Origin of the sequence: Massilia sp. NP310 (assembly GCF_019443485.1) — a bacterium.
Taxonomy (GTDB): Bacteria; Pseudomonadota; Gammaproteobacteria; order Burkholderiales; family Burkholderiaceae_D; genus Telluria; species Telluria timonae.
The window spans coordinates 5,228,694-5,342,643 of the sequence record NZ_CP080379.1; the positions used below are offsets into that span (position 1 = coordinate 5,228,694).

The 113,950-nt window shown below is 64.6% G+C and carries 104 protein-coding genes, 1 other RNA gene and 2 pseudogenes (2 of these 107 only partly in view); 62 read left to right on the forward strand and 45 right to left on the reverse strand.

The features are described from left to right. The 4 genes from KY496_RS23105 to KY496_RS23120 form a co-directional block, all read right to left on the reverse strand. A protein-coding gene (locus tag KY496_RS23105) for a hypothetical protein (protein ID WP_040776918.1) crosses the window boundary here: on the reverse strand, positions 1 to 201 show its 5' portion. The gene continues 267 nt to the left of window position 1, outside the view; only the first 201 of its 468 coding nucleotides appear in the window; its start codon is at positions 199 to 201; its stop codon lies beyond the left edge, outside the window. Positions 202 to 641: 440 nt separating this feature from the next. Next, a complete protein-coding gene (locus KY496_RS23110; RefSeq protein ID WP_219862625.1) occupies positions 642 to 1,676 on the reverse strand; it encodes a DUF4238 domain-containing protein in 1,035 nt (344 codons plus the stop codon). 526 nt (positions 1,677 to 2,202) lie between these two features. Beyond that, positions 2,203 to 2,547, reverse strand: a complete 345-nt coding sequence (locus tag KY496_RS23115) for a hypothetical protein (protein ID WP_005668055.1) — start codon at positions 2,545 to 2,547, stop codon at positions 2,203 to 2,205. Positions 2,548 to 2,657: 110 nt separating this feature from the next. Then, the gene (locus KY496_RS23120) at positions 2,658 to 3,014 is read right to left on the reverse strand and encodes a hypothetical protein (protein ID WP_005668056.1); all 357 of its coding nucleotides are present in this window, start codon (positions 3,012 to 3,014) and stop codon (positions 2,658 to 2,660) included. A gap of 141 nt (positions 3,015 to 3,155) precedes the next feature. Here KY496_RS23120 and KY496_RS23125 point away from each other — a divergent pair, with 141 nt between their 5' ends. Then, positions 3,156 to 4,655, forward strand: a complete 1,500-nt coding sequence (locus KY496_RS23125) for a hypothetical protein (RefSeq protein ID WP_184240549.1) — start codon at positions 3,156 to 3,158, stop codon at positions 4,653 to 4,655. 305 nt (positions 4,656 to 4,960) lie between these two features. Here the strand turns inward: KY496_RS23125 and KY496_RS23130 are convergent, their stop codons facing one another. After that, positions 4,961 to 5,101: a TRIC cation channel family protein gene (locus KY496_RS23130; RefSeq protein WP_081589945.1), complete on the reverse strand. Its 141-nt coding sequence runs from the start codon at positions 5,099 to 5,101 to the stop codon at positions 4,961 to 4,963. A 170-nt stretch (positions 5,102 to 5,271) separates the two neighbouring features. Between KY496_RS23130 and KY496_RS27380 the strand changes: the two genes are divergently transcribed. Continuing rightward, on the forward strand, positions 5,272 to 7,206 hold the full coding sequence (locus tag KY496_RS27380) for an McrB family protein (protein ID WP_005668061.1): 1,935 nt from the start codon (positions 5,272 to 5,274) through the stop codon (positions 7,204 to 7,206). Beyond that, positions 7,199 to 8,494 (forward strand): McrC family protein, encoded by a 1,296-nt coding sequence (locus KY496_RS23140; protein WP_005668062.1) that lies wholly within the window; start codon positions 7,199 to 7,201, stop codon positions 8,492 to 8,494. Before KY496_RS27380 ends, KY496_RS23140 begins: the two co-directional genes overlap by 8 nt. Positions 8,495 to 8,781: 287 nt before the next feature. On the opposite strand, the gene KY496_RS27500 is transcribed toward KY496_RS23140, so the two are convergent. The 4 genes from KY496_RS27500 to KY496_RS23160 form a co-directional block, all read right to left on the reverse strand. Then, positions 8,782 to 9,015: an IS5 family transposase gene (locus KY496_RS27500; protein ID WP_040776929.1), complete on the reverse strand. Its 234-nt coding sequence runs from the start codon at positions 9,013 to 9,015 to the stop codon at positions 8,782 to 8,784. A gap of 159 nt (positions 9,016 to 9,174) precedes the next feature. Then, the gene (locus tag KY496_RS23150; RefSeq protein WP_005668066.1) at positions 9,175 to 11,259 is read right to left on the reverse strand and encodes a peptidase domain-containing ABC transporter; all 2,085 of its coding nucleotides are present in this window, start codon (positions 11,257 to 11,259) and stop codon (positions 9,175 to 9,177) included. Between the two features lie 139 nt (positions 11,260 to 11,398). Then, complete coding sequence (locus KY496_RS23155) at positions 11,399 to 12,763, reverse strand: HlyD family secretion protein (protein WP_229520345.1); 1,365 nt, start codon at positions 12,761 to 12,763, stop codon at positions 11,399 to 11,401. A 492-nt stretch (positions 12,764 to 13,255) separates the two neighbouring features. Then, positions 13,256 to 13,498 (reverse strand): hypothetical protein, encoded by a 243-nt coding sequence (locus tag KY496_RS23160; RefSeq protein ID WP_005668069.1) that lies wholly within the window; start codon positions 13,496 to 13,498, stop codon positions 13,256 to 13,258. A 213-nt stretch (positions 13,499 to 13,711) separates the two neighbouring features. On the opposite strand from KY496_RS23160, the gene KY496_RS23165 reads away from it, so the two are divergent. Further along, positions 13,712 to 14,799, forward strand: a protein-coding gene (locus tag KY496_RS23165) for an IS3 family transposase (protein WP_229520346.1) whose coding sequence is annotated in 2 segments (ribosomal slippage) — positions 13,712 to 13,964 and positions 13,964 to 14,799 — 1,089 coding nt in all. Because the reading frame shifts where the segments join, the coding sequence is not laid out codon by codon here. A 421-nt stretch (positions 14,800 to 15,220) separates the two neighbouring features. Here the strand turns inward: KY496_RS23165 and KY496_RS23175 are convergent. From KY496_RS23175 to ubiA, 6 genes and pseudogenes are all read right to left on the reverse strand, one after another. Further along, positions 15,221 to 16,252, reverse strand: a pseudogene (locus KY496_RS23175) (IS5 family transposase). Between the two features lie 330 nt (positions 16,253 to 16,582). Further along, complete coding sequence (locus tag KY496_RS23180) at positions 16,583 to 18,832, reverse strand: alpha-glucosidase (RefSeq protein ID WP_219862627.1); 2,250 nt, start codon at positions 18,830 to 18,832, stop codon at positions 16,583 to 16,585. Positions 18,833 to 18,900: 68 nt separating this feature from the next. After that, positions 18,901 to 19,200, reverse strand: a complete 300-nt coding sequence (locus tag KY496_RS23185) for a hypothetical protein (RefSeq protein ID WP_219862629.1) — start codon at positions 19,198 to 19,200, stop codon at positions 18,901 to 18,903. After that, positions 19,187 to 19,567 carry a phage holin family protein gene (locus tag KY496_RS23190; RefSeq protein ID WP_219862630.1) on the reverse strand — a complete coding sequence of 127 codons (381 nt, stop codon included), beginning with the start codon at positions 19,565 to 19,567 and terminating at the stop codon, positions 19,187 to 19,189. The genes KY496_RS23185 and KY496_RS23190 overlap by 14 nt, the downstream gene beginning before the upstream one ends. Before the next feature lies 1 nt (position 19,568). After that, a complete protein-coding gene (locus KY496_RS23195) occupies positions 19,569 to 19,889 on the reverse strand; it encodes a YqjD family protein (RefSeq protein WP_005668083.1) in 321 nt (106 codons plus the stop codon). A 44-nt stretch (positions 19,890 to 19,933) separates the two neighbouring features. Next, positions 19,934 to 20,788, reverse strand: coding sequence for a 4-hydroxybenzoate octaprenyltransferase (gene ubiA, locus KY496_RS23200; protein ID WP_219862632.1), 855 nt, complete (start codon positions 20,786 to 20,788; stop codon positions 19,934 to 19,936). Positions 20,789 to 21,097: 309 nt separating this feature from the next. Here ubiA and KY496_RS23205 point away from each other — a divergent pair, with 309 nt between their 5' ends. The 3 genes from KY496_RS23205 (at position 21,098) to KY496_RS23215 (ending at position 25,095) form a co-directional block, all read left to right on the forward strand. After that, on the forward strand, positions 21,098 to 22,600 hold the full coding sequence (locus KY496_RS23205) for a PhoX family phosphatase (RefSeq protein WP_219862634.1): 1,503 nt from the start codon (positions 21,098 to 21,100) through the stop codon (positions 22,598 to 22,600). A 28-nt stretch (positions 22,601 to 22,628) separates the two neighbouring features. Next, the gene (locus KY496_RS23210; protein ID WP_219862636.1) at positions 22,629 to 23,201 is read left to right on the forward strand and encodes a PEP-CTERM sorting domain-containing protein; all 573 of its coding nucleotides are present in this window, start codon (positions 22,629 to 22,631) and stop codon (positions 23,199 to 23,201) included. A gap of 223 nt (positions 23,202 to 23,424) precedes the next feature. Further along, entirely contained in the window at positions 23,425 to 25,095 is a 1,671-nt protein-coding gene (locus tag KY496_RS23215) for a mechanosensitive ion channel family protein (RefSeq protein ID WP_219865161.1), read from the forward strand. Here the strand turns inward: KY496_RS23215 and KY496_RS23220 are convergent. Next, on the reverse strand, positions 25,073 to 26,014 hold the full coding sequence (locus tag KY496_RS23220; protein ID WP_184235541.1) for a LysR substrate-binding domain-containing protein: 942 nt from the start codon (positions 26,012 to 26,014) through the stop codon (positions 25,073 to 25,075). The genes KY496_RS23215 and KY496_RS23220 overlap by 23 nt on opposite strands. A 154-nt stretch (positions 26,015 to 26,168) precedes the next feature. Between KY496_RS23220 and KY496_RS23225 the strand changes: the two genes are divergently transcribed. Further along, a complete protein-coding gene (locus KY496_RS23225) occupies positions 26,169 to 27,353 on the forward strand; it encodes a PilT/PilU family type 4a pilus ATPase (RefSeq protein ID WP_219862638.1) in 1,185 nt (394 codons plus the stop codon). Positions 27,354 to 27,374: 21 nt separating this feature from the next. After that, positions 27,375 to 27,848, forward strand: coding sequence for an adenylyltransferase/cytidyltransferase family protein (locus tag KY496_RS23230; protein ID WP_005668097.1), 474 nt, complete (start codon positions 27,375 to 27,377; stop codon positions 27,846 to 27,848). Positions 27,849 to 27,856: 8 nt separating this feature from the next. On the opposite strand, the gene KY496_RS23235 is transcribed toward KY496_RS23230, so the two are convergent. Together KY496_RS23235 and KY496_RS23240 are read right to left on the reverse strand one after the other, a co-directional pair. Beyond that, complete coding sequence (locus KY496_RS23235) at positions 27,857 to 28,222, reverse strand: hypothetical protein (RefSeq protein ID WP_219862639.1); 366 nt, start codon at positions 28,220 to 28,222, stop codon at positions 27,857 to 27,859. A gap of 28 nt (positions 28,223 to 28,250) precedes the next feature. Continuing rightward, entirely contained in the window at positions 28,251 to 29,645 is a 1,395-nt protein-coding gene (locus KY496_RS23240; protein WP_229520347.1) for an FAD-binding protein, read from the reverse strand. A gap of 150 nt (positions 29,646 to 29,795) precedes the next feature. Between KY496_RS23240 and KY496_RS23245 the strand changes: the two genes are divergently transcribed. The 4 genes from KY496_RS23245 (at position 29,796) to KY496_RS23260 (ending at position 32,693) form a co-directional block, all read left to right on the forward strand. Next, a complete protein-coding gene (locus KY496_RS23245; protein WP_219862641.1) occupies positions 29,796 to 30,974 on the forward strand; it encodes a GDSL-type esterase/lipase family protein in 1,179 nt (392 codons plus the stop codon). 63 nt (positions 30,975 to 31,037) lie between these two features. After that, positions 31,038 to 31,535 carry a cupin domain-containing protein gene (locus KY496_RS23250; protein WP_219862643.1) on the forward strand — a complete coding sequence of 166 codons (498 nt, stop codon included), beginning with the start codon at positions 31,038 to 31,040 and terminating at the stop codon, positions 31,533 to 31,535. A 13-nt stretch (positions 31,536 to 31,548) separates the two neighbouring features. Further along, the gene (locus KY496_RS23255) at positions 31,549 to 32,106 is read left to right on the forward strand and encodes a dihydrofolate reductase family protein (RefSeq protein WP_219862645.1); all 558 of its coding nucleotides are present in this window, start codon (positions 31,549 to 31,551) and stop codon (positions 32,104 to 32,106) included. Positions 32,107 to 32,195: 89 nt separating this feature from the next. Beyond that, positions 32,196 to 32,693 (forward strand): hypothetical protein, encoded by a 498-nt coding sequence (locus KY496_RS23260; RefSeq protein ID WP_219862647.1) that lies wholly within the window; start codon positions 32,196 to 32,198, stop codon positions 32,691 to 32,693. 15 nt (positions 32,694 to 32,708) lie between these two features. Here the strand turns inward: KY496_RS23260 and trmL are convergent, their stop codons facing one another. After that, positions 32,709 to 33,179, reverse strand: coding sequence for a tRNA (uridine(34)/cytosine(34)/5-carboxymethylaminomethyluridine(34)-2'-O)-methyltransferase TrmL (gene trmL / locus KY496_RS23265; RefSeq protein ID WP_219862648.1), 471 nt, complete (start codon positions 33,177 to 33,179; stop codon positions 32,709 to 32,711). 22 nt (positions 33,180 to 33,201) lie between these two features. Then, positions 33,202 to 33,921: a ComF family protein gene (locus KY496_RS23270; protein WP_184235530.1), complete on the reverse strand. Its 720-nt coding sequence runs from the start codon at positions 33,919 to 33,921 to the stop codon at positions 33,202 to 33,204. Positions 33,922 to 33,981: 60 nt separating this feature from the next. On the opposite strand from KY496_RS23270, the gene KY496_RS23275 reads away from it, so the two are divergent. The 6 genes from KY496_RS23275 to KY496_RS23300 all read left to right on the forward strand — a co-directional run bounded on the left by KY496_RS23275 (position 33,982) and on the right by KY496_RS23300 (position 39,878). Next, entirely contained in the window at positions 33,982 to 34,899 is a 918-nt protein-coding gene (locus KY496_RS23275; protein ID WP_219862650.1) for a methyltransferase domain-containing protein, read from the forward strand. 350 nt (positions 34,900 to 35,249) lie between these two features. Further along, a complete protein-coding gene (gene coxB / locus KY496_RS23280; protein ID WP_184235524.1) occupies positions 35,250 to 36,446 on the forward strand; it encodes a cytochrome c oxidase subunit II in 1,197 nt (398 codons plus the stop codon). A 15-nt stretch (positions 36,447 to 36,461) separates the two neighbouring features. Continuing rightward, complete coding sequence (gene ctaD / locus KY496_RS23285) at positions 36,462 to 38,075, forward strand: cytochrome c oxidase subunit I (protein ID WP_005668117.1); 1,614 nt, start codon at positions 36,462 to 36,464, stop codon at positions 38,073 to 38,075. A gap of 118 nt (positions 38,076 to 38,193) precedes the next feature. Beyond that, the gene (locus tag KY496_RS23290; protein WP_219862652.1) at positions 38,194 to 38,769 is read left to right on the forward strand and encodes a cytochrome c oxidase assembly protein; all 576 of its coding nucleotides are present in this window, start codon (positions 38,194 to 38,196) and stop codon (positions 38,767 to 38,769) included. Beyond that, positions 38,762 to 38,971, forward strand: coding sequence for a DUF2970 domain-containing protein (locus KY496_RS23295; RefSeq protein WP_071360350.1), 210 nt, complete (start codon positions 38,762 to 38,764; stop codon positions 38,969 to 38,971). The genes KY496_RS23290 and KY496_RS23295 overlap by 8 nt, the downstream gene beginning before the upstream one ends. Positions 38,972 to 39,005: 34 nt before the next feature. Then, a complete protein-coding gene (locus tag KY496_RS23300) occupies positions 39,006 to 39,878 on the forward strand; it encodes a cytochrome c oxidase subunit 3 (protein ID WP_005668122.1) in 873 nt (290 codons plus the stop codon). A 42-nt stretch (positions 39,879 to 39,920) separates the two neighbouring features. Here the strand turns inward: KY496_RS23300 and KY496_RS23305 are convergent, their stop codons facing one another. Beyond that, complete coding sequence (locus tag KY496_RS23305) at positions 39,921 to 40,121, reverse strand: twin transmembrane helix small protein (protein WP_005668124.1); 201 nt, start codon at positions 40,119 to 40,121, stop codon at positions 39,921 to 39,923. A 33-nt stretch (positions 40,122 to 40,154) separates the two neighbouring features. On the opposite strand from KY496_RS23305, the gene KY496_RS23310 reads away from it, so the two are divergent. The 7 genes from KY496_RS23310 (at position 40,155) to KY496_RS23340 (ending at position 46,124) form a co-directional block, all read left to right on the forward strand. Continuing rightward, entirely contained in the window at positions 40,155 to 40,898 is a 744-nt protein-coding gene (locus KY496_RS23310) for an SURF1 family protein (protein WP_071360348.1), read from the forward strand. Positions 40,899 to 40,935: 37 nt separating this feature from the next. Beyond that, positions 40,936 to 41,493, forward strand: coding sequence for an SCO family protein (locus KY496_RS23315; RefSeq protein ID WP_184235518.1), 558 nt, complete (start codon positions 40,936 to 40,938; stop codon positions 41,491 to 41,493). A gap of 42 nt (positions 41,494 to 41,535) precedes the next feature. Continuing rightward, positions 41,536 to 42,720: a heme A synthase gene (locus KY496_RS23320; protein WP_219862654.1), complete on the forward strand. Its 1,185-nt coding sequence runs from the start codon at positions 41,536 to 41,538 to the stop codon at positions 42,718 to 42,720. Then, positions 42,721 to 43,614 (forward strand): heme o synthase, encoded by an 894-nt coding sequence (gene cyoE / locus KY496_RS23325; RefSeq protein ID WP_005668129.1) that lies wholly within the window; start codon positions 42,721 to 42,723, stop codon positions 43,612 to 43,614. Between the two features lies 1 nt (position 43,615). Further along, complete coding sequence (locus KY496_RS23330) at positions 43,616 to 44,206, forward strand: SCO family protein (protein ID WP_005668130.1); 591 nt, start codon at positions 43,616 to 43,618, stop codon at positions 44,204 to 44,206. A gap of 30 nt (positions 44,207 to 44,236) precedes the next feature. Next, on the forward strand, positions 44,237 to 45,313 hold the full coding sequence (locus tag KY496_RS23335) for an AI-2E family transporter (protein WP_005668131.1): 1,077 nt from the start codon (positions 44,237 to 44,239) through the stop codon (positions 45,311 to 45,313). A gap of 127 nt (positions 45,314 to 45,440) precedes the next feature. After that, entirely contained in the window at positions 45,441 to 46,124 is a 684-nt protein-coding gene (locus KY496_RS23340) for a PEP-CTERM sorting domain-containing protein (RefSeq protein WP_005668132.1), read from the forward strand. A 52-nt stretch (positions 46,125 to 46,176) separates the two neighbouring features. Here the strand turns inward: KY496_RS23340 and KY496_RS23345 are convergent, their stop codons facing one another. The 5 genes from KY496_RS23345 to nhaR all read right to left on the reverse strand — a co-directional run bounded on the left by KY496_RS23345 (position 46,177) and on the right by nhaR (position 51,357). Continuing rightward, positions 46,177 to 46,536 carry a hypothetical protein gene (locus tag KY496_RS23345; RefSeq protein ID WP_219862656.1) on the reverse strand — a complete coding sequence of 120 codons (360 nt, stop codon included), beginning with the start codon at positions 46,534 to 46,536 and terminating at the stop codon, positions 46,177 to 46,179. 26 nt (positions 46,537 to 46,562) lie between these two features. Next, on the reverse strand, positions 46,563 to 48,119 hold the full coding sequence (locus tag KY496_RS23350) for an ATP-binding protein (protein WP_219862658.1): 1,557 nt from the start codon (positions 48,117 to 48,119) through the stop codon (positions 46,563 to 46,565). Between the two features lie 6 nt (positions 48,120 to 48,125). Next, positions 48,126 to 48,929, reverse strand: coding sequence for an alpha/beta fold hydrolase (locus KY496_RS23355; RefSeq protein ID WP_219862660.1), 804 nt, complete (start codon positions 48,927 to 48,929; stop codon positions 48,126 to 48,128). Between the two features lie 108 nt (positions 48,930 to 49,037). Continuing rightward, complete coding sequence (locus KY496_RS23360) at positions 49,038 to 50,390, reverse strand: hemolysin family protein (RefSeq protein ID WP_071360340.1); 1,353 nt, start codon at positions 50,388 to 50,390, stop codon at positions 49,038 to 49,040. Between the two features lie 58 nt (positions 50,391 to 50,448). Next, a complete protein-coding gene (nhaR, locus tag KY496_RS23365; RefSeq protein WP_005668138.1) occupies positions 50,449 to 51,357 on the reverse strand; it encodes a transcriptional activator NhaR in 909 nt (302 codons plus the stop codon). 119 nt (positions 51,358 to 51,476) lie between these two features. Here nhaR and KY496_RS23370 point away from each other — a divergent pair, with 119 nt between their 5' ends. The 4 genes from KY496_RS23370 (at position 51,477) to KY496_RS23385 (ending at position 54,550) form a co-directional block, all read left to right on the forward strand. Continuing rightward, positions 51,477 to 52,526 (forward strand): DUF475 domain-containing protein, encoded by a 1,050-nt coding sequence (locus KY496_RS23370; protein WP_184235497.1) that lies wholly within the window; start codon positions 51,477 to 51,479, stop codon positions 52,524 to 52,526. A 108-nt stretch (positions 52,527 to 52,634) separates the two neighbouring features. After that, entirely contained in the window at positions 52,635 to 53,210 is a 576-nt protein-coding gene (locus tag KY496_RS23375) for a TerD family protein (RefSeq protein ID WP_005668140.1), read from the forward strand. A gap of 47 nt (positions 53,211 to 53,257) precedes the next feature. Further along, positions 53,258 to 53,953, forward strand: a complete 696-nt coding sequence (locus KY496_RS23380) for a TIGR00266 family protein (protein WP_005668141.1) — start codon at positions 53,258 to 53,260, stop codon at positions 53,951 to 53,953. A 12-nt stretch (positions 53,954 to 53,965) separates the two neighbouring features. Continuing rightward, positions 53,966 to 54,550, forward strand: coding sequence for a TerD family protein (locus tag KY496_RS23385; protein WP_005668143.1), 585 nt, complete (start codon positions 53,966 to 53,968; stop codon positions 54,548 to 54,550). A 47-nt stretch (positions 54,551 to 54,597) separates the two neighbouring features. Here KY496_RS23385 and KY496_RS23390 read toward each other — a convergent pair whose 3' ends face one another. Further along, on the reverse strand, positions 54,598 to 54,897 hold the full coding sequence (locus tag KY496_RS23390) for a hypothetical protein (protein ID WP_005668145.1): 300 nt from the start codon (positions 54,895 to 54,897) through the stop codon (positions 54,598 to 54,600). A gap of 15 nt (positions 54,898 to 54,912) precedes the next feature. After that, entirely contained in the window at positions 54,913 to 57,075 is a 2,163-nt protein-coding gene (locus KY496_RS23395) for a TonB-dependent siderophore receptor (RefSeq protein WP_219862662.1), read from the reverse strand. 150 nt (positions 57,076 to 57,225) lie between these two features. Between KY496_RS23395 and KY496_RS23400 the strand changes: the two genes are divergently transcribed. The 5 genes from KY496_RS23400 (at position 57,226) to KY496_RS23420 (ending at position 64,273) form a co-directional block, all read left to right on the forward strand. Continuing rightward, positions 57,226 to 57,633, forward strand: coding sequence for a GntR family transcriptional regulator (locus KY496_RS23400; protein WP_005668149.1), 408 nt, complete (start codon positions 57,226 to 57,228; stop codon positions 57,631 to 57,633). Continuing rightward, positions 57,630 to 58,379, forward strand: coding sequence for an ABC transporter ATP-binding protein (locus KY496_RS23405; RefSeq protein WP_229520348.1), 750 nt, complete (start codon positions 57,630 to 57,632; stop codon positions 58,377 to 58,379). Before KY496_RS23400 ends, KY496_RS23405 begins: the two co-directional genes overlap by 4 nt. Further along, the gene (locus tag KY496_RS23410) at positions 58,376 to 59,785 is read left to right on the forward strand and encodes a hypothetical protein (protein WP_219862664.1); all 1,410 of its coding nucleotides are present in this window, start codon (positions 58,376 to 58,378) and stop codon (positions 59,783 to 59,785) included. The genes KY496_RS23405 and KY496_RS23410 overlap by 4 nt, the downstream gene beginning before the upstream one ends. 209 nt (positions 59,786 to 59,994) lie before the next feature. Beyond that, the gene (locus KY496_RS23415; RefSeq protein ID WP_219862666.1) at positions 59,995 to 61,611 is read left to right on the forward strand and encodes a methyl-accepting chemotaxis protein; all 1,617 of its coding nucleotides are present in this window, start codon (positions 59,995 to 59,997) and stop codon (positions 61,609 to 61,611) included. 160 nt (positions 61,612 to 61,771) lie between these two features. Then, positions 61,772 to 64,273 carry a hybrid sensor histidine kinase/response regulator gene (locus tag KY496_RS23420; protein ID WP_229520350.1) on the forward strand — a complete coding sequence of 834 codons (2,502 nt, stop codon included), beginning with the start codon at positions 61,772 to 61,774 and terminating at the stop codon, positions 64,271 to 64,273. A gap of 150 nt (positions 64,274 to 64,423) precedes the next feature. Here KY496_RS23420 and ggt read toward each other — a convergent pair whose 3' ends face one another. After that, a complete protein-coding gene (ggt, locus tag KY496_RS23425) occupies positions 64,424 to 66,196 on the reverse strand; it encodes a gamma-glutamyltransferase (RefSeq protein WP_184235481.1) in 1,773 nt (590 codons plus the stop codon). Then, entirely contained in the window at positions 66,196 to 66,609 is a 414-nt protein-coding gene (locus KY496_RS23430; protein ID WP_184235478.1) for a hypothetical protein, read from the reverse strand. Before KY496_RS23430 ends, ggt begins: the two co-directional genes overlap by 1 nt. Before the next feature lie 168 nt (positions 66,610 to 66,777). On the opposite strand from KY496_RS23430, the gene pstS reads away from it, so the two are divergent. The 6 genes and pseudogenes from pstS to KY496_RS23460 all read left to right on the forward strand — a co-directional run. Further along, positions 66,778 to 67,806, forward strand: a complete 1,029-nt coding sequence (gene pstS / locus KY496_RS23435; RefSeq protein WP_005668162.1) for a phosphate ABC transporter substrate-binding protein PstS — start codon at positions 66,778 to 66,780, stop codon at positions 67,804 to 67,806. A 105-nt stretch (positions 67,807 to 67,911) separates the two neighbouring features. Beyond that, positions 67,912 to 68,574: a response regulator transcription factor gene (locus KY496_RS23440; RefSeq protein ID WP_005668163.1), complete on the forward strand. Its 663-nt coding sequence runs from the start codon at positions 67,912 to 67,914 to the stop codon at positions 68,572 to 68,574. 157 nt (positions 68,575 to 68,731) lie between these two features. After that, on the forward strand, positions 68,732 to 70,390 hold the full coding sequence (locus KY496_RS23445; protein ID WP_229520351.1) for a triacylglycerol lipase: 1,659 nt from the start codon (positions 68,732 to 68,734) through the stop codon (positions 70,388 to 70,390). Positions 70,391 to 70,506: 116 nt separating this feature from the next. Then, positions 70,507 to 71,472 carry a T6SS immunity protein Tli4 family protein gene (locus KY496_RS23450; RefSeq protein WP_267877528.1) on the forward strand — a complete coding sequence of 322 codons (966 nt, stop codon included), beginning with the start codon at positions 70,507 to 70,509 and terminating at the stop codon, positions 71,470 to 71,472. A 99-nt stretch (positions 71,473 to 71,571) separates the two neighbouring features. Beyond that, positions 71,572 to 74,292 (forward strand): EAL domain-containing protein, encoded by a 2,721-nt coding sequence (locus KY496_RS23455; RefSeq protein ID WP_219862674.1) that lies wholly within the window; start codon positions 71,572 to 71,574, stop codon positions 74,290 to 74,292. 164 nt (positions 74,293 to 74,456) lie between these two features. Beyond that, positions 74,457 to 75,131 (forward strand): annotated as a pseudogene (locus KY496_RS23460) (endonuclease/exonuclease/phosphatase family protein); the annotation flags it as partial. Between the two features lie 96 nt (positions 75,132 to 75,227). Here the strand turns inward: KY496_RS23460 and yghU are convergent. Next, the gene (yghU, locus tag KY496_RS23465; RefSeq protein WP_219865162.1) at positions 75,228 to 76,070 is read right to left on the reverse strand and encodes a glutathione-dependent disulfide-bond oxidoreductase; all 843 of its coding nucleotides are present in this window, start codon (positions 76,068 to 76,070) and stop codon (positions 75,228 to 75,230) included. Between the two features lie 207 nt (positions 76,071 to 76,277). Between yghU and KY496_RS23470 the strand changes: the two genes are divergently transcribed. Next, positions 76,278 to 77,882 (forward strand): family 43 glycosylhydrolase, encoded by a 1,605-nt coding sequence (locus KY496_RS23470; protein ID WP_219865163.1) that lies wholly within the window; start codon positions 76,278 to 76,280, stop codon positions 77,880 to 77,882. A gap of 66 nt (positions 77,883 to 77,948) precedes the next feature. Here the strand turns inward: KY496_RS23470 and rpoH are convergent, their stop codons facing one another. From rpoH to ftsY, 4 genes are all read right to left on the reverse strand, one after another. Then, the gene (rpoH, locus tag KY496_RS23475) at positions 77,949 to 78,839 is read right to left on the reverse strand and encodes an RNA polymerase sigma factor RpoH (RefSeq protein WP_184235462.1); all 891 of its coding nucleotides are present in this window, start codon (positions 78,837 to 78,839) and stop codon (positions 77,949 to 77,951) included. Between the two features lie 559 nt (positions 78,840 to 79,398). Next, on the reverse strand, positions 79,399 to 80,328 hold the full coding sequence (ftsX, locus tag KY496_RS23480) for a permease-like cell division protein FtsX (protein ID WP_071360318.1): 930 nt from the start codon (positions 80,326 to 80,328) through the stop codon (positions 79,399 to 79,401). Next, positions 80,325 to 80,996: a cell division ATP-binding protein FtsE gene (locus KY496_RS23485; RefSeq protein WP_071360317.1), complete on the reverse strand. Its 672-nt coding sequence runs from the start codon at positions 80,994 to 80,996 to the stop codon at positions 80,325 to 80,327. Before KY496_RS23485 ends, ftsX begins: the two co-directional genes overlap by 4 nt. 14 nt (positions 80,997 to 81,010) lie before the next feature. Continuing rightward, positions 81,011 to 82,123 carry a signal recognition particle-docking protein FtsY gene (ftsY, locus tag KY496_RS23490; RefSeq protein ID WP_219862676.1) on the reverse strand — a complete coding sequence of 371 codons (1,113 nt, stop codon included), beginning with the start codon at positions 82,121 to 82,123 and terminating at the stop codon, positions 81,011 to 81,013. 442 nt (positions 82,124 to 82,565) lie between these two features. On the opposite strand from ftsY, the gene KY496_RS23495 reads away from it, so the two are divergent. After that, complete coding sequence (locus KY496_RS23495; protein WP_219862678.1) at positions 82,566 to 85,505, forward strand: LodA/GoxA family CTQ-dependent oxidase; 2,940 nt, start codon at positions 82,566 to 82,568, stop codon at positions 85,503 to 85,505. Then, on the forward strand, positions 85,505 to 86,647 hold the full coding sequence (locus tag KY496_RS23500) for an NAD(P)/FAD-dependent oxidoreductase (RefSeq protein ID WP_219862679.1): 1,143 nt from the start codon (positions 85,505 to 85,507) through the stop codon (positions 86,645 to 86,647). The genes KY496_RS23495 and KY496_RS23500 overlap by 1 nt, the downstream gene beginning before the upstream one ends. Here KY496_RS23500 and KY496_RS23505 read toward each other — a convergent pair. Next, positions 86,644 to 88,344 carry a thiamine pyrophosphate-binding protein gene (locus KY496_RS23505; protein ID WP_219862681.1) on the reverse strand — a complete coding sequence of 567 codons (1,701 nt, stop codon included), beginning with the start codon at positions 88,342 to 88,344 and terminating at the stop codon, positions 86,644 to 86,646. The genes KY496_RS23500 and KY496_RS23505 overlap by 4 nt on opposite strands. Before the next feature lie 254 nt (positions 88,345 to 88,598). On the opposite strand from KY496_RS23505, the gene KY496_RS23510 reads away from it, so the two are divergent. The 10 genes from KY496_RS23510 (at position 88,599) to KY496_RS23555 (ending at position 97,288) form a co-directional block, all read left to right on the forward strand. Beyond that, the gene (locus KY496_RS23510) at positions 88,599 to 89,006 is read left to right on the forward strand and encodes a hypothetical protein (RefSeq protein ID WP_081589948.1); all 408 of its coding nucleotides are present in this window, start codon (positions 88,599 to 88,601) and stop codon (positions 89,004 to 89,006) included. 14 nt (positions 89,007 to 89,020) lie between these two features. Then, complete coding sequence (locus KY496_RS23515) at positions 89,021 to 89,575, forward strand: hypothetical protein (protein ID WP_040777255.1); 555 nt, start codon at positions 89,021 to 89,023, stop codon at positions 89,573 to 89,575. A gap of 90 nt (positions 89,576 to 89,665) precedes the next feature. Further along, an RNA gene (gene rnpB / locus KY496_RS23520) (RNase P RNA component class A) lies at positions 89,666 to 90,014 on the forward strand. A gap of 97 nt (positions 90,015 to 90,111) precedes the next feature. Further along, on the forward strand, positions 90,112 to 91,605 hold the full coding sequence (gene glpK, locus KY496_RS23525) for a glycerol kinase GlpK (RefSeq protein WP_040777258.1): 1,494 nt from the start codon (positions 90,112 to 90,114) through the stop codon (positions 91,603 to 91,605). 173 nt (positions 91,606 to 91,778) lie between these two features. Beyond that, entirely contained in the window at positions 91,779 to 92,288 is a 510-nt protein-coding gene (locus KY496_RS23530; protein WP_005668194.1) for a spore coat U domain-containing protein, read from the forward strand. 66 nt (positions 92,289 to 92,354) lie between these two features. Then, on the forward strand, positions 92,355 to 93,056 hold the full coding sequence (locus KY496_RS23535; protein WP_219865164.1) for a molecular chaperone: 702 nt from the start codon (positions 92,355 to 92,357) through the stop codon (positions 93,054 to 93,056). Between the two features lie 14 nt (positions 93,057 to 93,070). Next, the gene (locus KY496_RS23540) at positions 93,071 to 93,217 is read left to right on the forward strand and encodes a hypothetical protein (RefSeq protein ID WP_219862683.1); all 147 of its coding nucleotides are present in this window, start codon (positions 93,071 to 93,073) and stop codon (positions 93,215 to 93,217) included. Positions 93,218 to 93,271: 54 nt separating this feature from the next. Continuing rightward, on the forward strand, positions 93,272 to 95,518 hold the full coding sequence (locus KY496_RS23545; RefSeq protein WP_219862685.1) for a fimbria/pilus outer membrane usher protein: 2,247 nt from the start codon (positions 93,272 to 93,274) through the stop codon (positions 95,516 to 95,518). Beyond that, on the forward strand, positions 95,515 to 95,928 hold the full coding sequence (locus KY496_RS23550; protein ID WP_219862687.1) for a spore coat protein U domain-containing protein: 414 nt from the start codon (positions 95,515 to 95,517) through the stop codon (positions 95,926 to 95,928). The genes KY496_RS23545 and KY496_RS23550 overlap by 4 nt, the downstream gene beginning before the upstream one ends. Before the next feature lie 391 nt (positions 95,929 to 96,319). Further along, positions 96,320 to 97,288 (forward strand): IS1595 family transposase, encoded by a 969-nt coding sequence (locus KY496_RS23555; RefSeq protein WP_219862688.1) that lies wholly within the window; start codon positions 96,320 to 96,322, stop codon positions 97,286 to 97,288. 51 nt (positions 97,289 to 97,339) lie between these two features. On the opposite strand, the gene KY496_RS23560 is transcribed toward KY496_RS23555, so the two are convergent. From KY496_RS23560 to KY496_RS23600, 9 genes are all read right to left on the reverse strand, one after another. Next, entirely contained in the window at positions 97,340 to 98,107 is a 768-nt protein-coding gene (locus tag KY496_RS23560; protein ID WP_005668205.1) for an ABC transporter permease, read from the reverse strand. Between the two features lie 2 nt (positions 98,108 to 98,109). After that, positions 98,110 to 99,336, reverse strand: a complete 1,227-nt coding sequence (locus KY496_RS23565; protein WP_071360308.1) for an ABC transporter substrate-binding protein — start codon at positions 99,334 to 99,336, stop codon at positions 98,110 to 98,112. A 43-nt stretch (positions 99,337 to 99,379) separates the two neighbouring features. After that, positions 99,380 to 100,153: an ABC transporter ATP-binding protein gene (locus KY496_RS23570; protein WP_005668208.1), complete on the reverse strand. Its 774-nt coding sequence runs from the start codon at positions 100,151 to 100,153 to the stop codon at positions 99,380 to 99,382. After that, positions 100,150 to 101,247, reverse strand: coding sequence for an acyl-CoA dehydrogenase family protein (locus KY496_RS23575; RefSeq protein WP_005668210.1), 1,098 nt, complete (start codon positions 101,245 to 101,247; stop codon positions 100,150 to 100,152). The genes KY496_RS23570 and KY496_RS23575 overlap by 4 nt, the downstream gene beginning before the upstream one ends. Next, positions 101,247 to 101,801: a carboxymuconolactone decarboxylase family protein gene (locus tag KY496_RS23580; RefSeq protein WP_005668211.1), complete on the reverse strand. Its 555-nt coding sequence runs from the start codon at positions 101,799 to 101,801 to the stop codon at positions 101,247 to 101,249. The genes KY496_RS23575 and KY496_RS23580 overlap by 1 nt, the downstream gene beginning before the upstream one ends. Positions 101,802 to 101,832: 31 nt before the next feature. Continuing rightward, positions 101,833 to 102,864, reverse strand: a complete 1,032-nt coding sequence (locus KY496_RS23585) for an AraC family transcriptional regulator (protein WP_184235426.1) — start codon at positions 102,862 to 102,864, stop codon at positions 101,833 to 101,835. A gap of 70 nt (positions 102,865 to 102,934) precedes the next feature. After that, on the reverse strand, positions 102,935 to 103,192 hold the full coding sequence (locus tag KY496_RS23590) for a hypothetical protein (protein WP_184235423.1): 258 nt from the start codon (positions 103,190 to 103,192) through the stop codon (positions 102,935 to 102,937). Between the two features lie 295 nt (positions 103,193 to 103,487). Continuing rightward, positions 103,488 to 103,853 carry a response regulator transcription factor gene (locus KY496_RS23595; protein WP_005668217.1) on the reverse strand — a complete coding sequence of 122 codons (366 nt, stop codon included), beginning with the start codon at positions 103,851 to 103,853 and terminating at the stop codon, positions 103,488 to 103,490. Between the two features lie 116 nt (positions 103,854 to 103,969). Beyond that, on the reverse strand, positions 103,970 to 104,596 hold the full coding sequence (locus KY496_RS23600; protein ID WP_005668219.1) for a response regulator: 627 nt from the start codon (positions 104,594 to 104,596) through the stop codon (positions 103,970 to 103,972). A 631-nt stretch (positions 104,597 to 105,227) separates the two neighbouring features. On the opposite strand from KY496_RS23600, the gene mraZ reads away from it, so the two are divergent. The 8 genes in view from mraZ to murD are tightly spaced (at most 1 nt apart) and all read left to right on the forward strand, a layout consistent with a single transcriptional unit that may run on beyond the window. Beyond that, positions 105,228 to 105,656, forward strand: coding sequence for a division/cell wall cluster transcriptional repressor MraZ (gene mraZ, locus KY496_RS23605; protein ID WP_040776953.1), 429 nt, complete (start codon positions 105,228 to 105,230; stop codon positions 105,654 to 105,656). Then, on the forward strand, positions 105,643 to 106,623 hold the full coding sequence (gene rsmH, locus KY496_RS23610) for a 16S rRNA (cytosine(1402)-N(4))-methyltransferase RsmH (RefSeq protein ID WP_169331337.1): 981 nt from the start codon (positions 105,643 to 105,645) through the stop codon (positions 106,621 to 106,623). Before mraZ ends, rsmH begins: the two co-directional genes overlap by 14 nt. Next, entirely contained in the window at positions 106,620 to 106,892 is a 273-nt protein-coding gene (gene ftsL / locus KY496_RS23615; protein ID WP_005668224.1) for a cell division protein FtsL, read from the forward strand. Before rsmH ends, ftsL begins: the two co-directional genes overlap by 4 nt. After that, the gene (locus KY496_RS23620; protein ID WP_071360301.1) at positions 106,889 to 108,667 is read left to right on the forward strand and encodes a penicillin-binding protein 2; all 1,779 of its coding nucleotides are present in this window, start codon (positions 106,889 to 106,891) and stop codon (positions 108,665 to 108,667) included. Before ftsL ends, KY496_RS23620 begins: the two co-directional genes overlap by 4 nt. After that, the gene (locus KY496_RS23625; RefSeq protein ID WP_219865165.1) at positions 108,667 to 110,196 is read left to right on the forward strand and encodes a UDP-N-acetylmuramoyl-L-alanyl-D-glutamate--2,6-diaminopimelate ligase; all 1,530 of its coding nucleotides are present in this window, start codon (positions 108,667 to 108,669) and stop codon (positions 110,194 to 110,196) included. Before KY496_RS23620 ends, KY496_RS23625 begins: the two co-directional genes overlap by 1 nt. Further along, positions 110,196 to 111,566 (forward strand): UDP-N-acetylmuramoyl-tripeptide--D-alanyl-D-alanine ligase, encoded by a 1,371-nt coding sequence (gene murF, locus KY496_RS23630; protein WP_005668230.1) that lies wholly within the window; start codon positions 110,196 to 110,198, stop codon positions 111,564 to 111,566. Before KY496_RS23625 ends, murF begins: the two co-directional genes overlap by 1 nt. 1 nt (position 111,567) lies before the next feature. Further along, positions 111,568 to 112,737, forward strand: a complete 1,170-nt coding sequence (mraY, locus tag KY496_RS23635) for a phospho-N-acetylmuramoyl-pentapeptide-transferase (protein ID WP_005668232.1) — start codon at positions 111,568 to 111,570, stop codon at positions 112,735 to 112,737. A gap of 1 nt (position 112,738) precedes the next feature. Further along, positions 112,739 to 113,950, forward strand: partial view of a UDP-N-acetylmuramoyl-L-alanine--D-glutamate ligase gene (gene murD / locus KY496_RS23640; RefSeq protein WP_219862690.1) — the 5' portion only. The gene runs 285 nt beyond the window's last position; 1,212 of the gene's 1,497 nt are visible here — the first part of the coding sequence; the start codon lies at positions 112,739 to 112,741; its stop codon lies beyond the right edge, outside the window.

Genomic DNA, 113,950 nt, shown 5'->3' on the forward strand with positions numbered 1-113,950 from the left:
TGCTCGCCGCATCCGGTTGGCTGCGTGTTCTAGGAGTGACCGCTTCATAAAGCTGTTCTTGCCGCCGAAACGGCTGTACTCAACGATCGCGTTCACATTCAACGCAAAAATGTGAGTAGCGAGGACAAGGTTCGCCTGCTCCATGTTTTCAGCAGTTTCTGCTTCCCTACGCTGCTCCTGATGATCGATTCTGATGATCATGAGCGAAGCCAGAATTGCAGCGATTTGAAGCAGCTGCCTGCGCCAATCCGATTACAATGAAGATGCTGAGGACAAGGCTTATAGCCAGCCAGTGTTTTAGAATGGCCGCGCGTGTCCTGCGCAATAGGCTGCCATCACTGCCCCTCCCGGTTTGCTAATTTTGCAAGTCTACCCGAAGTGCACGCTGCAAGAAATTCCACTGCTCCTCGGAATCTCCGGCAGCCCTTAGAAGAAGTTTATGCAGGATAGCAGACGGTTTTCACGGTTCAGTGTAGTCGGATGTTTCCTATTTAGCCACTAGAGGGTTTTGTTAGGCGCTCTAAGCCGCGCAGCAAGCGTCAACGATAATATAGGCGTGATCTAGACGCAGACCTGCGGCAGGTCTCCCCACGTGGGCGGCCGGCATCGGTGGCAGCACGGTCCGCTTTCGTCTAGCATGTTTATCTCTGAAATATTTCGCGTTCCGCTTCGGACTGAACAGTGTTCCATAACCTCCATTGCTCCGCCTCGGCGTGGAACGCTTCCCGATTGACGGTGCGCGGGCGCCACAGGGCTGCTTGTACGTCAGCAGAGCGGCCGAAGACATATCGATGCGCATGCTCCACCGTAAACCTCTGTATTTGCATAGCAAAATCGAGCGACACAGTTGTCCCTCGTGGCAGCCGCTGTCGAGCCCCGACTTGCGTAAATAAGAGGTGAGTGGGACTCAATGGCATAAAGATATCTGTGCCGTGACTGTTCCATCCGCCACCGAAGTCGTAGTTCTGCGCATCATGATAGTTTAGCCGCACAACAGGGCTGTCGCTGGTGAGCCACTCGACCTCTGGAGGGCTGCGAAGAATCGTCCAGCGATGTTGGTGAAGGACGTCGAGGGACTTCGTTAGCACATGCTTCAGGCTCCAGAGCCAAAGGCTGCGGCCTATCGATGCTTCAACACGGAGTAAGCCAGACTCTTCGCCCGGTTGAATCTCAACCATAGTACGAACTGGAAACAGCTCGTCACCTGCTTTCCGCCCCTCGAATGCAATTGGAGTTCCAGTTCGTTTCGCCTCCTCCAGCTCATGGACGGCGTCACTCATGACCTTGTTGATAAGGGATGGCAGGTTCTCCTGCCAGTCCTTCATTCGCTCCAGCAGTCTGGCAGGCGTCCGAGCATCCTGCGCGGCTAAAAACCTGATTAGGCGAGCCCATTCGTCGGGACTAAGTCTTTGATCGGTTACCGCGTGCTGAAGAGCGCTGCCCGCTGGAGACTCGAACATTGAATCGAACCATCTCTCGATGTCGTCACTTTCGCCACTCGCTGCCATTTGCGTGTAGAGGTGCTGGTGAAATCCAAGGCTTTTGGGCGAGCGTGCTTTCCACAGGCTTGATCTCGCGTGAGGTACTAGGATCCGGTACGACCAGACGTTGCCGTGAGCGTCTGCCCAACGCTTCAGGTAGCTGTGGGGAACGTAATGATTATCTCGTTTAATCAATGAAATCCCGTAATCGGACTAGTTTGACAAGAAAAGAATCTCAGACTCAGTCAAGAGTATTCGTGGGCACAAGCGAACGTCCGCTTCTGGCCAGTTCGGCCGTGTAGTGTATAGCGACTGTCGACCCGTTGCGGTCACTCAGCGTTCAGTTCGAACGTTTCGGCGAACTCGGCTTTTGAGTCGGCAATTTTGATGGCATGCTCCGGTTCCATTCCTATCAACAGGATTATATGGACAACCGTCTAGCTCGAACAGCGGACGCAGGCCATCAGGAACGCGGCTAGCTGCGCGCGCGGCATGCTCTGCATTACCGCGTTCCATCCAGACTCGATCGCGTTCGACATCGAGGCCGTCGGATTTGTGCCGGTAATGAAATCACCGCGGCATCCACAACGCGTTGGTGGGGCGCCTGACGGCCGAACCGGTCGCGCCAGGGTACCCCGACTATTCTTGGAAGCTGCCTCCCTACGATGATGAGCGAGTCGATCATGAATCCCGTTTCGGGGTGATTTTCGCCCTGCGTTGATCAGGCAAAGGAACCTTTGCCACCAAGGTCGTCCTTGAATCGCTTGTCAGCTATGTCGCGATGGAGCGGTGTCGTGCCAAGCTTGTTTTCCAGCGCGAATCTTGCGGCGGCTGTCGCCGACACGGGCATGCTGCCCTCGCTGACGTAGTGATATGCGCTCAGCACTTTTTGGTCGAATTTCGCGGTGTCCTTCTCATCGACGAATTTGTAGCGCGCTTGGAGGACGTGTGCGTGGCCCACCGCCTCGTCGTCGCTGATGACAAGATTTCCGCGCTCGCCCATGCGTACAATCGCACGTCCGATCGCTAGGTAAGTCGCGTCCTCAGTAATTCCCGTAAGTTTCATTTCGTTCTCCGTTGTACAGTGAATAAGTTTCGATTGGCGACTCGGGGCCTAAGCCGCGATGGCGCAGGGTTTAGGGCTGCAGAATGCTGCGGCACGTAACAATTTGAGATCTAGGCGCGGCGCGTCACCTCCACGCCGTTCAGGCCATTTGACTCGACCTGGTAATCTGAGGTCTCGCCGCTGGCAGCATCGAACAGCGCCACGACAATGCCTGCTCGCGCCGGGCCGCTACGCGCAATGGGTACGCCTTTGCGCTGGTGATCTGGACCTGCCGGGAACAGGCGCGCGTCAGCCGGCAGCGCGGCGCCGGCGCGAACAGGAACGCGGACACGATAGGTGAGGTGTAATTGCGCGTAACGGTTTGCTACATAGTTCGGGCTGTTGTCCGAGCTATGGGCCACGGCGTAGTCATTTTCCTCCTCAGCGAGCTCGACAGCTCGATCCATTTCCTTGTTAGAAATGCACATGAATTTTCTCCTAAGTGCGTTGACCGGGGCGTCCGGTGAGCAACTAGGATGCGTCACCTGGCAGGGCACGACAAGGGATTTTTGAGGTGAAATCGGGGTGTACCGATTCTACTAATGCCGTGCACTTTCAGAGGACGAGAAATGGCTTATGATGCCGTACCATTTTTACCTGTGCATGGAGCAACGATGCCCCGTACCCGCGACGAACACCACATTGTGCTGAGCCACTTTGACAACTTTTTTGTCTTCGGCTACCTGTACGAAAGCGAGCGGCAACGTAACCCGGACCTGGAAACCCTGCGAGGTTTTGCTGCGGAAATCGCTGCCAAGGCCGATCAGTCGCTCAATGCCGCAACCCTTACAGATCCGGAGCGCCTCCGAGGACTGATTTGCCGTGTTATGAATGTCCTGCAGCGAGCTTGCAAGGCGAACAACCCCGAAATTGACGGGCCAGTCGATGCTTCGTGGGATGGACTACTCGATAAATTTGCGAGCGAGGATCTGTGGCGTTTACACAGCGAACATCGCAATGAACTCATTCACATGTTCGAGACCGTTCTTTCACGGCTGAGCTTTACTTTTTCTGAAGATCTCCGACCATACGTCACGCCTGAGCTTGTGGCTGCGACATTCCGCGAGCTTCGTCGCGAAGGGCAGATCCGCTACGCTGGACCGGTTCCAGTGAACGTCCTCAGCGCTATCGCGCACCAGGCTTTCGTTGCCGGCCTGACTACAAGCCAGGCTCTATTGGGCAGTCCCATGCGTGTTGACCAGATGGTCGACACATACGTGAAACAGGCTAACCAGAGCTTTCAGCACTTGGTAACGTCTGGATTTGTGTACGAGATGGTGAAGGATCTATTCTCTCGTGCACGGCGTCTGAAGATTAGCCTGGACAGGATTTATCCGTGGGGAGCGCTGTGGGAGGCGCCATACTACGCACATTCACTTTTGGTGATCTATTCGGACCTGATCACTTCCGGCATCATTAAAAACTCGAAACACAGTCCGAAGGACAAGACCGGCGAGGCACCGCCGGACGACTTGTTCGAAGCGTTCGACTATTGGGCCGTCAATGCCCTTCCGGAACCGCGAATTCCATCCTCGGATCCAATCCCGAAGACATGTTTCCACACTAACGATACAGACATTCTTATTGACGGGAATTTCCTTCAACATCATGCAGTCTTGGCGATCCGTTACGACCAGCGGCTACCTGATGTCGAGCGGGCTATGCGTGGATTTCGCAATGTGCTACTTGCCCAGCGCAACAGGTATTGCGCCAACGCAGGGGTAGGTCTAACGTCGGATGAGACCAAGTTGTCTAACCGACCACGCCGGGAAATTATCCCGATCAACAAGACCAACAGAAGGCTGGTGCAAGACGTCAGCGCGATAACCGGCCACATGTGCGCGATGATATACATCGAGAAAATGCGCGAAACGCTACGCGATGAGTTGCCGAAAAAGACACCGTACGCCGAAATGCTCAAAAAGAACCAAGTAGACTTAATGTTCAAGATGCTCGATCACACGGGCTTCGACCTTGACCCCCAGACAATCCAGAAAGCTATCGCGAAAATCCCAGCTCAGTGCAACGCACTTCGGTCGGAACTTCTAAAAGAACACGCTAGAGATTAACAGGGCGTAGACGAAATGAATGACGTAGGTGTGGCATGCTGTTGGGGTATGGAAGGAGCATGCCATGGCGCCGAAACATCCGCTGGATGACGCTGAGTCATCAAGCAGGGCTGGTGGTAGGCCGTCGGCGTTGACGCCTGAGCATATCGCAGTGTTGCACGACATTGCTATCTCCGCCGCAGGGGTACGACCGGCCGGGGCACGTCTGCTGCTCAACAGGCTTGTCTACTTACCTTCTGCAGGGGAGGGCTGGGATGCCCGCTAGGGGGACAATTCCTTAATGACCGGTTATGGCCGAAACGAGGCTACAACGCCCGATTAGCCGCAACAAAGGACAGCAGTAGCACACCGAACAGCTCGAGCCTACGCCGCATGCCGGTTACCGCGCCGCTCAGCGTGAACACGAAGGTTCCGAGCAGGTCGAGCGTCAGGACGAGGGGCTTCAGGGAAACCCATCAAGGCAAGGATAGCGAGCATCGGGCGGTCGCATCGAATCGAATGGGCCAGTGAAACGTAAAGGTGCCCACCTTGCGCTCATATCGATGAGCGTACATGGACAAATAGCCAGGCCCTTGTCATACTTGCAAAAGAGTAATTAATTCGATCGGGGCGGACTATGCTGAACGATTATCTGAACAGGGATGCACGGCTTTTCCTCGAGCGGATGCCTGAGGCGCAACGTGAGTGGGTCGGCCTCGTCATCGCTGAGTTGCGAAAGCGCTATCCGGCCGCTGATCACTGGACTACCGGTGGAGAAGGTTCCAAGTACACCGATATCCGTATCGGCGGAAAACCAAAAAAGCTTACCAAAGGTAAGCCGGTGTTCTATATACAGCTACATCGTGGCAGGGGCCCCGTATCGCTGTTCGTCAACCCGAGCGCGCGGCGAAGCGATGCCGAGGCGAGGCTGCTTTTTGACCAAGCGCCGATCCTGCAAGAAGTGAAGGAATGGCTGGACGGCTACGAACTCACCGACCGGGGATACACTAAGCTGGAAGGCGATGGATTGCGGCCGGCGGACTATCCGGAGTCAGCCGGCGAGGATGAAGACGCCAGTCCGGACGACGAGGGCGATGCGCCTGTGTCGCAGGACGACGAAGCGCCCGCCCAAGCCCTGAACCGCATTCTCTACGGTCCTCCCGGCACTGGCAAGACCTACCGCACGGTGAGCGAAGCGCTGCGCATCATTGAGGATACGGCCGAGCCGGACGGCGACTATGCGGCCCAGAAGAAGCGTTTCGACGCCTTGCGCCGGGAAGGCCGGATCGCCTTCGTCACATTTCACCAAAGCTTCAGCTACGAGGACTTCATCGAGGGCATCCGTGCCGATACCCTCAAGGGCCAACTGTGCTACAGCGTGCGTGACGGCGTCTTCAAGCAGATGGCCATCTCTGCCATGTACCGTACGCCGGTGCCGCTAGAGCGGCAGGCCGAGCCAGACTTCGATGATGTCTTTGAGGCCTTCTTGGAAAAAGTCGGAAGCGAGCTGCCGTACCGGCTCCAGAGTGCATCGGGTGGAGAACTGCTAGTTCAGTCGATCAACGATGCAGACACGTTGCGGGTGACGCATGCAGGGCGCACAGCAGTGTATGGCGTGACTAGGAATCGACTGAAAGCCCTGTATGAGGCATATCCAACTCAGGCCGCGCTCGCCCTTAAGTCTACGGTGAATGCCATCACCGAGGTTATCGGCGGCGCCAACTCGACGGTATACTGGGGCGCACTCAAGCGCCTGCTGCAGTTCAGGGACGACTCCCGCCAGGAGCTGACACCGGCACCGGAGGAAAACCTGTCGCCGGTCGAGTTGACGGAATACGAGCAGATCAAGCGCCGGGTGCTCGGCGACGATACTCTGGCACCGAACGGCAAGCGCTACGTGCTGATCATCGACGAAATCAACCGCGGCAATATGTCGCGCGTGTTCGGTGAACTGATCACGCTAATCGAACCGGCCAAGCGCGCCGGCCGGTTCGAGACCGCAGAGGTCCAGCTGCCGTATTCCGGTGAGCGCTTCAGCGTGCCGTCCAACCTCTACCTCATCGGCACGATGAACACTGCCGACCGGTCGCTGGCCGTCGTCGACACGGCGCTGCGGCGGCGCTTCGACTTCATCGAGATGATGCCCGATCCAGACGCGCTGAAGCAGGACGATGTGCAAGGTGTGAAGATCAAGCTCATGCTTCGCGCCATCAACTTGCGCATCGAGCACCTGTACGACCGCGAACACACCATCGGCCATTCCTTTTTCATGGGCCTCACTGCGCGTTCCACGCTGGGCGATCTGGCGCTCATCTTCAAGAACAACGTTCTTCCCTTGCTGGAAGAGTATTTCTTCGAGGATTGGGAAAAGATCGACAAGATTCTCGGCAAGTCGCGCATCTACGAATCCCAGTCCACCACGACGCTGGGGTTCGCGCCTACTGGCAAGACCTGGAGGAGAAGGCTCGAGCGGCTCGACAAGGCAGCAACCTACCAGGCAATCTACGAACAAGCTGCTGCAGACCCGGAGCCGGAGACAGCGCCGGCCGCAGCGGACGACGCCGATGGCTGAATACTGTCTGCGTGAATTCGGCTTGATGGTGCAGGGTGTTCGCGAAGACGATTCGATGGACGTGTGTGGCATTGCCAGCCCTGCAGCCTGGAAGTTCTTCGAGAGTTTGGCCTTTTCCGGCGCGAAGGAAGACCGTTTCATCGAAATCGCGCGCCACGCAGGGGGCAAGGCACTGCGCGTGAAGAATTTCGTCGGCGTGATCGGCGCGCCGGACGGGACCCAAGTCGAAATCTTGCCCAAGACGTCGGAGGGCGCGCAGGACCTGGGCAGCACTCGCGACATGCTCTGGAAAATGCTCGGCGCCGTTGAGAACCTGCATCACCTCGAAACGACGCAGGCGCAGCTGCGGCTACGTGACGCTCCCATGACCGAAGCGTTGATGTCGGTCTTCCTTGATCATGTGGCCGCCTTGGGGCGGCGCGGAATCCGGCGCGACTACGAGCGCGTTGAGGAAGAGGAGCGCTTCCTGCGCGGGCGCCTGCGCGTGGCCCGTCAGATGCAGACGCCGCCTGGCCGCCAGCACCTGTTCCCGATCGAATACGATTTGTTTTCCGAGAATCGCGCCGAAAACCGCCTGCTCCACGCCGCCCTGCTCAAGGTCGCACGCACCAGCAAGACCCCGAAAAACCAGCGTCTTGCGCGCGAGCTGCGCCACAGTTTCGGCGCAGTGCCCGCGTCGGTAAGCCACCAGGCCGATTTCGCTGCTTGGCGCACGGGACGCGATATGGTCCATTATCAGCCAGTGCTGCCTTGGATCCGGCTCATCCTCAACCGGCAATGTCCCTTCTCTCTGCGCGACCAGCATGCCGGCGTCTCCTTCCTGTTCCCGATGGAGAAGCTGTTCGAAAAATACGTCGCGAAGGTGCTTGAGCGGCGCCTGGCCTCGCTGCGGATCGCCGTGCACACCCACGTCCGTACCCGCTACCTGGCGGAGGCGCCCCAAGCCTTCCAGCTCAAACCCGACCTTATTCTGTCCAGGGCCGGAGAATGGCTGGCCGTGCTGGACACCAAGTGGAAGCTGATCGACCGCCGCAACGCTTATGCCGACGGTAGTGAGGATCCCAAGGCCGGCATCGCGCAGTCCGATATGTACCAGCTGTTCGCATACGGCCACAAATACCTGGGTGGAGAGGGCAGGCTGGCGCTGATCTTTCCAAAGTGGACCGGTTTTGCGGAGCCACTGCCTCCATTCCGGCTTGGCGACAAACTGTGGCTTGAGGTGATTCCGTTCGACCTTGGTAGCGACGCCTGCGTGCTGGGCAAGGAACTGCTAGGGATAGCGCTCTAGCGGCAGCGCGCGCCAAGCTTCTTTGCTCAATTCGAGCTCACAGTAACGGGCCCCCATACAGCCGTTGAGTTCAGCATAGCAGGTTGCAAAGGCGAAACAGTCGCAGACTGTCACGACCGGCAGGAATCAACCCAAAGCGGACGGTCGTTCGAGAGCATGTTAGAGCACGTAAACTATATAGATCGTCACCGAATATCCACGCGTCGGAAAGGACGCCATCGCCTTTCTAGTCCTGAACATAGAATTGATAATAATCTCCACATAACATCAGGGAAGCCCTGATAAATTTACTTCACAAGCAAACTTATCTCGGTCAAATCCAGGAAACGCAGGAAGCTGCGGCGATCCAGCAACTGGTACTCCAGCGCGTCGTCGGCTAGGTTGTAGAGCTGTTGCAGCATCAGGATCTTGATCATCAAGACCGTCGGGTAACGCGGACGGGCGCCATTGGCGCGCGAAGGACGCGGTGCAGCGACATCGATGCGCTCCGCCAGCGCCTCGAAATCCACGTGCTCGACCAAGCCACCAAAGGATCACCCAGCTTTGCGCGCCGGTCCTCACGCTCCTGCTCGGCAAACAGACTGATCCGGGGTTTCATCATGACGGCACTCGCTGGCTTGGTTCGATGTCAGGATTTTACTCAGCCGCGGGTATCTCGGTCGAGGTTTTTCGAGGTGACCTTAAGCTGCCTGTTTGTCGTCTGAAATCGTCTTGGTAACATCCTGAGCTACTTTACCGTTATGCAGGACAATTATACGCTCTGCCATTTGGATCGTTTCCGGACGATGCGCAACGATGATTCGAGTAAGCGGAATCTTCTGTATAGCCTGGTTGACGGCTTGCTCGTTCCATACATCAAGATGGCTAGTTGCTTCGTCCAAAACCAGGATCTTCGGCTGTTTATACAATGACCTTGCCAATAGAATTCGCTGTTTCTGCCCGCCAGATAATCCGGTGCCAATGTCGCCTATCAAGGTATTAAAAGCCATTGGCATAGCGGCAATCTCGGTTGCGATGGCCGCTAGTTGAGCGCATTGGTGAACACGCTGCATATCGATCATTGGATCGAAAAAAGCGATGTTATCCGCAATCGAGCCAGCAAAAAGGGTGTCGTCTTGCATTACTGTTCCCAGCATGTTACGGTAATTCGCCATACCGATGTGTCCAAGCGCTACGTTGCCAACGCGGATTTCGCCGTCAGTTGGGCTCAGTAGGCCGAGCAGCAGTTTCATCAAAGTCGTCTTGCCGCAGCCTGAAGGGCCGGTGATTGCAACGCATTGTCCGGCTGAAATGCTTAGATTCAGTTCCTTAATAACCTCAGGTTCGCTATCGGAATAGCGAAAACTTAGGTTCTTGATCTCTATCGAGGGACTGAGGAGGCTTGGGTCGACTTCGGCCATAGCGTTTTCCACTTCTGCTTCGGTTAGCACGATGTCAGCTAGACGTTCGCCGTGTAGACGAATCATGCGCAGTTCGAAGAGCTTATCGATAAGACTGGCCATGCGCTGACTGAACTGGTCCTTATAGCTGATGAACGCAAACATCATACCAACTGAGAATGCGTTGTTTAGGACCGCCAAAGCTGCAAGCCATATTACTATCACACGCTCGCTATTAAAAAGAAAGGTGTTGGCGGTTTGGTACGAAACTGATAATTTGGCTATGCGCAAGTTGGCGTTGAATTCTTCGGTTAGAGAGTTCATCCAACCTGAACGGCGTTCATCGCTGCGTCCGAACAGCCGAATGCTTTGCATACCGCGCACCGTTTCCATGAAATGGCTCTGCTGTTTTGCGGCGTGGATAATCTGCTCGGAGTTCGCGGCACGCAGGGCGCTAAACATAGCCCAACGTAGAAAGGCATACAGCATCACGGCAACGCAGGCAACGGCGGCCAGTGTTGTGCTGTACAAGAGCATCATGATCAAGGTACCCACCACCAATATTCCGTCGATGACGCCTTCGACGAACTGAGTGGTCAGGCTAGCCTGCATTCGCTGTATTGACCCAAAGCGCGATACGATGTCGCCGGTATGGCGTTTTTCAAAGTACGTCAGCGGCAGCTTCAGCAGGTGCGAAAACACATTGCCCAGCCATTGCAGGTTTAGGCTGGTGGACATTACGGTGGTGACCCAAGAGCGTACAGCCCCAATGGCGGTCTGGAGTAACACGAGTAGTAAGAAGCCGCAGCCTAGCACCGTGATCAGGTCGCGGTCTGCGGCCAGCAGCGCTTCGTCCACAATCCACTGCATGTAGAAGGGCGCAACTAAAGCACAGACCTGCAGAGCCAAACCAAGTGCCAGCAACTGAAACAGGCTACGGCGCAGGCCGACCACGCGTCCCATGAGGGCGAACAGGGAGAAATTCTGACGTTCTTCCCTGACCTCGAACTGCGCAGTGGGCGTTAGTTCGAGAGCAACGCCGGTGAAGTGTTTGATGAATTCGCCCATGGCCATGCGACGTTCACCGACGGCCGGATCGTGCATGACCGCATGTTTGGCCGTGACGGACTTGAGCACGACAAAGTGATTTAGATCCCAGTGCAGGATGCAAGGCAGTTTCAGCTCGGGCAGATGCTGTAAGTCCAATTTGAGCGGTCGGGTCTGCAGAGACAAACCGCTCGCCATCGCCATTAAGCCCTTCAGGTTCACGCCTTTCATCGACACCGAAAAGCGGCGGCGCATGCTCGGGATGTCGATCTGGTGGCCCCAATAACTTGAAATCATCGCGAGGCATGCCAGACCGCATTCGGCCGCTTCGGTCTGCATCAGAATGGGTAGCCGACGACTACTCCAAAAAGCTAACCGGGAAAGAATGGGAAATTGCATGTTTCAGCTACGATCAGGGATAAGCCGACCGCGACAACGCGCGAGGGATCGGCAGGACGGTGAGATACAGACCTTCCGATTACAGGCGGCCTGAGATACTGAACAGCGGTTCCAACACCCATTCGTAGAGTTTGCGGCGCTCGAGCAAGACGCTAGCGTCAACCAACATGCCCGACCGCAGTGGCATCGCCGTACCATAGGCACGGACGGTTTGCTGGTCAAGCTCAATACGAATACGGTAGACTGGCTCCGACTGGGCCGCACCTGGCATCGCCGCCGCTGAGGTCGGCAGCTCCTCGGGGCGTACAGAGGTAGTGGCCACCTCGCGCACGCGGGCCTGGTGCTGTCCGAATTTCTGGTAGGGGAAAGCTTGGTAGCGCAGCATGGCCGACATGCCGGGTTTGACGAAGCCTACCGCCCGTGACGGTACAAACATTTCCGCCTCCAGCTTATTTCCTTCAGGCAGGATTGATGCTAGTGAGACTGCAGTCCCCACCGTCTGGCCAAGATTGGCAGTAATCGCCGTGATCGTGCCACTTTGGCGTGCCCGCACAGGAATCCCGCGCCGTGCCTCATTTTCGGTGAGGTCCTGCTCGAGCGTGGAGGCACTGCGGCGCAAGGCGCTTTCGTCACGCAGCGCCTGTACCTCGATATCCTGAGCTTCCGCTTGAGTACCTGCCAAATCGCGCCGAGTAGCAGAGCAGATTCGCTCGATCTCGAGCAGGCGCTGACGTTGGTCGAGCAGTTCCGCTTCGCGCTCCTGAAGTTGTGCTGCAGAGATGTAGTTGGTTTCCTTCAACTGCGCATATCGCATGACAGTTTGTTCAGACAGGGCAATTCGCTGCTTTTGCATAAGTGCCTGACTCTCGAGCCGTTTGATCTCTCCTTCGAGATCCCGGGCGCGCTGTAGCATCGCTGCGCGGCGATACCCGGCCTGAACTTTAGCTTGCTGCAGTTCGATTTGAAAGCTATCCCGGCGCCGCACCAGCAAATCGGAGATCAATGCCTCCGTGGAACGCGCGTCAGAATTGCTGCGCTCGCTTGAAAGGACGAATAAGATATCACCTGTGCGCACGAATTGGCCTTCTTTAACGTGAATTTCGCTAATCACACCGACCTGGCTTGCAAATATCCTGATCACACCGGCAGTAGGCACCAGCATGCCTTGGACGTGCGACTTGCGCGTAGTCTCGAAAAAGGCAAAGAAGGCGATTAAAAGCAATGCAAGTGTCACGAACACGCCTGTTAGAACTAGATGTGTGACCGGACGGGTTAGGACGACCGTGCCATATTGGCGCACTGTCATATGTTCAATAGCTTGCTTTCGGAACAGGTTTGTAGAGCCCGGCCCCTGGTACGTTGTCGGTGCAGGCGCAGCGGTTGAGGACTGCTCAGTGAGCAAATTTGCTTTGTGTTCGTCCGAATTGGCAACAGTTTCGCGCAAGGTAATCTCTTTGAACCGGCAGCTATTGGATAAAAAGCCAAATAAAAATACTATTATTCAGGAAAGCTTCATTTAAAGAAATAACTGGGAAAACTTAATGGCCTTCCCTGCAACTGATTCTCAAAAGCTCCTGCAGCACAGATGGAAGATATTTTTATATCTAGATTAAGACTAAAATTAAGAATTAGTGATCTAACTTCAAATAGATGTTCAACTAGATTCAAAGAATAGAGCGCTCGAAACAAGTTCCGGGCGCTCTTATTTTACCTCTTCTTGCGCGAACTAACAGTGAATACAGCCATCATCGCAATGAAAAATATTACAGATGAAACGACTACCGAGGCTGGCTCCCCACCGGCTGTGTTTACTAATGAATAGATCCACGGGAACAGGAGTGCGAAGATCACAGTTGCACCTAGAGCCATCAGTATTTTCTTAGTCATATGGACTCCATTCTTGTAACGCGAATTAATTGTATTTAACCAATCGCCGTTAGGGCTTATTCTTTCTGAGAATTGCCTCCATGTCATTTTCAATTTTGAGGCCTCCGGCAATGGCTCCGCCCACCAAGCCGCCAAAGAAGCCTGCTGCCATACCTTGGGGACCGGCAAGTGCGCCGCCCATGGTGCCCGCAATGGCGCCACCGATAGCTCCAGCAGACATACCATCGAAGTCCCATGAGATGCTCAGACCACCATTGACTTCATTGATTTCATTCATCGTAAGTTCATGCATTGAATTCTCCTTAGGTTAAGCCGCAGCACTTGCTATCGGTAAGAAATTCTAGCACGGGTGAATTCATACAAATCTCTCCAAATATATTCTAAACGATATTTTACGGGCTACCGTGCGTCAATACGCGCGCGCCGCTCGTCATTACATTCGGTAATCCCCCCGCAAAAAGAGCGTGTTTAGAAGTAGAATTTTCTACTTAACAGAAAGCTCTACATGAAGACGTCCCGCTTTACCGACAGCCAGATCATCGCCATCCTCAAGCAAGCCGAAGCTGGCAGCCCTGTCCCGGAACTATGCCGCGAGCACGGCATCAGCAACGCCACGTTCTACAAATGTCGCGCCAAGTACGGCGGCATGGATGCGTCGCTGATGGCACGCATGAAGGAGCTCGAAGACGAGAATCGGCGCTTGAAGAAAATGTATGCCGAGGAACGTCTGAAGGCCGAGATTGTGGCCGAGGCGCTGACAAAAAAGTGGTAGCGCCATCTCAGCGGCGAGAGATGGCGCAGTGGGCCGTGGCACAGCGGTCAGCCACGATTAACCTGGCTTGCCGAGCGTTTGGCATCAGCCAGACCTGCTACCGCTACAAGGCGAAGCTGGACGAAGAGAACAACGTCATCGCCGACTGGCTGGTGCGGCTGACGAACAACCAGCGCAACTGGGGCTTCGGGCTGTGCTTCCTGTACCTGCGCAACGTTAAGGGATTCAAGTGGAACCATAAGAGGGTCTACAGGATCTACCGCGAACTCGAGCTGAACCTGCGGATCAAGCCGCGCCATCGTCTGGTGCGCGAGAAGCCACTGCCATTGGCCGTGCCGACCGCAATCAACCAAAGCTGGTCGATGGACTTCATGCATGACCAGCTTGCCGACGGCCGCAGCATCCGCCTATTCAACGTCATCGATGACTTCAATCGTGAAGGCTTGGGAATCGAGGTCGACTTCTCGCTGCCATCCGAACGCGTTATCAGATCATTGGACCGGATCATCGAATGGCGCGGCAAACCGGAGGCGATCCGCTGCGACAACGGCCCCGAATATATCAGCGCCATGACGTTGGCTTGGGCCGCCAGGCACGGCATCCGCATCGATTTCATCCAGCCAGGCCAGCCTCAGCAAAACGCCTACGTCGAGCGATACAACAGGACCGTGCGCTACGATTGGCTAGCGCACAACCTCTTTGAAACGCTCGACCAAATCCAGGAATTTGCCACCCGCTGGCTGTGGACCTACAATCACGACCGGCCCAATATGGCGCTCGGCGGCATCACACCAAAACAGAAACTTTCCCTTGCCGCTTAACCTCTACTTTTAGCGCGCTCTAAAAATGGGGGGATTACCATTCCACCCCGCCAGCCCGAAATGCGCGTCGTCTTCAGTGAAACCGAATTCGCCACCCGCCCCCCACCCCATCATCGAGCAATGCTCAATCCCAACCACAGCCCAGAGTATTCAACCGAGAAGAACTTCATTAGTGCGCTATCTATTTCTCCCTTTATTATGTAAGTGTTGGTTTCAAGTTCCGCGTTATATTGATGCGCGAGACTTCGTAATCGCGGAGTGCCCATTAATTAAGGCCACCTCGAATAACCCGCTTTCGATGTGAGCGACGCAACGCGAGGCGTGATTCTGCCTTTCAGCAAAGCCCAACAGCGTTATTTGCGAAGTGTCCAGCACCTTGGGTCCGGGCAGGTTTGGCAGCCGAAGGCTGCCGAACTGCTGTTTAGAACGGCGCCAGGCCGCGTTCTTTCAAAAAGACGAGACGCTTGAGGTTGTAACTGGCGGCCTTCAGTTGCAAAACGAACGTGGTGCGCACGATTCCCAGACAGCGCACCAGTTTGCCGCCCATCTGGGCCAGGGCGCCAAACACATGCTCGACACGGGCGCGCGGCGTGGCGATCGCGCGGTTGCTCCGTTTCTGTGTCTCGGAAATGCCCTTGGTCGCATGACCGCACCGCTGAATATGCACCCGCCAGCTGGCTTGCTTCAAGCTGGCTTAGAGTTCAATGCTGGGACATCCCCGATCGGCATAGACATCCCGGCTCGTGTTGCTCAGGTCGAGCAACTCCTCGAAGACGGTGGTGTCGGCCACGGCAGCATGTGTGATGGCGATCTTGCGGATCAGCTTGCAACGCTTGTCGACGCTGGCATGCAGTTTGTAGCCGAAGTGGTTCTTGCCATGCTTTTTGGTCCACTTCGCATCGACATCCTTCTGAGCGCGCTTATGCGGTTTCCAGCTCAGCGGCATCATGCCCTCCTTGACCGTCTCGGCTTCTTCCCGCTTGTTGCGCTGGACCGGGGCTTGCACGAGCGATGCGTCGACGATCTGTCCGCAACGCGCCAGGTAGCCCTGCGACAGCAGCTGTTGCTGGACCTGCTCGAATACCTGATTTCCTACGCCAGCCTGGGCCAGACGATCACGGAACAGCCAGATTGTCTTGGCGTCGGGAATGCTGCTGCTCTCGGTCAAATCCAGGAAACGCAGGAAGCTGCAGCGATCCAGCAACTGGTACTCCAGCGCATCGTCGGCCAGGTTGTAGAGCTGTTGCAGCACCAGGATCTTGATCATCAAGACCGCCGGGTATGGCGGACGGCCCCCATTGGCGCGCGAAGGACGCGGTGCAGCGACATCGATGCGCTCCGCCAGCGCCTCGAAATCCACGTGCTCGGCCAAGCTCACCAACGGATCCCCCAGCTTTCCACGCCGGTCCTCACGCTCCTGCTCGGCAAACAGACTGATCTGGGATTTCATCATGACGGCACTCGCTGGCTTGGTTCGATGTCAGGATTTTACTCAGCCGCGCGTATCTCGGCCGAGGTTTTTCGAGGTGGCCTTAAGGCTAGTGTTGGCTGTAACCTACGCCTAAAACGGTGCTACCAATTTGCTCGCCCAGCGAACTATTTGTCCGCCAGACCCATTGCAGTAATAGCCTACAGAGCTGAGCTAAGTTTTCGCCTGTCTTATCAATCTATAAAATGTCCGCATTTGGCCGATAGCAGACCTTCGATATGGCTGAGTGTATTCGGAGGTCGCTCTTATGGCAACCTCAGGAAACTGACGGGTGTCTCGAGTAGTTAAGGACGCTTAATAGAATCCTTCTAATCTCAACGCCGTAACCAGGCGCGCGCCCGCAGCAGAACCGGCCTTGTAGAACACCGCCGGCTTGCCAAAGGGCGCCGCCACCTCGGTCCAGGCACCCGAGCCGGCGTCAAAAGGCCTGCCGGTCCAGAGGTCAATCCAGGTCCCGGCCGGCAGATAAAGCCGCACCGCTTGCGCGCCACGCGTCACCACCGGCGCCACCATGAAATCCGACCCGAGCATGTACTGGTAGCGCAGCGCGTAGGTATTCTGGTCAGATGGAAACTCCAGGAAAGGATGCCGCACCAGCGGCGCACCGCTGTCCGCCGCCTCCTGCATCAAGCCCTGCCGATAGAAACCCAGCGCCCGAAAAATCTTGCTCATGCGCGCAAAGTGGGCCAGCGTCTCGGCATCGCTATCCACCTGCCAGCTGATGGCCGGGTTCAGCCCCTCGTGAGTGCGCAGCACGCCCGTGAACGCATTGAGCTCCACCCAGCGCATCCATAATTCCTTGTTGCGCGCGATGACGGGCACTTGCCGGCCGAGCACCGTCAGGCCGAAGGCGTTATAGCCGCCGGTATCGCTGTGCAGCAGGCTGTAGCCCGACACGCCGCCCGACAGCATACCGACGATCGCGGTGCGGATGCCGTCGTAGCCGTCCCATGTCTGCAACTGGTCGCCGAGCCAGAACAGGGTTCCTTGCCCCGGACTGCGGGTGAAGCCGGAACGGTGAAAGGCGATGACGTCGCCTTCGCGCCCGGCCTCCATCATCGCTTCGCGGTTCACCGCTGCCCATTCCTCGGGATAGCGGTTGTGCCAGACGGCCGAATCGTTACCGTTCGCCAGTACCGCGTCGAATGGAAGCGCTTCACCGAAGTCGGCCATCCAGCCGGAAGCGCGGGTGCGGCCGAGGAGCTCGTTCTTGATGACGTTCTTGATCCAGGTGCGCGCCTCAGGGTTGCTGAGGTCGACCAGCGCCGCATCGAAATTGGTATTGCGGATCAGGTAGGGCGTGCCGTCCTGGCGTTTGACGAGATAGCCGGCCTGGCGCGCCTGCTGGTACAGGCTGTCGTGGCCGGCCTCGGTGCTAAGAAAAGGATTGATGTAGACCAGCATGCGGGCGCCGAGGCGCGCGAGCCGGTCGACCAGTGCGTCCCAGCGTGGATAGTAGGCCTCATCAAGCTCCCAGTTCCACCACAGCTGCTTGCAGGCGTTCGTGATGCGCACGCCCGGCCAATCCTGGATCCACAGTCCCGCGAGCGGAATGCCGGCGCGTTCGAAGGTATCGAGCTTTTTATTGGCCTCATCGGTGCCGCCCTGCACCGAGACGATGGCGCCGCGCCCGACCCAGTCCGGCAGGGGCGGCATGCGGCCGGTATAGGCCGTGTATTCGCGGATCAGCTCGAGCGGCGTGCGGCCGTACAGGATGCGTCCCGTCATCGCGCTCGTGAACAGTTTGATTTCCACGCGCTCGGGACGTTGAAAATCGAAGATGCTGTACTCGGTGTTTTCGAGAAACAGCGAATTGAGCTTGCTGCTGAGGTAGTGCGGCGCCGGCGCGCCGGTGGACACCTCACTGCCGCCACCGCCGCCTTCGAGCAGGTCGAACAGCTGGGTGAAGCCGGGCAGGCCGCGGCCGACGCCGTGTTCCTGCACCAGCACCGGGATGGTCTTGCCCTTCTGGTCGACCCAGGTCAATTGCTGGCCCAGGCCGAAGTAGCGTTCATCGGCGCTCGAGGCGTGGCGCAGATAGCTGCGGTTCAGCTGCACGGCCTGGGGGCCTTCAAGTTGCAGGCGAAAGCGCAGCTGGTTGACTCCGGCCGCGTCGAACCCCAGGCGGTAGCTCACATCACAGCCCGGACCGCTCAGGCGGCCACGCACGACCAGCGTGTCGGCCGCGCGCTCGAGCGCATCGATGCTCTGGGCAAGGCACTGCGCCAGCAGCTTGTCGTCGATGCGGTAGGAGCCGTCGGGCGTGCCGAACTGGCAGACGTCGGCTTGCCCCTGCGCGGCGCCGAGGAAGGCGCGGCCGGGCACGCTGGACCACAGGATGCGCGCCGGCTCGGCCGCATGGCCGATGCGCAAGCCGTTATTGGCGAAGGACAGGGAAAAGGCGCCGACGCGATAGGCGCCGTCGACGCGCGACGCAAGCGCGGCGGGCGACTGCGCCTGCATGGCCGCCGCCGAGAGAGGTAGCAGGAAGGTCAGTGCCAGGAAGGTCAGCGCCAGGACTGGCCGCAGGATTCGTGTGCGCATGATGCCTCCAACCGTGGTCGCTCGTCCGGTTGGACAGCGGCCCGGTCGGCGCGTTCACGCGCACCGGATCAGTGGATCTCGAACTTCCTCCAGCCCAGCACCGGCAATACCTTCTGCGCCAGCTTGTAGGCGGACAGGGCGCCGGTCACCACGCCGACCACCCACTTCGGCTTGGTGATCAGGAAGCCCAGTCCCAGGCCGGCGGCGGCCAGGACGGCGGTCTTGTGCTGCGCCACGTAGCCGGGGGCGCCGCCTAGTTCGGCCGGATGGCGCAGCAGCGCCACGTCGTGCGCCATCAGCGCGCGCTGTTCGGCGCACTGGGCGGCGAGCAGGCGGCGGCGCGCCGCCAGGGTGTCATTGCTGCTCATCGATCGGCTCTCCTTTGACGGCTTGCGCATCCTTGCGCAGTTCGGCCAGCGTGGCGGCCATGAGCGGCGGACGGGTTGCCAGGTCGCCGCGCACCTTGAAGAAGGCGAGCAGGCTGCCCAGAGCGAACAGCCCCGTCATGACGCCGATCGCCAGCAGGCGATGGGTGTCCCAGAACAGGACCAGCACGAACAGGATCGCCAGCAACACCGCGACCACCGCGAAAAAGGCGGCCGCGACGCCCCAGGCCAGATAGCCGATCAGCCGGTGCGTCTCTTCCTGCAGCTCGATGGCTGCCAGTTCCAACCTGGTCCGCACCATGGCGAGCAGGTTGGATCCTATCCTTCCGACGGTCGCGGAGATCGTCATTTTATTTACGCGCGATCAGCATGCCGATCACGACGCCGACGGCTGCGCCCAGGCCGACCGACTTCCACGGATTGTCCTTGACGTACTCGTCGGTGGCCTTGGCGGCGACCTTGGTGCGCTCGACCACGGTTTCTTCGGCGTGGATCAGGCTGGTCTTGGCGGAGGCCAGGGTCTGCTCGAACTTGACCTTGGCGGCCTTCAGCTCTTCGCCGGTCAGCTGGCCGCCGTTGCGCAGCCACGATTCGGCGTCGTGGATCACGGTCTTCAGGTCGCTGACCAGTTGGTCGCGGGTGCCGGTCTGGGTCGGGATTTTTTCGATCATCTTGGGCCTCTTGTGTGTGGTGGGTGAATGCCTTTTGGACAATATTAACCTAATGCATAGTCGAGCGCGACACCAATGAACAGTGCGGCGCCCAGCCAGTTGTTGTGGCGGAACGCCTTGAAGCACTTCATGCGGTCGCGATCGCGGATCAGGGTGTAGTGGTAAAGCGCGATGCAGCCCGCCACCGCCACCCCGCCCACGAACCACCAGCGCAGGCCCAGCGACCAGCCGCACAGCAGCAGGATCGCCAGCGAGGCGCCGTAGCACAGCATGATCGCGGCCACGTCGAAGCGCCCGAAGGTGATGGCCGAGGTGCGCATGCCGAGCTTGAGGTCGTCGTCGCGGTCGACCATGGCGTAGGCGGTGTCGTAGGCCACGGCCCAGAACACATTGGCTACCAGCAGCCACCAGGCCACGGCCGGCACCTGGTCCTGCACGGCGGCGAAGGCCATCGGGATGCCGAAGCCGAAGGCGATGCCGAGATAGGCCTGGGGAATCGCGAAGAAGCGCTTGAAATAAGGATAGGTGCCGGCCACGATTACCGCCACCACCGACAGCTGCTTGGTCAGTGCGTTCAGCGGCAGGATCAGCAGGAAGGACACGATGGCCAGCACCGCCGCCACCATCACGGCTTCCTTGCCGCTGATCTTGCCGCTGGTGAGCGGGCGGTCGACCGTACGCTTGACGTGGCGGTCGAAGTCGCGGTCGGCGTAGTCGTTGATGGCGCAGCCGGCGGAGCGCATCAGCGCCGTGCCGACGACGAAGATCGCCAGCACCTGCAGGTCCGGCACGCCGCCGGACGCCATCCACAGCGCCCACAGGGTAGGCCACAGCAGCAGGAGAATGCCGATCGGCTTGTCGGCCCGGACCAGGCGGAAGTAGAGCGCCAGCTTGTTCATGGTGAATCGCGTCTTGACAGGCAAGAATTGTTGAGCAGAAGACAGCGATTCTAGCCGGTTTATCCGTGCGCGCCCATTCCGTCCCCGTCCATACGGGCGCCATCCCTCGTGCATGACAACGCCATGTATTCAATGCGTGGCGAATACATGATTGTTGTCTTTTTGTCGTCATGAATTTGACATTTTTGTTTGTTTTAATGCATCGGTCCTGCCGGGGGTGGCGGGACAGGACGGGCCCGATGCGTGGGCGCGGCCAACGACACCAGACGCCGGACCACCGGCTCGATTCCTACTCTTTGGAGCATCTCGATGAACGAACACGATATGTCGCCTTCGCGGCGCAACCTGCTCAAGGGCATGGCCGGCGCCTCCGCGCTGCCTTTCGTCGGCGCCTTCGCCGCGCTGCACGCCCGCGAAGCGCTCGCGGCCAATGGCGCGACCGCCCTGGTCGACAGCCCCTATGGCCCGATCGCTCCGGTCAACGACCTCTCCACCGGCCTGCCGCTGCTGCAACTGCCGCCGGGCTTCAGCTACAAGAGCTATGGCTGGCGCGGCGACACCATGAGCGACGGCCGTCCCTGCCCGGGCGGCCATGACGGCATGGGCGTGATCGTCACGCGCAAGGTCGGTCGCAACACGGAGCAAGTGTTGGTGCGCAATCATGAAATCAGCGGCAGTGCCGCTGTCAATTTCATCAACGCCTATGGCCTGTATGACACCGGTAACGTCAGCGGCAGTTCGGGCAACCGTTCCTGCGGCGGCACCACCAACCTGGTGTTCCGCGACGGCGACTGGGTCAGCATGACCCCGAGCCTGGGCGGCACCCAGCAGAACTGCGCCGGCGGCATCACCCCCTGGGGCACCTGGCTGACCTGCGAAGAGGTCGGTTCGGACACGGTCAGCGCCGGCGGCAAGAAACACGGCTATGTGTTCGAGGTGACGGCCGATCCGCAGCAGGTCAGCGGCCAGCCGATCGTCAACATGGGCCGCTTCGCGCATGAAGCCGCCGCCGTCGACCCGAGCAATTGCAATGTCTACCTGACCGAGGATTCCTCGGGCAAGTCGGGCTTCTACCGCTACATCCCGGATGTGAAGACCGGCGCGCCCGGCTCGCTGGCCATGGGCGGCGTGCTCGAGATGGCCAAGGTGAAGGGCCGCAACAACGTCAACCTGGCGGTGGCCTCGGTCGACGACACCTATGAGCTGGAGTGGGTGCCGATCGCCAATCCGGACGCCAATCGCGGCAGCGGCGTCGGCCCGGGCGGCGAGACCATCAATAACGCCGCCGGCCCCTTCGTGCAGGGATGGATGAAAGGCGCGCTGCGCATGAACCGCGGCGAAGGCATCTGGTACGCCCAGGGCAAGATGTACGTGATGGACACCTCGGGTGGTCACATCAACCGCGGAGCGATCTGGGAACTCGACCTGGCGCGCCAGACCCTGAAATGCATCTATTCGAGCCCGAGCCAGCTGGTGGGCAATATGGGCGACAACCTGACGGTCAGCCCGCGCAACGCGATCCTGATCTGCGAAGACTCGTCGAGCGCGATCACCGACCATTTCGGCTACGGCCAGCGCCTGATGGGCCTGACGAGCGCGGGCGACGCCTACATTTTCGCCAAGAACAACATCAACCTGACGGCGGCCCAGCTGCAGGGCGCCGGCAAGCTGACTTCGCTCGCCGGCGACGGGCGCGGCAACGAATTCGCCGGCGCCTGCTTCGATCCGACCGGCCGCTACCTGTTCGTGAACATCCAGACCCCGGGCGTGACCTTCGCGATCTCGGGCCCGTGGGCCAAGGGCCCGCTGTAACCGTCACTTTTTATAAAGGAAAACGAACATGAGCATGCACAAATTCGTCGCCGCCTCCGCCATCGCCCTGGGCGCGCTGGCCTTTTCGCACTCCGCCAGCGCCGTCGTGCTGACCAGCAGCAGCGGCGCCAATCTCGTGACCGACTACAGCGAAGCCGGCGTGGTGTCGTTCGACCTCGACCTGCGCGACTTCAGCACCACCACGCTGAACTTCGTGCTGGAAGAAGCCGACCTGGCCGGGCCGCTCAGCTTCAGCGCCATCGTCCGCAACCTGGTGGGCCTGTCGATGTACCAGTTCAACTTCGGCCTGCAGGGCATCGGCTACGCAAGCGCGGGCAGCGTGTCCTCGTTCTCCGGCGCCGCGGCCAGCTACTCGGGCAATAACGCCGTCATCAAGTTCGCCAACGGCGAGACGGCCGACGTCCTGTTCGGCAATCCGACCATGGTCGATGGCCGCAGCGACTGGCTGCTCGACACCAGCGGCCTGTCGGCCGGCGACACCTTCTCGATCGTGGCGCAGGTGCCGGAACCGTCGACGGTGGCCATGGTGCTGCCGCTGCTGGCCGGCCTGCTGCTGGCGCGCCGCCGCAAGCGCGATTGAAAACCGATAGCGTAGACGCGCAAGTGTGCGAAGAACGGGTATTTGCCGCCCATTGGACGGGATTGGCGGTGAAATGAACGTAGAAGCAGGGCAATAGTGCGAGGGACAGACTCGACCGGATGCTAGACTTGCTTGAAAGCGGACATAGGATGTCCGCTTTCATTTTCAGCCTTGTTTTTGTTCCGCATCAGCCAGATGCCCAGTCAGAGGAGTCGACTTGCTTATGCGTGCTTCGTTCAGTTTCCTGTTTCTTCTGTTGATCGCCCTGGCGGCGCCACTGTCATCGACCGCTTTCGCCGCCGGCCAGGCCGAAGAAGCGCCGCCCGCCGAGGAAGTCATTCCCGATCCGCTCAAGCGCGAGACGCCGCGCTCGATGGTCTCGGGCCTGATTTCTGCCCTGGCCGAGCCCGATTACGATCGCGCCGCCCAGTACCTCGACATGCCGGCCGGCAGTAACCGCCAGCGCACCAACGCCATTACCCAGGCGCGCAACTTCCATGCGCTTCTGGACAACGGCGGTTCGCTGTCGCCGTTCGTCGCGCTGTCGAACGAGGCGATCGGCAAGATCGACGACGATTTGCCGGCCGAGCAGGAAAACGTCGGCGTCCTGACCATCCAGGACAGGAAGGTGCCGATCCTGCTGACTCGCGGCCAGGACGGCGACCACCAGGTCTGGCGCGTGTCGCGCGAGACGATCGACCAGGTCACGCAGGCGGCGCGCCAGGAGCCGGTGGTGCAGGCGCCCGACAAGAATGAACTCGTCGTCGCCGGCGCGCCGCTGAAGGACTGGGCGATGCTGGTCGGACTCGGGGTGCTGCTCTTTGGCGGACTGTGGATGGTGGCGGCCCTGATCGTCGCCGCCATACGCAGGTTGGTACCCGACGCGGGCGCCAACGGCCTGGTGCGCTTCATGGAGGCGGCGCTGCCGCCGGCCAGCCTGCTGATCGCGGTTGCCCTGTTCTACAACTGGGCCGAAGAACTGCCGGTGTCGATCGTCGCGCGCACGACGCTGCTGCGTTATACCGACATCGTCTCGGTCATCGCGCTGGTGTGGTTCGGCCTGCGGCTGATCGATGCGGTCGCCGAAATGGCCACCGCGCGCATGCAGCGCAGCCAGCGGCGCCAGGTGGTGGCCGTGATCACGCTGGCGCGCCGCGCCGCCAAGATCCTGTTGCTGGCATTCTCGGCCGTCGCCATCCTCGGCACCTTCGGCATCGACGTCACGACCGGTATCGCGGCGCTGGGTATCGGCGGTATCGCGCTGGCGCTGGGCGCCCAGAAGACGGTGGAAAACCTGGTCGGCAGCGTCACCGTGATCGCCGACAAGCCGCTGCAGGTGGGCGACTTCGTCAAGGTCGGCGACGTGGTGGGCACCGTGGAGGACGTGGGCATCCGCTCGACCCGCATCCGCACCGGCGAGCGCACCGTCGTCACCATTCCCAATGGCGACCTGTCGGCGCGCCAGATCGAGAACTTCGCGGCGCGCGACCGTTTCCTGTTCAACCCGACCATCGCGGTGCCGCTCGGCACCCCGTCGGTCAAGCTGAAGGAGGCGATCAGCATCGTCCAGCAGGTGCTGACGGAAGAGAAGAACATGGCCGAGGGCCACCGCGCGCGGTTGGGCAGCATCAATGACCGGGCCTTCAACATCGATGTCTGGTCGTACATCAATGTGAGCGAGTTCGACACCCAGGTCATCATCCGCGAGACGCTGCTACTGAAGATCCACGAGCGGCTGGAAGCGGCCGGCATCCCCTTCGCCTTCCCGACCCAGAAGATCGTGTTTTCGCGGGAGCAGGCCGGCGCCCGGGAACAGCCGGGTGGTCCTGGCGAGGGGGGAGAGGATGCAGGCCTGGTGACGCTGGATAAGACTATGCCGCCGCCTCGAGCGTGACCATGTCCACGCCCGGCAGATGGCATTCGCCCACCGCGCGCACCACCGCGTCGATCGCGGCGCGGCGGGTGAAGCTCTTGCGCCAGGCGATCACCACGCGGCGCGACGGCGCCGGCGGCAGGAAGGGCACATAGGTCAGCAGGCCGTTCGGATCCTGCAGGTCGATCACCGAGGCGCGCGGCAGCACGGTCAGGCCGATGCCGCTGGCGACCATGTGGCGGATCGTCTCGAGCGACGAGCCTTCGAAGGTGCGCTGCATGCCGTTGCCGGGCGCCGAGAAGCGCGCCATTTCCGGGCACACTTCGAGCACCTGGTCGCGGAAGCAGTGGCCGGCGCCCAGCAGCAGCATGGTTTCGCTCTTGAGGTCTTCGGCCGAGATTTCCTTGCGGCCGGCCCATGGGTGGCTCTTCGGCATGGCCACGATGAACGGCTCGTCGTACAGCGGCTGCACCGACATGCCGTGGTCGGGCAGCGGCAGCGCCATGATGGCGGCGTCCAGCTCGCCCTGGCGCAGCAGCTCCAGCAGTTTATGCGTGTAGTTCTCTTGCAGCACCAGCGGCATCTGCGGCACGGTGTCGATCAGGTTCTTCACCAGCGGCGGCAGCAGGTAGGGCCCGATGGTGTAGATCACGCCCAGGCGCAGCGGGCCGGCCAGCGGATCCTTGTTCTGCTTGGCCAGTTCCTTGATGGCGGCGGTCTGTTCCAGCACCCGCTCGGCCTGGGCCACGATCTGGGCGCCCAGCGGCGTCACGGAGACTTCGGAGCCGCCACGCTCGAACAGGGTCACGCCCAGCTCGTCCTCGAGCTTCTTGATGGCGACGGACAGGGTGGGCTGGGCCACGAAACAGGCTTCGGCGGCATGGCCGAAGTGTTTGGCGCGCGCAACGGCGACAATGTATTTCAGCTCGGTCAGTGTCATGTTTATATGTTTCGGATAGCGCACCGTGGCCGGCGCCGGGGGCGGCGGACCGGGGCGGCAGACCCGTTTTAGCCATGAAATAATAGTTTAACGAGAATCATAGTCGATATAATTGCCCGAGAGGCTACAAGCCTGCAATTTTTGAAAGGCCCGCATGTCCTCCACGTTCGGCCCGGCGGAAGCCCAGGCCTATATACACAAGCTCCTGACGGTGATGTACCACCAGGGCGGCTCCGACCTCTTCATCTCGGCTGACTTTCCTCCAAGCATTAAACACCAGGGGGCGATGAAAGCGCTCAGCCAGCAGCGCCTGACCGGCGAAGTCACGCGCGCGCTGGCGCTGTCGATCATGAACGAGCGCCAGCGCGCCGAGTTCGAGGCCGAGATGGAGTGCAATTTTGCGATTTCCCTGCCGGGCGTGTGCCGCTTCCGCGTCAACGTCTATGTGCAGCAGCAGAGCGTGGGCATGGTGGTGCGCACGATCGCGTCCGAGATTCCCAACTTCGAAAAGCTCGACCTGCCCGAGGTGCTCAAGGACGTGGTGATGACCAAGCGCGGCCTGGTGCTGGTGGTGGGCGGCACCGGTTCCGGCAAGTCGACCACGCTGGCGGCAATGATCGACTACCGCAACAGCAACTCGGCCGGCCACATCATCACGGTGGAAGACCCGGTGGAATACGTCCACAAGAACAAGAATTGCCTGGTGACGCACCGCGAAGTGGGCGTGGACACCCTGTCGTGGCATCACGCGCTGAAGAACACGCTGCGCCAGGCGCCGGACGTGATCCTGATCGGCGAGATCCGCGACACCGAGACGATGGAACATGCGATCGCCTTTGCCGAAACCGGCCACCTGTGCCTGGGCACCCTGCACGCCAATAACGCCAACCAGACGATGGACCGGATCATCAACTTCTTCCCGGAGGAGCGGCGCAATCAGCTGTTGATGGATTTGTCGTCGAACCTGCGCGCCATCGTCTCGCAGCGCCTGGTGCGCACCGAGGATGGCAAGGGCCGCAAGGCGGCCATCGAGATCCTGCTGAACACGCCGACCATCGGCGAGATGATCCTCAAAGGGAACTTCCAGAACATCAAGGAGATCATGCACAAGTCGCGCGAACTGGGCATGTGCACCTTCGACCAGGCCTTGTTCGAGTTGTACAACAAGGGCCTGATCGCCTACGACGAGGCGATCCGCAATGCCGACTCGGCCAACGGCCTGCGCCTGCAGATCAAGCTGTCGGGTGAGCGACGAGAGCCGGGCGCCGCTGCCGCGCGGCCGGCCGAGCTGTCGATGGCGATCGAGGAAGAACCCGACGACGAACCGCCCAAACCCTGATATCCGTTTTATTTTTACTTTATGCCTGCATTCGAAAACAAGATCTGCACGCGCGCCGAGCTGGCTGCGCGTATCGCCGCATTGCCGAAACCGGTCGTGCTGACCAATGGGGTGTTCGACATCCTGCACCGCGGCCACGTGACCTATCTGGCGCAGGCGCGCGAGCTAGGCGGTTCGCTGGTGGTGGCGGCGAACACCGACGCCTCGGTCAAGCGCCTGGGCAAGGGCGACGATCGCCCGCACAACACGCTGGCCGACCGCATGGCGGTGCTGGCGGCGCTGGAATCGGTGAGCCTGGTGGTCGAGTTCGACGAGGACACGGCCCTGGAAGTGGTGCAGGAAGGCCGGCCCGACATCTACGCCAAGGGCGGCGATTACGTGATGGACCAGATCCCCGAAGGCAAGGCGGTGCTGGCCTATGGCGGCCGGGCGGTGGCGATCGATTTCGAGCATGACCGCTCGACCACCAAGCTGGTGGCGCGGATCCGCGGCTGACCGTTTCTTCAGCCTGCCGCGGCAGGCAGGCGGTCGTATTGCACCACGCCGCCCGCCGACTGCGTGAACACCAGGTCGCATCCGGCGAAGACGTCCGCGCTCACGCCATCGTGGACCGAGTCGTAGAGCCAGGCGGCCATCGCGGCGTTCGCCGCCTGCATCTCGATTTCCTGGGCGGGCTTGCCCGCTTGCAGCGCATCGACCAGTTCCTGGACGAAGAAGGGGATGGCGCCCGCGGTCCATTCGGCTCCACGTTCGCGCGCCTCGGCTGCGCGCGGTTGCGCCATCGCCATCAGCGCGGCGGCATCGACCTGCGTTTCCATGGCCAGGGTAGGTTCGGATTGGTCGTCGGTCGTGAAGACACGTATCAGCATGGTGTTGGCTTTCGTTTCATGGTTGGATTCAGCCCGTATGGTACGCGTCCCACAGCTTGTTGCGGAACCTGTACGCCGGGTCGACCCTGCGCTTGAGCGCGAAAAAGCGTTCGGCATCCGGATAGGCGGCGTGGAATTGCTCGACGGTCGCGTGGATCTGGTAGGGCAGGTAGTAGGAGCCGTCCAATGCGATCGCGGCATCGACCAGTTCGCGGGTCCAGGTACGCACCGCGTCGCGGTCGCGCGGCGCGGTCTGCTGGCGGTAGTACAGCACGAAGGCGAACACGTCGCTGCGAGCCCAGGCCAGCAGGGTGCCGGGGTCCTTGCGCGCATGGCGGATCGAAACGTTGATGACGTTCACCTGGTGCTGGCGCAGGATGGCGCGCAGCCGCTCGGCGAAGCGTTCCATCGCCGCTACCGGCACGAAATACTCTTGCAGCGCGTACGCGGTCCCGGCGCCGGCCAGCGGCGCGAGCGAATGGATGTCGAGGCCGGCCTGGTGGTTGCGCCACTCGACCGAATCCGTGGAATAGAGCAGCGGCTCGAGGACGCGCCGGCGCAGCTCCTTGCCCCAGTGCGAAGCCGAGATCACTTCCTGCAGCCGGCGCTCGATGCGGTAGTCGCCGCCGATGGCGGTGAGGCGGTTCGGTAGCGTCACCGTGCGGCGGGTGCGCTCGAAGGTCACCGCGCGCACCAGCGTGTAATCGTCGGGGTACAGGGTGGCGTTGTGCATCACGGCATCTGGATTGGTGCCGATACGGGCCGTGAAGAATTGCCGGTAGTCCGAGAGCGGCATCACGCGCGAGCGTCGCTCGAGAGCTGCATTGTCGGCCAGGCGCAGCGCCGCTTCGACGATCACGCCGATGCCGCCGTAGCCGCCGATCGCGCCGTAAAAGAGCTCGCTGTTGCGGGTGGGGCTGGCGGCAATGACCGTGCCGTCGGCCAGCACCAGCCGGATCGCTTCCACGCTCGACACCAGTGGGCCTTGCCCGACGTAGCGGCCGTGGGCATTGACGCCGAGCGAGCCGCCCACGGTGAAATCGGCATACGACTGCATCACCTGCAGCGCCAGGTCGTGCGGGTCGATGACGGCCTGGATGCGGCGCCAGGTGATGCCTGGCTGGACCGTGATGCTGCGCTCGGCGGGCACGAAGCGGATGACCTGGTCGAAGCCGCGCATGTCCAGATGCAGCGAACGGTCGGCGGCGATCTGGCCGCCCATGCTGTAGCGGGCGCCGCCGATCGAGACCGGACCGGGGTGCGCGCGCAGCGCGGCCACGATCTCGTCCACCGTGCGCGGAACCAGGATGCGCTCGACGTTCACCGGGTTGAGCTGCGTCGCGTCGTTCACCACCGGCTGGCGGGCCAGGGCGGGCAGGCCGAGCGCGGCGAGGGCGAGCGCCAGGCGGCGGCGGGAGGGCATCGGCGATCTCGGCACGCGGCGATCTCCAGGGCAGGCAATGGATGAGCAGAGGATAGGCAAAGGATAAGCAAACTACGCATCGGCGACGCCGGTGTCAACGGCTGGGGTCCCTATAATGAGCGCTGCATAAATACTCCAAGGAATACCGCGATGACGCTGCCTTTCCATTCACCGATCACGCCGGACCTGGTCCATGGCGCCGTCGAACTCGAGCGCACGGAAGCGGGCCTGCTGCCGCACCGCCTGCCCGCATGGGCACGCGCCCAGTGCCAGGATCCGCAACTGGCGATGGTGGAAGCGCAGCCTTCCGGCGTGCGCGTCGCGCTGCGCACCGCGGCGACGGTCGTGGAACTGATCGTCTTGCCGACCAAGCGCCGCTACGGCGCCATGGCGCCGCGTCCGGACGGCATCTATGACCTGCTGGTCGACGGCGACCTGGCCCAGCAGGCCAGCGCGCCGGGCGGCAAGGTCATGGACATCGACGTGCTGTCCGGCGCGGCGAAGATGCTGCCGGGCGAACCGCAGCGGCTGCGCTTTGCCGGCCTGCCGCCGGGCGACAAGACCATCGAGATCTGGCTGCCGCATGACGAGACGACCGAGCTGGTGGCGCTGGATGCGGATGCGCCGGTCGCGCCGCTGTCGGCGTCCGGCAAGCGCCGCTGGCTGCATCATGGCAGCTCCATCAGCCAGGGCTCGAACGCGACCAACCCGACCGGCATCTGGCCGGCCGTGGCCGCGCGGCTGGCCGGCGTCGACCTGTTCAATCTCGGCCTGGGTGGCAGCGCGTTGCTGGACCCGTTCACGGCGCGCACGATCCGCGACCTGCCGGCCGACGTGATCAGCCTCAAGCTGGGGATCAACCTCGTCAACACGGACGCGATGCGATTGCGCGCCTTCGGGCCGGCCGTGCACGGTTTTCTCGACACGATCAGGGAGGGGCATCCAACGACGCCGCTGCTGGTGATATCTCCGACCTGGTGCCCGATCCATGAGACGACGCCGGGGCCCACCATGTTCGACGGCAAGGCGCTGGAAAAAGGCACGTTGCTGTTCCGGGCGATGGGCAACGACGCCGAGCGCCGGCAGGGCAAGCTGACCCTGAGCGTGATTCGCGAGCAGTTGCAGAAGATCGTCCAGCAGCGGGCGCCGGCCGATGCGAATATCCATTACCTCGACGGCAGGGAGCTTTACGGCCTGGAGGACAATGCGCGTTATCCTCTGCCCGACGAGCTGCATCCCGAGGCGGAAGCGCATCGCCTGATCGGCGAACGCTTTTGCGCGCTGGCGTTCCGTGCCGGGACTTTTGGGGAAGGAGTGGCCCGAGTTTGATTTATCCCTGTGTCGGCATATAAGCTTCCGAGAAACTACGACCTCTTGACCCGCGAGACGCCCATGACTCTTGAAACCAGTTCAGACAATCTGATCTCTCTGCTGTCGCTCATGCCGCATCCGGAAGGGGGGCATTTCAAGGAGACATACCGAAGTCAACACCACGTGAACAGGGAAGTGGACGCGGTCAGCCGTTCTGCCTCGACGGCGATCTACTACCTTCTTCGCGGAAGGGAGCGCTCAACCTGGCATCGGATCCGGTCGGACGAGATGTGGCATTTTTATGATGGTGTGCCGATTCGAATCTACGTCCTGGAGCCAGAGGGAGGACTCAGCGTTCTCAGACTCGGACATCCATTGCGGCATGATGGCGCGCAGTTCCAGGCGCTCGTCCCTGCCGGGCGCTGGTTCGCCGCGGAATGTGAAGAGCCTGATGGTTACAGCTTGGTGGGTTGTACTGTGGCGCCGGGCTTCGAGTTCGAAGAATTCGAGATCGGGGATGCGAGCGTCCTCAAGCGGGATTGGCCCGGGCATGCGGAGTTGATCGCTCGCCTGGCGTAATACGGAGGTTACTGTGGGACTCTTGACCTTCAGTATCAATATCACCCTGGACGGCTGCGTCGACCACCAGGAAGGAATCGCCGACGACGAGACCCATGCATTCTTCACCCGCCTCATGGACGAGAGCGGGGCGATGCTGTGGGGCCGCGTCACCTACGAGATGATGGAGGAATACTGGCCTGCGGTCGCCATGGGCGCTGTGGAAGCGCCGCCGGCGATGCGCGAGTGGGCACTCAAGCTGGAAGCCAAGCCAAAGTACGTGGTGTCCTCGACACGCACCGACTTCCCGTGGACCAATAGCCACCACATCGCCGGCAAGCTGGGTGCGGGCGTGCAGCAGCTCAAGGACGCGACGCCGAATGGCGTGCTCATCGGTAGTGGCAAGCTCGCGACCGAGCTGGATCGGCTGGATCTGATCGACGAATACAAGCTACTGGTCCACCCCAGGATCGCCGGGCACGGGCCGACCCTGTACGAGACCGGACTGCCCCGCACCCGACGACTGGAATTGATCTCGGCGAAGCCATTCCTCAACGGTGCGGTCGCCATGCACTACCGACGCGCGCGCTGAGTCGGCGATGCGCAGTCGGATCCCAACCTACGCAGCAGTTATCCGGTCCACATAAAAATTTCATATCGACGCTTCCAAAGGGAATGCACATGATCGATTTCCGACTGCTGGCAACCGTCGCGTTAAGCGTCAGTTCAATCGCTTCAGCACAGGACGTGCTGCTTACTGGCCACGTTCAACGAGTCATCCTGCAGCCGTCCGGCACCGAAGGCTGTCCTCCGCCTTGTCCGGTGGTAGAGCGGCGTCCAGACGGATCGCAGACGGTCTGCATATCGAACGCGAGCGGCTGTCAAATGATGGATGTGAAGATCGACCGTGTTTATCGCGGAGTGGCTTCAGGGGAGACACGGCGGTTCAGGTCCCGTATCGGTGAGTGGGGACCAAGTTTTCCGGTGACCGAAAAGCGGATCGTCGTCAACGAAGAAGGAGGATCAGTCTCCTGGTCTCCTGCAATTGAACGAGACGGCAAGATTCTAATCGATCCGACACGTCTGCGACGTATTGGTGGCGTTCCGACGTCGCCTGACGGCGGCAGCGAACCAGTGGTGCTGGATGAGGTACTTGCGCGTAACCATGCCGCGCACTGATTGCCGCAGTCGAATCTAGGCCCCGCCCAGGTAACCGTTCTGCCGCCAGGCCTCGTACACCACGATCGCCACCGTGTTCGACAAATTCAGGCTGCGGTTATCCGGCCGCATCGGCAGCCGGATGCGCTGCGCGGGCGGGAAGGTCTCACGAAACGCCGGCGCCAGGCCGCGCGACTCCGGCCCGAACACGAACACGTCGCCCGGCTGGAAGTGCGCCTCGGCGAACGGCGAGGACCCATGCGTGGTGAGCGCGAACATGCGCGATTGATCGGGCTTGACCGCCTCCAGGAAGGCATCCCAGTCCTTGTGCACCTTCATATTGGCGTACTCGTGGTAATCCAGCCCGGCGCGGCGCATCTTGGCGTCGTCCAGCGGAAAGCCGAGCGGTTCGATCAGGTGCAGCTGGGCGCCGGCGTTGGCGCACAGGCGGATCACATTGCCGGTATTCGGCGGGATTTCTGGTTCGACCAGGACGACGTGAAACAAGGTACTTCTCCTCAGTGATAATTCATGCATGCGGCGGTGTGCGCGCGAACACGAAGTTCGTGACGCGCGCGGCGCCGGCCCGCTTCAGGACGGTCGCGACTTCATCGAGCGTATGCCCGCTCGACATGACGTCGTCGACCACGCCCACATGGCGTCCGCGCACGTCGCCCGCGGCGTTCACCCCGAACGCCCCGCGCACATTCTTCTTGCGCTCGCCCGGCGCGGCATTCGACTGCGCCGGGGTTTCGCGCACCCGCTGCAAGAGCCGCGGCGCTATGGCTACGCGCAGCGCGCCGGCCAGCGGCCGCGCCACCTCGAGCGCCTGGTTATAGCCGCGCTCGACCAGGCGGGCCGGGCCCAGCGGCACCGGGCACAGCACGTCGGGCAACGCTGGCGCCGCATGTGCGACGGCGCCGTGCAGCACGCGCGCCATCCACGGCGCCAGCGCCAGCTGGGCCCCGAACTTCAGCTGCAGCACCAAGCCGTCGAGCGGTGCCGCGTAATCGCAGGCGGCCACGGTGGCGTCGAAGGCGGGCCTGTCGGCCAGGCAGGCGCCGCAATGCCGGCCGAGGTCGGCCCTGCCTGCCGGATTGGCGCAGCACGGGCAGCGCGTCACGGGCAGGACGTAGGCCTGCTCGCAAGCGGGGCACACGGCCCGGCCCGAGTAAGCTCCGCACAAGGCGCAGGCGGACGGCAGCATGGCGCCCAGCAGGCGGCCGGGCAGTGCGCGAAGGTCCAGCATCGGCTCGACTTCCCACAACCGGTTAAACTGCCAACATTATCTCATCTCGACTTGCATCCCATGGCTTCTCCTCAATCCCCGTCCAGGCTGAGCGCCCCGATCGACTTGCCCCGCGTGCGCGAGCTGTTCGCGCGTCCCGCACGCATCGCGCCATCGGATTTCCTGCGCCGCGAGATCGCCGAACGCATGCACGAGCGCCTGAGCCTGGTGAAGATCGTTCCCAGGCAGGTGCTGGATGCGGGTTGCGGCGCCGGCGCCGACCTGGGCTTGTTGCAGAAGACCTACCCGGCCGCCCAGATCCTGGGCCTCGACGGGGCAGGGGCCATGGCGCGCGCGGCCAGGGGGCCGGTATCGCAGGGCGGCGCGCTGAACCAGTTGCTCACCCGCCTGATGCCGGCCAAGGCCGGTGTCGACGTGTTGTGCGGCGACTATGGCAACCTGCCGTTCGGACCGAACTCGCTCGACCTGCTGTGGTCGAACCTGGCGCTGCACTGGCACCCGCTGCCCGACCGCGTGTTCGCCGAATGGCGCCGCGTGCTGCGGGTGGAGGGGCTGCTGATGTTTTCCTGTTTCGGCCCTGATACCTTCACCGAGCTGCGCACCGCCTTCGCCGCGCTCGACGCCTATCCGCACACCTTGCCCTTCGTCGACATGCACGACTTCGGCGACCAGCTGGTCGCGGCCGGCTTCTCGACGCCCGTCATGGACATGGAACGCATCACCGTCACCTACGACACGCCGCAGGCGCTGCTGGCCGACGTGCGGGCGCTGGGCGGTAACCCGCTGGAATCGCGCCGCCGCGGCCTGATCGGCCGCGCGGCCTGGCAGCGCCTGCTCGACGCCCTCGAGGCGCAACGCCGCCCGGACGGCAAGCTGGGCCTGACCTTCGAAGTCATCTACGGCCACGCCTTCCGCCCTGCGCCGCGCACCACCGCCTCGGGTGAATCCATCGTGCGCTTCCAGCCCCGCAAGCCCTGATATCCGCCTCGCATGGCATATCTGATAAGACGGCCGATTTTCCTTGAATAAAAATTAGTGCTTTAGATATAATCAATTGCTATTTTTTCCGTCCGGCCAATAGAATCGCTTAAAAAAGCGGCAGATTCGGACGAAAAGTAGAAAAAAGAATTGCAGCAGTCGCAGAGTCGCCCGGTCCTGGCAGCAACGTATTGCCAGGTGGGCGAGATGGTTTCCCACCATTCCGCAGCGCAATTTCGCGGGACGACCCGGCAAGCCCTCTGCGATCAGTAGGAGCGGGCACGGTTCGTTCACGAAATTGCTGGGCCCGTTTAAAAATATTCTTATTTTTAGGGTGGTTGGGGACATACATGACATATGCAACGCGACTTCAGGCCGTGCTGTACGGCCTTGCCGTACTCGCAGCAGCCGGCGCCACGCCAGCCCTGGCGCAGCAACAGCCGCTCACGGGCCGGCCTCTCGAGCACCAGCTCAATATGCAGGCCCCCGTCACCGCCGTCGGCGCCGACATCTATTCCCTGCACAACTGGATGATGATCGTCTGCCTGGTGATCTTCCTCGGCGTGTTCGGCGTCATGTTCTATTCGGTGTTCAAGCACCGCAAATCCCTCGGCCACAAGCCCGCCACCTTCCACGAATCCACCGCCGTCGAGATCGCTTGGACGATCGTCCCGTTCCTGATCGTCATCGGCATGGCGCTGCCCGCGACCAAGACCGTGGTCGCCCTCAAGGACACCTCGAACGCCGACCTCACCATCAAGGCCACCGGCATGCAGTGGAAGTGGGGGTACGACTACCTGAAAGGCGAGGGCGAAGGCATCTCCTTCCTGTCGAACCTGGCCACGCCGCGCTCCCAGATCGGCGAGCCGGGCGTCAAGCCGACCGAGGCGCGCACCGAAAACTACCTGCTCGAGGTCGACAACGAGATGGTGGTCCCGGTGAACAAGAAAATCCGCATGGTGTTCACCGCCAACGACGTGATCCACGCCTGGACGATTCCGGCGTTTGCGATCAAGCAGGACGCCATCCCCGGTTTCGTGCGCGACGGCTGGTTCCGCGCCGAGAAGACCGGCGTCTACCGCGGCAACTGCGTCGAGCTGTGCGGCAAGGACCACGCCTTCATGCCGATCGTGGTGCGCGTGGTGACCGACGCCGAGTACACCGCCTGGGTCGAGGGCAAGAAGAAGGAAATGGCGGCGCTGGCCGACGATCCGACCAAGACCTGGACCATCGACGAGCTCAAGACCCGCGGCGAGCAGGTGTATGCCGCCAACTGCGTGGCCTGCCACCAGGCCAACGGCAAGGGCGTGCCCGCCGCCTTCGCGGCGCTGGACGGTTCGCCGAACGTGCTGGGCGACAAGGCGCACCAGATCGACATCCTGCTCAATGGCCAGAAGAGCGGCAAGTTCCCGACCGAGATGCCGGCCTGGAAACAGTTGTCCGATACCGAGATCGCCGCCGTGATCACCTATACCCGCAATACCTGGTCGAACAAGGCTGCGGAAAATATCGTTCAACCGGCCGAAGTCCTGGCCGCACGCAAATAATGCAGGGATAACGACATGAGCACCACGACGATCGACCACGGCCACGATCACTCACACGGCCACGACCACGCCCACGACGAACACCACGAGCATCCACACGGCTGGCGCCGCTGGCTGTTCGCCACCAACCACAAGGACATCGGCACCCTCTATCTCTGGTTCTCGTTCGTCATGCTGCTCTCGGGCGGCGTGCTGGCGCTGATGATCCGCGCCGAGCTGTTCCAGCCCGGCCTGCAATTCGTGCGTCCCGAATTCTTTAACCAGCTCACCACCATGCACGGCCTGGTGATGGTGTTCGGCGCGATCATGCCGGCCTTCGTCGGCTTCGCCAACTGGATGCTGCCGCTGCAGGTGGGCGCCTCGGACATGGCGTTCGCGCGCATGAACAACTTCTCGTTCTGGCTGCTGCCGCCGGCCGCGCTGCTGCTGGCCGGTTCCTTCCTGGTGCCGGGCGGGGCGACTGCGGCGGGTTGGACTTTATATGCGCCGCTGTCGACCCAGATGGGCATCGGCATGGACATGGCGATCTTTGCCATGCACATCATGGGCGCCTCGTCGATCATGGGCTCGATTAACATCATCGTCACCATCCTGAACATGCGCGCGCCGGGCATGACCCTCATGAAGATGCCGATGTTCTGCTGGACCTGGCTGATCACCGCCTACCTGCTCATCGCCGTGATGCCGGTGCTCGCCGGCGCCATCACCATGACGCTGACCGACCGCCACTTCGGCACCTCGTTCTTCAATGCCGCCGGCGGCGGCGACCCGGTCATGTACCAGCACATCTTCTGGTTCTTCGGCCACCCCGAGGTCTACATCATGATCCTGCCGGCCTTCGGCATCGTCTCGCAGATCATCCCGGCCTTCGCGAGAAAGCCCCTGTTCGGCTATGCCTCGATGGTGTACGCCACCGCCTCGATCGCCATCCTGTCGTTCGTGGTCTGGGCCCACCACATGTTCACCACCGGCATGCCGGTGACCTCGCAGCTGTTCTTCATGTACGCCACCATGCTGATCGCGGTGCCGACCGGCGTGAAGGTGTTCAACTGGGTCGCCACCATGTGGAAGGGCTCGATGACCTTCGAGACCCCGATGCTGTTCGCGGTCGGCTTCATCTTCGTGTTCACCATGGGCGGCTTCACCGGCCTGATCCTGGCCGTGACCCCGATCGACATCCAGGTGCACGACACCTATTACGTGGTGGCCCACTTCCACTACGTGCTGGTGGCCGGCTCGCTGTTCGCGCTGTTCGCCGGCTTCTATTACTGGGCGCCGAAATGGACTGGCCATATGTATCCCGAAGGCCGCGGCAAGATCCACTTCTGGCTCTCGCTCATCACCTTCAACATCACTTTCTTCCCGATGCACTTCCTGGGGCTGGCCGGCATGCCGCGCCGCTACGCCGACTACGCGGTGCAGTTCACCGACTTCAACATGATCGTGTCGATCGGCGCCTTCGGCTTCGGTTTCAGCCAGGTGTACTTCCTGTTCGCGGTGGTGCTGCCGACCATCCGCGGCGGCGCCAAGGCGCCAGCCAAGCCGTGGGAAGGCGCGGAAGGCCTGGAGTGGACCGTGCCGAGCCCGGCGCCGTTCCACACCTTCGAACACCCGCCGCTGGTGAAATGATGAGCCCGCGTAAACCGAACAATCTGCGCACCGCCCTGTGGGTGGGCGGCCTGGCGCTGTTCTTCTTCGCCAGCGTGTTCGTCAAGTTCACGCTGCTGAGCTGACTCGGGAGGCGGCCATGAACAGCAAGCTCCTGCGCCTGAACCGCACCACGCTCGGCAAGCTGGTGGTGGTGGCGATCGCGATGTTCGGCTTCGGCTATGCGCTGGTGCCGGTGTATCGCCAGATCTGCGAGGTGCTCGGCATTAACGTGCTGACCCAGAAGGGCGAGTTCGTGGCGGCGCCGACCAATACCCAGGTCGATACGTCGCGCACCATCACGATCGAACTGGACAGCAATTCGCAGGGGCCGTGGCGCTTCCGCCCGACCACGCGCAGCATCGACGTGCACCCGGGCGAGCTGGCCACCGTCATGTACGAGGTGGTCAACACCCAGGGCAGGGCGGTCAAGGCCCAGGCGATCCCGAGCTATGCGCCGCAGTCGGCCACGCCGCACTTCATGAAGGTCGATTGCTTCTGCTTCCAGGAGCAGACGCTCGCCGCGAACGAGGCGCGCCAGATGCCGGTGGTGTTCTTCATCGATCCCAAGCTGCCGCGCGAAGTGAAGAACATCACGCTGTCGTACACCTTCTTCGAGATCGGCGGCGCGTTCAAGGCGGCGGCGGCGCCGGCGGCATCGGCGAAGAATGGATAAGCCACACCAGCGCAAGGCGAATTTTCTCGCCACCATGAAGGCCGTGTTCTGGTCCTTCTTCGGCGTACGCAAGCGCAAGGATTACGAGAGCGATGCCGCCAACCTGAACCCGATCCACGTGATCGTCGCCGGCTTGATCGGGGTCGCGATCTTCATCGGACTGATCATGCTGGCGGTGCGGTTCGCAGTGTCGGCGACATAGACGCAACAACAATAGCATCACAGAGGAGATAAACATGAGTTCGTCACCAGTGAGTTCCCCAGGCGCCGCGCCTTACTATTATGTCCCCGGCCCGTCGCGCTGGCCGCTGCTGGCCGGCCTGTCGATGCTGGTGACGATGGCCGGCGCGTCCGGCTGGGTCAACAGCATGTCATGGGCGCCGCCCGTGTGCCTGGCCGGCATCGTCGCCATGCTGGTGGTGCTGTACTTCTGGTTCGGCGACGCGATCCGCGAATCCGAATCGGGCCTGTACGGCAAGCGCATCGACCTGTCCTACCGCTGGTCGATGAGCTGGTTTATTTTTTCGGAGGTGATGTTCTTCGGCGCTTTCTTCGGCGCGCTGTTCTACGCGCGCGCGATCAGCATGCCCTGGCTGGCCGACCTCGACCACCAGATCCTGTGGCCCGACTTCTCGGCGCAATGGGGCAACACCGGCCCGGCGCACATCGTCGACGGCTTCCGCACCATGGGACCGTTCCCGATCCCGACCATCAACACCGCGCTGCTGCTGACCTCGGGCGTGACGCTGACCATCGCCCACCATGCGCTGCGCGCCGGGCATCGCGGCAAGACCGCGTTCTGGCTGGCCGCCACCATCCTGCTGGGCGCGGTCTTCATGGGCTTCCAGGTCTACGAATACATGCACGCCTACCGGGACCTGAACCTGAAGTTGACCTCGGGCATCTACGGCTCGACCTTCTTCATGCTGACCGGCTTCCACGGCTTCCACGTGACGATGGGCGCGATCATGCTGGCGGTGATCCTGTACCGCGTCATGAAAGGGCACTTTACGGCGGATAACCACTTCGGTTTCGAAGGCGCCGCGTGGTACTGGCACTTCGTCGACGTGGTGTGGCTGGGGCTGTACGTTGTTGTATATTGGTTGTGACGCAAGCGTAGGTTGAACGCGTGGGCGGGGAACCCGCCCACCTTACCGCAAGCCGGTCGGCGCGATCCACCCCAACTGGTGCGCCGCCAGCAGGCACAGGAACAACACGATCGACAGGCCCACCCGCAGCGCCAGCGCATTGACGGTGCGGTTGCTGCGTCCCTTGTCGCGCATCAGGAAGAACAGGGCCGAGCCAAGGCTGGCCAGGATCAGGACGAAGGCGATGGCGACGAAGATTTTCATGGTGGACCCGCGAAAGGTTGAGGCTTCATTGTAATGCGGTTCGGCTTCCGTTTTCGCCCCGTCGCCTTCGCCGCGGCCCTGCTCGTGGCCATCATCGGCATCCTGCTCGGCAACTGGCAACAGGGCCGGGCCGCCTATAAGACCGGGCTGCAGGCGCGCCAGCTGGCGCGCGCCGCCGAGCCGCCGCTCGAACTCACGCCTTCCACCAGGATCGGTCCGGACGACGAATTCCGGACCGTGCGCCTGCAGGGCGAATTCGTCGCCGGCTGGCCGGTCTTCCTCGCCAATCGCCCGATGACGACCCGGTCCGGAGCGCAGTCCGGGTTCTATCTCGCAATGCCGTTTAAAATAGCGGGTTCGGACACGCACGTGCTGGTGCTGCGTGGCTGGCTGCCGCGACCCGCCGGGGCCGAATACGGCAAGCTGCCCGCGTTCGCCACGCCCGCCGGCCCGCTCCTGCTCAAGGGCAGGATCGTCGCGAGCGCCGGCAAGGTGATGGAATTGGGCGAGGAGCCGCCGCTGGCGCCCGGCGCCCTGGTCCAGAACCTGACGCCCGAGGCGCTCGCCGCGGCCAGTGGTCTGAAGCTGCAGCCCTTCCTGGTGCAGCAGACCCAGGCCGCCGGCCGGCGCGATGCGCTCGGCCGCGACTGGCCCGTGCCTTCCGCGGGCATCGACAAACACCGCGGCTACGCCTTCCAGTGGTATGCACTGGCGGCGCTGGCCCTGATTTTTTATGTAATGACGGGATTTCGACGTGGCTCAAGAACAAATCGCTGACCCCAAGGCCCCTGAGGCTGCGCGCCGCCGTGGGCGCATGAAACTGCTGTTCGTGCTGCTGATCTGCGCGCTGCCGATCATCGTGTCCTACATCACGTTCTATATCGTCAAGCCGGATGGCCGCACCAACTACGGCACCATCCTCGACGCGCGCTCCTTGCCGATTCCCGAGATGGCCACCACCACGCTCGACGGCAAGCCGCGCACCCTTGCCGACCTGAAGGGCAAGTGGGTCATGCTGCGCGTCGGCGGCGGCGCCTGCGACGACGAGTGCCAGCGCCAGCTGTACGCGATGCGCCAGTGGCGCACCATGCAGGGCAAGAACATGGACCGCATGGAGCGCGTCTGGCTGATCACCGACAAGGAGCCGCTCGATACCGTCCTGATGCGCGAATACGATGGCATGGAACTGCTGCGCGCGCCCGCCGCGACGGTGGCGCAATGGCTGCCGGTCGCGCCGGGCCAGAAGATGGGCGACCACATCTACCTGATCGACCCGCTCGGCAACCTCATGATGCGCTTCCCCTACCAGCCGGAACCGGGCCGCGTCTACAAGGACATCGTCAAGCTGCTCAAGGCCTCGTCCATCGGTTGAGCCTTCCAGCTTGCGCTTCACAGTCATAGTTAAAAGAAACACATGGATCTGTCTTCACTGCTTCACCTGCTCCTGATGGGGCTGCTTGTCGCCAGCCTGCCGCTGGCGATCGTCTGGATGTCGGCCGACCCCAATAAATACCGCAAGCTGGTCTGGGTGATGGTGTTCCTTACCTTCGACCTGATCGTGTTCGGCGGCTTCACCCGCCTGACCGACTCGGGCCTCGGTTGCCCGGACTGGCCGGGCTGCTATGGCGAAGCCAATCCCTTCCTGGCCCATGAGCACATCGCCGCCGCCGAAGCGGCGATGCCGACCGGCCCGGTGACCGTCGCCAAGGCATGGATCGAGATGATCCACCGCTACCTGGCGATGGGCATCGGCGCGCTGATCCTGGCGCTGCTGTTCACCTCGGTCAAGCAATGGCGCCGCACCCATAACGAGGTCTTCAAGCCGGCCATGCCGCTGGCGCTGCTGGTCTCGGTGCTGGTGCAGGGCGCCTTCGGCGCCTGGACCGTCACCCTCAAGCTGCAGCCGGTGATCGTCACCATCCACCTGTTGCTGGGCATGATGCTGCTGGCGATGCTGGTATGGATGGGCTGCCGCGAAGACTATCTGTTGAAGCCGCCGCCGCTGGCGCGCGGTATGGAGCAAATGCGCGATCTCGTGCGCCGCCTGCGCGGCCTGCGCATCCTGTCGCTGCTGGCGGCGGTCGTGCTGGTCACGCAGATCGCGCTCGGCGGGTGGGTGAGCACCAACTACGCCACCATGGCTTGCGACACCTTCCCGCTGTGCCAGGGCGCGCTGGTGCCGGAACTCGACTTCGAGCATGGTTTCCACCTGTGGCGCGAGCTGGGCATGACCAAGGAAGGCCATTACCTGCCGTTCTCGGCCCTGGTGGCGATCCACTGGGTGCACCGGGCGTTCGCGCTGGCGCTGGCGGTGGTGCTGGTGCTGGGCCTGGCGGCCTGGCGCGCCTGGCATCTGCCTGAGGTAGGCACGACCGCGCGCCGGCTGTTGCTGGTGATGGTCGTGCAGCTGTTCACCGGCATCGCCACCGTGTATTTCGACTTCCCGCTGGCGATCGCCGTCATGCATAACGCCGGGGCCGCCCTGCTTGTCATTCTGGTGACCATGTTAAACTACCGGGTGAAGTTCCAACTCGACGCGGCCCGCGCCGCTCCGGCGCCCGAATTTGGCAATGCCTTGTTGCGCCAGCAAGCACCCTAAATGACGACCCAGACCGCCATCCACAAGCCTCCGAGCCGGTTCTCGCAATACTGGACCCTGACCAAGCCGCGCGTGACGCAGCTGGCGGTGTTCTGCGCCGTGATCGGGATGTTCCTCGCCACCGACGGCTTCCCCGGCTGGCAGACGCTGGTCGCCGGCACGGTCGGCATCTGGCTGCTGGCCGCCGCCGCCTTCGCGGTAAACTGCCTGGTCGAGGCCGAGGTCGACGCGCGCATGGCGCGCACCGCGCGCCGCGCCACCGCCTCGGGCGAGCTGAGCCAGTCGCAGACGATCACTTTTTCGGTCGCGCTGGGCGGCCTGGGCATGTATATCCTGTACACGCTGGTCAATCCGCTGACCATGTGGCTGACCTTCGTCACCTTCGTCGGTTATGCCTTCATCTATACCTTGCTGCTCAAGCCGAACACGTCGCAGAACATCGTGATCGGCGGCCTGTCGGGCGCCATGCCGCCGGCGCTGGGCTGGGCCGCGGTGGCCAATGAGGTGCCGATGGAAGCCTGGCTGCTGGTCCTGATCATCTTCATGTGGACCCCGCCGCATTTCTGGGTGCTGGCCATGTACCGGCGCGAAGATTACGCCCGCTCGGGCCTGCCGATGCTGCCGATCACCCACGGCATGAAATTCACCGGCCTGCAGGTGTGGCTGTACACGATCGGCCTGGCCGCGACCACCTTGCTGCCGTTCGCGGTCGGCATGAGCGGCCTGATCTACCTGGCGGCGGCGGTGCCGCTCAACGCCATCTTCCTGCGCCACGCTTGGCGGGTGCATCGCAACTACAGCGATATGGCGGCGCGCAAGACCTTCACCTGGTCGATCGTCTACCTGTCGCTGCTGTTCGCGGCCTTGTTGGTCGACCATTACTTCAGGTTCTGACATGAAAAAATTCTTGAGCGTAGTGGGGTTCACGGCCGTCGCGCTGCTGTCAAGCGGTTGCGAAAAATTGAGCGACAAGCCGCCAGCCTTCCACAACACCGACGTCACCGGCGTCGACTACGCCAAGGGTTTCGCGCTCACCGACCACACCGGCAAGCCGCGCACCCTCGAAGACTTCAAGGGCAAGGTGGTGGTGGTCTTCTTCGGCTACACCCAGTGCCCCGACGTCTGCCCGACCACGATGGCCGAGATGGCCACCGTGATGAAGGAACTGGGCCCGTCGAGCGACGACGTGCAGGTGCTGTTCATCACCGTCGACCCCGAGCGCGATACGCAGGAACTGCTGTCGCACTACGTCCCGGCCTTCGACAAGCGCTTCATCGGCCTGTATGGCGACGCCGCCGCGACCGCCAAGGTGGCCAAGGAGTTCAAGGTGTTCTACGCCAAGGTGCCGGGCGCCGATCCCGGCAGCTACACCGTGGACCACACGGCCGGCAGCTTCGTGTTCGACAAGCAGGGCCGCCTGCGCCTGTTCGTGCGCCACGGCCAGGGCCCGGCGCTCATCGCCCACGACCTGCGCCAACTGCTATGATGATGTAAACATCATTCATCACAGGACGGCATGGAAGCGCGACCCGGAAGAAACTACACCCGCATCGCCATCGTCGTCCTGCTGACGCTGGGCTGTCTCTATGTCTTGCGTCCCTTCCTGCCGGCCATCCTGTTCGCCGCCGCGGTCGCCATCTCCACCTGGCCCCTGTACCTGCGCCTGCTGCGCGAACTGCGCGGCCAGCGCACGATCGCGGCGCTGACGATGACGCTCACCCTGACCCTGCTGTTCATCATCCCGCTGTCGATGGTGGCCTACAACCTGGGCGACGACGTGGCGCGCGGCTTCAACGAATTGCGCGTCCTGGTCGAGCACCGCGAACTGGCGCCGCCGGCCTGGATCCGCGACATTCCCCTGCTCGGCGAAACGATCGACACCTACCTGCACGACCTGATCGCCAGCCGCGAGCAGATGCTGGCGCTGGCCCAGCGCATGATCGAGCCGGCCCGTATCTGGCTGGTCAAGGGCGGCATCATGCTCGGGACCGGCGTGGTGCAGATGAGCCTGGCCGCCTTCGTCAGCTTTTTCCTGTACCGCGACGGCAATGCGCTCTTGGCCGTGATCGCGGTGACGATGCGCAAGGTGATGGGCGAGGGCGCCGAATCGATCCAGCACACGGTCAGCCAGACCGTGCGCGGCGTGATGTACGGCCTGCTCGGCACGGCGCTGGCCCAGGCGCTGGTGGCGGCGGTCGGCTTCGCGATCGCCGGGGTGCCGGCGGTGCCGCTGCTGTCGGTGCTGGTGTTCCTGACGTCCCTGATTCCGCTCGGCCCGCCGCTGGTGTGGGGTGGGGCGACGCTGTGGCTGTTCGCCCATGGCGAGACGGGCTGGGCGATCTTCATGGCGATCTGGGGCACGGTCTTGATCAGCGGCGTCGACAACGTCGTGCGGCCGATGCTGATCAGCCGCGGCAGCAGCCTGCCGTTCCTCTTGACCCTGCTCGGGGTGCTGGGCGGCGTGATCGCCTTCGGCTTCGTCGGCATGTTCATCGGGCCGGTGCTGCTGGCGGTTGGCTATTCGCTGATGAGCGAATGGACCGGGACCGAGGATCCGATCGTTAAGCACGAGGGGGATCATGCTCACGAATAGCTGGCAATTGTCGGAGATTTTTACAGTGCGATCCCTGTGTCGGGATAAATGGTTATTTTCATTGAGCTAATTTAGTTGGCGCGAATTTTGCTATGTTGATTGTTCCATAACAAATATAGGGATGATCATGAATAAACGACTGACCGGCGCTTTGGGCGCGCTGCTGCTGGCAAGCGCGCTTCCCGCCAAGGCCGGAAGCATCGTTCTGGATTTCGAGGCATTCATTTCGCACAGCCAGATCGGGGATTTCTATAGCGGTGGGCGCGATAGCCACAATCGCCAAGGCTACCATGACTACGGTCTGAGCTTTCGCAACGAGTATGTCATGCATACGCCGCGCGGCGCCTTCCTTGGAGGGCCAGTGGAGCTGACGATTGACCCAGCCAAGCTGCGCGCAGCTCTGGGCAGCGACAAGTACTACATCTCGTTTAACGCAGCGCGCTATGACGTCGATGGCGGCGGAGTGAATGTGTTGTTCGAAGATGGGTTTTACGAACCATACACTTGGGTCTCCGGCAACGGTAACCCTTACTGCCCGACCAACCCGAGTTTCTGCGGCTTTCCGCATCTTGGGACCATGGGTAGCTATCGTGTCTATTCGGCATATGGCGACGCGATGGCCACACATATCAGCTTCAATACTGATCGCCTCGATAACCTCCAGTTCCACGCCTACACAGGCGGCGAGTTCATCCTTCCGCCACCAATCATCGGCGTGGAGCCGCTGGATCGCGTGATTCCCGAGCCGGCATCGATGGCTTTGTTGGGTGTGGGCATGCTGGGCTTGTTCATCCGCCGTCCGCGGTCTTGATGTCCTGCTTCCGGTCGGTTGTATCCGGTGCCGGAAGCGGCTTCGTCCAGAATCAACAGGTTCCCAGCTTCCACACCAGCTTGTCCCTGCCTTTTTCCAGCAACAGCACCTCGACGCCGTTCTTCACCGAGCGCGTGATCGTCACCGAACGCCCAAAGTAGCCATACTCGGTCTTGAGCGCGTCCCTGCTCTCGCTCTGCTTGACCTCGGCGCGGTCGATCTGCAGCCGCAGGTTCTGCAGGATCTGGGCGTCCGGCCAGCGCGCCGACAGGGCGACGTGGCGGGTGCGGTCGTCGCCATTGGCGTCGGGATAGCGCCGCTCGCAGGCGGCGGCGACGCCCGCATGCATCAGCGAAGCCAGGCACAACAGGCCTGCAGCCAGCCCGGGAAGCATGGAAAACCGGATGGTCATGGATCGTGCTCGAAGTTCACAAGCGCTCATCGTAACAGCAGGCGCAGCTGCTCGAAATCGATCGGCTTGGTCAAATGGTGATCGAAGCCCGCGTCCAGCGCCAGCGTGCGGTCCTTGTCCTGGCCCCAGCCGGTGGCGGCAACGAGCGTGATGTCCAGGCCGGACGGCAGGGCGCGCAGGCGCCGCGCGAGTTCGTAACCGTTGTAGTCGGGCAGCCCGATGTCGAGCAGGGCGACGTCGGGCGCGAATTCGGCCGCGACGTCCAGCGCGGCGGCCGCGGTGTGCGCCATACGCGTCTCGCAGCCGAACAGTTCCAGCGCCAGCGCCATGGTCTCGGCGGTGTCGAAGTTGTCGTCCACCACCAGCACCCGCCTGGGCGAGACCGGCGCGGCCGGTTCCGCGGCGGCTTCCGGCGCGGCGCAGCCGGCGACCAGCGGCAGGCGCAGCGTGAATTCGCTGCCCAGGCCGGGCCCGGCGCTCTCGACCAGGATCGCGCCGCCATGCAGGTCGACGATGCCGCGCGCCAGCGCCAGCCCGATGCCGAGCCCGCCCCTGGCCCGGTCGAGGGCCGGTTCGAGCTGGGCGAACATATTGAAGACCGCGCCCAGCGCGTCCGGCGGAATGCCGATGCCGTTGTCGCGCACGCGCAGTTCGGCGTGCCCGTCCGCGCAGGTGAGTTCGACGTCGATCTGGCCGCCGTCCGGCGTGTACTTGGCGGCATTGGCCAGCAGGTTGATGACCACTTGCGCCAGGCGCGTGGCGTCGCCGTCGACCACCAGCGGCGTGTCGCCAACGGACAGGCGCAGCGTATGGCGCGCCGCCGCCATGGCCGGGGCCATGTCCTGCGCCGCGCCGCGCACCAGCGGCGCCAGGTCGACCGCCGTGCGCCGCAGCCGCATCCGGTTCTGGGTGATGCGCGAGACGTCCATCAGGTCGTCCACCAGCCGTGTCAGGTGGCGCAGTTGGCGGTCGAAGGCCTGCAGCAGGCGCTCGTCGGCGCCGCTGCCGTACTTGAGCTTGAAGACGTCGACCGCGCTGCGCATCGGCGCCAGCGGATTGCGCAGCTCGTGCGACAGGGTGGCCAGGAATTCGTCCTTGCGGCGGTCGGCCGCCGTCAGTTGCAGGTTGAGCGCCTGCAGCTGCAGGTCGGCCGCGCGCTGGGCCTCGAGCGCTTCCTCGGCCACCTTGCGCGCGCCGAGCAGGGCATGTTCGTAGGCGTGGCGTCCGCTCGACCTGAACACGGCCCAGTGGTCGAGCCAGGCGCCGTCGGCGCCGGGATGGCGCACGATGTTGAGCAGCACCGGCAGGTGCCGTCCGTCCAGGGTGAGCAGGTCGACCTGGACTTCGTTCACCGCGCCTTCGCGCTGCAGCAACGGCACGCAGCGGGTGTGGTGGAACAGGCGGGCGCCTACCGACAGCAGGTCGTGGAAACGCAGCTTGCCGGTCAGGGCATCGGATGGCGCGCCGAGCCAGGCGTGGAGGGTGGCGTTGGCGCGCACGATCATGCCGCCGGCATCGGTCGCCAGCAGCCCGCACGCCGCCTGCTCGTAAAAGGCATCGACGGCGGGCAGGGCGGCGTTCATCGAAGGCTAGCGCAGCGTCTGCGCCAGGAAGACGTCGATCGCGCGCGAACTGGCGGTCGGCGCGCTCATGTGCGGGCAGTGGCCGACGTTGTCGATCACGGCCAGGCTGCTGCTGGGCAGGTGCCGGTGCAGCCACTCGCCGACCGTGCGCGGCGCGATCAGGTCGTCGCTGCACTGCAGGACCAGGGCCGGTACGGTCGACCTGGCCACGTCCGGCCGGTGGTCGGACAGGAAGGTGACGCAGGCGAAGTGGCGCGCGATCTCGGGATCGTTGCGGCAGAAGCTGTCGGTCAGTTCCTGGCGCAGCTCGGGCCGGTTCGGCGCGCCCATGATGGCCGGGGCCAGGCTCTGCGACCAGCCCAGGTAGTTCGCTTCCATGGTGTCGAGCAGCTCGCCGATGTCTTCGCGGCTGAAGCCGCCGACGTAGTCGCCGTCGTTGATGTAGCAGGGGGAGGGGCCGATCATGGCCTGGGCGGCGAAGCGCCCGGGCGCCGCGATGGTGGCCAGCATGCCGATCATGGCGCTGACCGAGTGGCCGACCACCACGACCGGTCCGGTGGCGAACTCTTCCACGACCTCGAGCAGGTCGTCGGCATGGCCGTGCAGCGACGCGTACCGGGCGCGGTCGTAGGCCGCCAGATCGGAGCCCCCGGAGCCCGTCAGGTCATAGGTGATGACGCGGAACCGGTCCTGGTAGCAGGGCGCGAGGAAGCGCCACATGGTCTGGTCGCAGCCGAAACCGTGGGCAAACACCATCGTGGCCGCTCCCTGGCCGGTCACGTGGACGTTGTTGCGAGTCTTGACGGACATTTAATGCCTTCTAATATTTTCACGCAGCCATGCACTGAAAATAACATTTTTTGTCTGCAAAGTCAGCAAAGGCAGCATGCAATCAGGGTGGAAAGGGGCGTAAACGTTTCAATCGCGCTCGTCGTTTTCATTTAAGCGGGTCAATTGCGGTATGACTTTGACCAGCAAAATGCGTGGCCCGTTCATTTTCTTGACCACGACGTCGAAATGCGGGAACGCGATGCGCTGGCCCTGCTTCGGGATGTCGCCCAGCTTTTCCATCAGCAGGCCGCCGACCGATTCGACGTCTTCCAGCCCCATCTGCTCGTTGTCGATGTCGATCCCGAGCAGGCGTTCGAGCGAGAAGATCGGCAGGCTGGCCTTGCCGATATAGGTGCCGTCGGTCTGCTTGAGCCAGTCGTTTTCGTTCATCCGGAACTCGTCGCGGATCTCGCCGACCATCGCTCCCAGCAGGTTGTCCAGGGTGACGAAGCCGACCGGACGCTTGCCCTTTTCGCCGATCAGGGCGAAGTGCGGCGCGCCGCCGCGGAAGCGCCGGAAGATGTCCTGGGCCGGGGTGCGCGCCGAGATCGACTCGACCGGGCGCAGGAACTGCGTCAGGTCGGTGACCGGGCGGCCCGCCTGCAGCGCGAAATACAGGTCCTTCAGGTGGATGATGCCCAGCACTTCCTCGCCTTCCTCGTCGAAATACGGGTAGCGCGAAAAGCGGTTGCGGCGCACGGTTTCCAGGTTTTCTTCCAGCGAGCGGCTGGCGTACAGGGCGCTGACCTCGTTGATCGGCCGCATCAGCTCGGATACCTGCAGCGTGCTGAAGTCGAGCGACTGGGCCAGGATGTTGCGGTCGTCCTGGGTGATCTGCTCGCCCGGCGTGGTGGTGTTGGTATTGGTGCGCAGGATGAGCTTGAGCTCGTCGAGCGAGTAGTGGGTGTCGTGACCGCCGGCGCCGGCCAGGCCGGCCATGCGCAGCACGGCGTTGGCGCTGGCATTGAGCACGGCGATCGCCGGGTACATCGCCCAGTAGAAGCCGTACAGCGGCATCGCGCACCACAGGGCCACCGATTCCGGCAGCCGGATCGCGAGCGACTTGGGGGCCAGTTCGCCGACCACGATGTGCAGGAAGGAGATCACCGAGAAGGCCACCACGAAGGACACGCCGTGGATCAGTTCCTCGGAGGTGACGCCGAGGAAGGCGAACACCGGCTCGAGCAGGCTGGCGAAGGCCGGTTCGCCGACCCAGCCCAGGCCCAGCGAGGCCAGGGTGATGCCGAGCTGGCAGGCCGACAGGTAGGCGTCGAGCTGGCCGTGGACCTTGGCCAGGATGCGTCCGCGCAGGCCGGTGGTCTTGGCGATCGCGCGCACGCGGGTCTTGCGCAGCGTGACGATACTGAACTCGGCCGCCACGAAGAAGCCGTTCAGCGCCACCAGGAAGAAGGCGAGAACGACAAATAAAATGTTTTCCATACTGGTTTTGTATTAACAAAAGGCAAAGCCAGGGGTCATTGTACAACCTGACTTGTCTTTATTCCCTGTCAAGCGCTTCCTTGTGCACGGCGGCCAGGATGGCCTCGACCGCCGGATGCTTGATCTTGCGTTCGTTCGAGATCGCATAGAAGTGCTCGCGCACCTCGGGCACCCGGCCCACCAGCTCGGCCCCGAGCTGGACCTTGATGTCGGCCACCGGCGCCGCCGGGGTGAAGAACAGGCCGAGTCCGCGCCGCCCGAAGGTATTGAGCAGGGCGTTGTCCTCGAACTCGCCGACCACGTCGGGCCGGATCGCATGGCGCTCGAACCAGTCGTCGATCTTGCCGCGCAGGGCATTGTTGCGGGTCGGGAGCAGGATCGGGGCGCCATGCAGCGAGGCCGGGAAATCCTTGCGGTAGTTCTTGGCCAGGGCCGGGGCGCCGACCACATACATCTCGTTCTCGGACAGCAGGTGGCTGAACACGCGCAGCGTGGTCCCGGTCGGCACCGCGCGGTCGGTCAGCACCACGTCCAGCTTGTGCAGGGCCAGGTCGCCCAGCAGGGCTTCGTACTCGTCTTCATGGCACACCAGGCGCACCGGAATGGCGAGCTGGGTTGTCACCTCGAGCATGCGGTAGGCGGTGAACTTGGGCAGCGAATCCGAAATGCCCACCGCGAGCCGGATGCGGGCGCTGTCCGAGGCGTCCAGCGCTTCCTGCATCTGTTCTCCCAGAAGAAAGATCTGGTCGGCATAGGACAGCGCCAGGCGGCCGGCCTCGGTCAGGTTCAGGCGCCGGCCTTGCTGATTGAACAGTGCTTTGCCAAACGCCTGTTCAAGCAAGGTAAGCTGTGTGCTGACAGTCTGGATCGCCAGGCCAAGGCGCTCGGCGGCGCGCGTGATGCTGCCTTCCTTGGCAACCACCCAGAAGTAATAAAGGTGACGGAAATTGGGTGGCGCGTGGTTCATGGCTTCTGTTTTTCGGAAGTAATATTTCGATTATCTTCGCTTTTTCAATAAGCGCCAAGCTTTTACAATATAGCTCGCCGACACTGTTGGCGTATAACTTTTATAAGAGGGAAAAACTTATGAAGTACTTTACCTGGTCATTCATCGTGACCGCAGTCTGTCTCGCGCTCTCCGCATGGTGGGGCTTCGAGCATGGCGGCATGAGCGCCGCGTTCACCGCGCTGGGCGTGGCGGCCATCCTGGCGGTGATGGAAGTCTCGCTGTCCTTCGACAACGCCGTGGTCAACGCCTCGGTGCTCAAGGGCTGGGACGAGTTCTGGATCAAGCTGTTCCTGGGCGTCGGCATCATCATCGCCGTGTTCGGCATGCGGCTGGTGTTCCCGCTGGTGATCGTGGCCGTGGCCGCGGACCTGGGCGCCGTCGAAGTGTGGAACCTGGCGCTGACCGATCCGAAGGCGTTCTCGACCCACCTGACCAACCACCACGCCGAAGTGGCGGCCTTCGGCGGCATGTTCCTGCTGCTGGTGTTCCTGAACTTCATGCTGGACGACGAGAAGGAAACCCACTGGCTGGGCAACTTCGAAGCCAAGATCGGCGCGCTGGGCAAGGTGTCCTCGATCGCCGTCATGATCGCGATCGCCGCGCTGCTGTTCAGCATGACTTATGTTGAAGAAGCGCAGAAGATGGTCGTCCTGATCGCAGGTATGTGGGGCATCCTGGTCTATGTCGGTGTCGACATGCTCAGCAGCATGCTGGAAAAGAGCGAGTCCGAAGCCGGCGCCGTCGGCGACGCGGTCAAGAAGGGCGGTATCGGCGGCTTCCTGTACCTCGAAGTGCTGGATGCCTCGTTCTCGTTCGACGGCGTGATCGGCGCCTTCGCGATCACCAGCGACGTCGTGATCATCATGCTGGGCCTGGCGATCGGCGCGATGTTCGTGCGTTCGATGACCGTGTTCCTGGTGCGCAAGGGCACGCTGGACGAATATGTCTACCTGGAGCATGGCGCGCACTACGCGATCGGCATCCTGGCCGTGATCATGCTGGCGAGCATGAAGTGGCATGTGCCCGAGCTGATCACCGGCGGCGTCGGCGTGGCCTTCATCCTGGCTTCGCTGTGGAGTTCGCTGCAGTACAAGAAAAAGCACGCGGCGCTGGAAAGCGGTGCGTAAATGACAAATGACCGCTCCCGCCGGAGCGGTCCAGAATCCGCGGCGAGTGGCTGAACACCAGCTCGCTGCGTTTGCAACCCGGTGTTCATTAACTAGGAGAGTCTCATCATGGCAATCAGTCTGCAAAAAGGCGGCAACGTCAACCTGTCGAAAGAAGCCCCGGGCCTGACTTCGCTGAAAGTCGCCCTCGGCTGGGACGTTCGCGCAACCGATGGCGCAGCCTTCGACCTCGACGGCGCGGTGTTCCTGCTCAATTCGTCGGGCAAGGTACGTTCGGACAGCGACTTCATCTTCTACAACAACCTGAAGTCGGCCGACGGCTCGATCGTCCACTCGGGCGACAACACCACCGGCGCCGGCGAAGGCGACGACGAGTTCGTCACCATCGACCTGACCAAGGTGCCGGCCGACGTCGACAAGGTCGTGCTGGGCGTGACCATCCACGACGCCGAAGCCCGTCGCCAGAATTTCGGCATGGTCGGCAAGGCCTTCATCCGCTGCGTCAACAACGCTACCAACCAGGAAGTCGCGCGCTACGACCTGTCGGAAGACAGCTCGACCGAAGCGGCGATGATCTTCGGCGAGGTGTACCGCAACGGCGCCGACTGGAAGTTCCGCGCGATCGGCCAGGGCTTCAACGGCGGCCTGGGCCCACTGGCCCGCAACTACGGCGTGAACGTTTAAGGTAATGTAGGGGCGGTTCAAGGAACCGCCTCATGAAAGGAAGCCAAATGCCAGTTTTTACCGTGACCGGGGACGTCGATCCCTTCCTGCACGTGTCGATGAAGCAGGGCGAGACCATCTATTGCGAATCCGACGCGATGGTGATGATGGAATCGACCCTCGATCTCAAGGGCAAGATGAAGGGTGGCCTCGGTAGCGCGCTGATGCGCACCTTCGCCAACGGCGAGTCGTTCTTCCAGCAGCACATCGAAGCGACCCGTGGCGAAGGCGACTGCCTGCTGTCGCCAACCCTGCCGGGCGCGATGCAGATCGTCGACGTCGGTCCGAACAATTACATCATCAGCGATGGCGCCTTCGTCGCGGCCACGTCCGGCGTGGACCTGCGGGTGCGCACGCAAAGCCTGGGCAACGCGCTGTTCGCGCAGAGCGGCGGCTTCTTCGTCACCGAGACGGGCGGCCAGGGCCAGGTGGTGGTGTCGGGCTTCGGTTCGATGTCGGTCCTGGAGGTCGAGCCGGGCAAGGACGCGATCATCGACAACTCGCACGTGGTGTGCTGGGACAGCACCCTGCGCTACGAGATCTCGATCACGACCGGCACCAGCGGCGGCTTCCTGGGCAACCTGATCAACAGCCAGACCAGCGGCGAGGGCATGGTCCTGCGCTTCTCGGGTCGTGGCAAGGTATATGTGTGTTCGCGTAACCGCACCGCATTCAAGGCCTGGATGCAGGCGCCCGCAAAATAAGGAGCTATAACAATGTCAGTCAATCTGCAAAAGGGACAGAAGATCTCCCTGGACAAGGAAGCCGGTGGCGGCCTCTCCCGCGTGACCATGGGTCTGGGCTGGGACGCGATCAAGTCGAAGGGCTTCTTCGGCTTCGGCGGCGGCAAGTCCGAAGCCGTCGACCTCGACGCCTCGGTGGTGATGTTCGACGAGTCGAACCGCCCGATGGACGTGGTCTGGTTCCGCCAGCTCAAGAGCCGCGACGGCAGCATCTCGCACTCGGGCGACAATCGCACCGGCGCCGGCGATGGCGACGACGAGCAGATCAGCGTCGACCTGAACGCCGTGCCGGCGAACGTCAAGGCGCTGGTGTTCACGGTGAACAGCTTCACCGGCCAGAACTTCTCGACCGTCGAGAACGCCTACTGCCGCCTGATCAACGCAGCGAACCAGCAAGAGGTGGCGCGCTTCAACCTGTCGGTGACCGGCTCGCACTCGGCCCAGATCATGGCCAAGCTGTACCGCCACAACGGCGAGTGGAAGATGCATGCGATCGGCGAGAACGGCACTGGCCGGACCTTCGACGATCTGATGCCGCAGATTACGGTGCACCTGTAACCGGCTTTTTCGCCAAACGACCGAACCGGGGCCGAGGTCCCGGTTTTTTATTGTTCGGGCATGCCGTCGCAAATGTAACGGCAGAGCTTTTCGGAATCGGCTTCGTACTTGTCGATGACCGATTCCTCTTCATCCTTGAGCAGCGCCAGCTTCTTGGGATCGGTTTCTGCATTTTTCTTCCGGTCAAGTTCGGCGATCTTGCGCTGGTAGGCTTCCCGCTTTGCATCGGACGGGCCCACCTCGGCGCAGTTGCGCATGCACTGCGACCTGGTGTTATAGGTTTTCTGGGCAAACGCGGTGTTCGACAACATGCATGCCAATGCACACAGCGCGACAATCTTTTTCATGTGTTTCCTTTCCGGTCATAAGCTGGTTTCGAAACGCACCACGATGCGCGCGTGGTTTGCGTTCCAGGCCGAGAGGCGGACGATGCTGTCCTGCTCCAGGTATTCGTCGATGCGGGCCTTGCGCCTGGCCAGCAGGTTGTCGAGGTTGAGCCGCAAGACGGTGCTCTTGCTGACGTTCCAGCTCGCATTCAGGTTCAGCACGCGCCGGCTCGATTCGTAGACGCGCTGGTTGACGCTGCTGCGCACCCAGTCCTCGGGCAGGTAGCTGGCATCGAAGCCCAGTTTCACGGGCAGCGACTGCAGCGCGTAGCTGCCGCCCAGCTTGGCGCGCCAGGGCGACTGCCCGGCAATGCGGTTGTCGGGACCGGGCAGGTCGCTGAGGGTCGAGTCGGCCAGGCCGATGCTGCCGGAGAGTTCCAGGTTCGCCAGCGTTGGCGAGAAATCCTTGCCCGCCAGGCGCGCTTCCAGGTCCAGGCCGCGTATCCGCGCCTGGCCCAGGTTGGCCTGGCGGATCACGTAGCGCGGCACGCTGGCCCAGGGCACGTCCACCAGCGCGACCTCCTGGCCGTTCTTGTCGCCGATGTCGCGCGCATGGAATTCCACGCTGACCTCGCTGTCGCGGCCGAACCCGTGCGCATACGACAGGTTCAGGCCGAGCGCGCGTTCCGGCCGCAGCGCGGGATTGCCGCTGCTGTCGGCCAGGTCGATGCCGTTGGCGCCGCACAAGCCCTGGGCCGGGCATGGCGCATATGGATTGATCGTGGGCCGCAGCAGCATTTCGTCGAAGAAGGGCGTGCGGTAGCTGCGCGCCAGCGAGGCCCTGAGCTGGCGCTTGCGATTGCCGCCAATGCGGTGCGAGACATGCGCCGACGGCGACCACAGGTCGAATCGCGGACGGTTGTCGACCGGACCCTCGACCAGGCGGTAATGGCGTCGTTCGCCTGACGCGCCCAGGTTGACGGCCCAGCGCCGGTTGATCCGCCATTCGTCCTGGATGAACAACCGGACGCTGGTCAGGCGGGATGCCGTTTCCGGCCCCAGCACGGCCAGGCTGGGGTCTGGACGGCCGTCGATCAGGTCGGTATGGCTACTGTCGCTTTCGTTGCGCGCGAACTTGGCGCCGGCGCTGATCCGGTGGCCATCCTCGGTCTCGATGGCGTAGTCGAGGTCGAGGAAGTAGTTGCGCGTGCTTTGGTCCTGGTCATTGACACGCTGGCGCGGGCCGCCCGGCGACCATATTTCGTCCCGGCGCAGGCGGCTGTCCGAACGCGAGCCGCTGGCAAGAAGCTTGACGGCCAGGCTGCTGTCCGGGTCGATCTTCCAGTTCCACAGCAAGGGCAGGTGCAGATTGTTCGTGGGGCTCGTCCCGGTCTGGTTCGCGAACGAGGTCGGGCCGGACAGCCAGCGCCGCTGTTCCTGGCTGTCATTGTCGGAGTTGGCGCGCGCGATTTCCGGGCTGAAGGTCAGCGTGTGATCGGCATCCAGGGCCCAGGCCAGCACACCGCTCGCACTGATCGATTCGAACAGGCCCGGGGTATGGGCTTCGCCTTCGTACTCACGGGCCACGTCCGAGCCCGGCCGTTCGCGGGTCTGGACATAGCTGCCATTTGCGGTGGACAACCTGCGCCAGCGCGACAGCATGAAGGTATGGCTGAAGTCATCGCTCACGCCGGTGGTCGACCAGGTCAGGTCCATGCCCTTCCTGCCGCCCTCGGTGCGCACATTGCCGTGCAATCTGGACGACGTCTTGCGCTGCGCCTTGCGCAGGACGATGTTGATGGTGCCGGCGATGCCGAACGGCCCGGTGGCTGCGGTGGTGGTCTTGGCGATCTCGATGCGTTCGACGCGCATCAGGTCGATGTTCATGTAGTCGCCGGTCTGCGCCTGGCCATCGACCAGCACCTGGGTATAGCCGGGCAGGCCGAGCAGACCGATGCGGCCGCCCTTGTCGACGCTGATCGCGGGCTCGCGCCGGAGCAGTTCGCCGGTATTCTGCAGGCCGCTGTCGGCGATTTTCTTCTGGCCGATGATGATTTTTCCGGCGACGAAATCCTGGCCCGCCTCGACGTCTGTCTGGGCGCCGCTGATGACGACTTGCTGGGGTGGCGCGCTCGCCTCGGTCTGGGCATGCGCGCAGGTGCAATACAGGGCTAACAGGCAGGCGAGACGATGGTGCATCCGATTGAATCCAATACCAAACCGGTCGATCCTATCAACGAAAGTTCGCCGAAAATGCGCCAAATGTCACTGTAGCGCTCACACGTTTTCATGCTTGACAAGGACTGCGGATGCCCTTAGTGTATCAACCAACTAATACACCAATACGCCATGCCCCCCCAACCATCTCAACTGTTCTCGATCGTCCCCGGTTCGACCGATCCGATCTACCGGCAACTGGTCGACCAGGTGCGCCGGCTGGTGGCCGGCGGCCAGCTGGCGCCGGGCGATGCGCTGCCGTCGGTGCGCGAGGTCGCGCTGCAGCTCGCCGTCAATCCGATGACCGTGTCCAAGGCGTATGGGTTGCTCGAGCTGGAAGGCCTGCTCGAGCGCCGCCGCGGCATCGGCATGATCGTCGCCGACCGGCCGGCCGGCAGGGGCGGGGCGAGCGCTGCCGGCGAGCGCCTGGCGCTGCTGCGTCCCACCCTTGAACGCGCCGCGCGCGAGGCGCGCGAGCTCGAACTCGATCCCGACACCGTCCTCTCTCTCTTTACAACCATCCTGAAGGAATCACCGTGACCGCACTCCCGATCCAGATGCGCGGCGTCGCCAGGCGCTTCGGCAACAAGACCGTACTCGACGGCCTCGATTGGGAGGTCGGACCGGGCCAGGTGATCGGCCTGCTGGGGCGCAACGGCGCCGGCAAGTCGACACTGATGGAATGCCTGCTGGGCCTGCGCGAGATCGACGGCGGCAGCATCGCGCTGTTCGGCGAATCGCCCGCCGCGCTGTCGGACGCGACCCGCGCCCGCATCGGCTACGTGCCGCAGAAGTCCGACCTGTTCGACTGGATGACGCCGCTGCAGATGCTGGACTACTTCAAGGCGCTGTATCCGCGCTGGAACGACGCCAAGGTCGAGGGCCTGCTGGGCCGCTGGGGCATCGATCTCGCCATGCGCAACAAGCCGATCCGGCGCCTGTCGGGCGGCGAGCAGCAGCGCCTGTCGATCATCCGCGCGCTGGCCCACGATCCCGAGCTGCTGGTGCTGGACGAACCGGTGTCGGCGCTCGACCCGGCCGGGCGGCGCGATTTTCTCACCGAGCTGATCGACGGCGTGATCGAGCGCGGCACCACGGTGGTGTTCTCGACCCATATTCTCACCGACCTGGAGCGGGTGGCGCTGGACGTCGCCTTCCTCAAGGATGGCCGCATCGTGCTCGAAGGGGATCTGGACGACCTGCTCGATGGCGCCGCCAGCCACGTGCCGTCCGGCGCGCGCGTGCCGTCGAACCTGGAAGACCTGTTCATCGAGGTGACCCGGTGAGCCCGCGCCTGGCGCTCTACGGACTGCTGTGGCGCTCGGCGCTGGCGCAGGTGCACCCGTATGCCCATCGGCTCGTCGTTTGGCTGACGCCGGTCCTGTCGCTGGTGGCGGCGGCGCTCGCCTGGAAAGTGTACGACCTGGCCACTGGGGCGCGCTGGGGCGCAAACATGCTGTGCAGCTTGGTCCTTCTCACCTGGACCTGGGGCTTTCTGCCTGGCGCTTTCAAGCTCAATTCCCCCGCCAATGCCCAGCTGACACCCGGGATGCGGGCGCGCTTGCTGGAACTGGCCTCGGCAGTGTGGATGCTGTGCATCGCCGGACTGGCGTTTGCCAATGCAGGCAGCGCGTCGGACGTCGTCCTGCGCGTGGTCTGGTGGATGGTGGCTTCGCTTGGCCTGGCGCTGGCGGCCACCGGCAGCGGCGCCGGATCGGCAGTGCTCCTCGCGATCTGGCCGTTGATGGGATTGCCGTCCGTGATACCGGACCGGGCGTACGCCATGATGGCGCATCCGGCCTTCCTCCCGCTGCTGGCGGCCCTGCTTTTGCTGCCCGGGCTGGCGGCCATGCGCGTGATTCTCGCGCAGGCGGGGGACCGGCATTGGCAGTTGCTGGAAAAGCGCACGGTATGGCGTGACAGGAACGCGTTCAAGCTCCGCGGGGAGAACGGTTTGCTGCTCTCGTGGCAGGCATACTCGCTGCGCCTGGCCGGCAAGCGCCGTGACCTGGGCGCCATGCTTTTGCACGGCAGCGGCCCCGGCCTGCCATTGGGCGTGATCGCGCTGAGCATTGCCGGCATGGGCCTGTTCGGGCTGCTGCTGGTCGGCTTCATGCGCCTGGGCGGCTACCCCAAGGCGGCCGAGCTCGCGCTGGAGATGGGCTGGATGTGGAGTCTGCTGCCATTGCTCCTGTTCCAGTTGCACACGAACTTGCTGGCGAACCTGACGGACATGCCTGCTGGCCAGCCTCTGCTCAGGCTGGCGCCGGCGATGCCCGCTACCGCGCCGCGGTTCAATCGCTTGCTGGCCTCGACGGCATTGCGCAGCAGTCTGGCGGCCTGGGGCATGGCGGCGGCCACGGCGCTCCTGTGCAGCTTCCTGAGCGGCGCCGGCGCGGATGAGCTGCTGCTGGTGGCCAGCCTGTGTGGCCTGGCCCTGCCGGCCCTGGCCTTGCCGCTGCGCGACCATGCACGCCGCCCACGCTGGAATCCGGTTCTGCAGTGGCTGACGGTGTTGGCGCTGGCGGGCGGCTGCCTGCTGGTCGCACTGCCCATCGGACGACTTCTGGCATTGCCGGTTTTTCCGACTGCGGCTGGCCTTGCCATCGTGCTGACGGCTTTCCTAGTGTCGCGCCGCTACCGTTCGACACTTCGCGCGCCGTTCGCTTTTCCCGCCGGAAGGCTGGATTGACGGGGGATGGGTCATGTCCCGCGATGTGATCTGTTCATTAACCGAGTTGCCGAAGGGGATAGATCGATCGTTCTTTTTGTTGCTGAGCAACAACCGGTCCACTGGCACTTTGATACTGAACTTCGGTTTTTGCTGAAAAAAAGTCGCACTGAAGATAAGGTTTCGCTGTTGTACTTACTCATAAAAAAACCTTCATCTTCAGGGCAACCATGCTTTTCAAACTGACACTGCGACTCCGGCTGATCGCCACGATGGCCATGCTTGGCTTCCTCATCACCGCTGTCGGCCTGCTCGGCATCTACGGCATGCGTGAAGACCACGCCACGCTCGAGCAGGTGTACTCCAATCAGCTGGCGTCCAGCATCGCGATCAATAATTCCAAGAACTTCCTGAACCGCGCGCGTTTTGGCCTGGACCGCGCCGTGTTCCATCCGGACGCGGCCGACGTCGGCAAGACCCTGAGCCGCGCCAAGGACTTCATCGACGACGCGAACAAGGAATGGCAGCGTTACCTCGCCCTGCCGCGCGACGCCGAGGAAGCGGCATTGGCCAAGACCCTGGAAGTCGAACGCAACCGCTACATCAACGACGGCATGCTGGCGCTGGCCACCGCCATCGAGCAGATGAACGTCGAGCGCATCGAAGCGCTGTCGATGACGGAAATGACGGCCCTGTACGGTGTCTTCGACAAGGCATCGAGCGCCCTGGACGATTACCAGCTGACGGCCGCCAAGCGGGGCTACGACGAGAGCGGCCGTCTGTTCGACACGCTGATGTGGATCTCCAGCGCCAGCGTGGTGCTCGGCGTGCTGCTGGCGGCGGTGTCGTCGTGGCTGCTGCTGCGCGCCATCATGCGGCCGCTCGACCACGCGCTCGGCCACTTCGACGCGATGGCCCATGGCGACCTGTCGACCAGGGTGCAGATCGACCGCGACGACGAAATGGGCGCACTGCTCAAGGGCCTGGCCACCATGCAGCAGCAGCTGGCCACGACCGTGCGCGGCGTGCGCGACAGCAGCATGTCGATCGCCAGCGCCAGCAGCGAGATCGCGGCCGGTAACATGAACTTATCAAGCCGTACCGAGCAGCAGGCCAGCGGCCTGGAAGAAACCGCTTCTTCGCTCGAGGAATTGACCACCACCGTGCAGCACAATGCGGACAATGTGCGCCAGGCGAATAACGTGGCGCGCTCGGCGTCCGAAGTCGCGGTGCGCGGCGGCCAGCTGGTGTCGGAAGTGGTGCAGACCATGGGCGCCATCGATGCCTCGTCCAAGCGCATCGTGGACATCATCTCGACCATCGACGGCATCGCCTTCCAGACCAATATCCTGGCGCTGAACGCGGCCGTCGAAGCGGCCCGCGCAGGCGAGCAGGGCCGCGGTTTCGCGGTCGTGGCCGGCGAAGTGCGCAACCTGGCGCAGCGCTCGGCGGCGGCGGCCAAGGAAATCAAGGAGCTGATCAGCACCTCGGTCCGCAACGTCGAGGCGGGCGCCGCCCTGGTCGACAGCGCCGGCACTACCATGGACGAGATCGTCAGTAGCGTGACCCGCGTCAGCGACATCATGGCCGAGATCCTGGCCGCCGGCGAAGAGCAGACCGCCGGCATCCAGCAGATCAACGAAGCGGTCAGCCATATGGACCAGGCGACCCAGCAGAACGCCGCCCTGGTCGAGGAAGCGGCAGCCGCCACCGGCGCGTTGCAGGATCAGGCGCATGCGCTGCAACAGATGGTGGGCGTGTTCAAGATCGATGCGCAGGCGGCGCCTCAAGCGCAGGCGCCGGTGCGCGCGCGCGCCGGCCACGAGCGCATGGCCCTGGCTGCGTAAGCCGGCACGCCGTCCCGCCAGGGCGCCCGGCGAGGGCGCGCCAAAAAATCGCCGGGCGGCGCCGCATATTACGGCGCGATGACGTTGCGAAACATGCAATAATGCCGCATGAACGCGCGCAACCATGTCCCCGGACCCCATCAGGCAAAAGATCGACTCCATGGGTAGTCCACTAGCGTTTCCCGCTTCCGGCGCCGCGATGGCGGCGGCGATCCGCGATCACGACTGGGCGGCCTCGCCGCTGGGCCCGATCGCATCCTGGCCCGCGACGCTGCGCACCAGCATCAATATCGTGCTGGACTCGGCCTTTCCGAGCTTTATCGTCTGGGGGCCGGACCAGACCCTGCTCTACAACGACGCCTACGCCGAGATCCTGTGCAACAAGCACCCGGCCGCGCTGGGGCAGGCGTTCCAGGCCGTCTGGCACGAAATCTGGGACGTGCTCGGGCCGCTGGTCGAGCGCACCCTGGTGGGCGGCGAATCGCACAAGATGAACGACATCGCGCTCGTCATGCAGCGCAAGGGCTATGCCGAGCACACCTGGTTCACCTATTCCTATGGTCCCGTGCGCGACGATGCCGGCCGCATCCTCGGCCTGCTGTGCAACTGCATCGAAACCACCGAGGCCGTGCTCCGGCAGCGGCGCCAGGCGGCCGACGAAGCGGTGCTGCGCGAGCACGAATCGGCGTCGCGCGAGGACGCCGAGCGGGTCCGGCTGGCACTGGAGGCGGGCGCCATCATCGGCACCTGGTTCTGGGACTTGCCGACCGACCGCTTCACCGTCGACGAAGCCTTCGCGCGCGCCTTCGGCCTCGACCCGGCCATCGGCCGCACCGGCCTCTCGCTGGCGCAGGTGGTGGCCACCGTGCACCCCGACGACCAGGCCGGCCTGGCGCAGGCCATCAATACGGTGATCGCGCGCGGCGGCCATTACGCCCACCAGTACCGGGTGCGGCGCGCCGACGGCCGGTATTACTGGATCGAGGCCAATGGCCGGGTCGACCTGGCGCCGGACGGCACCGGCCTGCTGTTCCCGGGCGTGCTGATCGACGTCGAGGGCCGGCGCGCGGTGGAGGCCGAGCGCGACGGCGCGATCCTCAAGCTGCGCGCGCTCAACGAGCAGCTGGAACAGAAGGTGCTGGCCCAGGCGCTGGCGCGCGGGCGCACCTGGCAGCTCAGCCCCGACATCCTGGGCGTGCTCAATGCCGACGGTTTCATGGAGACCTCGAACCCGGCCTGGCAGGCCACGCTGGGCTGGACCGAGGAAGAAGTCGCCGGTACGCCCTTCCTCGACTTCATCCACCCCGACGACCGCGCCCGCACCGAGACGGTCTGGCGCAATGCGCTGGAGCGCGGCATTCCCGCGCTGCGCTTCGAGAACCGCTACCGCCACAAGACCGGCGGCTGGCGCTGGCTGTCGTGGGTGGCGGTGCCGGACGAGCGCAAGGTGTACTGCTCGGCGCGCGACATCAGCGTCGAGCGCGAACGCCAGGCCGAGCTGGAACGGGCGCAGGAACAGCTGCGCCATTCGCAGAAGATGGAGGCGGTCGGCCAGCTCACCGGCGGGCTGGCGCATGACTTCAACAACCTGCTGGCCGGCGTCGCGGGCAGCCTCGACCTGATCAAGCTGCGCCTGGGGCAGGGCCGCGCCGACGAGATCGAGCGCTATCTCACGGTGGCCCAGGGCGCGACCAGGCGGGCGGCGGCGCTGACCCACCGGCTGCTGGCCTTTTCGCGGCGCCAGACGCTGGCGCCCAGGGCCATCTGCGTCAACACCATGGTCGACGGCATGCTGGAAATGATCCGGCGCACGGTGGGCCCTGGCGTGCGGGTCGAGCCGGCGTACAGCGAGGTGCCGTGGACGGCGCTGGTCGACCAGTCGCAGCTCGAGAACGCGCTGCTGAACCTGTGCATCAATGCGCGCGACGCGATGCCGGACGGCGGACGCATCGCGATCGCCACCGCCAACCGGGTGCTCGGCCTTGAGGCCGCGCGCGGCCACGAACTGCCGCCGGGCGATTATCTCGCGCTGTCGGTGGCCGACACCGGCGCCGGCATGGCGCCGGACGTGCTGGCCAAGGCCTTCGAGCCCTTCTTCACCACCAAGCCGCTGGGCCAGGGCACGGGGCTGGGACTGTCGATGATCTACGGCTTCGCCAAGCAGTCCGGCGGGCAGGTGGCCATCGACTCGCAGCTGGGGCAGGGCACCACGGTCAGCATCTTCCTGCCGCGCCATCGCGGCGCGGCCGAGGGCCCGGAGGCGGCGCCCGCCCTCGCGGCGCCGCCGGCCGGCCGCGGCGAGACGATCCTGGTGGTGGACGACGAGCCGAGCGTGCGCACGCTGGTGGTCGACCTGCTCGGGGAGCTCGGCTACACGGTGCTGGAAGCCGAGGACGGCGCCGGCGGCCTGGCGCTGCTGCAATCGGACGCGCGCATCGACCTCGTGATCTCGGACGTCGGCCTGCCGGGCATGATGAATGGACGCCAGATGGCGGACGCGGCGCGCGTCAAGCGTCCCCGGCTGAAGGTATTGTTCATCACCGGCTACGCCGAAACCGCCTTGCTCGACCACGGGCAGCTCGCGCCCGGCATGTCGGTGCTGACCAAGCCGTTCTCGATCGACGCGATGGCGCAGCGGGTGCGCGAACTGGTCGCGCGCTAGTTCAGGCGCCGGGCCAGGTCGACAGCGCCTGCCCGACCGCCGCCTCGAGCGTCTCGCGCTCGAAGCCGGCCCCGGCCTGGATCGCCATGCCGTGCAGCAGACGTATTACCAGGGAGGCGAGCGCGGTTACACCGATTACCCGCCCGCCAGCTAGTGCCCGCGGCGCTGCACCAGCGCCGTGCCGACGCCGTGGCGCTTGCCCTCGCTGACGGCGGTGACGGTGCCGTCCGGGTTGAACACCAGCGCATTGGCCGCGCCGATTTCTTCGGCCGGCGACTCCCAGCGCTGGCCGAAGCCCGACAGGGCGCGCGCCTGCGCCGTGTCCGTGAAGCCCGGCTCGACCGAGGTGTCGAGCGCATTGCGCTGGCTGATGCGCGGCGCATCGAGCGCCTGGTCCATCGGCATGCCGAAGTCGACGTGGTTCACGATGGTCTGCAGCACCGTGGTGATGATGGTCGAGCCGCCGGGGCTGCCGATGCTGAAGGCCGGCTTGCCGTCCTTGAGCGCGATCGTGGGCGCCATGCTCGAGCGCGGCCGCTTGCCGGCTTCCGGCACGTTCGGGTGCGGCCCGCTGGCGTCGAAGTCGAAGTCGGTGAGTTCGTTATTGAGCAGGAAGCCGTAGCCCGGCACCACGATGCCGCTGCCGCCCCAGGATTCGATGGTGAAGGTGTACGCCACCACGTTGCCGTCCTTGTCCGACACCGTCAGGTGGGTGGTGTGGGCGCTCTCGGGCGCCAGCTTGACGGCGGCGGCGGGCTGGGTGCGCAGAGGGATGCTCGGGTCGTCCTGGTAGCGGTAGGGGTCGCCCGCCGCCACCGCGCCCGGCGCGGCCTTGCGCGGATCGATCAGCGCACGCCGCTCGGCCGCATACTGCTTGGAGAGCAGGCCGGCGAGCGGCGCATCGACGTATTCGGGGTCGGCCAGATAGGCATTGCGGTCGGCGAAGGCCAGGCGGCTGGCTTCGATATAGAGGTGCTCGGCGCGGGCGCGCGGCAGAGACTTGAGGTCGTAGCCTTCGAGGATGTTGAGCGCATGCGCCACCGTCGGGCCGCCGCTGCTCGGCAGGGGCATGCCATACAGTTCGTAGCCGCGATAAGTGCTGCGCAGGGCGGGGCGGATGCGCGCCTCGTAGTTGGCGAGATCCGCCATGGTCATGGCGCCGGGCCGTACGGCATACCCTTTCGCGACCGGCGGCCGGTTGACGCTGTCGACGATCGCGCGTGCGATCGGCCCTTCATAGAATGCCTTCACGCCGCCTTGCGCGATCTCGCGGTAGGCGCGCGCCATGCCGGGATTGCGCAGCAGCGTGCCGGCGGGCAGCGCCTTGCCCTTGTGCAGGTACAGCTCGCTCGTCGGCGCGAACTGGCGGAACTTCTTGTCGTTCTGTTCGACCAGCTTGCTGAAATTGGCGTTGATGCGAAAGCCGCCGTCGGCCACCTCGATCGCCGGCGCCAGCACCTGGGAAAAGCGCATGCTGCCGTAGCGTTCGAGCGCCTCGTGCCAGCCGCGCACGGTGCCCGGCACGCCGACCGCCGCTCCGCTGGCGACCGCCGTCTCGAAGTCGAGCGGCTTGCCATCTTGCTGGAACAGTCGCGGGCCCACCGCGCCGGGCGCCGTTTCGCGGTGGTCGATGGTGATCACGCGCTTGTCCCTGGCCAGGTAGATCACCATGAACCCGCCGCCGCCAATGCCGCAGCTGAAGGGGTCGGTGACGCCCAGCGTGGCGGCCGCGGCCACCGCGGCGTCGACCGCGTTGCCGCCTTGATGCAGGATGGTGAGCGCTGCCTGCGAGGCTTGCGCGCTGATCGTGGCGACGGCGCCCCCGGTGCCGGTCATGACCGGCGCGGCCGCAACGCCCTGGAAGGAAACGGCGACGACCAGGACGCACGCCAGTGCGGCCCGCGGCAGGCGGCGCGGCGCCATCAGCTGCCGTACATATTGAAGACCACCGGATACGACGCCGGTTTCGCTTCCGCCATGCCGCGCGGCTGCGGCACGAACGAGGGATCGAGTTCGATGCGCGCGCCGCGCAGGCCGGGCGAGGTATAGCCGGGTTTGCCCTGCACCAGCCAGAAGCCCTGCGCCATGTTGTTGATGCGCAGGGTGAAGCGGTAGGCCAGCTGGCCGGCCCACATGCAGCGCGCATTGTCCGGGCAGCGGCTGTCGTCGGCGCCCTCGTAGGTGAGGGAGAGGCGCTGGTCGATCGGCAATGGCGGCAGGTGCAGGGTCTGGCGCTCGCTCAGCGTGTACTGGGCGTTGGGCAGGCGGTCGGGCGTGGCGCAGGCCGACAGCAGGCCGGCGGCGGCGATGGAGAGGACGCAGGGCAGGGTGCGCATCGGTGTCATCCAGGGTTTGACGGGAACCCATGATAGCAAAACCGCAATCGACCGGTCGCGTGACAGCGAAAAGACAGGGCATGGTCAAGTCATAAACAGGTCATATTCGGCAGCTATTCTTTTTCCTGTAGTCCAAAACGTATCCCTCAACCAGAGATAGGAATAACAATGTTCAAGAAGATCCTCGCCGGCGCTGCCGCCACGCTCGTGATGACGACCTCGTTCGCCGCCGACATTACCGGCGCGGGCGCGACCTTCCCGTACCCGATCTACGCCAAGTGGGCTGAAAGCTACAAGGCCGCCACCGGCACCGGCCTGAACTACCAGTCGGTCGGCTCGGGCGCCGGCATCAAGCAGATCAAGGCGAAGACCGTGGACTTCGGCGCATCGGACATGCCGCTGAAGGCGGAAGAGCTGGACAAGGAAGGCCTGATGCAGTTCCCGGCGATCATGGGCGGCGTGGTCGCCGTGGTCAACGTCGACGGCGTGACCCCGGGCCAGCTGAAGATGACCGGTCCGCTGCTGGCCGACATCTACATGGGCAAGATCACCAAGTGGAACGCGCCGGAAATCGCCGCTTTGAACCCGGGCGTGAAACTGCCTGCTCTGGATGTCACCGTCGTGCACCGCGCCGACAGCTCGGGCACCTCGTTCCTGTTCACCGACTTCCTGGCCAAGACCAGCCCGGCATGGAAAGAGAGCATCGGTTCGGGCACCACCGTGAAGTGGGCCGTGGGCGTGGGCGGCAAGGGCAACGAAGGCGTCGCCGCCAACGTGCAGCGTATCAAGGGCGCAATCGGCTACGTCGAGTGGGCTTATGCCAAGAAGAACAAGCTGTCGCACACCCAGTTGCGCAACAAGGAAGGCGTCGACCTGCAACCGTCGGACGACGTATTCAAGGCCGCCGCCGCCAATGCCGAGTGGACCAAGGCCCCAGGCTTCGGCGTGGTGCTGACCGACGGCGCCGGCAAGCAGAGCTGGCCGATCACCGGCGTGTCGTACATCCTGATGCACAAGAGCCAGGCCGACGCCAAGAAAGGCCAGGAAGTCGTGAAGTTCTTCGACTGGTCGTTCAAGAACGGCGCCCCGGCAGCTGCCGAGCTGGACTACGTGCCGATGCCGGCCAGCGTCGTCAAGCAAGTGCAGGACGCCTGGAAAGCCAACCTGAAGGACGCTTCGGGCAAGGCCATCATGTAAGACGCCTTCACGGCGACCGATCCGGCAGCCTGGCTGCCGGATTTTCGTTGGTGCGCTCGCGGCACCGTGGGCCGCATCAACGCAGAACCTCTTTTTGGGCATCCCATGACAACGGCGAACACGATCGTCCTGGTGATCGACGACAAGCCGGCCATTGCCGAGCTGCTCAAGTTCTCGCTGCACGAGGACGAGTGGGTCTGGCATGACGTGCCGAGCCTGGCGCAAGCCTGGGACTTCATCGGGCGCGAGCGCCCGGAACTGTTGCTGCAGGAATCGATGCTGCGCAATGAAGGCGGCATGCGCCTGCTGGCGCGCCTGCGCGGCGACCGCCGCCTGCGCGAGCAGCCGGTGATCCTGCTGGCGGCGCAATGCGCGGAAGGCGAGCGTCCCGCCAGCCTCCCGGCGCCCGTCCCCCATCCCGAATTCATTCCCCAGGCCCCGCTCGAGCAGGCGCGCGAACTGTCGCCCGAGTCGCGCCTGTTGCGCTCGGGCCGCCTGGTGCTCGATCCGCTCAGCTGCAGCGTGCGGGTCGGCAGCCACAAGGTCGAGGTCAGGCACGCCGAATACCGGCTGCTGCGCTTCCTGCTGTGCCATCCGGGCCAGGTGTTTACGCGCACCCAGCTGCTGGAGCAACTGTGGGAAGCCCACGCCTCGCTCGACCAGCGCACGGTGGACGTGCACGTGCTGCGCCTGCGCAAGGCGCTGGGGCGGGCCAAGTCGCTGATCAAGACCGTGCGCGGCGCCGGCTACATGCTGTCGCCGACCTGAAGCGCGGTCTGACGCCATCCTCGGACATCTTTTTTCGCCGAAATAGGGCGGCTAGTCTGTTGTGCATTCGCAAGAAAGCGCTGGCGTTCTCATGTCAGTATCGCGATTTTGACGAGACGAGCAGCCTTCCGCGTTCATGCCGGAACCGACACGCCCCTTGCGGCCCCTGCTGCCCTTGCCCGACGGGGGCTGGCAGGCGATGTCGGTCGCCACCCCGGTCGACTTCAAGATCCGCGGCCTGGCATTGGTGCCCCCGCGGAGCACGGTGCCCGTGATCGTCGTTCCCGGCATCATGGGGACCAACCTCAGGGCAAAGAGCAAGCCACGCTCGCGGGAAGAAGAGAACGAGGAGGTCAATCCTGGCAAGCCAGCCTGGCGGCCGCCCAACACGACGCCGGGCGGATTGTGGGATGCGCTGGTCTGGGACCAATACGATCCCGCCTACCGCCAGCGCCTGCTCGACCCCGACACGCTGGAGGTGGACGACAGCGGCGAACCGCATATCCGTCACGACCAGTGGGGGCCGCATGTCCACCCCCAACTGGCGCGCGAGCGCTGGTGGGGCGAGCTGCATGCCGGTTCCTACATCGACCTGCTGTGTATGCTGGAAACGCGCCTGAACCAGACCTTCTACCGCCGCTACGCGGAGGATATGCGGCGCATCCGGCCACACTGGCAAGAAGTGATGGATTGCGATCCTGCGAAATGGGGTTTTCCGCACATGGCGCCGCTGACCGAGGCCGAGCTGGAACGGCATGCGCTCCACCATTATCCGGTGTACGGCGCCGGTTATCACTGGTTGCGCAGCGCGCACGAAGCGTCGCAGCGCCTCGAGCAGCGCATCGACGACGTCATCGACTACTGGAAGGCGCACAAGCGCAAGTGCGAGCAGGTCATCCTCGTGACGCACTCGATGGGCGGCCTGGTTGCGCGTGCCTGCGCCAGGCGCATCCCGGACAAGATCGCCGGCGTGATCCATGGCGCGATGCCGGCCCTGGGCGCTCCCGCCGCCTACCGCCGCATGGCTTGTGGCACCGAGGTCAACGACTTCGTCGGCCGCTTCGCCGCCATGATCCTTGGCGCGACGACCTACGACACCACGCCCGTGCTGGCGACATCGCCCGGTCCGCTCGAATTGCTGCCGAACCATCTGTATCCGGGACCGTGGCTGCATGTCAGCGTCAGGCAGCCGTCTGGTAGCCAGAGCGTGCCGGATGCCGTTCTCGATTGTCTGCATCTGCCCAACGAAACGAAGCCCGACCCGTACAAAATTTATCGCGACCTGACATCCTGGTATCGGTTGGTCGATCCTGCACTGGCTGATCCGGCGGGGAAATACAAGCCCGAAAACAAGAATGGAACCGTGGAAGCCGCTATCGAGAAAGCCATCGATACAGCGGAGCGCTTCCACAAGGAACACTTGGGGGATTACTACCATCCCAATACCTATGCTTTCTATGGGGCCGATCCCGACCGACGCGCCTTCGGTCAGGTGCGCTGGGTCGGACGCAAGCCGTCCGAGTCGCGGACCGTCCTCACGCCATCCAACGTCAAGGAAGGCAGCTTCATCCGCCATTACCCTGACGGTCGGCTCGTGGGCGTCGAACCCGGCTGCGAAATGCTCTTCAGGCCGGAACCACCCGACACCCGGGGCGACGGCACCGTGCCACACCAATCCAGCGCTGGTCCGGCCGGCAATATCCGGCAGTTGTTCGAGACGCGCGGCTATGACCATCAAGGCAGCTACCGCAGCGAGGATATGCTGATGCTCACGCTGCGCCTGATCGTCAGGATCGTGCAAGGGATCTCCCAATGAGATATTTGCAGAAGAGGTGGGCCCGGTTATGGGCCGTGGTGTTCGCGGCCTTGACAGGCACGTGGGCGGTGGGCGCCGTACTGGACAGGTACGAGGTGGAGAAGATGACGGAAAAGATGCAGACAGTATGTGTCGGCAGGATGCTGATCGACCTGCCGGCTGAGGCGCAATACCGCTTCCTCGGAGAAAAGATCAGCGGCTTCAGCATCGGCGCGTTCGCAGAAAGCGCGGAGGCGTTCAGCGCCCGGCTGGCGGAACGGGAAGCGGAAATCCGGGCCAAGCCGGACCGGCTTGGTGGGGGCAACAACCTGGAAGTCGTCAGGGGTGTGAAGACTGACAGTGGCCTTGTCGGAAAAATATTCATGCATGAACGCGTTGTAACCGAGGGCAGCGCCTATACATCGAGTGGTGAGAGACACTATCGCTATGAGGACTTCACGCTTGAGGCGCATGTCCATGGCGATGGCATCGCCATCGAAGCATCGGGCGATGAATTCCGGCAGGAGGCCCTGGAAAACCTCGTCAAGCTCGTTCACCAGTTCGTGGCCAACCCTGGCAACCGCATACCCACCGAGCCTGGTTTCTGCCTCGACCAAGCCTATGTGCGAGACCCGCACAGGGCCGCCCAGGGCGAACGGGCCGTGATGGTGGCCGGCCTGCCGAGCCGTCCGGACATCGAGATCAAGTTCGACACGACCGCCGGCACCAAGCCGGGAAAGGGACTGCTCGAGCGGGCTGCCGCCTCGCACGCGCGGGCGCCCCTGATCATCAGCGCACGCTTCGCGAAGCTGCGCGCCGCGCCACGCACGGTCGGTGGCCTGACCGGTGACGAACTCGTCGAGCAGGTGCTCGAAGAGAACTTTTCCATTATCTACGGGTTCCGATGGGAGGTGGACGGCAGTGAAGACAATGTACTCGTCCCCGATGTGCGCCTGATGATGAAAACCGGCAGTGGGGACGACGGGCCAGTGCCGTCCTCGCTGTCGCAGCCGGCAGCCCTCGCGCTGTGGGACAGGATCATCTCCAGCATCCGCATACGGCCGACGCAGCCGCCCAGGGCGGCCGCGGCCGATGTCACTTGATCGCCGTCTCGCAAGCGCAAGCCTCCAAAAATTTCACGTGTCACTACGCTGACATATTTGCAATCTAGACTGGCGGCAACTTGTCCTTTGGCCGCAGTAATGAGCAAACATCCCGGGCTCGCCCCCTACCTGGCGCCCTATCTGGACCCCGCGCGCAGCAACCGCTTCCTGGTCCTGCTGTGGCCGCTGCTGGCCGTGCTGGCATGCGGCGCGTTGTGGGCGGCGACCCTGTTGCGGGTCGAGGCCGAGCGGGAGCGCGTGGCCGGCCAGGCGCGCAAGGACGTGGCGGCCTACGCCGAAGCCTACGAGCAGTACATCACGCGCTCGGTGGCGCAGATGGACCAGATCACGATGCAGCTGAAGTTCAGCTGGGAGAATTCGCGCCAGGCTGGCCTGCTCGACGAGATGCGGCGCGACGGCATGTTCACCGACAGCGCCTTTCACGTGGTGGCGGTGCTCGACCGCGGCGGCGTCGTGCGCTCCAGCACACGCGCCGGCCTGATCGGCGCCGACCTGGCGCCCAGCGCCTGGTTCAACCACCACCGCGACAACAACTCGACCGCGCTGCGGGTCGGCGCCGCGCCGACGCAGTTCGGCAGCGCCGACGACGTGGTGCTGTTCACGCGCCGCCTCGAAACGCTTGAAGAGGAATTCGACGGCGTGGTGCTGATGGCGATCGACGCCCGCTACTTCACGTCCTTCGTCAGCCCGGCCACCATCGGCGCCGGCGGCATCGTGGCGCTGGCCGGCAGCGAAGGACGGTTGCGGGTCGAGCAGCGCAGCAACGGCGCATCGTTCACGGACGCGGTCGCGCTGCCGCGCCGCGGCGGCGCCTGGTCGGGCGAACAGGGTGTGCGCCTGGTCGAGGGCGAGGGCGGCTTCGCCGACGGCCAGTCGCGCGTGCTGGGCTGGCGCCAGTCGACCGCCTATCCGCTGGTGGCCCTGGTCGGCCTGCCGCAGCACGAAGCGCTGGCGGCCAGCAACGGCTACTGGGTCGAGAGCCGCGACCGCGCCATCGTCGCCACCCTGTGCCTGTTGCTGCTGGGCGCGGTCGGGGCGGTGCTGGCGCGGCGCGCCGTGGCGCGCGCCAGGGAACAGGACGAGGTGCGGCGCGCCTACCGCGCGGCCACCGAGAGCGGCAACGACGGCTTCTACATGGCCTCCGCGGTGCGCGCGCGCGACGGCCAGATCACGGATTTCCGCATCGTCGACTGCAACGAGCGCGGCGCCTTCTTCTATGGCGTGACGCGCGACGAGCTGGTCGGGTCGAGCCTGACCGGGATCGACAGCGGCCTGTTCGGCGAGGATCTCCTCGGCACCTACCGCAAGGCGATGGACAGCGGCTTTCATGAAGACGACCGCAGGATGCCGAGCGATAACCGGCTCAATATCAGCTGGGGCCGCCGACGCCTGGTACGGGTCGGCAACGGCCTGGCGGTGACCCTGCAGGACATCAGCGAGCGCAAGGCGCACGAGGCCCAGCTCGAGCGCCTGGCCAACGAAGATTCGCTGACCGGCCTGGCCACTCGCCATGCCTTCCTGGAGCGCATACCGGCCATGCTGGCCCAGGCGCAGGAAGCCAGCACCGGCAACGGCGCCAGCGCCGCGCTGCTGTTCATCGACCTGGACGAGTTCAAGCATGTCAACGACACCCACGGCCACGCCACCGGCGACCAGCTGCTGAAGGCCGCCGCCGGCCGCCTGTTGTCCTTGCTGCGTCCGGGCGACGGGGTGGCGCGCTTCGGCGGCGACGAATTCGTGGTGCTGCTGTCGCCCTGCGACGGCGAGCGCCAGGCCGCCTCGGTGGCCTCGCGCATCGTCGAGGCTTTCGCCGTGCCGTTCCTGATCGGCGACGAGCTGCACGCCGTGGGCTCCTCGATCGGCATCAGCCTGTATCCGCGCGACGGGCTCGATGCCGAGACCCTGGTCAGGCACAGCGACATCGCCATGTACGTCGGCAAGAACGAGGGCAAGGGGCAATACCGCTTCTTCGATCCCTCGCTGTCGTCGACCCTCAACTCGCGCGCGCGCCTGAAGCAGAACATGCTCGAAGCGCTCGAGGCCGACCAGTTCGTGCTGCACTACCAGCCGCGCGTGGACGCGCGCAGCGGAGAATTGCTGAGCATGGAAGCGCTGGTGCGCTGGCGCCATCCGTCCCTGGGCATGGTGGCGCCGGGCGAATTCATCCCGCTGGCCGAAGCCACCGGGCTGATCGTGCGCATCGGCGAGACCGTGATCGACAAGGCCTGCGCCCAGCTGGCCTCCTGGCGCGAGGCCGGCGTGGCGCTGGTGCCGGTCTCGATCAACGTCTCGCCCAAGCAGTTCCTGCGCGGCGGCGTGCAGCGCCAGCTGAGCGCGGCGCTGGTCAAGCACCGGGTGCCGGCCAGCCTGATCGAAGTCGAGATCACCGAGTCGGCGATGATGGGCGACCAGGACGACATCCTGGCCGAGCTGGCGGCCCTGCGCGCGCTCGGGGTGAAACTGCATGTGGACGATTTCGGCACCGGCTACTCGTCGCTGTCGCAGCTGCAGCGTCTCAAGATGGACGTGCTGAAGGTCGACCGCGCCTTCACCACCGAGCTGGCCAATTCGAAGGAGGGCAAGGTGTTCTTCCAGGCCATCGTGTCGATGGCGCACGCGTTGGGCATGTCGGTGGTGGCCGAGGGCGTCGAAACCGAGGAACAGCTGGCGATCCTGCGCCACCTCGATTGCAACGAGGTGCAGGGTTACTTTATCGCGCGTCCGGTGCCGGCCGACGAGATGGCGGCGATGATGGAGCGGCGTTATCTGCTGGACGCGCAAACCGCCCCCGCTGTTTAGTAAAGAACATAAACTGCGCCGTCATGAGGTCTTGTTGGTCGCCATGGCCTGCCGACTGTGCTTAACTCGACGCCATGAAGATTGTTTGCTCCCTGTTCGCTGCATTCGCCATGCTGATCGGCGTGGCCTGCGCGCCCGCCGCCGCATTCGAGCGGGGCGAGCCCATGAACGTCGCCAGCTTCAACCTGCGCTATGACAATCCCCAGGATGGACCCAACGCCTGGCCGGCGCGCAGGGAGATGGTCAAGGCGCTGATCCGCCATCACGAATTCGACATCGTCGGCACCCAGGAGGGACTCGCCGGCCAGGTCGCCGACCTGGCGCAGATGGAAGAATTCGACCACGTCGGCGTCGGCCGCGACGATGGCAAACAGGCCGGCGAGCATTCGGCCATCTTCTTCCGCAAGAGCCGCTTCGCGCTGCTGGACAAGGGCGATTTCTGGCTCAGCGAAACGCCCGACCGGCCCTCGCTGGGCTGGGATGCGACCTGCTGCCATCGCATCGTCTCGTGGGCCAGGCTGCGCGAACGCGCCAGCGGCCGGGTGTTGTACGTGTTCTCGGCGCACTTCGACCATGAAGGCGTCGTCGCGCGCCGTGCATCGAGCGAGCTGTTGCTGCGCAAGATCGCCGAGATCGGCCGCGGCGAACCGGCCATCTGCGTCGGCGACTTCAATTCGACGCCCGACACGCCGCAGATGCGGGCGATGGCGACGACCATGCGCGACGCCTACCGGGTCAGCAGCACGCCGCCGTACGGGCCGATCGGCACCTACCATGGCTTCAGGATGGATGCGCCGCTGCAGGACCGCATCGACTACGTCTTCGTCGACCGCCATTTCGAGGTGCTCAAGTACGCGGCGCTGGGCGATTCGCTGCGCGGGCGCTATCCGTCGGACCACCATCCGGTGGTCGCGCGGGTGCAGTTCAGGTTGCGCTCAGTCGAGGTCGGCCGCGTCGTGCCGCTCGTGCACCTGGTCGGCTTCGGGACCGAACGAGCGGTTGACCTTGCGCCCACGGATGACGGCCGGCCGCGCGGCGATCTCGTCGGCCCAGCGTTTGACGTGCCTGTATTCGTGCACGGAGAGGAATTCGGCCGCCTCGTACAGCTGGCCCAGCACCAGCCCGCCATACCAGGGCCAGATCGCCATGTCGGCGATCGTGTACTCCTCGCCCGCGACGAAGCGCTTGTCGGCCAGGTGGCGGTCGAGCACGTCGAGCTGGCGCTTGGTTTCCATCGCGTAGCGGTCGATCGGGTACTGCAGCTTTTCCGGCGCATAGGCATAGAAGTGACCGAAACCGCCGCCGACAAAAGGAGCCGATCCCATCTGCCAGAACAGCCAGTTCATGGTCTCGGCGCGCGCCACGCCGTCCTTCGGCAGGAAGGCGCCGAATTTCTCGGCCAGGTAGACCAGGATCGAGCCGGATTCGAACACGCGCACCGGCTCGGCGCCACTGCGGTCGACCAGGGCCGGGATCTTCGAGTTGGGATTGGCCTCGACGAAACCGCTCGAGAACTGCATGCCTTCGTTGATGCGGATGAGCCAGGCATTGTACTCGGCGCCGCTGTGGCCGGCCGCCAGCAATTCTTCCAGCAGGATCGTTACCTTGACGCCGTTCGGCGTGGCCAGCGAATACAGCTGCAGCGGATGCTGGCCGACCGGAAGTTCCTTGTCGTGGGTCGGGCCTGCGACCGGGCGGTTGATGCTGGCGAAGGTTCCGCCCGACGAGGCGGGCGGGGTCCAGACTTTCGGTGGGACGTAGGATGCTTGGTCAGCCATGGGGTCTCCTTGAACCTGGTCAAAGAAATCATTCTAGCCAATGGGAGAGAAACGCGTTGGCGCGGCCCCGAAAAGGGGCGGGCGGCCTGCCACTTGCTGCAAGATTCGTACGACTTTCCGCATTCTCCAGGAGAAAAGTCTGCTGGCGCTGGCTTCGGCGCGCGGGATTTCCTATCCTGTCCCGTCCACCACGCAAAAGACCAGGACATGACGAAACCCTCGCGTCGCGACGCCTTCAAGATCCTGCTGGCGGGCGCCAGCCTGCCGGCGCTGCCCATGGCGGCGGCATCGACTGACTGCCAGGCTGGCGGGAAGGCCTGGCGCCGCGGCATCGAAGGCCAGCGCCGGGCCGACCAGGGCGACGGCACCTACCTGAATCCCATTATCGCCGGCGACCATCCGGACCCCACCGTGCTCAAGGACGGCCAGGACTACTACCTCACATATTCTTCGTTCTATTCCTACCCGGGCCTGGTGATCTGGCATTCGACCGACCTGGTCAACTGGCGCCCGGTCGCGCCGGCGCTGAGCAAACCCCTGGGGACGATCTGGGCCGTCGACCTGTGCAAGCACGACGGCCGCTATTTCATCTACATCCCGGCCGCGCCGGACGGCAAGCCGTGGTCGATCTACGCGATCTGGGCCGACCGCATCGAGGGGCCGTGGAGCGATCCGGTTGACCTCAGGATTGCCGACTGCATCGATCCCGGCCACGTGGTGGGCGAGGACGGCAAGCGCTACCTGTTCGTCAACGGCATCCGCAAGATCCGGCTGACCGACGACGGGCTGGCCACCGATGGCCGGCTCGCGAAGGCCTACGAGCCCTGGCGCTATCCGGCCGACTGGATCGTCGAGAACTTCGCGCCCGAAGGGCCGAAGCTGCTGCGGCGCGGCAAGTGGTTCTATCTGGTGACGGCGGTCGGCGGCACCGCCGGCCCGGTCACCGGCCATATGGTGATCGCAGCGCGCTCGACCTCGGTGCATGGACCATGGGAACACTGCCCGCACAACCCGCTGGTGCGTTCGCTGGGCACGGCCGAACCGTGGTGGTCGCGCGGCCATGCGACCCTGGTCGAGGGGCCGTCCGGCGACTGGTGGATGATCTATCACGGCTACGAGAACGGCTACCGCACCCTGGGGCGGCAGACGCTGCTGGAGCCGATCGAATGGACGGACGACGGCTGGTTCCGCGCCATGGGCGGCGACCTGTCGCGGCCATTGCCGATGCCGAAGGGAGGAAAGGCCGGCCCGGCCGGCCAGGCGCTGTCCGACGATTTCAGGCGCGACCGCTTCGGCGTGCAGTGGGCCTTCCACGATCCGGCGCCGGACGAGATGCGCCGCGCGCGTTACACGGATACGGGGCTGCGGATCGCCGGTCGCGGCGCGTCGCCGGCCGACAGCCGGCCGCTGACCTGCGGCGTCGGCGACCGCGCCTACGAGGTGGAGGTGACGCTCACCCTGGAGGGAGAGGCCGAAGCCGGCCTGCTGCTGTTCTACAGCCAGAAAGCCTTCGTCGGCATCGGGTTCACGCGCGACGAGGTCAAGACCTTCCAGTACGCCGAAGAACAGGGCTGGGCGCGGGGCAAGCGCAAGACTTCCTCGGTACGGGTGCGGATGACGAACGACGAGCACGTCGTCACCTGGCGCTACTCGCACGACGGCGGCAAGACCTGGACCCTGCACGGGACACGGATGGAAGTGTCGGGCATCCACCACAATGTGTTCGGCGGCTTCCTGAGCCTGAAGGTCGGCATCTATTGCGCCGGCGCCGGCGCGGTGACGCTCGGCGATTTCCGCTACCGGGCGCTGTGAGTGCGGGACTGACAGCGCCAAAGAAAAACCCCGCCGCAGCGGGGTTTCCGATGGAGCAGGGCCGGCTTACACGTAAGCCGCCAGCGCGCCTTTCATCTTCTTGAGCGCGGCCGATTCGATCTGGCGAATACGCTCGGCCGACACGCTGAACTCTTCGGCCAGCGTATGCAGCGTGGCGCCCGAGCCGTCGTCGTTGGCCAGCCAGCGCGCCTCGATGATGCGGCGCGAACGCGGGTCGAGCTTGCCCAGCGCCGTTTCCAGGCCTTCGGACTGCAGGCGGGTGACCTGCTCGGCCTCGAGCACCTTGGTCGGTTCCTGCTGGTCCGACGACAGATAGGCGATCGGCGAGAACTTGTCGTCTTCGTCGTCGGTCGGCGACTCCAGCGCGATGTCGCGGCCCGACAGGCGAGTTTCCATCTCGATCACTTCTTCGCGCTTGACGCCCAGCAACTTGGCGAGGTCGTCGACCTGGCTTGGCGACATCGCGTCCAGGCCGGTCTTGTTGCTGCGCAGGTTGAAGAACAGCTTGCGCTGGGCCTTGGTCGTGGCGACCTTCACCAGGCGCCAGTTCTTGAGAATGTATTCATGCATCTCGGCCTTGATCCAGTGCATGGCGTACGACACCAGGCGCACGCCCTGGTTCGGGTCGAAGCGCTTGACCGCCTTCATCAGGCCGATATTGCCTTCCTGGATCAGGTCGGCGTGCGGCAGGCCATAGCCCAGGTAGCCGCGCGCGATCGATACCACCAGGCGCAGGTGCGACAGCACCAGCTTTTGCGCGGCGTCGAGATCGTGGTCGTCGCGCAGCCGCTTTGCCAGCGATACCTCTTCTTCGTGCGTGAGCATCGGCAGGCGATTGACGGCCGAGATATAGGCGTCGATATTGCCCAGATTGCCGGTGAAACCCAGTCCCAGAGCACGACTGCCGGTCGGAACCAATGCGGATTGTGCGGACATATTCATTTCCCTCGTAGTAATCTTGCTGCATCCTCAATGTGCCATAACTTATTGCCTTGCGGCACTGCTGTTACGGCTTGTTACCTGGATGCGTGACTTGAATTTCGATTGCCTTGGACCATATATTAGCACTCCCCCGAGGTGAGTGCTAGAAGTGGTCCCGGCGCTTAAGATTGTTCAAAGTATTGCTCTCGGGAATCGAATTGCCGACGGTTCCACTGTAGAGCAGGTATTGCTTGTCCAGTTGATTCGGCTCAAAAGTGAGCCAGGAATGACTGGAATAACGTTAGACACAGATTACGGCCGCAGCGGCACGTATTCTGTTGAATGGCGCACGTACCCACGGCGCAGCCTGTAGGACTTATGCGCGTGGAAGCGTAGGGGATGGCAGCTAGGCCGTAGGATTCATTGCGGTGTCATGCGACGCGGTCTTGTCCGGTAAAGGGGCAGGCAGCCACACAGGAGGGCCGCCTAGCCCTGCTACACCAGATGGTGACGCTTATCGCGTTTTCAATACCATCTCGACAGTTTTTTTCAATGCAACTTTGTAGGACCGCGTTCAACGCTGGCGCGCCAGGTGACGCCGCACTGACAGCAGGGCGCCGACCAGGCCCAGCGCGGCGCTGATCGCCAGCAGGCCGGCGATTTCGAGTCCACCCAGCGGCATCAGCTGGAAATTCGAGCCGTACAGCCGGGCGAACTCCCCGATCGCGCCGTTCAGCGGGCGCAGGGCCAGGGTCACCGCGCCCAGCGCCACCGCGCCGGCGCACAGGCCGAGCAGGGCGCCGGTGTAGAAGAACGGACGGTGGATGAAATCGTTGGTCGCGCCCAGCAGTGTCGAGACCGAGATTTCTTCTTTCTGGGTCAGCACCTGCAGGCGGATCGTATTGAACACGACCGCGATCACGACGATGCCCAGGGTGGCCGCCAGCAGCAGCAGCGCCAGGCGCAGGATGGCCAGCATCGCGGCCAGGCGCTTGACCCAGCTTGAGTCGACCTGCACCGTTGCCACGCCCGGCAGTTCGCCCAGGCGCTCGGTAATCAGGTCCACCTGGGCGGCGGCGCCGGCGCTGGCGAAGCCTTCCAGCTTCATTACGTAGCTGTCGGGCAAGGGGTTATCGCCCAGGGTTTCCAGCACGTCGCCCAGGCCGCTACGCTCCTTGAGCGAAGCGAGCGCCTGCTCGCGCGGCACGAAGGCGATTTCCGCCCCTTGTCCACCCTGCGGCGCGACGATCTGGCGGATGCGCGGCGCCAGCGCTTCGGCATCGGCGCGGCTGGCGTCGTCGCGCATGAACAGGCTGATCTCGGGATCGACCGACAATTGCTCGGACAGCGGACGCACATTGTCGAGCAGGGTGATACCCGCGAACGGCAGGGTCAGCGCGAGCGCGACCACCAGCACGTTGAACAGGAAGCTGCCGGGCGACTTGCGCACTGTCGACAGCGCGGCCCCGAGGGCGAAGCGGTGCTGGCGCAGCCACGGGCTCATGCCGCACCTCCGACCAGCTGGCCCTGCTCGAGGCGGATCACCCGCGTGCTGCCTGCCAGCACCTGCTCGTCGTGGGTCGAAATGACGCAGGTGACGCCGGCGGCGTGGAAGGCGCGCAGCGCGTCGAGCACCTTGTCGGCCGCCACGCGGTCGAGATTGGCGGTCGGCTCGTCGGCCAGGATGATCTGCGGCCGGTTGACGATCGCGCGCGCGACCGCCACCCGCTGCTGTTCGCCGCCCGACAGTTCGAGCGGCATCGCCTTGGCGCGGTCGAGCAGGCCGACCCGGTCGAGCGCGGCGCGGGCGCGCTGCGCAGCGTCCGCGGTGCGGGCGCCCGTGACGAGGAGGGGCAGCATGGTGTTGGCCAGGATGTTGCGGTCGTTGAGCAGGCGCTGCTGCTGGAAGACGATGCCGATGTTCCGGCGCAGGAACGGAATCCCGGCCGGCTTGATGCGGCCGATGTCCTGGCCGTTGACGATCACCTTGCCGCTGCTGGGGCGCTCGACCGCCGCCACCATCTTCATGAGGGTCGACTTGCCGGCGCCCGATGGGCCGGCCAGGTAGACCAGCTCGCCCTTGGCGATGTCGAGCGAGACGTCGTGCAGCGCATAGGCGCCGCGCGCATCGCCGTGGGTGTACTGTTTGGATACCGACTGGAATGCGATCATGGGTCCCCGTTCCGTCAGCCGAGCAGCGCTTCGACGAATTCTTCGGCGTTGAACGGCTGCAGGTCTTCCAGCTTCTCGCCGACGCCGATGAAGTACACGGGGATCGGACGGGTGCGGGCGATCGCCGCCAGCACGCCGCCCTTGGCGGTGCCGTCCAGCTTGGTCACGACCAGGCCCGTGAGCTGCAGGGCGTCGTCGAAGGCCTTCACCTGGGCCAGCGCGTTCTGGCCGGTATTGCCGTCGATGACGAGCAGGGTCTCGTGCGGCGCGCCGTCCATGCCCTTGCCGATCACGCGCTTGATCTTCTTGAGCTCTTCCATCAGGTGCAGCTGGGTCGGCAGGCGGCCGGCGGTGTCGATCATGACGACGTCGGTGCCGCGCGCCTTGCCCGACTGCACCGCGTCGAAGGCGACGGCGGCCGGATCGCCCGACTGCTGCGAGATCACGGTGACGTTGTTGCGCTGGCCCCAGACCATCAATTGCTCGCGTGCGGCGGCGCGGAAGGTGTCGCCGGCGGCCAGCAGCACCGACTGGTCGAAGCTCTGCATATGCTTGGCCAGCTTGCCGATGGTGGTGGTCTTGCCGGCGCCGTTGACGCCCGAGATCATCATCACCAGCGGTTCGTGGCGGCCCAGCTCCAGCGGCTTCTGCAACGGTTGCAGCAGCTCGATCATCAGCGCCTTGAGCGCGGCCTTGACGGCGGCGGCGTCCAGCAGCTTGTCTTCCTTGACCTTGCGCCGCAATTCGCCCAGCAGATGTTCGGTGGCGTCCATGCCGGCGTCCGACATCAGCAGCGCCGCCTCGAGTTCCTCGTACAGGTCTTCGTCGATGCGGGCGCCGACGAACAGCAGCGACAGGTTGCTCGAGGTCTTGGACAGGCCGGCCTTCAGGCGCGCCATCCACGAGGTCTTCTTCTCGGCCTCGGTGGTCGGGCGTTCGGCGGTTTCGGGGAACAGGTTGGCGCCTTCGTGCAGGACGCTGGCTTCGGCGGCGATCGGGGCCGCGGCGATGGGCGCCGGGGCCGAAGCGGGGGCGGGAGCGGGGGCGGGCGCAGGCGGCGCGGCCGGCACGACCGGTTCCGGCGCCGGTGTGTCAGGCGCTTTTTTTCTTTTGAAGAAGCTAAACATAGTGTCTGGTGGCGGGACTGCGTGCGGACGCCGGCGTGGCCGGCGATGAAAAAACTAGCGAATATTTTACCAGAGCAGCAATACGGTCTTGCATTGCACGTGAGCGACACCACGCTTGCACGCCAAGTATCGCCTCCCTGAAGCCTTGCCGGAATCCAATCGTTCATGCTGGCGGCATGCCCGGTGTCGCTGCGGCGCATCGGATGCCGCTCGATCGTTGCGCGGGCGCATACAAGAACCGGTAAAGATGAAAACTACGAGTAGATTTTCGAAAAATACTGCAGTAGTATTTTTTCGCAATAAATTGCCCTCTCGACAGGGTATGAACACCTCGTCCTCTTCGTAGTCCAGCACCCGTTCCAATGCAGCACCGCGGCCGTCTCACCAGCCGGACCACCATCGCCACCGATGCGATGCCCTGCAACCCCAATTGGATTCCGCCATGACCAAACCGAACGACGCAGCGCCTCCCTGTTTCACGCAGCCGGACCAGTCCGCGCAACGCCTGACCGAACTGTTCGTCGACGTTTCCCAGAAGCGGCACATCGAGAACGACCCCGGACCCGCGCGGCGCGCGGTGTTCCGCAAGCAGCATGGCGTGGCCAGCGGCCGGCTGGAAGTCTTGCCGTCGATTCCGGCCGACCTGAAGGTCGGCGTGTTCCGCCATGCGCGGCTGGACGCATGGATGCGTTTTTCGAGCGACATCAAGCCCACCGATCCCGACCTGCGTTCGACGGTCGGCGTCGGCATCAAGCTGTTCGGCGTCGCCGGCCCGAACGGGCTGGGCGAGGAAGGCGATACCGCCGACTTCATCATGCAGAACTTCCCGGTGTTCTTCGCCGACGATTGCGCGGAGATGCTCGACTTCACTTATGCGAGCTTGATCGCCAAGGACGACGACGGCTACCTGGCCAAGCATGAGCGCATGTCCCGCCTGTTCGACCGCATGGCGAAGGTCGAGTCGAGCGTGCTGACGGCCACCTACTGGGCGATCCTGCCGTTCAGGGCGGGCGAGCAGTTCGTCAAGTACCGGCTGGAACCGGAAACCGAGTCCGACCGGATCGCCGGCAGCGGCAACGATTACCTGGGCACCGACATGGCGCGCCGCCTGGCGCGGCGCGAATACCGGTTCCGCTTCATGGTCCAGCGCCGCACCGACCCCGACAACATGCCGCTCGACCAGGCGACCGTCGAATGGAGCGAAAAGACCAGCCCGTTCGTGCAGGTGGCGACCCTGATCCTGCCGCAGCAGGACATCTGCACCCGCGGCCAGGCCGAATATGGCGACGCGCTGTCCTTCAACATCTGGCGCGTGCCGCCGGAGCAGACGCCGGTCGGCTCGATCGCCGAAGCGCGCAAGATCGCCTACGCGGCCAGCGCGCACGCGCGGCGCGAGGCCAACGGCCAGCCGCAGGAAGAGCCGCGCCAGCCGCGCGCGAGCTGTCCGTTCTCGGCGGGCCGGCCGGCGCCCGACGCCGACACCTGCATCGTCCAGGCGGTGATCCATCCGGCGATCGGCATCGCGCGCGTGGGGTCGAGCGAGGACGAATGGTTCCTGGGCCCGGAAGTGCGCAATCCGCCGGCCCAGCCGCCCGGCTTCTATCGCGACGCGCATCACAAGCTCAAGCGCCAGGCGGTGCGCTTCCGCGTCTACGGCGTCAACGCCAAGGGCCATATCGTGCGCGAACTGACGCCGGACGACGCGAAGATCGAGTGGAAGGTCCAGCTGGCCAATACCAAGTCGGCCTGGTATGGCTTCCAGCTGGCGCTGGACATTCCCGAAGCCGCCTGGGCGCCGCCGACGACGCTGCGCAATCCCGGCGTCGCCGAGCGCGACAGGCTGGCGATCACGCCGGCGGCGCGCACGGTGACGGGACGCGACGCCGCCCCGCGCCGCTTCGACGACGGCCGCTTCATGGACAAGCCGGTCTACCTGGGCGAGATCTTCACCGACGACCAGGGACGCCTGATCGTGCTGGGCGGGCACGGCGCCGCCGCCTCGTACGACGGCAGCCGCGCCGTCACCTTCGCCAACAACGAAGCCTGGCATGACGACGTCGCCGACGGTCCGGTGAGCGCCGACGTGGAATACCAGGGCATGCGCCTGAACGTCGTGCCGGCATGGGTGGTCGTGGCGCCGCCGAACTACGGCCCGCAGCGGCAGTCGGTGCGCACCATGTGGGATCTGATGCGCGACGTGGCCATCAACGCCGGCATGCTGCCGCGGCCCAGGCGGCCCAGTTTCACCTTCGACATCCTGCCGATCTTCGAGCGGATGGCCGGGCTGCAGTGGGTCAATGCCGGCTTCGCGTCGGGATTCGGCTGGAAGGGCGCGAACGACCTCACCAGTGCCGAAGCGCTCGCGCGCCTGTCCGATGGCGGCGGTGCCAGCGCCGAACTGCGGCACCTGGTCGCGAACCAGTTCCGCGACGACGCCGTCGACGGCGCCTCGCCCAAGCCCTGGCCCTGGCTGTACGGCGACGCGATGAACGTGCCGCCGGCCGCCACGCCGCGCCAGAACGCCTCGCTGTCCGGCACGCAGATGCAGATGCTGGCGCAGTGGGCGGCGGGCGACTTCATCGAGGACTACGACCCCGAGCGCCACTGGCCGGCCAGCCTGGACGAGGTGCCGCTGGCCGAGCAGGGCGACACGCTGACGCGGGCGGCGCTCGAATTCGCGCTGGCCGACGCCTTCCACCCCGGCTGCGAAATGACCTGGGTCACGCGCCAGCCGAGCATGTACATGGAACCGTTCCGCTTCGCCCACGCCCTGGACGGCTGGATCGCGCCGCAGCCGGCGCAGGTCCTGACCCCGGAAGCGATGCAGATCACCGACGGCCCCTTCGCCGGCCAGCAGCCGGGCGGCATCACGCGCTGGATGGCGGTGCCCTGGCATACGGACACGGCCAGCTGCAAGTCGGGCTACGTGCCGGAGTACGACCCGTATATTCCGACCTTCTGGCCGGCGCGCGTGCCCAACGAGGTGCTCACCAGGGAGAACTACAGGATCGTCATGGACGAGCGCAAGCCGCTGGGCGAGCGGCTCGCCGCCTTCGCCGACCGCGCGGGCTGGAGCGACCCGCTGGGCGACGCGAACACGAGCTACACGGACAAGATCAACAACATGATCCATCACTTCGACAAGCTCGGCGTGGTCGAGTCGCATCCGGGGCCATCCGACCGCGCGCACTTCCCGGCGCTGATCGAGGTCGAGGACCAGCATCCGAAGATCAAGGACATGGCGGCGCCCGACGCCCACCGGTCGCACGATGCGGCGCAGCCGGGACTGCGCATCGGCGCCCGCAGCAGCGCGCAGCGGCGCGAGCCCGAGCCGGGCACCATCGAGAAGGTGCGGCGCTTCCCGCACGGGCTGCCGGGCTGATGCCGGCCTGGGACGCGCTCGACGACGTCATCGATGCCGACGTCGTCGTGCTGGGCGCCGGGCCGGCCGGGTGCGCGCTGGCGCTCAACCTGGCGCCCTTCAGGCGGGTGCTGGTGCTCGACAAGGGCGGCCCGGCGCCGCGCCGCGTGGGCGAGGCGCTGCCGGCCGCCGCCGGCCGGCTGCTGCGCGACATGCGTCTCGAGCGCGACTTCCTGGCCCAGGGGCACGCCGCCTGTCACGTGACGCGCTCCTGCTGGGGCTCGTCCGCCCTGGTGGAGCAGGATGCCTTGCGCAATCTCGATGGGCCGGGCTGGCACCTGGACCGCGCGCGCTTCGATGCCTGGCTGGCCGATGTGGCGCGCACGCGCGGCGCCGCCCTGCTGGCCGGGACGCGCCTGGCCGGGCTGCGCCGCATCGACGACAGGGGAGCGCGCTGGCAGCTCGAAGTGCGGCGCCATGGCCAACCCTTGCAGATCCGGGCCGGCCTGGTGGTCGACGCGAGCGGCAGGGATGGGGTGCTGGCGCGCCACGTCGGCGCGCGGCGCCAGGCGCGGGGCAAGCTGGTCTGCGGCTGGCTGTTCGGCCGCGACGCCGGCGCCGCGACCGGCGCCAGCGAGCTGCACGCCGAGGAGGACGGTTGGTGGTACACGGCGTCGTTGCCTGAACAGAGACGCCTGCTGGCCTTCTACACCGATGCCGACCTCCCGGCGGCGCGTTGCGCGCATACCGGCCCGGCCCTGCTGGCCAGGCTGGCGCACACGCCGGCGCTGCGCGCCAGCCTGGCCGGTGCGCGCTTCGACCCCGAGGCCGGACACGGTTTTTGCGCCGCCCACGGCGCCGCGCTGGATCGCCCCTGGGGCGATGGCTGGCTCGCGGTCGGCGACGCCGCGCTCGCCTTCGACCCCTTGTCGTCCCAGGGCCTGTTCAATGCCCTGTACACCGGGCTCGCCGGCGCCGAGGCGGCGCATCGGTATCTGGAAGGAGAGGCCGGCGCGCTGGCGGACTACGGCGGGGAGACCGCCCGCATCGACCTGGCCTACCGCCGCCACCTGGACGCGTGGTATCGGATGGAAACCCGCTGGCCCGGCCACACGTTCTGGCGCCGGCGCCTGGACGCGGCGCCGTCGGCCGTGCCGGCCTAGCGGCCAGCCCTGGCGCTTTCCGCCTGCCGGCGGATCGTCTCCAGGGTGGCGTTCGGGGTGATCAGGTTGCCGTCGTAGCGCAGCTCGATCACGGCCGGCAGCTGGTGCTGTTCCGCATGCTCGAGCGCGCGCCGCAGCGCCGGCGCGAAATCCCCGGTCTTGTCGACGACTTCTCCATGGCCGCCGTAGGCGCGCGCCAGCGCGGCGAAGTCCGGATTGTGCAGGCCGGTGCCCGACACGCGGCCCGGGTAGGTGCGTTCCTGGTGCATGCGGATGGTGCCGAACATATTATTGTTGAACACCAGGATCACCACGCCGGCGCCGTACTGGACGGCGGTCGCCAGTTCCTGGCCCGTCATCATGAATTCGCCGTCGCCGGCGAAGGTCACCACGGCGCGCTCCGGCCACACGATCTTGGCGGCCACGCCGGCCGGCACGGCATAACCCATCGCGCCATTGGTCGGCGCCAGCTGGGTGCGCATGCCGCCGTAGCGATAGAAGCGGTGCGCCCACGAGGCGTAGTTGCCGGCGCCGTTGGTGATGACGGCGTCGCGCGGCAGTTGATCCATCAAGTCCTGCACCACCTGCCACAGGTCGAGCGGCGCGCCTTCCTTGAGCAGCGCCGGCTGCGCCTGCCAGGCGGCCAGGTCGGCCTTGGCCTCGGCCACGCTGTCCTGCCAGGCGGTGGCGTCGACCGGCTCCATCGCGGCCAGCATGGCGCAGGCTTGCGGCATGCCGCTGGCGATCATGAGTTCGCCCTGGTAGACGCTGCCCAGTTCTTCCGGGTCCGGGTGGATGTGGACCAGGCGCTGGCGCGGCACCGGCGCATCGAGCAGCGTGTAGCCGCCGGTCGTCATCTCGCCCAGGCGCGGGCCGATGGCGATCACCAGGTCGGCCTCTTTGACGCGCGCGGCCAGCTTGGGGTTGATGCCGATGCCGACGTCGCCGGCGTAGTTCGGGTGCGCGTTGTCGAGCAGGTCCTGGAAGCGGAAGGTGCAGCCTACCGGCAAGCGGTTTGCTTCGGCGAAGCGGGCCAGGTCGGCGCAGGCCTGCGCGTTCCAGGTGCCGCCACCCAGCAGCACGATCGGACGCCGGGCGTCTTGCAGCATGGCGCGCAGGCGGGCGATCTGCTCGCCCGTTGGGGCGCCGTGCGACGGCTGGTAGGGGCGGGTGTCGGCTACTGCCGCCGTCGACACCAGCATGTCTTCCGGCAGCGCCAGCACCACCGGGCCGGGACGGCCGCTGGTGGCCACCTGGAAGGCGCGCGCCAAATATTCGGGGATGCGGTCGGCGCGATCGATCTGGGCCACCCATTTCGTCATCTGGCCATACATGCGGCGATAGTCGATTTCCTGGAAGGCTTCGCGGTCGACGAAGTCGTTGCCGACCTGGCCGATGAACAGGATCATCGGGGTGGAGTCTTGATAGGCGGTGTGGACGCCGATCGAGGCGTTGGTGGCGCCGGGACCGCGGGTGACGAAGCAGATGCCGGGTTTGCCCGTCATCTTGCCGTAGGCCTCGGCCATGAATGCCGCGCCCCCTTCCTGGCGGTTGATCACGAAGCGGATGTTCGAGTCGTGCAGCGCATCGAGCACGTCCAGGTAGCTTTCGCCGGGGACGCCGAAGGCGGTGTCGACGCCGTGGACGTGGAGCGCATCGACCAGGAGCTGGCCGCCGGTGCGGGAAGGGTGGGTCATGGAGAGGTCATCCTTGAGGTTTTGGCATCTTCGGCATTCTATGTGAGCACGCCCGTGTCGGCTTTTGAAATGGCGACACTAAATTTCAGATTTCTTTTAGCGCTATTAGTTGCTGGAATGCGACGTGGATATGCATACAGAATAGCAATTAGGAAATTTATGTTTTCAGATTGACACTGATGTTTTCCAGTATTTATATTTACTGAGGCAATTTATGTTGCCAAAAAATATAATATTTACTAGGGAATATTCGTATGAAAAAGACCATAGCAATAACTTTGGCAGCGTGTATGACGTTGACCGGATGCGCGACTGCCTCTAAGGATGTCCCGGTCGCATACGTTTCGCCAATGCAATACCAAGCCTATGACTGTGAACAGCTGAGCAGTGAGATACAAAGAATCCAGTCTCGTGTCGTTCAACTGGGTGGACGCTTGGACGAGGCAGCATCGAATGATAAAGCCATTGCAGGAGTGGGTATTGTTCTGTTCTGGCCTGCGTTGTTCGCATTGGGCGGGACGAAGCAGCAAGAAGCTGACTATGCAAGACTGCGCGGCGAATACGATGCCAGCCATCAGGCTGCGATCCTGAAAAAATGCTCAGGTGCCGTTGCAGCGCCTGGCAACTCCCCGGTTGTTACTTCTACTCAAACGGGACTCTGATGAGAACAGACAACTTGAAAAACGTCGTCATTGCCGCACCGCTCGTCTTGACACTCCTGCTCACTGGTTGCGCCGCCCCGGCACGTATTGATCAGATGACCGCCCACGCAACGCCGCAACAGCGAATCGGACAGACGCCACTTCGTTCAAATGTTGCTGTAAAGGATGTAACCGGCGGAAAAGAAACGAACCCAATGTGGGTATCGAATGTTGGCAATAGTGAATTCGAGCAAGCTTTGGAGGGATCACTGCGTGATGCAGGCCTGCTAGCAAACGGTAAGCAGGCAGGGAAGTACCTGCTAATAGCGCATTTGGAGCGCGTAGATCAGCCAATGGCAGGGTTTGATATGACTGTCACTGTTGGCGTAATGTACTCCGTGATCGAGCGAACGACTGGCAAGGAAATCCTGACCCGCCGTATCAGCGTCCCGTATACCGCTTCGTTCAGTGCTGCATTTGCTGGCACAGAGCGTTTGCGAATCGCAAACGAGGGTGCAGTGCGAGCCAACATCACAAAGCTGATCGAAGAGTTGTTTGCTTTAAACGTTGACAAGATAGCCTTGAATTGAGCGGAAGAACCTCTCCCGCTTCAGGGGAGAGGACTTAATCTGTGCTGCAGGCCCCTACCGACAGCGGCGAGCGAGTACAATACCGCCCGTGAAGCAGGCCAGACAGTCGCTGGTCCACGCCGCAAGGTCGTGGACGGGAGGAAGGTCCGGACTCCACAGAGCGGGGTGACGGTTAACGGCCGTCCGCTGAAAGCCGTCTGGCGCAAGCCAGCGGTATAAGGCGAGGAATAGGGCCACAGAGACGAGCGTATTCAGTTACGGTGAAACGCGGTAACCTCCACCTGGAGCAATTCCAAATAGGCACGCGTTGATGTTGCTCGCGGAGCGTGCGGGTAGGAAGCTTGAGCGCTGGAGTAATCCAGCGCCTAGAGGAATGGCTGTCCATGCGCCGCCGCAAGGTGGCGTTACACAGAATCCGGCCTATCGGCCTGCTTTACTTATAATTCCCCGAGGCGCGTGATCCACGCGCCTTGTTGACGGTCGTCCCGGACCGCTTTGCCCTGGCGTTCCGCGCCGGCCAGAGTCCGGAGACGCCTTTGACCCAATACATCCTTGCCCTCGACCAGGGCACGACCAGCTCGCGCGCCATCCTGTTCGACCGCGCCGGCCTGCCGGTGGCCAGCTGCCAGCGAGAGTACCCCCAATATTTTCCCCAGCCCGGCTGGGTCGAGCACGACCCGCTCGACATCTGGCACAGCCAGCTCGCCTGCGCGCGCGAAGCATTGGCGCAAGCCGGCATCCAGGCCGCGCAGCTCGCCGCGATCGGCATCGCCAACCAGCGCGAGACCACGCTCCTGTGGGACCGCGTTAGCGGCGAGCCGGTGGCCAACGCCATCGTGTGGCAGGACCGGCGTACCGCCGGCGCCTGCGACCGCCTGCGCGAGGCGGGCAAGGCCGCCTTCATCCAGCAACGCTCGGGCCTCGAGCTCGACGCCTATTTTTCCGCCACCAAATTGCAATGGCTGCTGAACCATGTTCCTGGCGCGCGCAGCCGGGCCGAGAAGGGCGAGCTGGCCTTCGGCACCGTCGACAGCTGGCTGGTCTGGCGCCTGTGTGGCCGCCACGTCACCGATACCAGCAATGCCGCGCGCACGATGCTGTTCAACATCCATGCGCTGGCCTGGGACGACGACTTGCTGGCGCTGTTCGACATTCCGCGCGCGCTGCTGCCCGAGGTCGTTCCCAGCGCCGGCGTCGTCGGGCTGGCCGCCGAGGAGTGGTTCGGCCACGCGATCCCGATCGCCGGCATCGCCGGCGACCAGCAGGCCGCCACCTTCGGCCAGGCCTGCCACCGCAAGGGCCTGGTCAAGAATACCTACGGCACCGGCTGTTTCATGCTGATGCATGCAGGTGATTCCGCGCCGGTCTCGCGCAAGCGCCTGCTGGCGACGGTCGGCTGGACGGTCGCGGGCCGCACCGACTACCTGCTCGAGGGCAGCGTCTTCATGGGCGGCGCCACCGTGCAATGGCTGCGCGACGGCCTGGGCATCATCCGCCAGTCGCACGAGGTGGAGGCCCTCGCCACCAGCGTGCCCGACAGCGGCGGCGTGATGCTGGTGCCGGCCTTCACCGGCCTCGGCGCGCCGCACTGGGATCCGTATGCGCGCGGCACCATTCTCGGCATGACGCGCGGCACGGGCGCCGCCCACATCGCGCGCGCCGCGGTCGAGGCCATCGCCTACCAGAGCGCCGAGCTGCTGGCGGCCATGCAGAAGGACGCCGCCTGCGCCGTCACCGAGCTGCGCGCCGACGGCGGCGCCGCCCGCAACGACTTGCTGATGCAATTCCAGGCCGACCTGCTCGGCGTCGAGGTGGTGCGTCCGCGCGTCACCGAAACCACGGCCCTGGGCGCGGCCTACCTGGCCGGCCTGGCCTGCGGCTACTGGGAATCGCTGGAGGCGATCGAGGCGCAATGGCAGGTCGAGCGCCGCTACACGCCAGGCATGGACGCCGGCCGCCGCGCCGAACTGCTGGCGCGCTGGGCGCGAGCGGTCGCGCATGCGCGTTCCTGGGCCACGCCGGAAGAGTGAGGTCGGTGTAGCAATTTCACCACGCTGTTGCATAAAACCAGCAAAATTGAAATAGTCAGCAAAAGTGATGAAAAGCATTTGATTCCGTACGGAAACGAGGTGTCATATTTTCCGAGTTGAGCAATTTCGTGTGCGTCATGGTGATCGCGCCCTCAACACCTGGAGAAAAGAAAATGATGTCGACCTCGAACCGTAACCGCGTATTGGCTGCTGTCCTGGCTGCCGTCATGCCTTTCACCAGCGTGTACGCCGCCAGCCCGGCCACCGCGAAATTCGACGTGACGATGAGCGTCGTTGCCGACTGCACCGTCACCGCGACCAGCCTCGATTTCGGCCAGACCGGCCTGATCACCACGGCCAAGAACGGTCAATCGAACTTGACTGTGACATGCACCAACACTACGCCTTACAATGTGGGCCTGGATGCCGGTACCGGCGCCGGTTCGAGCGGCACGACGCGTTACCTGTCGGGCAGCAGCGGCACCAATACCGACACCGTGAAGTTCAACCTGTACCGTGCGCCGGGCGCGGGCCTGTGGGGCAACACCCAGGGCACCGACACGCTCGCCGGAACTGGAAACGGCGACAAGCAGACCTTGACCGTGTACGGCGAGATCCCGGTGCAGAATGCGCCGACGCCGGACAACTACAAATCGTCGATCACGGCATCCGTGTATTTCTAAACTGGAGTGTGCATGCGGAGTCTTCGCTGCGCCGCAATCGCTGCGGTCCGCTTTACAGCCTTGTCCATGGTCCTGGCGGCCGGCCAGCTGGCGCATGGCGCCAACCTGCAGATTTCGCCGGTCTCGATCAGCTTCCAGCCGGGCCAGAACGCGGCCGGCATCCAGCTCCAGAACAATGGCGATACGCCCCTGTACGGCCAGGTGAGGGTGTACGCATGGGACCAGCGTAACGGCGTCGACGACCTGACCCCGACCACCCAGCTGGTGGCCAGCCCGCCGGTGATCGAAGTCGCCCCCAACAGCACCCAGACCATCCGCCTGGTGCGCCGCCCGGGTGCGCAGGGCGCGGCCGCCGCCGGCGCCGCCGAACAGACCTACCGCATCCTCATCGATGAAATCCCGCGTGGCGACAGCCAGCAGGGCAACGTCGCGATCCGCCTCCAGTATTCGGTGCCGGCCTTCGTGCTGCCGGCCGACGGCCAGGCCGCGCCCAGGCTCGAATGGAGCACCTTCCAGCGCGGCGGCGCCTGGCACCTGCGCGCCTTCAACGCCGGCACCCTGCACGCCCAGATCGGCGCCACCAGCGTGCGCATCGGCGAGCGCGACGTGGAACTCTCCAAGGGCTTGCTGGGCTATGCATTGCCGGGCCGCGCCCGCGAATGGGCTTTGCCGCCCGACGTCGCGGCCGGCATGCCGGCGTCCCTGGGGATCCAGGCCACGGTGAATACCCGGCCCCAGTCCGCCAGCGCCGCCGTCGCCAGGGACTGAGTCCCCGTGCAGCAATGTTGATCAACCGCCGGCCATGGCGGGCGCTGCATTCGTCGTGCCTGCTGGCCCTGAGCCTGACGCCGATCGCCGCCGCGGCGGCGCAGGTGGCCGAGGTGACCGAGGTGGCCCAGTCAGCGCCGGTGGCCGCGGCGGCCGGGTAAGCGGTCGAACTCTTCCTCGACACCAGCATCGACGGCCAGCCCACCGGTCAGATCGTGTCCGTCATCCAGCTCGGCTCCACCTTGCGCATGACGGTCGAGACACTGCGCGAACTGGGCCTGGACCCGGCCCGCTTCGGCGTGGCCGGGCGCAGCGATTTTTCGCTGGACGAGGTGAGCGGCATGCGCTGGGCCTACGACCCCGCGAAGCAGGCCCTGGCCCTGACCCTGACCGATGCCCTGCGCGAGCAGCGCGTGCTGAGCGCACGCACGGTGCGCCAGGCCGGACCGGCCCAGGCCAGCCGCGGCATGCTGCTCAACTACAACCTGTTCGGCCAGAGCAGCTCGCGCGCGCTGGCCGGCACCCTCGACCTGCGCTATTTCGACCGCCATGGAACGCTGAACAGCACCGGCGCCGCCATCCTGCGCGGCCCGGGGCAGGGTTATACCCGCTATGACACCAGCTGGGTGCGCTCGTCGCAGGACAATCTCTCGACCTGGCAGGTGGGCGACACCGTCGCGCCGGCGCTGAGCTGGACCCGCGCCATGCGCCTGGGCGGCATCGAATGGCGCCGCAATTTCGAATTGCGGCCCGACCTCGTGACCTATCCGGTGGCCTCGGTCGCCGGCTCGGCCGTGGTGCCCAGCAGCGTCGACCTGTACGTGAACGGGGTGCGCCAGTTCAGCGCCGCCGTGCCCACCGGCCCCTTCGTGGTCGACCAGGTGACGGGCCTGAACGGCGCCGGCCAGGCCACCGTGGTCACCCGCGACGCCCTCGGACGCGAAGTCGCCACCACCTTGCCGCTGTACGTCGACACCCGCCTGCTGGCGCGCGGCCTGAGCGATTTCGCGGTCTCGGTGGGGGCGCTGCGGCGCGACTACGGCCTGCATTCCTTCCGCTACGGCAGCGCGGCGGCGCTCGCGTCCTGGCGCCACGGCTGGAGCGACACCATGACGCTCGAGGGGCATGCCGAGGCCGGCAGCGGCCTGGTGCTGGCCGGCGCCGGGGTGTTGAAACGCGTCCCGAACGCGGGCGTGTTCAGCGCCGCGCTGGCCGCGAGCGGCGGCCGCCATCGCGGCGGCCAGGCCAGCCTCGGCTATCAATACGTGTCGCCGCGCTTCGCCTTCGACGTGCAGTCGGTGCGCGCCAGCCGCGACTATGGCGACCTGGGCGTGCTCGAGGGCGTGCCGGTGCCGCGCGCCACCGACCGCGCGACGCTCAGCACCTCGTACCGCGGCAATGGCCTGAGCGTGAGCCTGATCCAGCTGCGCCTGCCGTCCGAGAACGGCCTGGGCCTGGCGCCGGATCCGCTGGGCCCCGGCGCCGGCGGCGGCACCCCGATCGGCCCGGTCGAAGAGACGCCGGGCGTCACGCGCAACGTGTCGCTGGCCTGGTCGCGCAGCGTGGGGCGGCGCGGCAACCTGAGCGTCAGCGCCTTCCAGGACCTGAAGCAGCGCGCCGACCGCGGCATCACGTTCACCTTCAGCATGGCCTTCGATTCGCGCATCTCGTTCAACACCAATGCCGGCCGCCAGCGCGGCGACACGGCGGCCACGGTGTCGCTGGGACGCGCGCCGGACTTCGAGGGCGGCCTGGGCTGGGCGCTGCAGTCCGGCATGGCCGGCGCCCAGCGCTACCACCAGGCGCAGGTCCAGTACCTCGGCTCGCACGGCCGCGCCGCCATCTCCACGCAACATGTGAATGGCGGCAGCAATACCAGCCTGGACGTCAGCGGCGCGCTGGTGGCGATGGATGGCGCGCTGGTCGCCGCGCGCCAGGTCGGCAACGGCTTCGCGCTGGTCTCGGCCGGCGCGCCGGACCTGCCGGTGTTGCAGGACAACCGCGTGATCGGCCGCACCGACAGCAAGGGCCGCCTGCTGGTGCCCGACCTGCAGCCATATGCCGCCAACCGGATCGCGATCGATCCATCCTCGCTGCCGCCCGACACCCGCATCGCCGGCAGCAGCCAGGACGTGGTGCCGCGCGAGTACGCCGGCGTGGTGGCGCGCTTCGAGATCGAACGCTATGCGGCGGCGACGCTGATGGTGCTCAAGCCCGACGGCCGGCCGCCGGAAGTCGGCACTCCCGCACGGCTCGAAGGCGCCGGGGCCCGCGGTGCGGCCGGCGCGGTGGTCGGTTACGATGGCGTCTTGTTCGTGGAAGGATTGCGCGCGCAGAACCGGGTGACGGTCGGGACCGGCGCGGATGCCTGCGAGGTGCGCTTCGACTACAAGCCGGTGGATGGCGAGCTGCCGACCATCGGACCGCTGGTATGCCAGCCCGTGCAAGGAAAACGACCATGATGAAGATGACGACCATGAATGTCCGGCTGCTGCGGGCATTGTGCGCAGCAGCGCTGTTGTGGCTGCTGGCCATTCCCGGAGCGCGCGCCGATACCTGTACCGTCACCATGACCGACATCGACTTCGGCGTGGTCAGCCCGATCGCCAACACCGACTACACGGCGCGCGGCACCCTGAACGTGACCTGCTACTGGACCCTGCTGGTGGGCCAGTCGGCGCTGCTGCTGCCGGCCGCCAACGTCTGTGTCAACCTGGGGCCGGGCAGCGGCGGCGGCACGGGCGACCCGCGCTACATGACCAGCGGTTCGCGGCGCCTCGGCTTCAACCTGTACGGCGACCCATCGGCCACCTCGGCCTGGCTGTGGGGCAGCAACACCAGCACCATCGGCGCCAAGCCGATCGCCGGCTGACCGTCGCGATTCGACTGGCAGCCGTCACCGTTGGACGGAGCGACACCGCGCTCGGCGCGTTCTACCGACGTCTTGCAGGACGCATCGGCACGGCCAAAGCAGTGACCGCCACAGCCCGCAAGATTGCGGTCCTGTTTTACAACGCTATGCGGTATGGTATGGATTACCGGGACCCCGGTGCCGACCACTATGAACAGCAGTATCGCGATCGCGTGGTCAAGCAGCTGCATCGGCGCGCAGCGCAGTTCGGATTTGCTCTGCAGCCTCAGGAATCAATGGCTAGCGGGTGAGTTTCTTAGGAATGGCGCTGTACCCGTTAGATATGGATGAGCATTGAACTGCTGAGCTGACCGGCGGTCCAATCCCCGTCGTCATCGATCGGGAGCGCGCCATGAAAGCGCCGCAGTTCGAGAAGCTGTTTGCCCAGCTGGCACTGCTGAACCAGCCACAGCGCCGGCAGGTGCTCGTCGCCCTGCATCCGGCAGCCGGGCTCGACCGGGTGGTCGCACTCATCGGCGAAATCCGGTCAAAGGGGCGGCAATGCCCCGACTGCGCCTGTGATCGATGCCACCGGCATGGCCAGGCCAACGACCTGCAACGCTATCGCTGCTGCGCATGCGGGCGCACCTTCAACGACCTGACCGGCACGCCGCTGGCGCGGCTCAGGCACAAGGGGAAATGGCTCGAGTATCTCGACACTGTGCTCGATTCCCGCACGGTCCGCTCCGCGGCCAAGCGTATCGGCGTGCACCGCAACACGACCTTCCGCTGGCGCCATCGCGTCCTCGACCGGGTCAAGGACGACCGGCCCGACCACCTTGTCGGCATCGTCGAGGCCGACGAGATGTTCCTGCTCGAATCGCAGAAGGGTTCACGCAAGCTCGATCGCCCGCCGCGAAAGCGCGGCGGCCGGGCCGCACTGCGCGGCATTTCGCATCACCTCGACTGCATCCTGGTGGCGCGCGACCGCGGCGGACAAACCATCGACGCCGTCACCGGCCGCGGCGCCCTGAAGGTGGCCCAGCTGGTCACTCACCTGCTGCCGAAACTCCATGCCCAGGCGCTGCTGGTCACCGACGCCAACACCGCCTATCCCGCTTTCGCCCGTGCCCATGGCGTCGCCCACCAGGCTGTCAATCTCAGCGCCGGAGAACGAGTCCGTAAGGGCGATGCGGGCGCCATCCATGTGCAGAATGTAAACGCCTACCATCGACGTTTCAAGGAATGGCTGGCGCATTTCCATGGCGTGGCGTCGCGCTGGCTACCCAATTACCTAGGCTGGCACTGGGCGCTTGACGGCGGGCGAGTCAATTCTGTCGAGCAATTGCTGCGCATCGCATTCGGAGTCATCAACAGCTAACGATGATAGCGCCAAAAAAAATCCCCGCACCGGGCGGGGATGGACAGGCGATCAGCGCAGCGGATCGGACGGCACCGAGTGCAGCCAGCGCGCGTGCACGAAGCGCGCCGCGTAGTCGAGCGCGTAACCCAGCAGGCCGATCAGGATGATGGCGGCCGTCAGTTCCGAATACGCCAGGCGGTCGCGCGTATCGAGGATGAAGTAACCCAGGCCGGCGGACACGCCCAGCATCTCGGCCGGCACCAGCACGATCCAGATGATGCCGATCGCCAGGCGCACGCCGGTCAGGATCTGCGCCGTGATCCCCGGCAGCACCAGGCGCCAGATCACTTCCCATTTGGTGGCCGACAGCGAGCGCGCCAGCAGCATCCAGTTGGGGTCGAGCTGGGCCACGCCGGCGGCGGTGCTCAGCATCAGCGGCCACACGGCGGCGAAGGCCAGCAGGAAGTAGACCGGCGCGTCGCCGACGCCCAGCACCATCACCGCCAGCGGCATCCACGACAGCGGCGAGACCATGCGCAGCAGCTGGAACAGCGGCGTGCTGGCCTGGCTGAAGGCCTTCGACATGCCGACCAGGATCCCGAGCGGCACGCCGAACAGGATGGCGAAGCCCAGGCCCACGGCCACGCGCTTCAGGCTGGTGGCCACGTGCACCCAGATGTCGGGGCCCAGCACCATCGCGCGCAAGGCCTCGAAGGTCTCCATCGGGGCGAACATGGCCGCGATCGGCGTGCTCTCTTCGAGGCCCTTGGCGCCCCAGGCCCACAGCAGCAGCGCGATCGCGAAGCCGGCGACCGGCCACAAGAAACGTCCCAGCATGATCAGACCGCGATCGTCTCAGTGCGCAGCAGGTTGGCCGGCAGGCCGAACTTGGCAGGCCCGCCCACGGCGGCGATCGACTTGCGCACGAAGCGGTCGTCGACCAGGTCTTTCGCCACGAACTTCGGATCGAGTTTGGCCAGGAAGCTGGTGTCGCCCTCGACCTTGGTCTGGCCAATCGCGCGCACCAGTTCCTCGGTGTACGAAGCGAACGGGAACGGCTGGAAGTCGATGCGGCGCTGCTGCCAGGCCGGGTGGGCGACGATGCGGCGCTTTTCGTAGTCCGAATAATCGGTGGTGGCCAGCACCTTGGTCAGCGCCTGCAGGTTGTGCGGGGTGTACTTGTTGGGACCGGTGGCGGCCAGCAGCTTGGCCGTCTCGACCTGGTTCGAGCGCGACCACAGCTGGGCATTGACGATCGCGTTGGTCACGCGCTGCGACCATTCCGGCTTGTCGTTCAGGTCGCGCTCGGCCAGGAAGGTCACGCAGCAGGCGTGGTTCTTCCAGACGTCGCCCGAGAAGCGCAGCACCTTGCCGATCTTCGCATTTTCGGCCACCGCATTGAACGGCTCGGCCACGATGTAGCCGGCGATCGACTTGGTCGCCAGCGCCGAGACCATCTCGGACGGCGCCAGCACGATGAGGTTAACTTCATTTGGCTTGAGCGCGGCGCCGCGCGCGCGGGTGACCACGCTCAGCTTGTTCGCGGTCAGGATCTTCTGCAGCAGGATGTTGTGGATCGAGTACCAGAACGGGATCGCGATCGTCTTGCCGCCGAGGTCGGCCACCGAGTTGATCTCGTTCTGCACCGTCAGGGCGGAGCCGTTGATGTGGTTCCAGGCCACCACCTTGGCCGGGAATTTCGAACCGTAGCGCACCCACAGGGTCGCCGGCGACAGCAGGTGGATCACGTTGACCTGGCCGGCCACGAAGGCCTCGACGATCTGGGCCCAGCTGCGGAACAGGCGCGGCGTCTCGACCTTCAGGCCTTGTTGCTCGAACAGCTTGCGGCCGTGCGCCACCAGCAGCGGGGCGGCGTCGGTGATCGGCAGGTAGCCGATTTTCACCGGCTGGTCGTCGCCCTTGAAGTTCTGCGCCATCGCGTCGCCCGCGAACAGCAGCGGCGACGCCGCCGCGGCGCCGGTCAGGGCCGACATGCGCAGGAAGTCGCGCCGGGTCATGCCGCAATCGCAGTCGGAAGAAGCGCAGATGTGGATCGGGTTGCTCATGGGTTTTCCTTGTTGTTCGTGTTCGTGGTTCGCGCCGCGGCGTTCAGGCGCCTTCGCGCAGCGCCTTGATGATGTCCAGCCGCAGCCCGACCACGCCGTCGGCGTGTTCGTGGCGCGGCCGCGGCAGGTCGACCTTCCACTCGCGCACGATGCGTCCGGGCTGGCCGGCCATCAGCAGGATGCGGTCGGCGACCAGGATCGCCTCGTCGATATCGTGGGTCACCAGCAGGGCGGCGGTATGCCAGCGGTGCACCAGGTCGACCAGCAGGGCCTGCATCTCGGCGCGCGTGATCGCGTCCAGGGCCGAGAACGGCTCGTCGGCGAACAATAGCTCGGGCTGGCGCGCGAGGGCGCGCGCCAGCGCCACGCGCTGGGCCTGGCCGCCGGACAGCTGGGCCGGATAGGCATGCGCGCGCGCCGCCAGGCCGACCGCCTCGATGGCGTCGACCACCCGCTGCTTGCGCGCGTCGCGGGAGATCGCCGGCTGGCGCGCGAAGTCCAGGCCGAAGCCCACATTGCCTTCGACGCTCAGCCAGGGCAGCAGGCTCGGTTGCTGGAACACCAGCGCCGCGCGCGGATGCGGGGCCAGGAGCGGTTCGCCCAAAAAGCTGACCTGTCCGGCCTGGGCCGGGCTGAGGCCGGCCAGGCCGCGCAGCAGGGTCGATTTGCCGCAGCCGCTGCCGCCCAGCAGGCACACGATCTCGCGCCTGTCGATGGTGAGAGAGATATTGTCGACCACGGTCTTGCCGCCGTAGCCGATGCGCAGGCCAGAGGCCGACAGCGCGGTCGCGCCTGGTTCGAGCACGGGCGCCGTCATGCCGCGGCGTGCTTCGCGAGTTCGACCTGCAGCTGGGTCAGGCTCGGGGTGACGATCGGGATGAAGGCTGATTCGCGCCAGCGGCGCGCGAAGCTGCGGTCGCGGTCGACCAGGTAGGCGCGGCCGCCGCTGGCTTGCAGCTCGAGCATCACGGCTTGCTGGACGCTTTCGGCCAGCGCGATGCGCAGCCTGAACATCGGCGCCGCGGCGGTCTTGAAGCGGCCGTCGGCCACGCCATCCTTCAGCTGCGTGACCAGGTCTTCCAATGCCACCTGCTGGCCCACGATACGCTCGAGCAGGGGGCCGCGCATGGCGGTCGACAGGCTGTGCGCCGCGCGCAGGCTGGCGCGCGCCAGGCCGATCGACAGGCCGCACTGCAGGCCCAGGAAGGACGGACGCACGCCCGGCAGCCAGGCGCGCGCGTTCGGATGCAGCACTTCGCCTTCGCCGATCTGCACGCCCTCGATCTTGACGGCGGCGGTATTGCTGCCGCGCAGGGCCATCAGTTCGAGGTCGGGGCTGCGCGTGACGCCGGCGCCGTCGCTGACGAAGGCGACCACCGCGGGCGGCAGCTCGCCGGCGGAGTTGACGGCGGCGGCGGCGATGAAGCCTTCCTTGCGCAGGTTGGTGATCCAGGCCAGCGAACCGTCGAGCTGCCAGCCTTGTTCGTTGGGGGTGGCCGTGATCTGCAGCGACTCGATCCCGGACAGGAATTTCATCGCGTTTGACAGGCCGGTCGCGCCGGCGAATTCGCCGCGCATCAGCGGGCCGATCCAGCGTGCGCGCATGGCCTCGTTCGGGCTTTGCAGCAGGTATTCGATGAAGGTGCGCTGGCCCCAGAACACGAAGGCCGCGGTGACCGAATATTCGGCCACGGCGGCGATGGCGTCGATCGCATCGATCGTGGCGCCGCCGCTGCCGCCCAGTTCCTGCGGTACGCCCACGGCGAACAGGCCGGCGCCGGCCAGGCGCGGCACGACTTCGCTCGCCAGCTCGGGCGTGCTGTCGAGCTGGTCGGCGTTGGCCTGCAGCCAGTCAGTCAGCTCCGCGGGCAGAGTCACGGCAGAGCGTGTCGTTTGTTCGCCGACCGACATCAGATGGCTCCGCTGGCGAAGGGCTGCAGCTGCGGGTTGATCGCGCTGCCGGCCAGGGTGTTGGCGAAGTTGCACAGGGTGGCCAGGCTGATGCCCAGCACGACTTCCAGCGCCTGCTGGTCGTTGTAGCCGGCGGCCTTGAAGGCGGCCAGGGCGTCGTCGCTCACGCCGCCGCGGGTGGCGATGACGGCTTCCGAGAAGCGGCGCACGGCGTCGAGCCTGGCGTCGCCGGTATCCTGGCCTTGCTGCATGGCGCGGACGGTCTCGACCGGCAGCTGGGCTTTCTTGAGGGCGATGGCGGTGTGGCCGGCGATGCAGAAGTCGCAGCCGTGGATGCGGGCGGCGGTGATCTGCACGACTTCGCGTTCCGGCAGGGTGAGGCTGGTCTCGGCATTGATGCCGGACACCGTCATATAGGTCTGCAGCGCCTGCGGCGAATTGGCCAGCACGCCGATCAGGTTCGGCAGGAAGCCGTTGTTGGCGACGGCCTTGTCCACGAAGGGACGGCTGCCTTCAGGCGCGGTTTCTTGGGTATGCAGGGTCAGGCGGGACATGGCGGATCTCTCTATCAAAGCGTTGGGTCCGTTATTTTAGCGGCGATTGAAAAACACGTTTGGACACGACCGTCCTTGTTTTCTGCTCGATCGTCCGAATCGGCCCGGCATCCGGTGTCTTGACGTGGATGTGCCGGCCACGGCGGAAGGTGCCCGGATGCTCGCCCATCACCTTGTGGAAGGCGCGCGAAAAGGCGGCGTACGAGCTGTAGCCGACGTGGCCGGCGGTGCGCTCGACCGTCTCGCCGCCGTGCAGGCGCTGGGCCGCGATCTTCATGCGCAGCAGCAACAGGAACTGCGCCGGCGCCTGGCCGCTGGCCTCGCTGAAGTGTTTATAGAAGCTCGAGCGCGACATATGGGCCGCGCGCGCCATGTTCTCGGTCGACCAGTCCTGGCCGGGCTCCTGCATCATGCGGTCGAGCAGGGGCGAGAACTCGGGACGGCTGGCCACGGCCAGCAGGCCGGTTGCGATGTCTTGCTGGCGCGCCACGTGGCGGATGACATAGAAGAACATCAGCTCGGCCAGGCGCGCCACCAGCGGCGACGGCGCGTCGGGGTCGCGCGGCGGCTCCAGCAGGATCAGTTCGAACAGCGCGTTCAGGGCCTGCAGCGACGGGTCGTCGGCGCGCAGCACCAGGCTGTCCGGGAAGGAATCGGCGATCAGCGTGCTCAGCGCACTGCGAAAGTGGAAGAAGCCGCAGGCGAGGGCGGTGGCGTCCGGCGCCGCCTGGCCGAGCTGCTGCATCGGCATGCCGGAACGGGCGCTGGCCGGGTCGGGATCGGGACTCAGGAAGTGCGGCGTGTCGCGCAGCAGGAACACGCCGTCGCGCGCGCCCAGGCGCACCGGCGCGCGGCCCGCGACGTGCAGGTAGCACTCGCCATGCAGCACCAGGTGAAAGCTGCCCAGGCCGCGACCGGCGGTGGACGCCTGCCAGCGGCCGCAGTACTGGCCGAGGTGAAAGACCGTCGCTTCGAGCTGCACGCTGTCGATCAGCCAGTGCACCAGGCGGTCGGCATTGTCGGTGGCTGCGTGGGTGTCGGAAGTAGAGGCGGAATGATTCACTCAGCCATTATCGACGGCGCCCGTCCAGGGACCTACGAACAAAAGCTGATATGCAAATAAGAAAAACGTCTTAGAAGTACACCGTCACGCGGCGGGCGTCGGGGTCGGCGCTGCGTTGCGAAGGCGCGCCGTGGGCGTCGAGCAGGTAGGGCGTGCCCGGGCTGGCGCAGGCGACGTCGACCGCGCCGGCGACGCGCACCGAGCAGGTGGCGACGATCTCGAAGCGCGCTTCGAAGCTGGCCGATGCGATGCGCGCGTCCGCCACGGCCGGCAGGGCCAGGGTGACGGCGGCCAGGCTGGCCGCGAGAAGACGGGATGCGCGCAACATGATGAACAAAGCCGAACATTACCGGATAAATAGCGATGAATTCATCATAGCGGCTTTGTTGGCGGCTTGCGCGCGGTGCTGTCGGAATCGGTCAGCTCGTCGCCGCAGGCGGTTTTTTGGTTTTGCGGGATTGCCGGGGCGCCCGACCGTGATGGGCAGACCCAGGGGTGTCCCTGAGTCTCATTGCGTTGTCTCAATGCTACAGAATTGTTCGGATTTGCAGAATCGACGGAAGAATTAGAGAGTTGTCTCTAAAAGAAACTTCTGTTTCTTTACGTCAACATCATGGCGCGATTCAGGCGAGCAGGCTGCGCACCGCGTCGAGCAATTCCAGCGGACTGAACGGCTTGACCACGTACAGGTCGGCCCCGGCCGCCATGCCGGCCGCGATATCGCTTTGCTGGCCGCAGGCCGACAACAGGATGACCTTGGTTGCCGCATGGCGCGGATCGCGCCGCAGCTCGGCGCACACGTCGAGGCCGCTGGCGCCGGGGCCGAGCCAGATGTCGAGCACGACCAGGTCGGGACCTTCGTCGGCGAGCCGGGCCAGGGCCTGCTCGGCATTGGCCGCTTCGACGATGCGTCCGAGGGATTGCAGGGTGAGCGAGATCAGCAGGCGCAGCTCGTCCTGGTCGTCGACGACGAGAATCGTCCTGCTCATGGTCTTGTTCGCGCCGCGAAGGGCGGCGGGGTGGTTGCTTGCAGCGACGGGAATGCGGACATGACAGCTCCCTGACAGGCCGGACGCGCGCCGCGCCGGTGGGTCAGCATAGCAGCTTACGCGCGCACCAGGCCGTTCTCGACGGCGCCGCGCAGTTCGCCGAACGGCACCGGCTTGGGAAACACCGGGATGTCGGCGGGCAGGCCCATGGCCTTGATCGTCGCACGGTCCAGGCCGCTGACGACGATCATGTTCATGCCGGCCGTGCCGCTGTCTTCGCGCAGGGTGCGGATCATGCGGAAGCCGTCCATGCCCGGCATGTTCAGGTCGCTCACCAGGAGGTCGGGGCGCTGCTCGCCGATGCGGATCAGGGCTTCGAAGCCGTTGTTCGCCTTGACCACTTCGAGGTCCAGGCCCCAGCCCGCCATCTCGAGTTCGTACAGGCGCAGCATCAGGGGATCGTCGTCGACCACCAGCACGCGCGGCTTGCCCGGCGCCGGCGCGCTGGCCGGCGCCGGCGGGGCGCCGATGGCGATGCGGCGGCCGTCGACCAGGCGGTTCACCGATTCCACCGTGATGCGGCGATGGCCGCCGGCAGTGCGCCAGGCCTGCAGCGTGCCGTTTTCCACCCACAGCTGCACCGTGCGGTGCGAGACGCCCAGGGTGGCCGCGGCCTCCTTGGTCGAGCAATAGTCCGCGGCATTGTAGGTCGCTGCCGGCTGCAGGTCGGTTGGGGTGTTCATATTTTCCGATATTACGTTTTTAGTTTCCCAAAGTCAAAATAGTTAACTGTGGATAGTGCGTAGTGCGCAACATTTGTAAGCATCTGCATGCCGGGCGCGCGCAGGCGTGGGTCATCCGCGCGGCGCTTCTGCTAAGGTGGCAAGTCGCTGCTGGTCAGCGTCGGCGACGGCGCAGCGCTGTTGCAGGCCCTGTACCGGACCGCGCCGGCCGGGGCCGCGCGTGGGAATGCACTGAAAAGCGCGATCCTCGCCAATGACTGGATGCCCATACAGCAGTCGGTCGACCTCAACAGTTGTTTCTTTACGTCAATATTTTTCTTCTATTTGACGTTGCTCAAACGTAAACATCGTCTTTACAACTCAGGCCTTTCCTTCACTCCTACGGCTAAGTCCCTAATTTTACGGGACATTTTGTTGCGTTGTGTGCGCTGCACCTGCGCCTAAGTCCTTGGTTTCATTGGAAAAAGTCGATTTCGTCAATCGTGAATTCGCTTGACCGTCAACATTGCTTCCACTAAAGTGGGAAACGGTGTGAAAAAGTGTCGATTTGTGGGAGGGTTGTGGGGTAATTCCTTCGGCTCCCGGCGCCCGACAAACATCGGCAAATAACTCTCCAAAGCTAGGTAAATACGTGTTCCAGGGCGCGTCCGCGATCAATCTCGATGCAAAAGGCCGAATGTCGATTCCGGCCAAGCACCGTGACGCCCTTACGCTTCAGTGCGAGGGCCGCATGACCTTGACCAAACACCCCCATGGTTGCCTCCTCTTTTTCCCGCGCCCGGTATGGGAAGAGCACCGCAAACAGATCGCTGCCTGGCCCATGTCGGCCCGCGCGTGGCAGCGCATTTTCCTCGGCAACGCCGTCGATGTCGAGCTCGACAGCGCCGGCCGCGTGCTGATCTCGCCCGAACTGCGTGCCGCGGTCGGGCTCGAGAAGGAAGTGATGATGCTCGGCATGGGCACCCACTTCGAAATCTGGAATGCCGCCAAGCTGGCCGAGGACGAGGCCGAGGCCGTCGCCGGTGGCATGCCCGATGTTCTTTCCAATTTCTCTTTCTGAGGCGCCGATGACGGATTCCTTGACGGTGCCTATGTACCAGCATCGAACGGTGCTGCTTGACGAAGCGGTCGATGCGCTCAACCTCGCGGGCGCACGCGCTGACGGCATCTATATAGATGGCACTTTCGGACGGGGCGGTCACAGCCGCCTGTTGTTGTCGCGCCTGGGCCCGCAAGGGCGCCTGATCGCGTTCGACAAGGATCCGCAAGCGATTGCCACAGCATCACACATCGACGATCCGCGCTTCGCGATCGTCCACGACAGCTTTGCAACGATGCACGACGCGCTGGCCGCGCGCGGCATCCCCCGGGTCGACGGCATCCTGCTCGACCTGGGCATCTCGTCGCCCCAGGTGGACGACGCCAGCCGCGGCTTCAGCTTCCGCAACGATGGCCCGCTCGACATGCGCATGGACACCACGCGCGGCATGTCGGCGGCCGAGTGGATAGCGAGCGCGGAGCAACTTCAATTGGAAAAGGTGATACGCGATTATGGAGAAGAGCGGTATGCTTTTCAGATTGCAAAGGCGATTGTTGCTCGCCGCGCAGTCGAACCGATTTCAGGCACACGACAGCTTGCCGCAATCGTGGCAAGCGCGGTCAAGGGCCGCGAAAAAGGCAAGGACCCGGCAACCAGGACCTTTCAGGCTATCCGGATTTTCATCAATAAGGAGCTTGAGGACCTCGAGGCAGGACTGACGGCCGCCTACGGCATGCTGGCGCCGGGCGCGCGCATGTCCGTGATTTCCTTCCACTCGCTGGAAGACCGCATGGTCAAGCAGTTCCTCGCCTCCAAGGCCAAGGTCGAACAACCCGACCGCCGCCTGCCGATCCGCGCCGTCGACCTGCCGCAGCCCGAGATGCGGCTGATCGACAAGATCAAGCCGAGCGACACCGAGGTGCAGGAGAACCCGCGCGCCCGCTCGGCGGTGCTGCGCGTGGCCGAACGCCTGGGGACGGCTGCATGAGCGTCAAGCTGAACGTCTTGCTCACCGCCTTGCTGGTGGGCTGCGCGCTATCGGTCGTCAACGCCCGCTACCAGGCGCGCCACCTGCTCATCGAGCTCGAGCGCCTGCAGCAGCACGCGCGCCAGCTCGACATCGACTGGGACCAGCTCCAGCTCGACCAGTCGCGCCTGGCCAAGAACGAGCGCATCGAGCAGATCGCCCGTTCGCAGCTCGAGATGGCGCCATTGAGCCCGGCCCGGACCCAGTACCTGACCGAGGGCGCCCCATGATGCGTGGCGCCGCGAAGAACAGCAATGCGCGGGTGGCCGCATCGAAGGGCGTGGCCTTTTCGAAGAGCCCGGTGCTGGCGGTGCGCCTGCCCGACTGGCGTTCGCGCCTGGTGCTGTTCGTCCTGTTCGCGGCCTTCGCCGCCTTGGCCGTGCGCGCGGTCTGGCTGCAGGGCGTGTCGAACCAGTTCCTGCAAAAGCAGGGCAAGAGCCGCTACGAGCGCACGCTCGAGCTGCCGGCCACGCGCGGCCGCATCCTCGACCGCAACGGCGCGGTGCTGGCCACCTCGCTGCCGGTGCGCGCAATCTGGGGCATTCCCGAAGACGTGCTGCAGGCGCCGCCGGAAAAGCTGCGCGCGCTCGCGAACCTGCTCGAGATGCCGGAATCCGAGCTGCGCAAGAAGCTCGACTCCGACCGCACCTTTGTCTATCTGAAGCGCCAGGTCGAGATGCCGATCGTCGACCAGATCCTGGCGCTCAAGATCGACGGCATCGACACGCGCAAGGAATACAAGCGCTTCTATCCGCAGGGCGAAGTGATGACCCACCTGGTGGGCTTCACCAACGTCGAGGACAAGGGCCAGGAAGGGATGGAGCTGCAGCACCAGAAGACCCTGATGGGCGTGCCGGGCAGCCGCCGCGTGATCAAGGACCGCCTCGGCCACATCGCCGAAGACCTGGGCATGTTCCGCGAGCCGCACCAGGGCCGCGACCTGACCCTGTCGGTCGACAGCAAGCTGCAGTACATCGCCTTCACCAGCATCAAGAACGCGGTCGAGAAGTTCCAGGCCAAGGCCGGCGCCGCCGTGGTGCTCGACGTGCAAACGGGCGAAGTGCTGGCCCTGGCCAACTACCCGACCTATAACCCGAACGACCGCTCCAAGCTGACCGGCGAGCAGCTGCGCAACCGCGTCATCACCGACACCTTCGAGCCGGGTTCGACGATCAAGCCGCTCACCGTGGCGCTCGGCCTGGAAACCGGCCGCATCACGCCCGACACCGTGTTCGACAACAATCCGGGCTATATGATGGTCACCGGCCGCCGCATCCGCGATTTCCACAACTATGGCGTGCAGACCGTCAGCGGCATCATCCAGAAATCGTCGAACCTCGGCGTGGTCAAGATCGCCCAGATGATCCCGCAGCAGGAAATGTGGGAGCTGTACACCAAGGTCGGCTACGGCCAGGCGCCGCGCTTCGGCTTCCCCGGCGCCGCCGCCGGCCGCGTGCGGCCCTACAAGACCTGGAAGCCGGTGGAGTACGCCAACATGGCCTTCGGCCACGGCCTGTCGGTGTCGCTGCTGCAGATGGCGCGCTCCTACATGATCTTCGCCCGCAACGGCGACATCATCCCGCTGTCGTTCGTGAAGGTGGACGAGCAGCCGGTGGGCCAGCAGGTGATCTCGGCCAAGACCGCGGCCCAGGTGCGCACCATGCTCGAATCGGTGGTCGGCCCGGGCGGCACCGCCTCGCGCGCCCAGGTCGCCGGCTACCGCATCGGCGGCAAGACCGGCACCGCCGAGAAGATCGTCAACGGCCGCTACTCGCGCACCAACAATATCGGCTACTTCGCCGGCATCGGGCCGATGTCCAAGCCGCGCTTCATCATCGCGGTGATGGTCGACGATCCGAGCGGTCCATTCCGCACCGGCGGCTTCGTCGCCGCGCCGACCGCCGCCGACCTGTTTTCCAATGCGCTGCGGGCCGCCAACGTGCCGCCCGATTCATCGATCACGGACATCATCATTCCGGAAGTTCCTCTAGAGGAGAGCATGTGATGGCCCCGAGCCTGCACGACACCATCGAATGGATTCGCGCCGCCGCCCCAGGCGGCCGTCTCGTTTCCGACTCGCGCCGCGTCAAGCCCGGCGACGTGTTCTTCGCCTATCCGGGCGAAGCCGCCGACGGTCGTCGCTACATCGAAGCCGCCATCGAAGCCGGCGCCGCCGCCGTGGTCTTCGAGGCCGCCGGTTTCGCCTGGGATGTCGATGTCGCATTGCCCCATCTTGCCGTGAACGACCTGAAAAAGAACGCCGGCCCGATCGCGCACGCGGTGCTGGATTATCCGGACCGCGCCATGTTCACCGTGGCCGTCACCGGCACCAACGGCAAGACCTCGTGCGCGCTGTGGACCGCGCAAACCCTGGCGCGCCTGGGCGAAGCCGCCGCCGTGATCGGCACGCTGGGCGTGGGCCTGATCAAGGGCAAGGCGGCGACTGAACCGCAGTTCGACGTCACCGGCTACACCACGCCGGACGCGGTGCTGCTGGCCTCGACGCTGGCCGACCTGAAACAAGCGGGCGCCAGCGCGCTCGCCATCGAAGCCTCGTCGATCGGCCTGGTGCAGGAGCGCACCGCCGGCATGCACGTCGACGTCGCGATCTTCACCAACCTGACGCGCGACCACCTCGACTTCCACGGCGACATGGAAAGCTACGAGGCGGCCAAGGTCAGGCTGTTCGAATGGGATGGCCTGAAACACGCGGTGGTCAACCTCGACGACCAGGCCGGGCAGCGCCTGGTGGCGCACCTGCGCGCGAAGTTCCCTGCGCTGGCCGTCACCGGCTACACGATCGCCGCCGCTCAGGCACCCGAAGGCGTGGCCGTGCTGCGCGCCGGCGGCATGCGCAGCAAGAACGCCGGCACCGAGTTCCAGGTCGAGACCGCGCAAGGCAATGCGACCGTGCGCACCCAGTTGGTGGGCAACTACAACGTCAGCAATACGCTGGCGGTGCTGGGCGCGCTGCTGGCGAAAGGCGTGGCGCTCAAGTCCGCAGTCGATGCGATCGAGACCCTGGTCCCGGCGCCGGGCCGCATGCAGCAGATGGGCGGGTCGGACGCGCCGATGGTCGTGATCGACTACGCGCACACGCCGGACGCGCTGGAAAAAACCCTCGACGCGCTGCGCCAGGTGGCGCTCGATCGCGGCGGCCAGCTGTGGTGCGTGTTCGGCTGCGGCGGCGACCGCGATCCGGGCAAGCGCCCGCAGATGGGCCGCATCGCGCAGGGCGCCGACCAGGTGCTGGTCACCAGCGATAATCCGCGCAGCGAAGAGCCGGCGAGCATCATCGCCCAGATCGTGGCCGGCATGGACACCTCGCAGGCCGCGCGCGTGCAGACGGTCGAAGACCGCGCGGCCGCCATCCTGCTGGCGGTAAAGCAGGCCGCCAAGCAGGACGTGATCCTGCTGGCAGGGAAGGGCCATGAGCCCTATCAGGAAATCAAGGGTCGCAAGATGCCGTTCTCGGATGCGGACCACGCTTCGCTGGCATTGACGGCGCGGCTAACCATGTTGAGGACGCATTGATGCGCGGATCGTTGCAACAGCTGGCCGACGCCATCCCGGGCGCGCGCCTGGTCGGGCCGGATGCGTCCTTCGAGGGCGTATCGACCGACAGCCGCAAGGTGGGAGCGGGCGCGCTGTTCGTCGCGCTGGTCGGCGAGACCTTCGACGCCCATGACTTCCTGGACCAGGTCGCGGGGCAGGGCGTGGCGGCGGTCGTCGTGTCGCGCCTGCCGCAAGGCTGGACCCTGCCCGCGATCGTGGTGCCGGACACGCTGGTGGCGCTGGGGCGCATCGCCCACGCCTGGCGCGCGCAGTTCGACATCCCGGTCATCGGCGTCACCGGCAGCAACGGCAAGACGACGGTCAAGGAAATGATCGCCTCCATCCTGGCGGCGGCCGTCGGCGAGGACGCGCGCCTGGCGACCCAGGGCAACCTGAACAACGAGATCGGCGTGCCGCTGACCCTGTTCCGTCTCGACGCTTCGCACCGCGCCGCGGTGGTGGAGCTGGGCATGAACCATCCGGGCGAGATCGGCCGCCTGAGCGCGATCGCGACGCCGACCGTGGGCTTGGTGAACAACGCCCAGCGCGAGCACCAGGAATTCATGCACACCGTGGAAGCGGTGGCGCGCGAGAACGGTTCGGTGCTGCAGGCGTTGGCAGCGGACGGCGTGGCCGTGTTCCCGGGCGACGATACCTACACCGACCTGTGGCGCGGCCTGGCTGGCTGCAAGGCGCTGACCTTCGGCCTGTCGGAGGCCTGCGACGTGCGCGCGACCCATGCCGCCGGCGATTTCGGCAGCGAGCTGCACGTCCTGGCGCCCGGTGCGCAGTTCGGCATCAAGCTGGCCGCGGCCGGCGAACACAATGTGCGCAATGCGCTGGCCGCAGTCGCCTGCGCGCTCGGCGCCGGCGTCGACCAGGCGGCCATCGTGCGCGGCCTGGAGGCATTCGCCCCGGTCGGCGGCCGCCTGCAGCGCAAGCAGGCCGGCAACGGCGCGACCGTCATCGACGACACCTATAACGCGAACCCCGATTCGATGCGGGCCGCGATCGACGTGCTGGCCGCCTGTCCGGCGCCGCGCATCCTGGTCGTGGGCGACATGGGCGAAGTCGGCGCGCAAGGAAAAGAGTTTCACGAAGAAATCGGCGCCTACGCAGCTTCGCGTGGCATCGAGACCGTGCTCGCGACAGGCGAGCTGGCGCGCCACCTGGTCGCGTCGGGAGCACGACATTACGAGCAGTTCGACGAATTATTGGCAGCACTGGATGAAAAACTGGGCGGCAATACCAAAGCGACTGTGCTGGTGAAGGGCTCGCGCTTCATGAAGATGGAGCGCGTGGTCCAGCACCTGACCGGATCAACCACCATTGGCAAGGGCGCCCACTAATATGCTTCTCTGGCTCGCACAATACTTCCAGGACTATATCGGTCCGCTGCGCGTGTTCAACTACATCACCTTCCGCGCGGTGTTCGCCACCATCACCGCCATCACGATCGGCCTGGTCGCAGGCCCGATCGTCATCCGCAAGCTGACCGAACTGAAGGTCGGCCAGGCGGTGCGCACCTATGGCCCGCAAAGCCACCTGACCAAGCACGGCACCCCGACCATGGGCGGCGTGCTGGTGCTGATCGCGATCGGCGTCTCGACCCTGCTGTGGTGCGACCTGTCGAACCGCCTGATCTGGCCGGTGCTGGTGGTGACCTTCGGCTTCGGCGCCGTCGGCTGGGTCGACGACTACCGCAAGGTCGTCTACAAGGACCCGGAAGGCATGCGCTCGGGCGAAAAATACTTCTGGATGTCGCTGATCGGCATCGCCTCGGCCCTGTACCTCGCGTTCTCGGTCTCGGCCGCCAATCCGTGGGAAGTGGCGCAGCTGTTCTACGCCTGGGTGCAGTCCGGCTTCTCGATGGACCTGCCGCCGAAGGCCGACCTGATCGTCCCCTTCTTCAAGACCATCAGCTATCCGCTGGGCGTGTGGGGCTTCATCGCGCTGACCTATTGCGTGATCGTGGGCGCCTCGAACGCGGTGAACTTCACCGACGGCCTCGATGGCCTGGCCATCATGCCGACCGTGATGGTGGGCGGCGCGCTGGGCCTGTTCGCCTATCTCACCGGCAGCGTGACCTATTCGAAATACCTCCTGATCCCGTACATCCCGGGCGCGGGCGAGCTCCTGATCTTCTGCGGCGCGATGGCCGGCGCGGGCCTGGCCTTCCTGTGGTTTAACGCGCACCCGGCCCAGATGTTCATGGGCGACGTCGGCGCGCTGGCGCTGGGCGGCGCGCTCGGCACCATCGCCGTCATCGTGCGCCAGGAAATCGTGTTGTTCATCATGGGCGGCATCTTCGTGGCCGAGACCCTGTCGGTGATCATCCAGGTCAGCTGGTTCAAATATACGAAGAAGCGCTACGGCACCGGACGCCGCGTGTTCCTGATGGCGCCGCTGCACCACCATTTCGAACAAAAGGGCTGGAAGGAGACCAAGGTCGTGGTCCGCTTCTGGATCGTGACCATGGTGCTGATCCTGGTCGGCCTGTCGACGTTGAAACTGCGCTGAAATGAACTACGACGGCAAACACGCATTGGTACTGGGCCTGGGCGAATCCGGGCTGGCGATGGCGCTCTGGCTGGCGCGGGCCGGCGCACGCGTGCGCGTGGCCGATACGCGCGATGCACCCCAGCGCCTGGCGGCGCTGCGCGCAGCCGTCGCGGATGCTGAATTCGTCGCGGGCGATTTCAGTGTCGCGCTGCTCGACGGCGTCGACTTCGTCGCCGTCAGCCCGGGCCTGGCGCCGCATCGCGAACTGGCCGAGATCGTGCCCGCCGCCGCCGAGCGCCGCATTCCGGTGTGGGGCGAGATCGAGCTGTTCGCGCAGGCGCTGGCGCACCTGCGCGAGACGAGCGGCTACACGCCAAAGGTCATCGCCATTACCGGCACCAACGGCAAGACCACGGTGACCAGCCTGACCGGCCTGCTGTGCCGCCGCGCGGGCCTCAGCACGCGCGTGGCCGGCAACATCAGCCCGGCCGCGCTGGACGTGCTGCGCGAAACGATCGATGCGAATGACCTGCCGCAGGCCTGGGTGCTGGAACTGTCCAGCTTCCAGCTGCACACCACCTTCAGCCTGCAGGCCGACGCCGCGACGGTGCTGAACCTGAGCCAGGACCACCTGGACTGGCACGGCAGCATGGACGCCTATGCGGCCGACAAGGCGCGCATCTTCGGCGCGGCTACCATCCGCGTGCTCAATCGCGACGATGCGCGCGTGATGCGCATGGCGGCGGTCGACACCCCGGCTTATACCTTCGGCACCGATGAGCCAGTCGAGGCCGACAGCTTCGGCCTGCTCGAAGAGCGCGGCGTGCTGTGGCTGGCCAATGCGGTCGCGGGCGAGGAAGTCGAAAAGAAGCGCAAGAAAAACGAGGCGCCGGAGCCGGTCGAGGTCATCGTCAACCGCCTGATGCCGGCCGACGCCTTGAAAATCCGCGGCCTGCACAATGCCTCGAACGCGCTGGCCGCGCTGGCCCTGTGCCGCGCCTGCGGCCTGCCGCTGGCGCCGCTGCTGCATGGCTTGCGCGAATACGCGGGCGAGCCGCATCGCGTGGAACTGGTCGCCACCATCGACGGCGTGGACTACTACGACGACAGCAAGGGCACCAATGTCGGCGCCACCGTGGCCGCCCTGACCGGCCTGGGCAAGGCCTTCACCGGAGCGGACCAGCAGATCCTCCTGATCGCCGGCGGCGACGGCAAGGGCCAGGACTTCGCG

Excerpts from the sequence above, each read along its gene's own strand:
- KY496_RS23370 (WP_184235497.1), top strand. The coding sequence starts at position 51,477 with ATGAAGTACTTTACCTGGTCATTCATCGTGACCGCAGTCTGTCTCGCG.
- KY496_RS23555 (WP_219862688.1), top strand. The coding sequence starts at position 96,320 with ATGAAAGCGCCGCAGTTCGAGAAGCTGTTTGCCCAGCTGGCACTGCTG.
- mraY (WP_005668232.1), top strand. The coding sequence starts at position 111,568 with ATGCTTCTCTGGCTCGCACAATACTTCCAGGACTATATCGGTCCGCTG.
- KY496_RS23180 (WP_219862627.1), bottom strand. The coding sequence starts at position 18,832 with ATGCGCACACGAATCCTGCGGCCAGTCCTGGCGCTGACCTTCCTGGCA.
- KY496_RS23420 (WP_229520350.1), top strand. The coding sequence starts at position 61,772 with ATGGGTAGTCCACTAGCGTTTCCCGCTTCCGGCGCCGCGATGGCGGCG.
- KY496_RS23540 (WP_219862683.1), top strand. The coding sequence starts at position 93,071 with ATGTTGATCAACCGCCGGCCATGGCGGGCGCTGCATTCGTCGTGCCTG.
- KY496_RS23320 (WP_219862654.1), top strand. The coding sequence starts at position 41,536 with ATGGATCTGTCTTCACTGCTTCACCTGCTCCTGATGGGGCTGCTTGTC.
- KY496_RS23310 (WP_071360348.1), top strand. The coding sequence starts at position 40,155 with ATGCGGTTCGGCTTCCGTTTTCGCCCCGTCGCCTTCGCCGCGGCCCTG.
- KY496_RS23270 (WP_184235530.1), bottom strand. The coding sequence starts at position 33,921 with ATGCTGGACCTTCGCGCACTGCCCGGCCGCCTGCTGGGCGCCATGCTG.
- KY496_RS23500 (WP_219862679.1), top strand. The coding sequence starts at position 85,505 with ATGCCGGCCTGGGACGCGCTCGACGACGTCATCGATGCCGACGTCGTC.
- KY496_RS23590 (WP_184235423.1), bottom strand. The coding sequence starts at position 103,192 with ATGTTGCGCGCATCCCGTCTTCTCGCGGCCAGCCTGGCCGCCGTCACC.
- KY496_RS23595 (WP_005668217.1), bottom strand. The coding sequence starts at position 103,853 with ATGAGCAGGACGATTCTCGTCGTCGACGACCAGGACGAGCTGCGCCTG.
- KY496_RS23195 (WP_005668083.1), bottom strand. The coding sequence starts at position 19,889 with ATGATCGAAAAAATCCCGACCCAGACCGGCACCCGCGACCAACTGGTC.
- KY496_RS23450 (WP_267877528.1), top strand. The coding sequence starts at position 70,507 with ATGCAGACAGTATGTGTCGGCAGGATGCTGATCGACCTGCCGGCTGAG.
- KY496_RS23535 (WP_219865164.1), top strand. The coding sequence starts at position 92,355 with ATGGTCCTGGCGGCCGGCCAGCTGGCGCATGGCGCCAACCTGCAGATT.
- KY496_RS23225 (WP_219862638.1), top strand. The coding sequence starts at position 26,169 with ATGTCCTCCACGTTCGGCCCGGCGGAAGCCCAGGCCTATATACACAAG.
- KY496_RS23205 (WP_219862634.1), top strand. The coding sequence starts at position 21,098 with ATGAACGAACACGATATGTCGCCTTCGCGGCGCAACCTGCTCAAGGGC.
- KY496_RS23210 (WP_219862636.1), top strand. The coding sequence starts at position 22,629 with ATGAGCATGCACAAATTCGTCGCCGCCTCCGCCATCGCCCTGGGCGCG.
- KY496_RS23575 (WP_005668210.1), bottom strand. The coding sequence starts at position 101,247 with ATGTCGGTCGGCGAACAAACGACACGCTCTGCCGTGACTCTGCCCGCG.
- nhaR (WP_005668138.1), bottom strand. The coding sequence starts at position 51,357 with ATGAACCACGCGCCACCCAATTTCCGTCACCTTTATTACTTCTGGGTG.
- ubiA (WP_219862632.1), bottom strand. The coding sequence starts at position 20,788 with ATGAACAAGCTGGCGCTCTACTTCCGCCTGGTCCGGGCCGACAAGCCG.
- KY496_RS23400 (WP_005668149.1), top strand. The coding sequence starts at position 57,226 with ATGCCCCCCCAACCATCTCAACTGTTCTCGATCGTCCCCGGTTCGACC.
- KY496_RS23565 (WP_071360308.1), bottom strand. The coding sequence starts at position 99,336 with ATGAGCAACCCGATCCACATCTGCGCTTCTTCCGACTGCGATTGCGGC.
- cyoE (WP_005668129.1), top strand. The coding sequence starts at position 42,721 with ATGACGACCCAGACCGCCATCCACAAGCCTCCGAGCCGGTTCTCGCAA.
- KY496_RS23440 (WP_005668163.1), top strand. The coding sequence starts at position 67,912 with ATGACAACGGCGAACACGATCGTCCTGGTGATCGACGACAAGCCGGCC.
- ftsX (WP_071360318.1), bottom strand. The coding sequence starts at position 80,328 with ATGAGCCCGTGGCTGCGCCAGCACCGCTTCGCCCTCGGGGCCGCGCTG.
- coxB (WP_184235524.1), top strand. The coding sequence starts at position 35,250 with ATGACATATGCAACGCGACTTCAGGCCGTGCTGTACGGCCTTGCCGTA.
- yghU (WP_219865162.1), bottom strand. The coding sequence starts at position 76,070 with ATGGCTGACCAAGCATCCTACGTCCCACCGAAAGTCTGGACCCCGCCC.
- KY496_RS23140 (WP_005668062.1), top strand. The coding sequence starts at position 7,199 with ATGGCTGAATACTGTCTGCGTGAATTCGGCTTGATGGTGCAGGGTGTT.
- KY496_RS23355 (WP_219862660.1), bottom strand. The coding sequence starts at position 48,929 with ATGTCCGTCAAGACTCGCAACAACGTCCACGTGACCGGCCAGGGAGCG.
- rpoH (WP_184235462.1), bottom strand. The coding sequence starts at position 78,839 with ATGTCCGCACAATCCGCATTGGTTCCGACCGGCAGTCGTGCTCTGGGA.
- KY496_RS23495 (WP_219862678.1), top strand. The coding sequence starts at position 82,566 with ATGACCAAACCGAACGACGCAGCGCCTCCCTGTTTCACGCAGCCGGAC.
- KY496_RS23470 (WP_219865163.1), top strand. The coding sequence starts at position 76,278 with ATGACGAAACCCTCGCGTCGCGACGCCTTCAAGATCCTGCTGGCGGGC.
- KY496_RS23375 (WP_005668140.1), top strand. The coding sequence starts at position 52,635 with ATGGCAATCAGTCTGCAAAAAGGCGGCAACGTCAACCTGTCGAAAGAA.
- ctaD (WP_005668117.1), top strand. The coding sequence starts at position 36,462 with ATGAGCACCACGACGATCGACCACGGCCACGATCACTCACACGGCCAC.
- KY496_RS23290 (WP_219862652.1), top strand. The coding sequence starts at position 38,194 with ATGAACAGCAAGCTCCTGCGCCTGAACCGCACCACGCTCGGCAAGCTG.
- KY496_RS23235 (WP_219862639.1), bottom strand. The coding sequence starts at position 28,222 with ATGCTGATACGTGTCTTCACGACCGACGACCAATCCGAACCTACCCTG.
- ftsY (WP_219862676.1), bottom strand. The coding sequence starts at position 82,123 with ATGTTTAGCTTCTTCAAAAGAAAAAAAGCGCCTGACACACCGGCGCCG.
- KY496_RS23150 (WP_005668066.1), bottom strand. The coding sequence starts at position 11,259 with ATGCAGACCGAAGCGGCCGAATGCGGTCTGGCATGCCTCGCGATGATT.
- KY496_RS23625 (WP_219865165.1), top strand. The coding sequence starts at position 108,667 with ATGGCCCCGAGCCTGCACGACACCATCGAATGGATTCGCGCCGCCGCC.
- KY496_RS23335 (WP_005668131.1), top strand. The coding sequence starts at position 44,237 with ATGGAAGCGCGACCCGGAAGAAACTACACCCGCATCGCCATCGTCGTC.
- KY496_RS23580 (WP_005668211.1), bottom strand. The coding sequence starts at position 101,801 with ATGTCCCGCCTGACCCTGCATACCCAAGAAACCGCGCCTGAAGGCAGC.
- KY496_RS23300 (WP_005668122.1), top strand. The coding sequence starts at position 39,006 with ATGAGTTCGTCACCAGTGAGTTCCCCAGGCGCCGCGCCTTACTATTAT.
- KY496_RS23260 (WP_219862647.1), top strand. The coding sequence starts at position 32,196 with ATGATCGATTTCCGACTGCTGGCAACCGTCGCGTTAAGCGTCAGTTCA.
- ggt (WP_184235481.1), bottom strand. The coding sequence starts at position 66,196 with ATGGCGCCGCGCCGCCTGCCGCGGGCCGCACTGGCGTGCGTCCTGGTC.
- KY496_RS23530 (WP_005668194.1), top strand. The coding sequence starts at position 91,779 with ATGATGTCGACCTCGAACCGTAACCGCGTATTGGCTGCTGTCCTGGCT.
- KY496_RS23620 (WP_071360301.1), top strand. The coding sequence starts at position 106,889 with ATGATGCGTGGCGCCGCGAAGAACAGCAATGCGCGGGTGGCCGCATCG.
- KY496_RS23125 (WP_184240549.1), top strand. The coding sequence starts at position 3,156 with ATGGCTTATGATGCCGTACCATTTTTACCTGTGCATGGAGCAACGATG.
- KY496_RS23380 (WP_005668141.1), top strand. The coding sequence starts at position 53,258 with ATGCCAGTTTTTACCGTGACCGGGGACGTCGATCCCTTCCTGCACGTG.
- KY496_RS23430 (WP_184235478.1), bottom strand. The coding sequence starts at position 66,609 with ATGCGCACCCTGCCCTGCGTCCTCTCCATCGCCGCCGCCGGCCTGCTG.
- ftsL (WP_005668224.1), top strand. The coding sequence starts at position 106,620 with ATGAGCGTCAAGCTGAACGTCTTGCTCACCGCCTTGCTGGTGGGCTGC.
- KY496_RS23560 (WP_005668205.1), bottom strand. The coding sequence starts at position 98,107 with ATGCTGGGACGTTTCTTGTGGCCGGTCGCCGGCTTCGCGATCGCGCTG.
- KY496_RS27380 (WP_005668061.1), top strand. The coding sequence starts at position 5,272 with ATGCTGAACGATTATCTGAACAGGGATGCACGGCTTTTCCTCGAGCGG.
- KY496_RS23160 (WP_005668069.1), bottom strand. The coding sequence starts at position 13,498 with ATGCATGAACTTACGATGAATGAAATCAATGAAGTCAATGGTGGTCTG.
- KY496_RS23340 (WP_005668132.1), top strand. The coding sequence starts at position 45,441 with ATGAATAAACGACTGACCGGCGCTTTGGGCGCGCTGCTGCTGGCAAGC.
- KY496_RS23215 (WP_219865161.1), top strand. The coding sequence starts at position 23,425 with ATGCGTGCTTCGTTCAGTTTCCTGTTTCTTCTGTTGATCGCCCTGGCG.
- KY496_RS23330 (WP_005668130.1), top strand. The coding sequence starts at position 43,616 with ATGAAAAAATTCTTGAGCGTAGTGGGGTTCACGGCCGTCGCGCTGCTG.
- KY496_RS23415 (WP_219862666.1), top strand. The coding sequence starts at position 59,995 with ATGCTTTTCAAACTGACACTGCGACTCCGGCTGATCGCCACGATGGCC.
- KY496_RS23485 (WP_071360317.1), bottom strand. The coding sequence starts at position 80,996 with ATGATCGCATTCCAGTCGGTATCCAAACAGTACACCCACGGCGATGCG.
- KY496_RS23275 (WP_219862650.1), top strand. The coding sequence starts at position 33,982 with ATGGCTTCTCCTCAATCCCCGTCCAGGCTGAGCGCCCCGATCGACTTG.
- pstS (WP_005668162.1), top strand. The coding sequence starts at position 66,778 with ATGTTCAAGAAGATCCTCGCCGGCGCTGCCGCCACGCTCGTGATGACG.
- KY496_RS23115 (WP_005668055.1), bottom strand. The coding sequence starts at position 2,547 with ATGAAACTTACGGGAATTACTGAGGACGCGACTTACCTAGCGATCGGA.
- KY496_RS23240 (WP_229520347.1), bottom strand. The coding sequence starts at position 29,645 with ATGCCCTCCCGCCGCCGCCTGGCGCTCGCCCTCGCCGCGCTCGGCCTG.
- KY496_RS23510 (WP_081589948.1), top strand. The coding sequence starts at position 88,599 with ATGAAAAAGACCATAGCAATAACTTTGGCAGCGTGTATGACGTTGACC.
- KY496_RS23190 (WP_219862630.1), bottom strand. The coding sequence starts at position 19,567 with ATGACGATCTCCGCGACCGTCGGAAGGATAGGATCCAACCTGCTCGCC.
- KY496_RS23360 (WP_071360340.1), bottom strand. The coding sequence starts at position 50,390 with ATGGAAAACATTTTATTTGTCGTTCTCGCCTTCTTCCTGGTGGCGCTG.
- KY496_RS23345 (WP_219862656.1), bottom strand. The coding sequence starts at position 46,536 with ATGACCATCCGGTTTTCCATGCTTCCCGGGCTGGCTGCAGGCCTGTTG.
- KY496_RS23315 (WP_184235518.1), top strand. The coding sequence starts at position 40,936 with ATGAAACTGCTGTTCGTGCTGCTGATCTGCGCGCTGCCGATCATCGTG.
- KY496_RS23550 (WP_219862687.1), top strand. The coding sequence starts at position 95,515 with ATGATGAAGATGACGACCATGAATGTCCGGCTGCTGCGGGCATTGTGC.
- KY496_RS23185 (WP_219862629.1), bottom strand. The coding sequence starts at position 19,200 with ATGAGCAGCAATGACACCCTGGCGGCGCGCCGCCGCCTGCTCGCCGCC.
- KY496_RS23390 (WP_005668145.1), bottom strand. The coding sequence starts at position 54,897 with ATGAAAAAGATTGTCGCGCTGTGTGCATTGGCATGCATGTTGTCGAAC.
- KY496_RS23385 (WP_005668143.1), top strand. The coding sequence starts at position 53,966 with ATGTCAGTCAATCTGCAAAAGGGACAGAAGATCTCCCTGGACAAGGAA.
- KY496_RS23455 (WP_219862674.1), top strand. The coding sequence starts at position 71,572 with ATGAGCAAACATCCCGGGCTCGCCCCCTACCTGGCGCCCTATCTGGAC.
- KY496_RS23120 (WP_005668056.1), bottom strand. The coding sequence starts at position 3,014 with ATGTGCATTTCTAACAAGGAAATGGATCGAGCTGTCGAGCTCGCTGAG.
- KY496_RS23220 (WP_184235541.1), bottom strand. The coding sequence starts at position 26,014 with ATGACACTGACCGAGCTGAAATACATTGTCGCCGTTGCGCGCGCCAAA.
- KY496_RS23230 (WP_005668097.1), top strand. The coding sequence starts at position 27,375 with ATGCCTGCATTCGAAAACAAGATCTGCACGCGCGCCGAGCTGGCTGCG.
- murF (WP_005668230.1), top strand. The coding sequence starts at position 110,196 with ATGCGCGGATCGTTGCAACAGCTGGCCGACGCCATCCCGGGCGCGCGC.
- KY496_RS23250 (WP_219862643.1), top strand. The coding sequence starts at position 31,038 with ATGACTCTTGAAACCAGTTCAGACAATCTGATCTCTCTGCTGTCGCTC.
- KY496_RS23395 (WP_219862662.1), bottom strand. The coding sequence starts at position 57,075 with ATGCACCATCGTCTCGCCTGCCTGTTAGCCCTGTATTGCACCTGCGCG.
- KY496_RS23350 (WP_219862658.1), bottom strand. The coding sequence starts at position 48,119 with ATGAACGCCGCCCTGCCCGCCGTCGATGCCTTTTACGAGCAGGCGGCG.
- KY496_RS23295 (WP_071360350.1), top strand. The coding sequence starts at position 38,762 with ATGGATAAGCCACACCAGCGCAAGGCGAATTTTCTCGCCACCATGAAG.
- KY496_RS23600 (WP_005668219.1), bottom strand. The coding sequence starts at position 104,596 with ATGAACACCCCAACCGACCTGCAGCCGGCAGCGACCTACAATGCCGCG.
- KY496_RS23305 (WP_005668124.1), bottom strand. The coding sequence starts at position 40,121 with ATGAAAATCTTCGTCGCCATCGCCTTCGTCCTGATCCTGGCCAGCCTT.
- KY496_RS23245 (WP_219862641.1), top strand. The coding sequence starts at position 29,796 with ATGACGCTGCCTTTCCATTCACCGATCACGCCGGACCTGGTCCATGGC.
- KY496_RS23570 (WP_005668208.1), bottom strand. The coding sequence starts at position 100,153 with ATGACGGCGCCCGTGCTCGAACCAGGCGCGACCGCGCTGTCGGCCTCT.
- KY496_RS23505 (WP_219862681.1), bottom strand. The coding sequence starts at position 88,344 with ATGACCCACCCTTCCCGCACCGGCGGCCAGCTCCTGGTCGATGCGCTC.